The sequence below is a fragment of the Pseudomonas sp. WHRI 8519 genome, from assembly GCF_040224055.2.
Taxonomy (GTDB): Bacteria; Pseudomonadota; Gammaproteobacteria; order Pseudomonadales; family Pseudomonadaceae; genus Aquipseudomonas; species Aquipseudomonas putida_X.
Genome location: NZ_CP167996.1, coordinates 5,982,340 through 6,094,674, shown reverse-complemented (window position 1 = coordinate 6,094,674; position 112,335 = coordinate 5,982,340). Strand labels below are relative to the sequence as shown.

Annotated in this window: 111 protein-coding genes (2 of these 111 cut by a window edge); 62 read left to right on the top strand and 49 right to left on the bottom strand. The window is 59.6% G+C overall.

What is annotated here, in order from left to right; translation table 11 throughout:
• The 20 genes from mnmG to ABRP30_RS27755 form a co-directional block, all read left to right on the top strand.
• A protein-coding gene (mnmG, locus tag ABRP30_RS27850) for a tRNA uridine-5-carboxymethylaminomethyl(34) synthesis enzyme MnmG (protein WP_241806861.1) crosses the window boundary here: on the top strand, positions 1–576 show its end. 1,317 nt of this gene lie to the left of the window's left edge; the window shows 576 of its 1,893 coding nt (coding positions 1,318–1,893); its start codon lies off the left edge, out of view; its stop codon occupies positions 574–576.
• Positions 573–1,223: a 16S rRNA (guanine(527)-N(7))-methyltransferase RsmG gene (gene rsmG, locus ABRP30_RS27845; protein ID WP_267819820.1), complete on the top strand. Its 651-nt coding sequence runs from the start codon at positions 573–575 to the stop codon at positions 1,221–1,223. Before mnmG ends, rsmG begins: the two co-directional genes overlap by 4 nt.
• Before the next feature lie 18 nt (positions 1,224–1,241).
• On the top strand, positions 1,242–2,033 hold the full coding sequence (locus tag ABRP30_RS27840) for a ParA family protein (RefSeq protein ID WP_012316952.1): 792 nt from the start codon (positions 1,242–1,244) through the stop codon (positions 2,031–2,033).
• A gap of 9 nt (positions 2,034–2,042) precedes the next feature.
• Entirely contained in the window at positions 2,043–2,915 is an 873-nt protein-coding gene (locus ABRP30_RS27835; protein WP_267819818.1) for a ParB/RepB/Spo0J family partition protein, read from the top strand.
• A gap of 148 nt (positions 2,916–3,063) precedes the next feature.
• Positions 3,064–3,471, top strand: coding sequence for a F0F1 ATP synthase subunit I (locus ABRP30_RS27830; RefSeq protein WP_241806858.1), 408 nt, complete (start codon positions 3,064–3,066; stop codon positions 3,469–3,471).
• A 16-nt stretch (positions 3,472–3,487) separates the two neighbouring features.
• Positions 3,488–4,357: a F0F1 ATP synthase subunit A gene (gene atpB, locus ABRP30_RS27825; RefSeq protein ID WP_241806857.1), complete on the top strand. Its 870-nt coding sequence runs from the start codon at positions 3,488–3,490 to the stop codon at positions 4,355–4,357.
• A gap of 143 nt (positions 4,358–4,500) precedes the next feature.
• Positions 4,501–4,758 (top strand): F0F1 ATP synthase subunit C, encoded by a 258-nt coding sequence (atpE, locus tag ABRP30_RS27820; RefSeq protein WP_003097235.1) that lies wholly within the window; start codon positions 4,501–4,503, stop codon positions 4,756–4,758.
• Between the two features lie 56 nt (positions 4,759–4,814).
• Positions 4,815–5,285: a F0F1 ATP synthase subunit B gene (locus ABRP30_RS27815; protein ID WP_003260032.1), complete on the top strand. Its 471-nt coding sequence runs from the start codon at positions 4,815–4,817 to the stop codon at positions 5,283–5,285.
• 12 nt (positions 5,286–5,297) lie between these two features.
• The gene (locus tag ABRP30_RS27810) at positions 5,298–5,834 is read left to right on the top strand and encodes a F0F1 ATP synthase subunit delta (RefSeq protein ID WP_039605254.1); all 537 of its coding nucleotides are present in this window, start codon (positions 5,298–5,300) and stop codon (positions 5,832–5,834) included.
• A 21-nt stretch (positions 5,835–5,855) separates the two neighbouring features.
• Positions 5,856–7,400 (top strand): F0F1 ATP synthase subunit alpha, encoded by a 1,545-nt coding sequence (gene atpA / locus ABRP30_RS27805; RefSeq protein WP_012316948.1) that lies wholly within the window; start codon positions 5,856–5,858, stop codon positions 7,398–7,400.
• Between the two features lie 48 nt (positions 7,401–7,448).
• Positions 7,449–8,309, top strand: a complete 861-nt coding sequence (atpG, locus tag ABRP30_RS27800; RefSeq protein ID WP_012316947.1) for a F0F1 ATP synthase subunit gamma — start codon at positions 7,449–7,451, stop codon at positions 8,307–8,309.
• A 27-nt stretch (positions 8,310–8,336) separates the two neighbouring features.
• Entirely contained in the window at positions 8,337–9,713 is a 1,377-nt protein-coding gene (atpD, locus tag ABRP30_RS27795) for a F0F1 ATP synthase subunit beta (RefSeq protein ID WP_012316946.1), read from the top strand.
• A gap of 44 nt (positions 9,714–9,757) precedes the next feature.
• On the top strand, positions 9,758–10,177 hold the full coding sequence (locus tag ABRP30_RS27790) for a F0F1 ATP synthase subunit epsilon (protein WP_012316945.1): 420 nt from the start codon (positions 9,758–9,760) through the stop codon (positions 10,175–10,177).
• Between the two features lie 121 nt (positions 10,178–10,298).
• A complete protein-coding gene (gene glmU, locus ABRP30_RS27785; RefSeq protein WP_349975564.1) occupies positions 10,299–11,666 on the top strand; it encodes a bifunctional UDP-N-acetylglucosamine diphosphorylase/glucosamine-1-phosphate N-acetyltransferase GlmU in 1,368 nt (455 codons plus the stop codon).
• Between the two features lie 232 nt (positions 11,667–11,898).
• A complete protein-coding gene (locus ABRP30_RS27780; protein ID WP_349975563.1) occupies positions 11,899–12,675 on the top strand; it encodes a DeoR family transcriptional regulator in 777 nt (258 codons plus the stop codon).
• Between the two features lie 2 nt (positions 12,676–12,677).
• Positions 12,678–14,513 (top strand): glutamine--fructose-6-phosphate transaminase (isomerizing), encoded by a 1,836-nt coding sequence (gene glmS, locus ABRP30_RS27775; protein ID WP_349975562.1) that lies wholly within the window; start codon positions 12,678–12,680, stop codon positions 14,511–14,513.
• A gap of 266 nt (positions 14,514–14,779) precedes the next feature.
• Entirely contained in the window at positions 14,780–15,679 is a 900-nt protein-coding gene (locus ABRP30_RS27770; RefSeq protein WP_049695266.1) for a TnsA endonuclease N-terminal domain-containing protein, read from the top strand.
• Complete coding sequence (locus ABRP30_RS27765; protein WP_349975561.1) at positions 15,672–17,840, top strand: Mu transposase C-terminal domain-containing protein; 2,169 nt, start codon at positions 15,672–15,674, stop codon at positions 17,838–17,840. The genes ABRP30_RS27770 and ABRP30_RS27765 overlap by 8 nt, the downstream gene beginning before the upstream one ends.
• Positions 17,837–19,285, top strand: coding sequence for an ATP-binding protein (locus tag ABRP30_RS27760; RefSeq protein WP_023048574.1), 1,449 nt, complete (start codon positions 17,837–17,839; stop codon positions 19,283–19,285). Before ABRP30_RS27765 ends, ABRP30_RS27760 begins: the two co-directional genes overlap by 4 nt.
• 24 nt (positions 19,286–19,309) lie before the next feature.
• On the top strand, positions 19,310–20,788 hold the full coding sequence (locus tag ABRP30_RS27755) for a TniQ family protein (RefSeq protein ID WP_031312166.1): 1,479 nt from the start codon (positions 19,310–19,312) through the stop codon (positions 20,786–20,788).
• On the opposite strand, the gene ABRP30_RS27750 is transcribed toward ABRP30_RS27755, so the two are convergent.
• On the bottom strand, positions 20,760–21,683 hold the full coding sequence (locus tag ABRP30_RS27750; RefSeq protein ID WP_349975560.1) for a TniQ family protein: 924 nt from the start codon (positions 21,681–21,683) through the stop codon (positions 20,760–20,762). The genes ABRP30_RS27755 and ABRP30_RS27750 overlap by 29 nt on opposite strands.
• Before the next feature lie 137 nt (positions 21,684–21,820).
• Here ABRP30_RS27750 and ABRP30_RS27745 point away from each other — a divergent pair, with 137 nt between their 5' ends.
• The 3 genes from ABRP30_RS27745 to ABRP30_RS27735 all read left to right on the top strand — a co-directional run bounded on the left by ABRP30_RS27745 (position 21,821) and on the right by ABRP30_RS27735 (position 23,137).
• Positions 21,821–22,333, top strand: coding sequence for an antitoxin Xre/MbcA/ParS toxin-binding domain-containing protein (locus tag ABRP30_RS27745; protein WP_023048572.1), 513 nt, complete (start codon positions 21,821–21,823; stop codon positions 22,331–22,333).
• A 145-nt stretch (positions 22,334–22,478) separates the two neighbouring features.
• Positions 22,479–22,811: a DUF2790 domain-containing protein gene (locus tag ABRP30_RS27740; RefSeq protein ID WP_012316932.1), complete on the top strand. Its 333-nt coding sequence runs from the start codon at positions 22,479–22,481 to the stop codon at positions 22,809–22,811.
• 137 nt (positions 22,812–22,948) lie between these two features.
• On the top strand, positions 22,949–23,137 hold the full coding sequence (locus ABRP30_RS27735; RefSeq protein WP_016489899.1) for an AbrB/MazE/SpoVT family DNA-binding domain-containing protein: 189 nt from the start codon (positions 22,949–22,951) through the stop codon (positions 23,135–23,137).
• Positions 23,138–23,242: 105 nt separating this feature from the next.
• Here ABRP30_RS27735 and ABRP30_RS27730 read toward each other — a convergent pair whose 3' ends face one another.
• The 6 genes from ABRP30_RS27730 to ABRP30_RS27705 all read right to left on the bottom strand — a co-directional run bounded on the left by ABRP30_RS27730 (position 23,243) and on the right by ABRP30_RS27705 (position 28,129).
• Positions 23,243–23,698, bottom strand: coding sequence for a DUF411 domain-containing protein (locus ABRP30_RS27730; RefSeq protein ID WP_023048571.1), 456 nt, complete (start codon positions 23,696–23,698; stop codon positions 23,243–23,245).
• Complete coding sequence (locus tag ABRP30_RS27725; protein ID WP_012316930.1) at positions 23,688–24,470, bottom strand: cytochrome c; 783 nt, start codon at positions 24,468–24,470, stop codon at positions 23,688–23,690. Before ABRP30_RS27725 ends, ABRP30_RS27730 begins: the two co-directional genes overlap by 11 nt.
• A gap of 10 nt (positions 24,471–24,480) precedes the next feature.
• Positions 24,481–25,596, bottom strand: coding sequence for a copper resistance protein B (locus ABRP30_RS27720; RefSeq protein WP_012316929.1), 1,116 nt, complete (start codon positions 25,594–25,596; stop codon positions 24,481–24,483).
• Positions 25,586–25,909 carry a hypothetical protein gene (locus tag ABRP30_RS27715; RefSeq protein WP_012316928.1) on the bottom strand — a complete coding sequence of 108 codons (324 nt, stop codon included), beginning with the start codon at positions 25,907–25,909 and terminating at the stop codon, positions 25,586–25,588. The genes ABRP30_RS27720 and ABRP30_RS27715 overlap by 11 nt, the downstream gene beginning before the upstream one ends.
• A 14-nt stretch (positions 25,910–25,923) precedes the next feature.
• Positions 25,924–27,741 carry a copper resistance system multicopper oxidase gene (locus ABRP30_RS27710; protein WP_012316927.1) on the bottom strand — a complete coding sequence of 606 codons (1,818 nt, stop codon included), beginning with the start codon at positions 27,739–27,741 and terminating at the stop codon, positions 25,924–25,926.
• 181 nt (positions 27,742–27,922) lie between these two features.
• A complete protein-coding gene (locus tag ABRP30_RS27705) occupies positions 27,923–28,129 on the bottom strand; it encodes a co-regulatory protein PtrA N-terminal domain-containing protein (RefSeq protein ID WP_012316926.1) in 207 nt (68 codons plus the stop codon).
• Positions 28,130–28,294: 165 nt separating this feature from the next.
• Between ABRP30_RS27705 and ABRP30_RS27700 the strand changes: the two genes are divergently transcribed.
• The 9 genes from ABRP30_RS27700 to ABRP30_RS27660 all read left to right on the top strand — a co-directional run bounded on the left by ABRP30_RS27700 (position 28,295) and on the right by ABRP30_RS27660 (position 38,883).
• The gene (locus ABRP30_RS27700) at positions 28,295–28,972 is read left to right on the top strand and encodes a heavy metal response regulator transcription factor (RefSeq protein WP_012316925.1); all 678 of its coding nucleotides are present in this window, start codon (positions 28,295–28,297) and stop codon (positions 28,970–28,972) included.
• On the top strand, positions 28,972–30,372 hold the full coding sequence (locus tag ABRP30_RS27695) for a heavy metal sensor histidine kinase (protein WP_023048570.1): 1,401 nt from the start codon (positions 28,972–28,974) through the stop codon (positions 30,370–30,372). The genes ABRP30_RS27700 and ABRP30_RS27695 overlap by 1 nt, the downstream gene beginning before the upstream one ends.
• 36 nt (positions 30,373–30,408) lie before the next feature.
• Positions 30,409–30,756 carry a hypothetical protein gene (locus ABRP30_RS27690; protein WP_023048569.1) on the top strand — a complete coding sequence of 116 codons (348 nt, stop codon included), beginning with the start codon at positions 30,409–30,411 and terminating at the stop codon, positions 30,754–30,756.
• A gap of 86 nt (positions 30,757–30,842) precedes the next feature.
• Complete coding sequence (locus ABRP30_RS27685) at positions 30,843–32,093, top strand: TolC family protein (RefSeq protein WP_023048568.1); 1,251 nt, start codon at positions 30,843–30,845, stop codon at positions 32,091–32,093.
• Positions 32,090–33,550 carry an efflux RND transporter periplasmic adaptor subunit gene (locus tag ABRP30_RS27680; RefSeq protein WP_023048567.1) on the top strand — a complete coding sequence of 487 codons (1,461 nt, stop codon included), beginning with the start codon at positions 32,090–32,092 and terminating at the stop codon, positions 33,548–33,550. The genes ABRP30_RS27685 and ABRP30_RS27680 overlap by 4 nt, the downstream gene beginning before the upstream one ends.
• Positions 33,547–36,705, top strand: a complete 3,159-nt coding sequence (locus ABRP30_RS27675; protein WP_023048566.1) for an efflux RND transporter permease subunit — start codon at positions 33,547–33,549, stop codon at positions 36,703–36,705. The genes ABRP30_RS27680 and ABRP30_RS27675 overlap by 4 nt, the downstream gene beginning before the upstream one ends.
• The gene (locus tag ABRP30_RS27670; RefSeq protein ID WP_023048565.1) at positions 36,702–37,055 is read left to right on the top strand and encodes a copper-binding protein; all 354 of its coding nucleotides are present in this window, start codon (positions 36,702–36,704) and stop codon (positions 37,053–37,055) included. The genes ABRP30_RS27675 and ABRP30_RS27670 overlap by 4 nt, the downstream gene beginning before the upstream one ends.
• A 160-nt stretch (positions 37,056–37,215) precedes the next feature.
• Entirely contained in the window at positions 37,216–37,542 is a 327-nt protein-coding gene (locus tag ABRP30_RS27665; RefSeq protein WP_371263243.1) for a four-helix bundle copper-binding protein, read from the top strand.
• A 657-nt stretch (positions 37,543–38,199) separates the two neighbouring features.
• The gene (locus ABRP30_RS27660; protein ID WP_172439589.1) at positions 38,200–38,883 is read left to right on the top strand and encodes a hypothetical protein; all 684 of its coding nucleotides are present in this window, start codon (positions 38,200–38,202) and stop codon (positions 38,881–38,883) included.
• 166 nt (positions 38,884–39,049) lie between these two features.
• On the opposite strand, the gene ABRP30_RS27655 is transcribed toward ABRP30_RS27660, so the two are convergent.
• Genes ABRP30_RS27655 through ABRP30_RS27625 form a run of 7 tightly spaced genes read right to left on the bottom strand, consistent with a single transcriptional unit; the run spans position 39,050 to position 44,092 of the window.
• Positions 39,050–39,592, bottom strand: coding sequence for an arsinothricin resistance N-acetyltransferase ArsN1 family B (locus ABRP30_RS27655; protein WP_023048562.1), 543 nt, complete (start codon positions 39,590–39,592; stop codon positions 39,050–39,052).
• Entirely contained in the window at positions 39,585–40,667 is a 1,083-nt protein-coding gene (locus tag ABRP30_RS27650) for an ArsO family NAD(P)H-dependent flavin-containing monooxygenase (protein ID WP_023048561.1), read from the bottom strand. The genes ABRP30_RS27655 and ABRP30_RS27650 overlap by 8 nt, the downstream gene beginning before the upstream one ends.
• A 25-nt stretch (positions 40,668–40,692) precedes the next feature.
• Positions 40,693–41,196 (bottom strand): cyclin-dependent kinase inhibitor 3 family protein, encoded by a 504-nt coding sequence (locus ABRP30_RS27645; protein WP_080992800.1) that lies wholly within the window; start codon positions 41,194–41,196, stop codon positions 40,693–40,695.
• 4 nt (positions 41,197–41,200) lie between these two features.
• Positions 41,201–41,914 carry an arsenical resistance protein ArsH gene (arsH, locus tag ABRP30_RS27640; RefSeq protein ID WP_023048559.1) on the bottom strand — a complete coding sequence of 238 codons (714 nt, stop codon included), beginning with the start codon at positions 41,912–41,914 and terminating at the stop codon, positions 41,201–41,203.
• A gap of 23 nt (positions 41,915–41,937) precedes the next feature.
• Positions 41,938–42,408: an arsenate reductase ArsC gene (locus ABRP30_RS27635; RefSeq protein ID WP_023048558.1), complete on the bottom strand. Its 471-nt coding sequence runs from the start codon at positions 42,406–42,408 to the stop codon at positions 41,938–41,940.
• A gap of 14 nt (positions 42,409–42,422) precedes the next feature.
• Positions 42,423–43,706, bottom strand: coding sequence for an arsenic transporter (locus tag ABRP30_RS27630; protein WP_049695270.1), 1,284 nt, complete (start codon positions 43,704–43,706; stop codon positions 42,423–42,425).
• 29 nt (positions 43,707–43,735) lie between these two features.
• Positions 43,736–44,092, bottom strand: coding sequence for a metalloregulator ArsR/SmtB family transcription factor (locus ABRP30_RS27625; protein WP_049695271.1), 357 nt, complete (start codon positions 44,090–44,092; stop codon positions 43,736–43,738).
• A gap of 177 nt (positions 44,093–44,269) precedes the next feature.
• On the opposite strand from ABRP30_RS27625, the gene arsN2 reads away from it, so the two are divergent.
• The gene (arsN2, locus tag ABRP30_RS27620; RefSeq protein WP_023048556.1) at positions 44,270–44,719 is read left to right on the top strand and encodes an arsenic resistance N-acetyltransferase ArsN2; all 450 of its coding nucleotides are present in this window, start codon (positions 44,270–44,272) and stop codon (positions 44,717–44,719) included.
• A gap of 776 nt (positions 44,720–45,495) precedes the next feature.
• On the opposite strand, the gene lpdA is transcribed toward arsN2, so the two are convergent.
• Positions 45,496–46,896: a dihydrolipoyl dehydrogenase gene (gene lpdA, locus ABRP30_RS27615; RefSeq protein WP_349975559.1), complete on the bottom strand. Its 1,401-nt coding sequence runs from the start codon at positions 46,894–46,896 to the stop codon at positions 45,496–45,498.
• 199 nt (positions 46,897–47,095) lie between these two features.
• Between lpdA and cfaB the strand changes: the two genes are divergently transcribed.
• Entirely contained in the window at positions 47,096–48,280 is a 1,185-nt protein-coding gene (gene cfaB, locus ABRP30_RS27610; protein WP_349975558.1) for a C17 cyclopropane fatty acid synthase CfaB, read from the top strand.
• Between the two features lie 38 nt (positions 48,281–48,318).
• On the opposite strand, the gene cls is transcribed toward cfaB, so the two are convergent.
• Positions 48,319–49,758 (bottom strand): cardiolipin synthase, encoded by a 1,440-nt coding sequence (gene cls / locus ABRP30_RS27605; protein ID WP_349975557.1) that lies wholly within the window; start codon positions 49,756–49,758, stop codon positions 48,319–48,321.
• A 130-nt stretch (positions 49,759–49,888) separates the two neighbouring features.
• On the opposite strand from cls, the gene ABRP30_RS27600 reads away from it, so the two are divergent.
• Complete coding sequence (locus ABRP30_RS27600; protein WP_241806843.1) at positions 49,889–50,416, top strand: DUF3617 domain-containing protein; 528 nt, start codon at positions 49,889–49,891, stop codon at positions 50,414–50,416.
• A gap of 347 nt (positions 50,417–50,763) precedes the next feature.
• Here ABRP30_RS27600 and ABRP30_RS27595 read toward each other — a convergent pair whose 3' ends face one another.
• Complete coding sequence (locus ABRP30_RS27595) at positions 50,764–51,144, bottom strand: glutamine synthetase (RefSeq protein ID WP_349975555.1); 381 nt, start codon at positions 51,142–51,144, stop codon at positions 50,764–50,766.
• A 111-nt stretch (positions 51,145–51,255) separates the two neighbouring features.
• Between ABRP30_RS27595 and zigA the strand changes: the two genes are divergently transcribed.
• The 3 genes from zigA to ABRP30_RS27580 are packed head-to-tail and all read left to right on the top strand — an operon-like array spanning position 51,256 to position 54,098.
• Positions 51,256–52,464, top strand: coding sequence for a zinc metallochaperone GTPase ZigA (gene zigA / locus ABRP30_RS27590; protein ID WP_267819724.1), 1,209 nt, complete (start codon positions 51,256–51,258; stop codon positions 52,462–52,464).
• Positions 52,461–53,087, top strand: coding sequence for a DUF1826 domain-containing protein (locus ABRP30_RS27585; protein WP_349975554.1), 627 nt, complete (start codon positions 52,461–52,463; stop codon positions 53,085–53,087). The genes zigA and ABRP30_RS27585 overlap by 4 nt, the downstream gene beginning before the upstream one ends.
• A 39-nt stretch (positions 53,088–53,126) precedes the next feature.
• Positions 53,127–54,098, top strand: coding sequence for a GTP-binding protein (locus ABRP30_RS27580; RefSeq protein ID WP_349975553.1), 972 nt, complete (start codon positions 53,127–53,129; stop codon positions 54,096–54,098).
• On the opposite strand, the gene ABRP30_RS27575 is transcribed toward ABRP30_RS27580, so the two are convergent.
• Entirely contained in the window at positions 54,099–54,491 is a 393-nt protein-coding gene (locus ABRP30_RS27575; RefSeq protein WP_241806838.1) for a DUF3301 domain-containing protein, read from the bottom strand.
• Between the two features lie 120 nt (positions 54,492–54,611).
• Here ABRP30_RS27575 and pdxY point away from each other — a divergent pair, with 120 nt between their 5' ends.
• The gene (gene pdxY, locus ABRP30_RS27570; RefSeq protein ID WP_267819716.1) at positions 54,612–55,484 is read left to right on the top strand and encodes a pyridoxal kinase PdxY; all 873 of its coding nucleotides are present in this window, start codon (positions 54,612–54,614) and stop codon (positions 55,482–55,484) included.
• Here pdxY and ABRP30_RS27565 read toward each other — a convergent pair.
• Entirely contained in the window at positions 55,481–55,966 is a 486-nt protein-coding gene (locus tag ABRP30_RS27565) for an acyl-CoA thioesterase (protein WP_241806836.1), read from the bottom strand. The two genes, pdxY and ABRP30_RS27565, sit on opposite strands and share 4 nt — an antisense overlap.
• A 321-nt stretch (positions 55,967–56,287) precedes the next feature.
• Between ABRP30_RS27565 and ABRP30_RS27560 the strand changes: the two genes are divergently transcribed.
• Positions 56,288–58,048 carry a cation:proton antiporter gene (locus ABRP30_RS27560; RefSeq protein ID WP_349975552.1) on the top strand — a complete coding sequence of 587 codons (1,761 nt, stop codon included), beginning with the start codon at positions 56,288–56,290 and terminating at the stop codon, positions 58,046–58,048.
• Between the two features lie 87 nt (positions 58,049–58,135).
• Here ABRP30_RS27560 and ABRP30_RS27555 read toward each other — a convergent pair whose 3' ends face one another.
• The 5 genes from ABRP30_RS27555 to zwf form a co-directional block, all read right to left on the bottom strand.
• Positions 58,136–58,543 (bottom strand): SMI1/KNR4 family protein, encoded by a 408-nt coding sequence (locus tag ABRP30_RS27555; RefSeq protein WP_012316884.1) that lies wholly within the window; start codon positions 58,541–58,543, stop codon positions 58,136–58,138.
• 114 nt (positions 58,544–58,657) lie between these two features.
• Positions 58,658–59,512 (bottom strand): Tim44 domain-containing protein, encoded by an 855-nt coding sequence (locus ABRP30_RS27550; protein WP_241806833.1) that lies wholly within the window; start codon positions 59,510–59,512, stop codon positions 58,658–58,660.
• 120 nt (positions 59,513–59,632) lie between these two features.
• Positions 59,633–61,822 carry a DNA helicase II gene (gene uvrD, locus ABRP30_RS27545; protein WP_267819710.1) on the bottom strand — a complete coding sequence of 730 codons (2,190 nt, stop codon included), beginning with the start codon at positions 61,820–61,822 and terminating at the stop codon, positions 59,633–59,635.
• Positions 61,823–61,957: 135 nt separating this feature from the next.
• Complete coding sequence (locus ABRP30_RS27540) at positions 61,958–62,275, bottom strand: hypothetical protein (protein ID WP_267819708.1); 318 nt, start codon at positions 62,273–62,275, stop codon at positions 61,958–61,960.
• Positions 62,276–62,416: 141 nt separating this feature from the next.
• Positions 62,417–63,859, bottom strand: a complete 1,443-nt coding sequence (zwf, locus tag ABRP30_RS27535) for a glucose-6-phosphate dehydrogenase (RefSeq protein WP_349975551.1) — start codon at positions 63,857–63,859, stop codon at positions 62,417–62,419.
• A gap of 103 nt (positions 63,860–63,962) precedes the next feature.
• On the opposite strand from zwf, the gene hexR reads away from it, so the two are divergent.
• A complete protein-coding gene (gene hexR / locus ABRP30_RS27530; protein WP_012316879.1) occupies positions 63,963–64,829 on the top strand; it encodes a transcriptional regulator HexR in 867 nt (288 codons plus the stop codon).
• A gap of 112 nt (positions 64,830–64,941) precedes the next feature.
• Positions 64,942–65,160, top strand: coding sequence for a PA3496 family putative envelope integrity protein (locus ABRP30_RS27525; RefSeq protein ID WP_349975550.1), 219 nt, complete (start codon positions 64,942–64,944; stop codon positions 65,158–65,160).
• On the opposite strand, the gene ABRP30_RS27520 is transcribed toward ABRP30_RS27525, so the two are convergent.
• Positions 65,102–66,049 (bottom strand): LysR family transcriptional regulator, encoded by a 948-nt coding sequence (locus tag ABRP30_RS27520; RefSeq protein WP_241806870.1) that lies wholly within the window; start codon positions 66,047–66,049, stop codon positions 65,102–65,104. The two genes, ABRP30_RS27525 and ABRP30_RS27520, sit on opposite strands and share 59 nt — an antisense overlap.
• Positions 66,050–66,254: 205 nt before the next feature.
• Here ABRP30_RS27520 and ABRP30_RS27515 point away from each other — a divergent pair, with 205 nt between their 5' ends.
• Positions 66,255–67,670, top strand: a complete 1,416-nt coding sequence (locus ABRP30_RS27515; protein ID WP_012316877.1) for an acetyl-CoA carboxylase biotin carboxylase subunit — start codon at positions 66,255–66,257, stop codon at positions 67,668–67,670.
• A gap of 98 nt (positions 67,671–67,768) precedes the next feature.
• Positions 67,769–69,577 carry a sodium-extruding oxaloacetate decarboxylase subunit alpha gene (gene oadA, locus ABRP30_RS27510; RefSeq protein ID WP_241806826.1) on the top strand — a complete coding sequence of 603 codons (1,809 nt, stop codon included), beginning with the start codon at positions 67,769–67,771 and terminating at the stop codon, positions 69,575–69,577.
• 136 nt (positions 69,578–69,713) lie between these two features.
• Here oadA and ABRP30_RS27505 read toward each other — a convergent pair whose 3' ends face one another.
• Positions 69,714–70,535, bottom strand: coding sequence for an amino acid ABC transporter permease (locus ABRP30_RS27505; RefSeq protein ID WP_241806824.1), 822 nt, complete (start codon positions 70,533–70,535; stop codon positions 69,714–69,716).
• Positions 70,532–71,353: an ABC transporter substrate-binding protein gene (locus ABRP30_RS27500; RefSeq protein WP_241806823.1), complete on the bottom strand. Its 822-nt coding sequence runs from the start codon at positions 71,351–71,353 to the stop codon at positions 70,532–70,534. Before ABRP30_RS27500 ends, ABRP30_RS27505 begins: the two co-directional genes overlap by 4 nt.
• A gap of 105 nt (positions 71,354–71,458) precedes the next feature.
• On the opposite strand from ABRP30_RS27500, the gene ABRP30_RS27495 reads away from it, so the two are divergent.
• Positions 71,459–72,358 (top strand): homocysteine S-methyltransferase family protein, encoded by a 900-nt coding sequence (locus ABRP30_RS27495; RefSeq protein WP_349975549.1) that lies wholly within the window; start codon positions 71,459–71,461, stop codon positions 72,356–72,358.
• A 3-nt stretch (positions 72,359–72,361) separates the two neighbouring features.
• Here ABRP30_RS27495 and ABRP30_RS27490 read toward each other — a convergent pair whose 3' ends face one another.
• From ABRP30_RS27490 to ABRP30_RS27480, 3 genes are read right to left on the bottom strand one after another with little or no spacing between them, the layout of a single operon-like run.
• A complete protein-coding gene (locus ABRP30_RS27490) occupies positions 72,362–73,036 on the bottom strand; it encodes a GNAT family protein (protein ID WP_349975548.1) in 675 nt (224 codons plus the stop codon).
• 14 nt (positions 73,037–73,050) lie between these two features.
• Complete coding sequence (locus ABRP30_RS27485) at positions 73,051–73,497, bottom strand: GNAT family N-acetyltransferase (RefSeq protein ID WP_241806820.1); 447 nt, start codon at positions 73,495–73,497, stop codon at positions 73,051–73,053.
• A 12-nt stretch (positions 73,498–73,509) separates the two neighbouring features.
• Positions 73,510–74,139 (bottom strand): FMN-binding negative transcriptional regulator, encoded by a 630-nt coding sequence (locus ABRP30_RS27480; RefSeq protein WP_349975547.1) that lies wholly within the window; start codon positions 74,137–74,139, stop codon positions 73,510–73,512.
• 89 nt (positions 74,140–74,228) lie between these two features.
• Here ABRP30_RS27480 and ABRP30_RS27475 point away from each other — a divergent pair, with 89 nt between their 5' ends.
• The gene (locus tag ABRP30_RS27475; protein WP_349975546.1) at positions 74,229–75,755 is read left to right on the top strand and encodes a PLP-dependent aminotransferase family protein; all 1,527 of its coding nucleotides are present in this window, start codon (positions 74,229–74,231) and stop codon (positions 75,753–75,755) included.
• A gap of 94 nt (positions 75,756–75,849) precedes the next feature.
• Here ABRP30_RS27475 and ABRP30_RS27470 read toward each other — a convergent pair whose 3' ends face one another.
• The 3 genes from ABRP30_RS27470 to ABRP30_RS27460 all read right to left on the bottom strand — a co-directional run bounded on the left by ABRP30_RS27470 (position 75,850) and on the right by ABRP30_RS27460 (position 78,363).
• Complete coding sequence (locus ABRP30_RS27470) at positions 75,850–76,620, bottom strand: MetQ/NlpA family ABC transporter substrate-binding protein (protein ID WP_241806817.1); 771 nt, start codon at positions 76,618–76,620, stop codon at positions 75,850–75,852.
• 64 nt (positions 76,621–76,684) lie between these two features.
• Positions 76,685–77,356 (bottom strand): methionine ABC transporter permease, encoded by a 672-nt coding sequence (locus ABRP30_RS27465; protein ID WP_039603885.1) that lies wholly within the window; start codon positions 77,354–77,356, stop codon positions 76,685–76,687.
• Entirely contained in the window at positions 77,356–78,363 is a 1,008-nt protein-coding gene (locus ABRP30_RS27460) for a methionine ABC transporter ATP-binding protein (RefSeq protein WP_241806815.1), read from the bottom strand. Before ABRP30_RS27460 ends, ABRP30_RS27465 begins: the two co-directional genes overlap by 1 nt.
• Before the next feature lie 226 nt (positions 78,364–78,589).
• On the opposite strand from ABRP30_RS27460, the gene katE reads away from it, so the two are divergent.
• The gene (gene katE / locus ABRP30_RS27455) at positions 78,590–80,734 is read left to right on the top strand and encodes a catalase HPII (RefSeq protein WP_349975545.1); all 2,145 of its coding nucleotides are present in this window, start codon (positions 78,590–78,592) and stop codon (positions 80,732–80,734) included.
• Between the two features lie 51 nt (positions 80,735–80,785).
• Here the strand turns inward: katE and ABRP30_RS27450 are convergent, their stop codons facing one another.
• From ABRP30_RS27450 to zur, 4 genes are all read right to left on the bottom strand, one after another.
• Positions 80,786–81,493: a PA5502 family lipoprotein gene (locus ABRP30_RS27450; protein ID WP_349975544.1), complete on the bottom strand. Its 708-nt coding sequence runs from the start codon at positions 81,491–81,493 to the stop codon at positions 80,786–80,788.
• Positions 81,494–81,620: 127 nt separating this feature from the next.
• Complete coding sequence (gene znuB / locus ABRP30_RS27445; protein ID WP_241806811.1) at positions 81,621–82,403, bottom strand: zinc ABC transporter permease subunit ZnuB; 783 nt, start codon at positions 82,401–82,403, stop codon at positions 81,621–81,623.
• Positions 82,396–83,169, bottom strand: a complete 774-nt coding sequence (znuC, locus tag ABRP30_RS27440; RefSeq protein WP_241806809.1) for a zinc ABC transporter ATP-binding protein ZnuC — start codon at positions 83,167–83,169, stop codon at positions 82,396–82,398. Before znuC ends, znuB begins: the two co-directional genes overlap by 8 nt.
• Complete coding sequence (gene zur, locus ABRP30_RS27435; protein ID WP_241806808.1) at positions 83,166–83,651, bottom strand: zinc uptake transcriptional repressor Zur; 486 nt, start codon at positions 83,649–83,651, stop codon at positions 83,166–83,168. The genes znuC and zur overlap by 4 nt, the downstream gene beginning before the upstream one ends.
• Before the next feature lie 66 nt (positions 83,652–83,717).
• Between zur and ABRP30_RS27430 the strand changes: the two genes are divergently transcribed.
• Positions 83,718–84,626, top strand: coding sequence for a metal ABC transporter solute-binding protein, Zn/Mn family (locus ABRP30_RS27430; protein WP_349975543.1), 909 nt, complete (start codon positions 83,718–83,720; stop codon positions 84,624–84,626).
• 107 nt (positions 84,627–84,733) lie between these two features.
• On the opposite strand, the gene ABRP30_RS27425 is transcribed toward ABRP30_RS27430, so the two are convergent.
• Positions 84,734–85,684 carry a homoserine kinase gene (locus ABRP30_RS27425; protein ID WP_241806803.1) on the bottom strand — a complete coding sequence of 317 codons (951 nt, stop codon included), beginning with the start codon at positions 85,682–85,684 and terminating at the stop codon, positions 84,734–84,736.
• Between the two features lie 69 nt (positions 85,685–85,753).
• Positions 85,754–86,041, bottom strand: a complete 288-nt coding sequence (locus ABRP30_RS27420) for a DUF2782 domain-containing protein (protein ID WP_013970316.1) — start codon at positions 86,039–86,041, stop codon at positions 85,754–85,756.
• A 74-nt stretch (positions 86,042–86,115) separates the two neighbouring features.
• On the opposite strand from ABRP30_RS27420, the gene polA reads away from it, so the two are divergent.
• Positions 86,116–88,863: a DNA polymerase I gene (gene polA / locus ABRP30_RS27415; protein WP_349975542.1), complete on the top strand. Its 2,748-nt coding sequence runs from the start codon at positions 86,116–86,118 to the stop codon at positions 88,861–88,863.
• A gap of 368 nt (positions 88,864–89,231) precedes the next feature.
• Here polA and yihA read toward each other — a convergent pair whose 3' ends face one another.
• Entirely contained in the window at positions 89,232–89,864 is a 633-nt protein-coding gene (gene yihA / locus ABRP30_RS27410) for a ribosome biogenesis GTP-binding protein YihA/YsxC (RefSeq protein ID WP_012316856.1), read from the bottom strand.
• 193 nt (positions 89,865–90,057) lie between these two features.
• On the opposite strand from yihA, the gene ABRP30_RS27405 reads away from it, so the two are divergent.
• The 7 genes from ABRP30_RS27405 (at position 90,058) to ABRP30_RS27375 (ending at position 97,287) form a co-directional block, all read left to right on the top strand.
• The gene (locus ABRP30_RS27405) at positions 90,058–90,360 is read left to right on the top strand and encodes a c-type cytochrome (RefSeq protein ID WP_349975541.1); all 303 of its coding nucleotides are present in this window, start codon (positions 90,058–90,060) and stop codon (positions 90,358–90,360) included.
• Between the two features lie 31 nt (positions 90,361–90,391).
• Entirely contained in the window at positions 90,392–91,009 is a 618-nt protein-coding gene (locus ABRP30_RS27400) for a cytochrome c (protein ID WP_267819669.1), read from the top strand.
• 169 nt (positions 91,010–91,178) lie between these two features.
• Positions 91,179–91,814, top strand: coding sequence for a thiol:disulfide interchange protein DsbA (gene dsbA / locus ABRP30_RS27395; protein WP_267819666.1), 636 nt, complete (start codon positions 91,179–91,181; stop codon positions 91,812–91,814).
• 11 nt (positions 91,815–91,825) lie between these two features.
• A complete protein-coding gene (locus tag ABRP30_RS27390; RefSeq protein WP_241806795.1) occupies positions 91,826–92,680 on the top strand; it encodes an endonuclease/exonuclease/phosphatase family protein in 855 nt (284 codons plus the stop codon).
• Positions 92,681–92,776: 96 nt separating this feature from the next.
• Positions 92,777–94,741: a GGDEF domain-containing protein gene (locus ABRP30_RS27385; protein ID WP_349975540.1), complete on the top strand. Its 1,965-nt coding sequence runs from the start codon at positions 92,777–92,779 to the stop codon at positions 94,739–94,741.
• A 65-nt stretch (positions 94,742–94,806) separates the two neighbouring features.
• Positions 94,807–95,583 (top strand): N-acetylmuramoyl-L-alanine amidase, encoded by a 777-nt coding sequence (locus ABRP30_RS27380; protein WP_372490377.1) that lies wholly within the window; start codon positions 94,807–94,809, stop codon positions 95,581–95,583.
• An 84-nt stretch (positions 95,584–95,667) separates the two neighbouring features.
• The gene (locus ABRP30_RS27375; protein ID WP_267819660.1) at positions 95,668–97,287 is read left to right on the top strand and encodes an EAL domain-containing protein; all 1,620 of its coding nucleotides are present in this window, start codon (positions 95,668–95,670) and stop codon (positions 97,285–97,287) included.
• A 54-nt stretch (positions 97,288–97,341) separates the two neighbouring features.
• Here ABRP30_RS27375 and ABRP30_RS27370 read toward each other — a convergent pair whose 3' ends face one another.
• Together ABRP30_RS27370 and algB are read right to left on the bottom strand one after the other, a co-directional pair.
• A complete protein-coding gene (locus tag ABRP30_RS27370; protein WP_267819658.1) occupies positions 97,342–99,120 on the bottom strand; it encodes a KinB sensor domain-containing domain in 1,779 nt (592 codons plus the stop codon).
• The gene (gene algB / locus ABRP30_RS27365; RefSeq protein ID WP_241806789.1) at positions 99,117–100,463 is read right to left on the bottom strand and encodes a sigma-54-dependent response regulator transcription factor AlgB; all 1,347 of its coding nucleotides are present in this window, start codon (positions 100,461–100,463) and stop codon (positions 99,117–99,119) included. The genes ABRP30_RS27370 and algB overlap by 4 nt, the downstream gene beginning before the upstream one ends.
• 209 nt (positions 100,464–100,672) lie before the next feature.
• Between algB and ABRP30_RS27360 the strand changes: the two genes are divergently transcribed.
• The 6 genes from ABRP30_RS27360 (at position 100,673) to ABRP30_RS27335 (ending at position 106,092) form a co-directional block, all read left to right on the top strand.
• Positions 100,673–101,494 carry a BON domain-containing protein gene (locus ABRP30_RS27360; RefSeq protein WP_349975539.1) on the top strand — a complete coding sequence of 274 codons (822 nt, stop codon included), beginning with the start codon at positions 100,673–100,675 and terminating at the stop codon, positions 101,492–101,494.
• A 177-nt stretch (positions 101,495–101,671) separates the two neighbouring features.
• Positions 101,672–101,956 (top strand): hypothetical protein, encoded by a 285-nt coding sequence (locus tag ABRP30_RS27355; RefSeq protein WP_267824138.1) that lies wholly within the window; start codon positions 101,672–101,674, stop codon positions 101,954–101,956.
• Positions 101,957–102,012: 56 nt separating this feature from the next.
• The gene (locus ABRP30_RS27350) at positions 102,013–102,174 is read left to right on the top strand and encodes a DUF1328 domain-containing protein (RefSeq protein WP_008092060.1); all 162 of its coding nucleotides are present in this window, start codon (positions 102,013–102,015) and stop codon (positions 102,172–102,174) included.
• A gap of 2 nt (positions 102,175–102,176) precedes the next feature.
• Positions 102,177–102,647: an inhibitor of vertebrate lysozyme family protein gene (locus ABRP30_RS27345; RefSeq protein WP_349975538.1), complete on the top strand. Its 471-nt coding sequence runs from the start codon at positions 102,177–102,179 to the stop codon at positions 102,645–102,647.
• Between the two features lie 734 nt (positions 102,648–103,381).
• Positions 103,382–104,710, top strand: coding sequence for a glutamate/aspartate:proton symporter GltP (gene gltP, locus ABRP30_RS27340; protein WP_012316843.1), 1,329 nt, complete (start codon positions 103,382–103,384; stop codon positions 104,708–104,710).
• 152 nt (positions 104,711–104,862) lie between these two features.
• Positions 104,863–106,092, top strand: a complete 1,230-nt coding sequence (locus ABRP30_RS27335; RefSeq protein ID WP_349975537.1) for a nucleoside recognition domain-containing protein — start codon at positions 104,863–104,865, stop codon at positions 106,090–106,092.
• Here ABRP30_RS27335 and ABRP30_RS27330 read toward each other — a convergent pair.
• From ABRP30_RS27330 to ABRP30_RS27300, 7 genes are all read right to left on the bottom strand, one after another.
• On the bottom strand, positions 106,074–106,697 hold the full coding sequence (locus tag ABRP30_RS27330; protein ID WP_267819650.1) for an ABC-type transport auxiliary lipoprotein family protein: 624 nt from the start codon (positions 106,695–106,697) through the stop codon (positions 106,074–106,076). The two genes, ABRP30_RS27335 and ABRP30_RS27330, sit on opposite strands and share 19 nt — an antisense overlap.
• On the bottom strand, positions 106,694–107,632 hold the full coding sequence (locus ABRP30_RS27325) for an MlaD family protein (protein WP_349975536.1): 939 nt from the start codon (positions 107,630–107,632) through the stop codon (positions 106,694–106,696). The genes ABRP30_RS27330 and ABRP30_RS27325 overlap by 4 nt, the downstream gene beginning before the upstream one ends.
• A gap of 3 nt (positions 107,633–107,635) precedes the next feature.
• Positions 107,636–108,427: an ATP-binding cassette domain-containing protein gene (locus tag ABRP30_RS27320; protein WP_349975535.1), complete on the bottom strand. Its 792-nt coding sequence runs from the start codon at positions 108,425–108,427 to the stop codon at positions 107,636–107,638.
• The gene (locus ABRP30_RS27315) at positions 108,424–109,557 is read right to left on the bottom strand and encodes an MlaE family lipid ABC transporter permease subunit (protein ID WP_349975534.1); all 1,134 of its coding nucleotides are present in this window, start codon (positions 109,555–109,557) and stop codon (positions 108,424–108,426) included. Before ABRP30_RS27315 ends, ABRP30_RS27320 begins: the two co-directional genes overlap by 4 nt.
• A gap of 124 nt (positions 109,558–109,681) precedes the next feature.
• On the bottom strand, positions 109,682–110,707 hold the full coding sequence (locus tag ABRP30_RS27310) for a DUF5924 family protein (protein ID WP_267819642.1): 1,026 nt from the start codon (positions 110,705–110,707) through the stop codon (positions 109,682–109,684).
• 90 nt (positions 110,708–110,797) lie between these two features.
• A complete protein-coding gene (locus ABRP30_RS27305) occupies positions 110,798–112,204 on the bottom strand; it encodes a pitrilysin family protein (RefSeq protein WP_349975533.1) in 1,407 nt (468 codons plus the stop codon).
• A 30-nt stretch (positions 112,205–112,234) separates the two neighbouring features.
• Positions 112,235–112,335 carry the end of a Na/Pi cotransporter family protein gene (locus ABRP30_RS27300; RefSeq protein WP_241806778.1) on the bottom strand. It continues 1,558 nt past the right edge of the window, so 101 of the gene's 1,659 nt are visible here — the last part of the coding sequence; its start codon lies off the right edge, out of view; the stop codon is at positions 112,235–112,237.

The following is a 112,335-nucleotide window of genomic DNA, read 5'->3' as shown; positions in this document are numbered from 1 at the left end:
CGAGAAGACAACGCCGACCTGCGCCTGACCGAGAAAGGCCGTGAGCTTGGCTTGATCGACGACGAGCGCTGGGCTGCGTTCTGTGCCAAGCGTGATGGCATCGAGCGTGAGGAACAACGCTTGAAAACGACCTGGGTCCGTCCGAATACCCCACAGGGCCAGGCCGTTGTGGATAAGTTCGGTACTCCGCTGAGCCACGAATACAGCCTGCTCAACCTGCTTGCGCGACCAGAGGTGGATTACGCTGGGCTGATCGAAGCGACCGGCGGCGAACAAATCGATCCACAGGTTGCCGAACAGGTCGAAATCAAGACCAAATACGCCGGTTACATCGATCGCCAACAGGATGAGATCGCTCGCCTGCGCGCCAGCGAGGACACCCGCCTGCCTGTGGATATCGACTACACCTCGATTTCCGGCCTGTCCAAGGAAATCCAGGGCAAGCTCGGCCAGACCCGCCCGCAGACGCTCGGCCAGGCTTCGCGCATCCCTGGCGTGACACCAGCGGCCATTTCCCTGTTGTTGATTCATCTGAAAAAACGCGGCGCTGGCCGCGAATTGGAGCAAAGCGCTTGAGTTCCCTGGTCACCCCGCAACACGCTGAAGAGTTGTCCACAGGTGCACGCCAGCTTGGTGTCGAGCTGAGCGCCGAGCAGCACGAACGGCTGCTTGGCTACCTGGCCCTGTTGATCAAATGGAACAAGGCCTACAACCTGACCGCCGTGCGCGACCCGGACGAGATGGTTTCGCGGCATCTGCTGGACAGCCTCAGCGTCATGGGTTTTATCCACAGCGGTCGCGATACCTGGCTTGATGTCGGCAGCGGCGGTGGCATGCCAGGGATTCCATTGGCTATCCTGCATCCGCACAAACGCGTAACGGTGCTGGACGCCAATGGCAAGAAAACCCGCTTCCTCACCCAGGTGAAGATGGAGCTGAAACTGGACAACCTGACGGTTATCCACAGCCGGGTCGAGGCCTTCCAGCCAGCACAGCCGTTCAGCGGTATCATCTCTCGCGCCTTCAGCAGCATGGAGAACTTCACCAACTGGACCCGCCACTTGGGCGACACCGGGACGCAATGGCTTGCAATGAAGGGGCTGCATCCTGCCGATGAACTGGTAGCATTGCCCGCAGACTTCACAGTGGAAAGCGAGCAGGCCCTGACCGTTCCAGGTTGCCAGGGCCAGCGCCATCTGCTGATACTGCGCCGCAAGGCATGACTGGGAACACACGCAACAATGGCTAAGGTATTCGCAATCGCGAACCAGAAAGGTGGAGTGGGTAAAACCACCACCTGTATCAATCTCGCCGCATCGCTGGCTGCGACCAAGCGTCGTGTGCTGCTGATCGACCTCGATCCGCAGGGCAACGCCACCATGGGCAGCGGTGTGGACAAACACGAACTCGAACACTCGGTCTACGACCTGCTGATCGGGGAATGCGACCTTGCCCAGGCCATGCACTACTCCGAGCATGGTGGCTTCCAATTGCTGCCGGCCAACCGCGACCTGACTGCCGCGGAAGTGGTGCTGCTGGAAATGCAGGTCAAGGAGAGCCGCCTGCGCAATGCCTTGGCGCCGATCCGCGAGAATTACGACTTCATCCTCATCGATTGCCCCCCGTCGCTGTCGATGCTGACGCTCAATGCCTTGGTCGCCTCCGATGGCGTGATCATCCCCATGCAGTGTGAGTATTACGCACTGGAAGGCCTCAGCGATCTTGTGGATAACATCAAGCGTATCGCTGCCCGTCTGAACCCCGAGCTGAAGATCGAAGGGTTGCTGCGTACCATGTACGACCCGCGTCTGAGCCTGAACAACGATGTATCGGCGCAGCTCAAGGAGCACTTCGGCGAGCAGCTCTACGATACCGTCATTCCGCGCAACATCCGCTTGGCCGAGGCACCGAGTTTTGGCATGCCGGCGCTGGCCTACGACAAGCAATCGCGTGGCGCACTGGCCTATCTGGCCCTGGCCGGTGAACTGGTTCGCCGTCAACGCCGTCAATCACGCACTGCACAAACAACTTAAGGAATCCGCATGGCCGTTAAGAAACGAGGTCTCGGACGTGGGTTGGATGCACTGCTCAGTGGTCCTTCCGTCAGCGCGCTCGAAGAGCAGGCTGTCAAGATCGACCAGAAAGAACTGCAACACCTGCCGGTCGAGTTGATCCAGCGCGGTAAATACCAGCCGCGTCGTGACATGGATCCGCAGGCGCTGGAAGAACTGGCGCACTCGATTCGCACGCACGGCGTGATGCAGCCCATCGTGGTGCGCCCGATCGAGGGCAACCGCTACGAGATCATCGCGGGTGAGCGCCGCTGGCGTGCCACGCAGCAGGTCGGCCTGGACACCATCCCGGCGATGGTGCGCGAAGTGCCTGATGAAGCTGCCATCGCCATGGCCCTCATCGAGAACATCCAGCGAGAGGACCTCAACCCGTTGGAAGAGGCCCTGGCCCTGCAACGCCTGCAACAGGAGTTCGAGCTGACCCAGCAGCAGGTGGCCGATGCCGTCGGCAAGTCGCGGGTGACCGTGGCCAACCTGCTGCGCCTGATCTCGCTGCCTGAAGCGATCAAGACCATGCTTGCCCATGGTGATCTGGAGATGGGGCACGCACGTGCGCTGCTCGGTCTTGAGCAAGATCGCCAGGAAGAGGGGGCGCGTCATGTTGTCGCACGCGGGCTCACTGTGCGCCAAACTGAGGCACTGGTGCGCCAGTGGCTCAACGGCAAACCTGACCCGTTAGAGCCGAGCAAACCTGATCCGGATATCGAGCGCCTTGAACAGCGGCTTGCAGAGCGCCTGGGCTCCCCGGTGCAGATTCGTCACGGAAACAAGGGAAAAGGCCAGTTGGTTATTCGCTATAACTCGCTTGACGAGTTGCAGGGCGTCCTTGCTCACATCCGCTGAAACAATTCCAGTTGTAGCGCGCAGTCGGAAATCACTACCCAAGAGTTGAATAGGGGTTAATCCACCCCTATACTCTGCGCGCATTTTGTCGGCACAATTTATGCCAAGTCGTTACTGACTTGTTGGTCGACTTCGAGGAGCAGTTGTGATGGAAATACGCACGCCAAACCGCCTGCCTTTCCATCGCTGGGCGGTTTTTCCGGTACTGCTGGCTCAATGTGTAGTGCTTCTGCTGGCAACATTGGTGTTGTGGCAGTGGAAAGGGGCAGTCAGTGGATATTCAGGTCTCTGCGGAGGTTTGATTGCCTGGCTACCCAATATGTATTTCGCCTGGAAGGCTTTTCGCTTTAGCGGAGCCCGGGCGGCGCAGGCCATCGTCAAGTCGTTTTACGCAGGCGAGGCCGGCAAGATGATTTTGACGGCAGTGCTATTCGCACTGACCTTCGCAGGAGTGAAGCCACTGGCGCCGTTAGCAGTCTTCGGCGTCTTCGTGTTGACCCTTTTGGTCAGCTGGTTTGCGCCCCTGCTGATGAATAAAAGACTTTCGAGACCTTAGGGCGTTTGAGGCAACCATGGCAGCAGAAACCGCTTCGGGCTATATCCAGCACCACTTGCAGAACCTGACCTACGGTCAACTACCAGACGGCAGCTGGGGCTTCGCCCATTCGGCTGCAGAAGCCAAGGCAATGGGCTTCTGGGCGTTCCACCTGGACACCCTGGGTTGGTCCGTCGCGCTGGGTCTGATCTTCCTGTTCATCTTCCGCATGGCGGCGAAGAAGGCGACCTCCGGCCAGCCTGGCGGCCTGCAGAACTTCGTCGAAGTGATGGTCGATTTCGTCAACGGCAGCGTGAAGGACTCCTTCCACGGCCGTAGCCCGGTGATTGCGCCGCTGGCACTGACCATCTTCGTCTGGGTATTCCTGATGAACGCCGTCGACCTGGTACCGGTCGACTGGATTCCTCAGCTGGCCATCATGATCTCCGGTGATCCGCACATTCCGTTCCGCGCCGTGTCGACCACCGACCCGAACGCGACGCTGGCCATGGCCTTCTGCGTGTTCGCCCTGATCATCTTCTACAGCATCAAGGTCAAGGGCCTGGGCGGCTTCATCGGTGAGCTGACCCTGCACCCGTTCGGCAGCAAGAACATCTTCGTGCAGATCCTGCTGATTCCGGTCAACTTCCTGCTCGAATTCGTCACCCTGATCGCCAAGCCGATCTCGCTGGCGCTGCGACTGTTCGGCAACATGTACGCCGGTGAGCTGGTGTTCATCCTGATCGCCGTGATGTTCGGCTCCGGCCTGCTGTGGCTGAGCGGCCTGGGTGTGGTGCTGCAGTGGGCGTGGGCTGTGTTCCACATCCTGATCATCACCCTGCAAGCTTTCATCTTCATGATGCTCACCATCGTCTATCTGTCGATGGCTCACGAAGATAACCATTAAGACCGCCTGGCGTGTCTGATAGCCTTCCCCGCTCGTTTGGGGGGAGGGCTTTAAAAGTCCGCAAGGGCAGCTGTTCCAAACGATTTGTTTTACCGCTTCAAACTAAAAACCTAACCAATACGACGTAAAAGTCGGGAGGAAAGATGGAAACTGTAGTTGGTCTGACCGCTATCGCTGTTGCTCTGCTGATCGGCCTGGGTGCTCTGGGTACCGCCATTGGTTTCGGCCTGCTGGGCGGCAAATTCCTGGAAGGTGCTGCTCGTCAGCCTGAGATGGTTCCGATGCTGCAGGTCAAAATGTTCATCGTTGCCGGTCTGCTCGACGCCGTAACCATGATCGGTGTTGGTATCGCTCTGTTCTTCACCTTCGCGAATCCGTTCGTTGGTCAGATCGCCGGCTAATCACTCGTATTCACGAGTTGATGGCTGTATGAATTAAGACCGAGCGAGGTGTTGGCGTGAACATTAATGCAACCCTGATTGGCCAATCCGTTGCTTTCCTGATTTTTGTACTCTTCTGCATGAAGTATGTATGGCCTCCGGTCATCACTGCTCTGCAAGAGCGTCAAAAGAAGATTGCCGACGGCTTGGACGCTGCCAACCGCGCAGCTCGCGACCTGGAGCTGGCCCAAGAGAAAGCGGGTCAGCAACTGCGTGAAGCTAAAGCACAGGCAGCCGAAATCATTGAGCAAAGCAAGAAACGCGCTGCTCAGCTTGTCGAGGAAGCCCGTGACCAGGCCCGCGTCGAAGCTGACCGTGTGAAGGCTCAGGCTCTGGCCGAGATCGAGCAGGAACTGAACAGTGCCAAAGACGCCCTGCGTGCCCAAGTGGGTGCCCTGGCCGTTGGCGGTGCTGAAAAGATCCTTGGCGCCACAATCGATCAAAACGCGCATGCGGAGCTGGTTAACAAACTGGCCGCTGAAATTTAAGCGAGGGCGATCATGGCAGAACTGACCACGTTGGCCCGACCTTACGCTAAGGCTGCCTTCGAGCATGCCCAGGCCCATCAGCAACTGGCCAATTGGTCAGCCATGCTCGGCCTGGCTGCTGCGGTGTCGCAAGACGACACCATGCAGCGCCTGCTCAAGGCCCCGCGACTGACGAGCGCAGAAAAGGCCGCCACGTTCATTGACGTGTGCGGTGACAAGTTCAATGCACAGGCACAGAATTTCATTCGTGTTGCCGCGGAAAACGACCGTCTCCTGCTTCTGCCGGAGATTGCAGCTCTGTTCGACCTGTACAAGGCCGAGCAAGAGAAATCCGTGGACGTGGAAGTCACCAGTGCTTTTGCGTTGAACCAAGAACAGCAAGACAAACTCGCCAAGGTTCTCAGTGCACGGTTAGGCCAGGAAGTGCGCCTGCACGCGTCGGAGGATGCCAGCCTGATTGGTGGCGTCGTCATCCGCGCTGGTGACCTGGTAATCGATGGCTCTGTTCGCGGCAAAATCGCGAAACTGGCCGAAGCCTTGAAATCTTGAGTTTGAAGGGGCAGCAGAGCAATGCAGCAACTCAATCCTTCCGAAATTAGTGAAATCATCAAGGGCCGCATCGACAACCTCGATGTGAGCTCCCAAGCCCGTAACGAAGGTACCGTCGTTTCGGTTTCCGACGGTATCGTGCGGATCCACGGTCTGGCCGACGTCATGTACGGCGAAATGATCGAGTTCCCTGGCGGCGTCTACGGTATGGCCCTGAACCTGGAGCAAGACTCCGTAGGTGCAGTGGTCCTGGGTGCCTATGACACCCTCGCCGAAGGCATGAGCGCCAAGTGCACCGGCCGCATCCTGGAAGTTCCGGTTGGTAAGGAACTGCTGGGTCGCGTCGTCGACGCACTGGGCAACCCGATCGACGGCAAAGGTCCTCTGGGCAACACCGAGACCGACGCGGTCGAGAAAGTGGCTCCAGGCGTGATCTGGCGTAAGTCGGTAGACCAGCCTGTACAGACTGGCTACAAGTCCGTCGACGCCATGATCCCGGTCGGCCGTGGCCAGCGTGAGCTGATCATCGGTGACCGTCAGATCGGTAAGACCGCCATGGCCATCGATGCCATCATCAACCAGAAAGACTCCGGTATTTTCTGCGTTTATGTTGCTGTCGGCCAGAAGCGTTCCACCGTTGCCAACATCGTTCGCAAGCTGGAAGAAAACGGCGCCCTGGCCAACACCATCGTGGTGGTTGCCAGTGCTTCGGAATCCGCCGCACTGCAATTCCTGGCGCCATACGCCGGTTGCACCATGGGCGAGTTCTTCCGTGACCGCGGCGAAGACGCACTGATCGTTTACGATGACCTGTCCAAGCAGGCTGTTGCCTACCGTCAGATCTCCCTGCTGCTGCGCCGTCCACCAGGACGTGAAGCGTACCCAGGCGACGTGTTCTATCTCCACTCCCGTCTGCTGGAGCGTGCATCGCGCGTTTCGGAAGAGTACGTCGAGAAGTTCACCAACGGTGCTGTAACTGGCAAAACCGGTTCCCTGACCGCGCTGCCGATCATCGAAACCCAGGCTGGCGACGTTTCCGCGTTCGTTCCGACCAACGTGATTTCCATCACCGACGGTCAGATCTTCCTGGAATCGGCCATGTTCAACTCGGGCATCCGCCCTGCAGTGAACGCCGGTGTTTCGGTATCCCGCGTAGGTGGTGCCGCTCAGACCAAGATCATCAAGAAGCTCTCCGGTGGTATCCGTACCGCTCTGGCTCAGTACCGTGAACTGGCGGCATTCGCCCAGTTCGCTTCTGACCTGGACGAAGCCACCCGTAAGCAGCTCGAGCACGGTCAACGTGTTACCGAGCTGATGAAGCAGAAGCAATACGCTCCGATGTCCATCGCGGACATGGCGCTGTCGCTGTATGCCGCTGAGCGTGGGTTCCTGACCGACGTTGAAATCGCCAAGATCGGTAGCTTCGAACAAGCGCTGATTGCCTACTTCAACCGTGATCACGCCGAACTGATGGCCAAGATCAATGTGAAGGGTGACTTCAACGACGAAATCGACGCTGGTATCAAAGCCGGTATCGAGAAGTTCAAGGCCACCCAAACCTGGTAAGCCGCGGCGGGGGCTTTGGCCCCCGCTTGCTAACCTGATAGGTGATACATGGCAGGCGCAAAAGAGATTCGCAGTAAGATTGCGAGCATCAAAAGCACGCAAAAGATTACCAGCGCCATGGAAAAAGTGGCGGTCAGCAAAATGCGCAAGGCTCAAATGCGCATGGCTGCTAGCCGTCCTTATGCGGAGCGTATCCGCCAGGTGATCGGTCATCTGGCCAACGCCAACCCGGAGTACCGCCACCCCTTCATGATCGAGCGCCCTGTAAAGCGTGCCGGTTATATCGTGGTGAGCAGTGACCGTGGTCTGTGCGGTGGCTTGAACACCAACCTGTTCAAGGCCTTGGTCAAGGACATGAACGTCAACCGCGAACAGGGCGTGGAAATCGACCTGTGCGTGATCGGTAGCAAAGGTGCGACTTTCTTCCGCATCTTTGGCGGCAACGTCGTAGCAGCGATCAGCCACCTGGGCGAAGAGCCATCGATCAATGATCTGATCGGCTCCGTCAAAGTGATGCTGGACGCCTACCTGGACGGCCGTATCGATCGCCTCTCCGTGGTGTCGAACAAGTTCGTCAATACCATGACCCAAACTCCGACGGTCGAGCAGTTGGTACCGTTGGTGGCAACCCCGGATCAGGAACTCAAGCACCACTGGGATTACCTGTACGAACCCGACGCCAAAGAGCTGCTGGACGGCTTGATGGTGCGTTACGTGGAGTCGCAGGTGTACCAGGCGGTGGTCGAGAACAACGCTGCTGAACAAGCAGCCCGGATGATCGCCATGAAGAACGCCACAGACAACGCCGGTGACCTGATCAGCGAACTCCAGCTGATCTACAACAAGGCGCGTCAGGCTGCGATCACCCAGGAGATCTCGGAAATCGTCGGCGGCGCTGCCGCGGTTTAACGGTTCAAATATTCAGAGGATCCAGCTATGAGTAGCGGACGTATCGTGCAAATCATCGGCGCCGTCATCGACGTGGAATTCCCACGTGACGGCGTACCGAGTGTTTACAACGCGCTGAAAGTGGAAGGCGCGGAAACCACTCTGGAAGTTCAGCAGCAGCTGGGCGACGGCGTGGTTCGTACTATTGCGATGGGCTCGACCGAAGGCTTGAAGCGCGGTCTGAACGTCATCGACAGCGGCGCGGCCATTTCCGTCCCGGTCGGTAAAGCGACCCTGGGCCGTATCATGGACGTGCTCGGCAACCCGATCGACGAAGCTGGCCCGATCGGCGAAGAAGAGCGTTGGGGCATTCACCGCGACGCACCTTCCTTCGCTGACCAGGCAGGCGGCAACGACCTGCTGGAAACCGGCATCAAGGTTATCGACCTGGTTTGCCCGTTCGCCAAGGGTGGTAAGGTTGGTCTGTTCGGTGGTGCCGGCGTCGGCAAGACCGTAAACATGATGGAACTGATCCGTAACATCGCCATCGAGCACAGCGGTTATTCCGTGTTCGCTGGTGTGGGTGAGCGTACTCGTGAGGGTAACGACTTCTACCACGAGATGAAGGACTCCAACGTTCTCGACAAAGTAGCCTTGGTCTACGGTCAGATGAACGAGCCACCAGGAAACCGTCTGCGCGTAGCGCTGACCGGCCTGACCATGGCTGAGAAGTTCCGTGACGAAGGTAACGACGTTCTGCTGTTCGTCGACAACATCTATCGTTACACCCTGGCCGGTACCGAAGTATCCGCACTGCTGGGCCGTATGCCTTCGGCAGTAGGTTACCAGCCGACCCTGGCTGAAGAGATGGGCGTTCTGCAAGAGCGCATCACCTCCACCAAGGAAGGTTCGATCACCTCGATCCAGGCCGTATACGTACCTGCGGACGACTTGACCGACCCGTCGCCAGCGACCACCTTCGCCCACTTGGACGCCACCGTCGTTCTGTCCCGTGACATCGCCTCCCTGGGTATCTACCCAGCGGTCGACCCACTGGACTCGACTTCGCGCCAGCTGGACCCGAACGTCATCGGCAACGAGCACTACGAAACCGCTCGCGGTGTTCAGTACGTGCTGCAGCGTTACAAAGAGCTGAAGGACATCATTGCGATCCTGGGTATGGACGAACTGTCCGAATCCGACAAGCAGCTGGTATCCCGCGCTCGTAAGATTCAGCGCTTCCTGTCCCAGCCGTTCTTCGTGGCAGAAGTCTTCACTGGTTCCCCAGGTAAATACGTTTCCCTGAAAGACACCATTGCTGGCTTCAGCGGCATCCTCAAAGGTGACTACGACCACCTGCCAGAACAAGCGTTCTACATGGTCGGCAGCATCGAAGAAGCCGTCGAGAAAGCCAAGAAACTGTAATCCCGGCGCCCCGAGAGGGGCGCTAATCAGGTTGAGGCAAGCAGATGGCTATGACAGTCCATTGCGATATCGTCAGCGCGGAAGGAGAGATTTTCTCCGGTCTGGTCGAGATGGTGGTTGCGCACGGTAACCTGGGTGATCTTGGTATCGCTCCAGGCCACGCGCCGCTGATCACCAATCTGAAGCCAGGTCCGATCACGCTGACCAAGCAGGGTGGCGCCCAAGAGGTGTATTACATCTCTGGTGGTTTCCTCGAGGTTCAGCCGAACATGGTCAAGGTGCTTGCCGATACCGTGCAACGTGCTACAGACCTGGATGAAGCTCAGGCACAGGAAGCCCTCAAGGCTGCCGAGAATGCCCTGAGTCTGAAAGGCGCGGACTTCGATTACGGCGCCGCCGCCGCACGTCTGGCCGAGGCCGCAGCTCAGCTGCGTACCGTCCAGCAAATGCGCAAAGGCAAGTAATCGGCCCCGGCTGATCACTGCTGTTGCGATTGAGTAAAAGGGTAGCCTCGGCTACCCTTTTTCTTTTTCCGAATTCCCCTCTCGGTCATTTTTCTGACCGCCCAGGATTGGTAGCCAGTCAATGTCACTCGATATCGTTATTCTCGCCGCCGGCCAAGGTACCCGCATGCGCTCGGCGCTGCCCAAGGTGCTGCATCCGGTGGCCGGCAACTCCATGCTCGGTCATGTTATCCACAGCGCACGGCAGCTTGAGCCTCAAGGCATTCACGTAGTGATTGGCCATGGTGCGGAGCAGGTGCGTGAGCGCCTGGCAGCCGACGATCTGAATTTCGTGATGCAGGACAAGCAACTGGGTACCGGGCATGCCGTTGCCCAAGCCCTGCCGGCGATCACAGCCGACACGGTACTGGTGCTGTATGGGGACGTACCGCTGATTGAAGTGGAAACCCTGCAACGCCTGCTGGCCAAGGCCACAGACCAGCAGCTGGGCTTGCTCACCGTTAACCTGCAAGACCCGACCGGTTACGGGCGCATTGTGCGTGATGCCCAAGGCAAGGTGACTGCGATCGTCGAGCACAAGGACGCCAGCGATGCGCAGAAGGCGATCAAAGAAGGCAATACCGGTATTCTGGCCCTGCCAGCCGCTCGTCTTGCCGACTGGATGGGACGGTTGTCGAACAACAACGCCCAAGGCGAATACTACCTGACCGACGTCATCGCCATGGCGGTCGCTGATGGTCTCGTGGTGGCTACCGAGCAACCGCACGACCCCATGGAAGTGCAAGGTGCCAACGACCGGCGCCAGCTGTCCGAACTCGAGCGTCACTATCAATTGCGCGAAGGCCGTCGACTGATGGCCCAGGGTGTGACCCTGCGTGACCCGGCTCGCTTCGACGTGCGTGGTGAAGTGACCGTTGGCCGCGATGTGCTGATCGACATCAACGTCATCCTCGAAGGCAAGGTCGTGATCGAGGACGATGTTCAGATTGGCCCTAACTGCGTGATCAAGGACAGCACCCTGCGCAAAGGCGTGGTGGTCAAGGCCAACAGCCATATCGAAGGCGCTGTGATGGGCGAGGGTAGCGATGCTGGCCCGTTCGCGCGTCTGCGCCCAGGCAGCGTGCTGGATGCCAAGGCCCATGTGGGTAACTTTGTCGAGCTGAAGAATGCCCACCTGGGTGAAGGCGCCAAGGCGGGTCATTTGAGCTATCTGGGTGATGCCGAGATCGGTGCACGTACCAACATCGGAGCCGGCACCATCACCTGCAACTACGATGGCGCCAACAAGTTCAAGACCGTGATGGGCGAGGATGTATTCATCGGCTCGAACAACTCGTTGGTTGCGCCTGTGGATATCAAGGCGGGGGCCACGACCGCGGCGGGTTCGACGATTACCCAGACTGTCGAGGCTGACCAACTTGCCGTGGGACGTGCGCGTCAACGCAACATCGATGGCTGGAAGCGGCCGGAGAAGATCAAGAAGAGCTGATTATCCACAGCTGTTTCGATCGAAAGCCGACTTATGTGGATAAGTCGGCTTTTTTTTGCCTGCATAAATGATATCAGAGGGGCATGCTGGGGCGCGGTGGTCGGCGCTCGAAAACCAAGGCCACAATCATTTATCCACAAGCCAGTATTTTTTCGGATTGGCAGCCTTGACGAATGCTCTTCGATAGGTTTTGATTGCAATCATTATCTTTCGAATCGAAACTTAAGCGCCCATGTCGAAACGAAACACCCCCCAGCGCCGTCACAACATCCTGGCCATGCTCAGTGAGCAAGGCGAGGTTAGTGTGGACGCATTGGCCAAGCGCTTTGAAACCTCGGAAGTCACTATTCGCAAGGACCTCGCTGCCCTTGAGGCCAATGGCTTGTTGCTGCGTCGCTACGGCGGCGCGGTACCGGTTCCCCAGGAAATGCTTGGTGAAACTGCGCAGCCGGTGTCGGCTTATAAGAAAGCCATCGCCCGCGCTGCTGTCGGTCGTATTCGTGAACACGCTCGGATCATCATCGACAGTGGCAGTACCACCGCCGCGATGATCCCGGAGCTCGGTCGCCAGCCAGGCCTGGTGGTGATGACCAACTCGTTGAACGTGGCCCGCGCCATCAGCGAGCTTGAGCATGAACCGGTGCTGCTGATGACCGGCGGCACCTGGGACCCGCACTCCGAGTCTTTCCAGGGCCAGGTCGCCGAGCAGGTCCTGCGCTCATACGATTTCGACCAGTTGTTCATCGGCGCCGATGGCATCGACCTCAACCGCGGTACCACGACGTTCAATGAGCTGCTGGGCCTGAGCCGAGTCATGGCCGAGGTGGCCCGCGAGGTGATCGTGATGGTCGAATCGGACAAGGTCGGGCGCAAGATCCCTAATCTTGAACTGCCCTGGGGCAATGTCAGCACCCTCATTACAGACGAACGCCTGCCAGCTGTGGCACGCGAACAGATTCAAGCCCGCGGCGTCAACCTGATCTGCGCCGCGATCAGCCAGGAGAAATAATCATGTGTGGAATCGTTGGCGCCGTCGCCGAACGCAACATCACCGCCATTCTCATCGAAGGCCTGAAGCGGCTTGAGTACCGCGGGTACGATAGCGCTGGCCTTGCCGTTTATACCCAGCAGGGTGAACTGCAGCGCCGACGCCGCATCGGCAAAGTGGCTGAACTGGAAGCTGCCAACACTGCCGACCCGTTGATCGGCCAGTTGGGCATTGCACACACCCGTTGGGCCACCCACGGGGCACCGACCGAAGGCAATGCCCACCCGCATTTCTCGGGTGAAGAAGTGGCGGTGGTACACAACGGTATCATCGAGAACCATGAAGAGCTGCGCGAGGAGCTCAAAGGCCTGGGTTATGTGTTCAATTCGCAAACCGATACCGAGGTCATCGTCCACCTGATCCACCACACCCTCAAGGCCATCCCGGACCTGGCGGACGCACTGAAGTCTGCGGTCAAGCGCCTGCATGGGGCCTATGGCCTGGCACTGATCAGCGTGAAACAACCTGATCGCCTGGTTGCTGCGCGCAGTGGCAGCCCCTTGGTAATTGGCCTCGGCCATGGTGAGAATTTCCTGGCTTCCGACCAATTGGCGCTGCGCCAGGTCACTGACCGCTTCATGTACCTGGAAGAGGGCGACATCGCCGAGATCCGCCGTGACCAGGTGAAGGTCTGGGACCAGGCCGGCAACGCGGTACAACGCGAAACCGTGCAGTATCACGAAGGCGCCGAAGCCGCCGACAAGGGCGCATACCGCCACTTCATGCTCAAGGAGATTCATGAGCAGCCAAGCGTGGTCCAGCGCACGCTGGAAGGCCGCCTGGGCAAGGACCATGTGCTGGTCCAGGCCTTTGGCCCACAGGCCGCGGAGCTGTTCGCCAAGGTGCGCAACGTGCAGATCGTAGCCTGTGGTACCAGCTACCACGCCGGTATGGTTGCCCGTTATTGGCTGGAAAGCCTGGCCGGTATCCCTTGCCAGGTCGAAGTCGCCAGTGAGTTCCGCTACCGCAAGGTGGTGGTCCAGCCGGACACCCTGTTCGTTTCGATTTCCCAATCTGGCGAAACTGCCGACACCCTCGCGGCCCTGCGCAATGCCAAGGAACTGGGCTTCCTCGGCAGCCTGGCCATCTGCAACGTGGGTATCAGCTCGCTGGTACGCGAATCGGACCTTACCCTGCTGACACTGGCCGGCCCGGAAATCGGCGTGGCATCGACCAAGGCGTTCACGACCCAGCTGGTATCGCTGATGCTGCTGACCCTGGCCCTGGGCCAGGTGCGCGGCACCCTCGAGGCTGGTGTGGAAGCGGAGCTGGTCGAAGAGCTGCGTCGCCTGCCGGCACGCCTGGGCGAAGCCCTGGCCATGGACCACACCGTCGAAAAGATCGCCGAGCTGTTCGCCGACAAGCACCACACGCTGTTCCTGGGCCGAGGTGCGCAGTACCCGGTTGCGATGGAGGGTGCGCTCAAGCTCAAAGAGATTTCCTACATCCACGCCGAAGCGTACCCGGCAGGTGAGCTCAAGCATGGCCCGCTGGCGCTTGTGGATAACGACATGCCGGTGGTGACTGTGGCGCCGAACAACGAGCTGCTGGAAAAGCTCAAGTCGAACCTGCAGGAAGTCCGCGCCCGGGGTGGTGAGCTGGTGGTGTTCGCCGATGAGCACGCTGGTATGAGCAACGGCGAAGGTACTCATGTGATCAAGGTGCCGCACATCGCTGACGCACTGGCACCGATCCTGTACACCATCCCGCTGCAGTTGCTGTCGTATTACGTGGCGGTGCTCAAGGGCACGGATGTCGACCAACCACGTAACCTGGCTAAGTCGGTGACGGTGGAATGAGGGCGACGGCGGTCGACAATTTTGTTTTTGATTAATAAAGGTTGTCACAAAACAATAAAGGTTGTCACAACGTAATAAAGGTTGTCACAAGGCTGGCCCCGACCGCACATCAGGCCGGAGCCAGGCCTTGGAGATTTGGGTGACAATCCTCTACGCACCGCTGTGACTGTTGTCCTGGCTGAGCCCGCTCGCTGGCATGTCCTCTTTACACGACACACCAGCCTCGTTCCGTTCGAGTGGGTCGCCCAATCATGAGCGACTTGAACATGGCATCTGCGCCCGTAGCTCCGGTCAAGGCTGCCCACCGCCAGCTGATGACCCAATCAAAAATAGATAAAAAAATTAAATCAGGCCGTGGAAGTGGAGTGAGAGATTCCTATAAACCATGGATCAAGGTGTGGGAAATCAAATCAAAGGGTGTCTCCCATATGATTGCGGGAGTTAAGATTTTCCGCACTCATCACCTGCTGTCCAATGCGGAGCGAGATTACCTCACTGTACTTGAGCACGACGCCTCGATCATTGATATCCGAGAGCAGTACCCCCTGCTTACACAGGCTGAGACTCAAGCAATTGCCTCAAGCATAAATTGTCGTCACCCTGTATATCCTGGGACGCAGATACCTGTCGTTATGACGACGGACTTTCTCATCACCTTCTTGGATCCCTCTGGTGAAACGAGGTTAGCTGCTCGCTCAGTAAAATATAGAAAGGAATTTGAGCAGGCTGATCTTCATGTGCGGAATCGAATAGCTGAAAAGCTCGCTATTGAGGAAAAATACTGGTCAATGAGGGGCGTGGACTGGAAGCTGGTCCTGCACGAAAACCTCTCGAAGATTAGATTAGCGAACCTCAGAGTTCTCAGGACTTATGCCAATATCCATCCCTCGTTGCCGACTGAGAAAAATATAGGGAACTTACTTGAATACATCGCGGGGTCAAAGACGGATCAAATACCCTTAAAAGCTCTTTTGGAAAAGGCGTCACGTGATATCTATATTGACTATATGAGCGTGAAGCGGCTCTTCCATCACCTGCTATGGATCGGCCGTTTAGAGTCTGATATTACCTCGAAAATAATAAGCTTGTCGCAGCCGTTGCACGTATGGCCGAGCCATCGGTCAGCGGCTTTGTCTCCGCCAACCGAGGTTTCTCATCATGCTTGATTTTCAAATTAACAGCATTGTTTCTCCCGGCGAAGAACCGAGCTTACTAAAAAAGGCAGTTAGGGTCTTAGGCATAAATAATGATACTGTTATCGTGATTGAGCTGAAAATGAATCCAGGCAAGCCGTGGCAGATTGATAAGTCAGTTTTAATTGACGAAATTGATTCAGGGCGCGCGGTCTTAAGTCCAGAAATGGTTCCTTTACATCTGCTCAGAAGCGACGATGAAATTAGTGAAAATGAAAAGGCGAGCCGAAATCGAAATTGGAGTCTTATAAGAAGTTTAGTAGAAGATCGCTCTGCCTTGGATATTCTTGGTCCTGGTTTTGGGAAGCTTGTTGCGACGCATGCCATAGAGACAGGGGTAGAGCGTAAGCAGATATACCGGCTTCTATACCGCTATTGGAGTATGGGTCAGACACCTAACGCGTTTCTTTGGAACACAAGCGCTTGCGGCGGACGTGGGAAGAAAAAGGATCGGTCCTCAGGTATTATCCCCGGTCGGCCGCGTAAGTATCTTGGTGTCGTTGTCAATGATGGTGGTGCCATCCCGCTCGAACAGCGCCATCTCTCTCATATCCGTTTGGCTTACGGGCGAGTCGCTAGCGGCAAGTGTGGCACCCTGAAAGATGCACATAAGTGGATGTTAAACAAATTTTATAGAGCGACTCTCCCTGACGGATCGAAAGGAAATATTGTACGCGGCAGTTACCCGACTACTGCACAGCTTAGATATCACGGTAAATTATTTTTCGATGACCTGTATAAGCTCAAGGTGCGTGGCGGTTCTATCAGGTACAACAAAGACCATCGGGCTATCGTTGGCTCAGCATCCCAAGGCCTGATAGGCGCGACGCAGCGATATGAGATAGATTCCACCATCGCTGATGTCTATTTAGTGCATCGCGTTAATAGGCTGTGGCTCATTGGGCGTCCGATACTTTATGTAGTCGTCGATACCTACACCAGAATGATTGTAGGAATTCACGTGGGCCTTGAGGGGCCCAGCTGGAATGGGGCTAGACACGCGATATACAACGCTTGCACCTCAAAGGTTGAGTTTTGCAAACGATACAACGTAGACATTGAGGAAGCTGACTGGCCATGCTCGCATTTGCCAGTCGAAATTGTGGCTGACCGGGCTGAACTTCTAAGCGAGGCGGGGGCAACGCTCTCCCAAAGCTTGGGGCTTGGGGTGCAAATTTTGCCTCCTTTCAGGCCTGATTGGAAAGGGATCATCGAAAGCCGTTTCCGTCTGATCAATGAACACCTCGACTTGAAGTTCGTTCCAGGCGGAGTGGATGCTCGTAAAATGGAGCGCGGCGATAGGGACTACCAACTCGATGCCATTTTGGATATCGACGAGTTCACCGAAATGGTTATTGTAGGAGTCTTGGCTCACAATAAGAGCCTGCGGATACCACACCTTTTAAATCGCGAGATGATTGCCGGCGGAGTGGAAGCAACGCCTATAGCGATTTGGAATTGGTCGAAGGATAATAGCCCTATAAATTCAAAAGTAGTATCGCCGGCTGAGTTGAAAATCGCTCTATTGCCCTCTCAGCAGTGTCGTATAAGTCGAGGCGGTATTGTTTTCCAAGGCGTACAGTATACATGTCAAACAGCGTTACGCGAGGAGTGGTTGGAGCGCTCGCACAACCTGCGGACGAAATATGTTCGAGTATTCTATGATCCTAACTCTATTGAAAATTGTTGGATCAAGTCAGAAGCAGGTTTTGAGGCTTTAACTATTGTACCGCAGCAACGGCAGAAATATGGTGGACTCCGTATGGAGGAGGTTCTTGATATGATCCATGTCCTGAACCAAGTTTCGCCGGATGCCCGTTATGACAGTGATAATACTGCGGCGCTGGTAAGGGGGCGGCAAGAGGAAATCTTTGACCGGGCCAAATCCAAACGTGTCGCTCAGGGTGACCCGAAATCGAATGCAGATTTCAAGCGGGACAAACGTGCCAAGCGTGCTACCGAAGCTCAGACCGAGCGCGATTCCCATACCGCTGATCTGAATCAGCTACGCGTTGTGGATAACATACCTCCTGTGGCAGAAAATTCTAAGCTAGTCACCGGCAGGCCCAGTTCCGCGAGAAGCGCGGCGTTTCTGAAACTAGTCGTCAGCGAGGGAAGCGAGGCTGAGACATGAACGATTTGACGTTCTCCCCCGCAGAATACATTCCTACAGGCATGCCTCAGTACGATGGCAACCCGCTGATCGAATGCTTGCCTAGAATTCTGTCGGATGTAGATGTGGTCAGGCGCGTTGGGAACCTTCCGCCGAAGCCCGACGAGGCCGAACGAGCGTTGCCACCGAAGCTTCGCGGTCATGGGATCAACCGGCTGAAAGATGTTGTTGTTCCATTCGAAATTCACCTGCGCCTTGAAGACCTTTTCAGCCAGCTGATTCGCTACGGATATATGGGACGCAATCCGCTGTTGGCCTCATCTGTTAGGCATCGGCTGCCTTCCTCAGCGGAGGCCAAGGGCCACGGATTCATGTCCACCGCTGAGACGATGACGCTCATCGGCTTGAGTGGTATGGGTAAGACCACAGCGCTCAATTCCATCGCAAGGCTTTATCCGCAGGTGATCAGCCACAGCAGATATAAAGACGCCATTCTCATCGAAACCCAGGTCGTGTGGCTAAAGATTGAGTGCCCTCATGACGGCTCGTTGCGCGGTTTCTGTGCAGCATTCTTCTCAGCGTTGGATGCTGCGTTAGGAGTCGACAAATACTCGCGCAGGGGCGGTTCTGGCAACAGCATCAGCGTAATGCTCCAGCACATCAGTCAGCTGTGCAAAACCTTTTTCATTGGTGCTTTGATCATTGATGAAATGCAGCATCTTTGCTCCTCGCGGGGGGGACAGGATCGGGAAAAGTTGCTGAATTTCTTCGTAACTTTATCCAACGATGCAGGCGTTCCGCTGGTGTATGTAGGGACCAACGCAATGCTCCCGCTGTTTTCTGGTGTGCTGCGCAACGCCCGAAGAGCGGCGGGGATGGGACCCATCGCTTTTGACCGATTCAGCGAAGACGATCCGTTTTGGGAGCACTTGGTGTCCCAACTCTGGGCCTATGACTGGACGGCATCATGCGCCCCCCTGACGAAGGAGCTCTTGTCCAAGATCTATGATCTCGCCCAAGGCAATACTGATTTCCTAGCGAAACTGCTTATGCTTGCGCAGCGTCATGTAATTTGGGAGGGCCTCGACGCTATTACGCCAGCGGTGCTTCAGCAGGTGTATGACAATCAAATGAGGCTTCTACACAAGCCCATCGAGGCTCTACGAAGCGGTGATCCTCTTCAGATTGCTGACTTCGAGGACATGATGCCTACAAAAGACCAGATCGCCCAGATGATGAACTACGACTTGGCTCGCCGGGCCGACAGAGCTCATCTTTCGCTACTTACCCAGGCCGCGATCACTCCTCCACCTCAAGCCAAGGATAAATCGGCATCGAAGGCTACGGGTCGTACCGTGGTCCCGGTTGCTGACGGAGCATTAGCTAACGTGCATTTTTCGAAGGACGAAGACCTTCAGGCTCAGCTCGAACAGCGCGGCTGGGTGGATAGGGATTCCTCCTGGTGACATGAGGATCGGGAGCTCAAGGCAGTGGCTAACCTTCTGTTCTTCCCCCAGCCGTTCCCGGATGAGTCGCTCTACAGCCTGGCCGTGCGCTATCACAAGCTAGCGGCCAATCCAGGATACCGCGTGTCAAGCCACGAGCTCTTCGGTAGCTACTCGCGTACCTGTGGTTCCATTTTGCCATGCTGCTTAGGGGCTCTGTCTGAGCGTCTGGGAGGCGCCATTCCCGTAGGAGAGTTGATCAATCGCTTCACACTTTTACCGCTTTATTTGCCGTTTTTGAATGAACAGAAGGGCCGCGATGCCGTTGTTCTAATGGGAGGTAATCGGGGTACAGGACTCAAGATGGCCTTGGGCATAACAGCGTCGCGTTTCCTCCAACACGCCTCGTTTAGATATTGCGAGAGCTGCGTCGGACAGGACATGCTGGAGTGCGGCTTAGCCTACTGGCATCGTATTCATCAAGCTTCGGGCATTTGCGTCTGTCCGCGCCACAGCGAAGTGCTACAGGCGATGAGATTTCCCAAAGGGGCAGATTGGCGTTGCATGTTGCTACCGGGCGAATCAGGTGGAACGCCGGTTATGGACTGTGGAGAACACAGCGCGGCCATTGCGATTGCCCGTATGCAGCTATGGGGGCTCGACCACCCCGATGAGATCAAAGCGATCCAGGCTGGAAATTTTTTCAGGACCCGTTTGGACGAGATGAGTTTTATTAGGTCTGGTCGAATTAGAGAGGGAATGCTGAGAGAGTTCTTAACCAGGCGACTTCGGTGCAGTCCTAGCGCTGCCGAGTTTGAAGAAATGGTTCGGTCCTGTGACTGGGTTTTGCAGATCATACGGCGACGAGAGCGAATCGTGCAGCCCTTCAAGTTCTATTTCCTCTGCTGGCTCCTCGATCTGGAGCTGGAACACCTCAAGACCTACTGTCCAGAGGCCGATATATCCGCTGGTGTTATGGTCTGTCGTGATAGGCCGAATAACCTTACTGATGACAATGACCTCCAAGCCCGCCGGTTAGCCTTTGCAAACAGTGCTAACCCCAAATGTCATGACAAGCCGGGCTATCAGTGGTTGTACCGCCACGACAGGGAATGGTTGGTCAACTATGTTGCTGCAAACCCCTACCTCAGAGATCGAAAGATTCGAATCGACTGGCAATCCAGGGACTTCACCCTTGCGTCAGAGCTCGCTAAAGCTAGGGCGATCTTACTTTCTGTACACGGAAAGCCTCAGCAGGTCACCCGCGCTGCTCTATGCAGGCTTGTGGTAAACGCCCACGCTTTCCTTAAAATGCCGGAACATTTTCCGAGGAGCATAAGGTTGATGGCGGATTTGCTTGAGTCTACTCATGACCACCAGCTGCGTAAAATCCGGTGGGCAATCCGAGAATACTCTCTGACTGAACACTGTGCCATGAGTGTTCTCTACCGTTATGCCGGAATACGGATATCTCGCGTATCCGAAGATGAAATCCTCATGCAGATACGTGACGATATGGACTAGTTCTATTGGCTTCGTGCAAGAGTTTATTGAATATGGATTTTTTCTTCTCTCGCAGGAGGTCTTGCTCATCTTGGTTCGCTAGCAAATTTAAATAATTCTCAGCGGTGTGACATCCTAAAAATACATACATAGGAAATTTGTCACTGGTGGAGATACTGCTCGTGGTAAGTCTCGACGTAATCCCCATTTCTTTGTAAATCAGTTTGGAAATATCCAGCTCGGTGCGTTCGAATTCTCTAGTGCGATTAATCATGAGGCTTGCATATGCGATAAAGTCTGCCGTTCCATCATGTATCATCGGGCCGCGGTAGCCCAGAAGATCTGCGACAAATTTGGCGTACATATGACGGGTTGATCCGAATTCTCGCTTTTGACGTCTTGACCATTTGCCCTGCTTGCTGCACTTGGCTAGGTGACCAATCTCGTGCTTTTTCAGTGGCATTGAGCAGGCCGGACATGTTTCGATTAGAGTGCAAGCATGAGTACTGCAAACCTGTACGGAACCCAACACGTGCCTGCAATGAATATAGGGGCTTCCGCAGTTATTCAAGTCTTCGAGAACGCAATCTGGACAAACTTTCTGCCAAGTCTTTGGTGTGACGATTGCGGTCGCTCGATGACGACCAAGCGCAGCTATCATAGGATACAAAGTGTGGTCGTTTAGGACTAGTTCGGAAATTTTGTGGTCGTCTAGCAGTTTTGGGTAATAAAATTCTTGATGCGGCCGCCACTCTGCTTGCGCGGTGCTTAAGGTTTTACTAATCCCAAAGCCAACACGAGGTATCGGTTTTATATAGAAATCTTCAGTTTTTAGAGATTTAATACCTAGAAGCTCATTGCCTCGCTTAAGCGCTGATGCGACATATTCTCCAGGTAATGGTGCGAAAATTCTCATTAATTGAAGTGCTTGTACACGTTGCTAGACGGGCGGTATGCCATTTTAGTTAGAAGTCACCGGTATCGCATCCACATTGGTGACCGTATTGGGCTATTGTGAAGGTGGAAGGGCGCCGGACGTGCTTGGGAATCAAAATGGCTAGTCTGGCAGCCAACGCACAAGAGGAGGTCGATGCAGTGAATCCTACAAGCACTCGCCCACCTGTTGAATCGCAGGCCTTTCCACCAACGTTCCACCTGGTTCATACCCACCCCGACGGGTTGAGCCAGCTGGAGCTCCTGAGTCTAGTCCAAACAGGATTCTTTTTCAGCGACGTGAAGTGCATGGTCGAGTCATCGAGCCTGTTCAAGGCTCGTAACCTTGTCGGGCGAATCACAGGAAGATCGACCAGAAGCATTCACCGTCTGAGCCATCCCGCTCAGGCCCATCGTCTGGATGCCCAGCAGAGCGCGGTGGCGTTCCAGTATGCGAAAGGACTGGAGCTTGCATCGAAGGTATTTGGCTCTCAGATGCTCGCGGAGCAGTGGCTTTGTCGGCCGTGCGGCCGTTTGTTGGGGTTTGTACCCTTCGAGATGCTCGACACGTCGCTCGGGTTCAGCGTCGTAGCGGACTATCTTGAGCGTATACGCTTGGGTGTCTACCAGTAGCTTGCCTGAGGGCGAGGTTGGTATGCGGCGAGGAGGCAACGCTACCTCTTTTTACATGCGGGACTTACAACCTTGTAATTCCCGTATCACTCAATTGACAGCGATCAACCCCTAATCTTCAGTCACGTTTATTGGAGTGATTGAAATGAAAGTCATCAAAAGTATCACCGCTATCCTGGCCCTAGTGGCTTCGTCAGCCGTACTCGCCGAAGGAGGATCCGACCGTCTGCATGGAAAGATGATTCAGGCCAATGAGCAAGCTATGCGAGCTTATGCCGCTGCCAAGGGAAAGAACCCACCGGAGGTGATCCACTATCGCTACGGGATGCGGCTCGACGTGGCGAAGGTGATCAGCATGACGTCGACCAAGGCGAGCTGTGACGTGATGCCGGCACAGATGAATTACGAGGATTCCAACGGAGACGTGAAAATCCTTGAATACCGGACCGCTGGAGTCGGTTGCCGGGGCCAGAACTGAGCACTGAGCGAGTGGACAGGACTTACTCTGATAAAACGCCGGGTTGAAGCGTCAATTCCGGCAATAGATCGCCTGGTTACCGGCTTTCATGACTGGTGGAGTACGATGAGGACTGGTAGCTCAGGCAGGAGAGTCCAATGACTCAATCAGCGCGCACCACGGTAAAGTGCCTAGATCCCGGCGACGGCTCCGGCGATGTGATTGTGGAATTACCCGATGACATTTTGCGCGAGCTCGGGGTCACGACGGGCGACAGACTCTCCATCGAGCTCATCAACGGCGATATCGTACTCAAGCCAGTCCGCGAGCGCCGTGAATCTGACTAGCTACCCTTTGTAGCCCCTCTCTGTCGTCCTGTTGAGCTGATGAAGCTTTCTAGCGGGGGAATAAGGGACGGCAGTCAGCCTACCGCCGTCCTCCTGGTAGGTGCGTTATTTGGCTGGATAGTTGGCGACTACTTGGTCCTCGCCGCTTTTGATTAAACCAATGACTTGGTAGGCATGGCTTACGCCATCAACCTCCATGCCTGGGGACCCAGCTGGCATTCCTGGTACGGCGATCCCGACTAGATCGTTCCGCCCCCTGAGTTCTCGAATCTGCTCAGCTGGCACGTGACCTTCAACAAACTTTCCGTCGATCACAGCTGTGTGGCAGGACGCTAACCGTGGCGCTACGCCCAGCTTCTGTTTCACTGCGCTCATGTCCGTCTCAACATGGTCGGTCACTTTGAAACCATTGGCTTCCAGGTGCGCGATCCACTTCTTGCAGCAACCGCAGTTCGCGTCTCGGTGAACGTCGATGGACAATGGCTCGGCAGCATAGGCCGCCGAGGTCACCAGAAGCCCAGCGATAGCGGCTAGCCGAACGAATATCCGGTTAGTTGGCATGAGTGTGCTCCTTACCGTCTTTGTGAACATGCGTCTTTGGCGACGATGTCGGGTGGGCATCCGAATGGGCCTCGGCCGCATTGTGGTCACCGTGATGATCTGCCGCTTGAGCGGAGCCTGCGGGTGCAGCTCCATGGTCGTGAGCTGCCTGGGCATGATCGTCGTCTGCCGCTTCATCGTGATCACCATGCTCGGCACGACCGCTCCCGCCGTGCTGGCCCTCATGGTTGTGCATATCGCTTTCACCGCCGCCGTGCTGGTGGCCGCCGCTCGTGGCCACCAAGGCCTTGTACTGCTCGGCATTCATCTGGGGCAGTTGATCCAGGAACGCGACGATTCCCCAGATGTACTCATCGCCCATGCTCTTGCCCCAGGCGGGCATGCCCGTGGCTTTGATACCGTGCTTGATTGTCCAGAATGCGGCGGCTGGATCGCCTCCGACACCCACCTTGGTGAGGTCGGGTGGCGACGGGTATAGCGCTTGGCTTAGCTCAGTCTTCCCAACGCCAGGGGCAAGGTGACAGCCTATACACATGGCGTTGTAGTTGCCCGCCCCCGCTTTGATCAACGCGGCTTCCTTCAGATCAGGGACTTCGATGTCTCGCGCTCGAACCTCAATAGACCGATCACGAGCCATGGCGAGAAAGGAATGGACTGCCGGGAAGTGAGGATCATCAGCGCCGACATTCACCAGACCGAAATAGGCTGTGCCCAATACCGCAGCACTTCCGACAGCACCGGCCCCAAGCAGCGTTGTAATTGTTTTTTTCATGTTGGAATTCTCAGAACCACATCCGGATACCGGCAACGAAGCGTGCCTCATCAACATCTCCACCCTCGTCTCGGATGAAGTCAGCGGTGTTGCCGTAGGAGCGGCTCCAGGTAACGCCTATGTATGGAGCAAACTGGCGGACAATTTCATACCGTAGGCGCAGCCCGACTTCGGTATTGGCAAGGCCCGAGCCAACGCCGCGCTCAGGATCGTTCTTGCCATAGAAATTGACCTCGGCCGTGGGCTGCAAAATCAAGCGATTGGTCAGCAGGATGTCGTATTCGCCCTCAAGACGCGCAGCAGTCTGACCGTTCTCGCCTATAAACGCCGTGGCTTCGGCCTCGAAGTCATACAGAGCCATGCCCTGAATACCAAAGGCTGCCCAGGTCTGTGGGGATTCCGGTTTGAAATCCTGGCGGACCCCGGCGACCACATCCCACCAAGGGCTGACCGAGCGCCCGTACAGGAGTTGCAGCTCAGCATCTTCGGTTACCCCATTGGTGCGCTCGCCTTCCGAACGAACCCAGAGGCGATTAATGTCGCCGCCTATCCAGCCTGATGCGTCCCAGGCCAGGGTGCTGCCCTCATCGGCGTCCTGGTATTCGAGCTGGTCCAACAGGAAGAAGCTGTTGATTCCGCTGTCGTGCACTTGGTGGCCACCCAGGGGCGGAAAGGCCGACTCGCGATCCGCATCAGTGAGCACTGGAATCGGCGTGCGGCTCGTCGTGGTCGGAGAAGTCGCTGAGCTATGGTTCATCTGGGAATGGTCCATGCCCTTCATAGAGCCGTGATCCATGCCCTGCATGTTTCCATGGTTCATTTTGCTGTGGTCCATCTTGTTGTGGTCCACCGGGCTGGATTTACTCTTGCTTTGAGCATGCCCCATCTGGCTGTGATCAACAGGGGCAGGCTTTTTCTGCTGTTTGCCCATCCCCATCTTGCTGTGATCCATCGCCGGCATCGATTCGGATGGAGCAGCATCCATTTGCATGGAGCCGTGCCCCATTTTCGAATGATCCATGCCCGAGTGATCCATTTCTTCAGCAGCGAAGCTGGGCGTTACGCCCAGCATGCTGATCGAAACGGTCAGAGCCAGCAGCGAAGGCCGCCCGAGGCTATTGGCCATCTTTCCCTGCCTTAGCTTTGTCGCTGCCATGCGATTTCATCATTTTGTCGTGGTCCATGCCTTCCATCGAGCCATGGTCCATTCCCTTCATCGAGCCGTGGTCCATACCTTCCATGGAACCATGGTCCATGCCTTCATGGTTCATCCCCTGGCCCTGCTTGTCCTGCGAGCCTTTGGCTTTGCCGGCCTCTGTGGTTTTCTGGGAATGCTGATCATGATTGTCGCTGGACCACGACGACGGGGCATAAACAGCCAGAATGCCTACCATCGCAGCAGAAAGGAAAAAGGCGCTTCGTTTCATTGGTTTGCTCATCTCAAATCTCCAGTTCATTCGTCCACACGTACTTCTCGGAACATGCCCATTTCCATGTGGAACAGTAGGTGACAGTGATAGGCCCAACGTCCCAAGGCATCTGCGGTGACGCGATAGCTTCGTTTTGAGCCAGGTGGCATGTCGATGGTGTGCTTGCGAACCATGAAGTTGCCGTTCTCGTCCTCCAGATCACTCCACATACCGTGGAGGTGGATGGGGTGAGTCATCATGGTGTCGTTGACCAAGGTGATGCGAAGACGCTCGCCATATTTCAACCGCAGCGGTTCAGCGTCGGAGAATTTGATACCGTCGAACGACCACGCGAACTTCTCCATGTGGCCGGTAAGGTGCAGTTCGATTGTCCGTCCAGGCTCTCGACCATCGGGATCGATGAAGGTGCTCCGCAGATCGGCGTACGTCAGCACTCGACGCCCGTTGTTGCGTAGGCCAATTCCCGGATCGTTCAGCTTTGGCGTTGGCGACATAGTCTGCATATCGACCAGTGGGTTGTTGGTCTCGGAAGCCGGATGGCTTTGCATTGCGCCGCTCATGCCGGCCATGCCTTCATTGCCCATCCCAGTCATCTTGCTGTGGTCCATACCGGCCATGCTGCCGTGGTCCATTCCAGCCATCTTGCTGTGATCCATGCCGGCCATGCTGCCCTGGTCCATGCCAGCCATGCTGCCATGATCCATTCCGCCCATGCTGCCGTGGTCCATGCCCATATCGCTCATGGCGATGATCGGGCGTGGATCTACCGCCGGTACGGGCGCTTGCAAGCCTTCGCGAACTGCCAGGGTGCCTCGGGAATACCCGGTACGGTCCATGGATTGCGCGAAAATCGTATAGGCCTGTTCGTTTTCAGGCTCGACGATGACATCGTAGGTTTCAGCAACGGCGATCCGGAACTCATCGACCGATACGGGTTTGACGTACTGGCCGTCGGCAGCCACAACCGTCATCTTGAGCCCAGGAATCCGGACATCGAAATAGGTCATGGCCGAGCCGTTGATGAATCGCAGGCGGATCTTCTCGCCGGGCTTGAAGATACCCGTCCAGTTGCCGTTCGGAGCTTGGCCGTTCATGAGGTAGGTGTAGGTATACCCGCTCACATCTGCGAGGTCGGTGGGGCTCATCTTCATTTCAGCCCACATCTTCCGATCCGCTACAGCGGCCGACCAGCCTTTCTCGCTCACGTCGTCAACGAAGTCGCTGACCGTGCGCTTGTGGAAGTTGTAATAGTCGGACTGCTTCTTGAGTTTGGAGAGCACCCGCGCCGGGTCCTCATCCGTCCAATCGCTGAGCATGACGACGTAATCGCGGTCATATACAAACGGCTCGGGATCCTTAGCATCGATCACCAGTGCGCCATAGACCCCAGACTGCTCTTGGAGGCCTGAGTGGCTGTGATACCAGTAAGTGCCGTTCTGGTGGACCTTGAACTTGTATTCGTACATGCCATCGGGAGCGATGCCGTGAAAGCTCAAGCCCGGCACACCGTCCATATTGGCGGGCAGGATTATGCCGTGCCAGTGAATGGAGGTGTCCTGTTTCAACCGGTTGCGTACACGCAGCGTCACGGTGTCGCCTTCGCGCCATCGCAGGATCGGCCCAGGCACGGAGCCGTTGATGGCCATGGCCGTACGAGCTGCCCCCGTAATGTTGACGGGCAGTTCACCGATATACAGGTCGAATTCATTGCCGCTGAGCACGTTCGGTTGGCCAGGGCTGGTCACAGCCCAGACCGGCGCGCGCCACATGCCGAGCCCACCCAGAAGTCCGGTAGCGGCCAGGCCTTTGACGAATGATCGTCTCGTGGTTTTGCTTTGCATGCCGTTGCGTCCAGTCAGGTAGATCGCTGATATCCAGGCTGCTCGATGGCGCAGCCCTTGGGTTCGTTGGAGCTCTCACCAGTCTCGTAGACTTTCGCTACTGCGCGAGGCTGATGAGAGGCCGTAGTCTGAAACTGCCATAGTTCAGATTCCGGAGTGATTACATTTCTGTAAGCTCGGATCAGCAGCTCTCGTGGCCGACATGCTTGCTGGACTGTGCGGCGACCGGCGGCTGCTCTTTCTCCTGCTGCGCAACCTGATAGGCCTGCATGGAGTTTTGGCGAGCCGCTTCCATCCGCGCAAAGGTCCGGTCCGCGCCGCCCTCTGCCAGGGCGATGCCTGCCATGCCGAAGGTAACGACCACCACAATTGCTTTGACCATGTTCATCTGGAGATCCTCAGTGGGTTCTGCGCCTCATGGCGTCAGGTACAGGGTCAAATTAGCCTCGCGGTGCTGTCAGAAAACTGATCGCGACATTACTTTTCCGTCAGCTTCTGGTTGGGCGTCTTTTTTCCTGCAAACTGGAGATGCACTCCGCGTGGATGAGAGCAGATGAAATTACTCGTAGCCGAAGATGAGCCGAAAACCGGTGTCTACCTCCAGCAAGGCCTAACAGAGGCTGGCTTCACTGTAGACCGGGTGATGACAGGCACTGACGCCCTGCAACAGGCGCAGAGCGAAGCGTATGACTTGCTGATCTTGGACGTAATGATGCCGGGGCTCGATGGCTGGGAGGTCCTGCGCAAGATCCGGGCAGCGGGGAAAGACGTGCCGGTCCTCTTTCTCACGGCCCGTGATGGCGTAGATGATCGCGTTAAAGGCTTGGAGCTGGGTGCTGATGACTACCTTGTGAAGCCCTTTGCGTTCTCTGAGCTGTTGGCTCGGGTCCGCACACTGCTGCGCAGAGGCAACGGTGGTTCTGCTCAAACCACCATGAAGATGGCGGACCTTGAGGTTGACCTGCTCAAGCGCCGGGCTACGCGAAACGGCAAGCGGATCGACCTTACTGCCAAGGAGTTTGCCCTTTTGGAGCTGCTCATGCGCCGACGCGGGGAGGTGCTCCCCAAGTCGCTGATCGCTTCTCAGGTCTGGGACATGAACTTCGACAGTGACACCAACGTGATCGAGGTCGCGATTCGCCGACTGCGGGCCAAGATTGATGACGACTTCGCGCCAAAGCTCATCCATACCGCCCGAGGCATGGGCTACATGATGGATGTGGCAGAGTGATGCGCCCGCAATCATCGCTCGTCAAGCGACTGACCCTGATGTTCATGTTCGCGGTGACTGCTGTCTTGGTCGTTGCCGGCGTGGCTTTCTACGGGCTCAGCCAGCACCATTTCCGGATGCTGGATGAGCAGGCGCTCTCCGAAAAGCTGGAGTCAACGCGTCATATTCTGTCCATTTCAGCAGCGCGAGGCGAGCTCGGCGATCAGGAGCAGCAGCTGCGGGCATTGCTCGGCGCACATCAGGATCTTTCGGCGAAAATCACCAAGGCTGACGGAACGACCCTTTTTTCAGACTCCAAAGCCTCCCAAATTCCTCAGCGGTTCGAGCAGGCGCGCCAGGGTGCGGTCTGGGAGTGGCAGGATGAATCGCAGAACTTCCGCGGTATCACCGCCCAGATGACCATCGCGGGCGAAACGGAACCGGTGACGGCCGTGCTGATGCTCGATGTCACCACTCACGCGCATTTCTTTGTCACCCTGCAATGGTGGTTCGGCATCGGCTTGGTGATCAGCGCGATTGTGAGCGCAGGCTTGGGCTGGGTCGTTGCCAAGAGTGGGCTTCGGCCTGTCGGGCAAATCACCAAAGTGGCCACCGGGATGTCGGCAAGATCGCTCCGCGAGCGCATTCCGCTGGAGCCCGTACCGCTAGAGCTTCAGGAGCTCATCCTGTCTTTCAACGGGATGCTGGGACGGTTGGAGGATGCATTCGTTCGGTTGTCCAACTTCTCTGCCGATATCGCTCATGAGTTGAGAACGCCGGTCAGCAACCTACTTACCCATACCGAAGTGGTGCTCACCAAGAAGCGTGACCTGGATGCCTATGAGGAAAACCTCTATTCGAACCTTGAAGACCTCAAGCGCATGTCGCGCATGATCGACGACATGCTTTTCCTCGCGAAGGCGGATAACGGTCTGATCGTGCCTGAGCAGATTGATGTGGAGCTCTCCGAACTCGTATCCAAGCTGTTCGAGTACTACCAGTTTCTGGCTGAGGATCAAGGCATCCAGCTGACCCTCCAAGGTCGTGGCAAGGTTCGTGGCGATCTCTTGATGATTGACCGAGCGCTTTCCAACCTTTTATCGAACGCGTTGCGCTACACCCCGGAAGGCAACGAGATATCAGTGCAGATCGAGCAAACACGTGAAAACGTGACGTTGTCCATACGTAACAGCGGAGTAACCATCGATCCTCAGCACATTGGCAAGATCTTCGACCGGTTCTATCGGGCTGATCCAGCCAGACGCGAAGGCGGACCAAGCAATGCAGGCCTGGGCCTGTCGATAACACGCTCCATCATCGAGGCTCACAGCGGACGAATTTGGTGTACTTCAGCGGAGGGATTCACAACTTTTTACATCAGCCTTCCAGCCTCCAAGCGGTTGTTTGGTGAAGCCTCTTAATGCTGAATTCATCCCGGTAACCTATATTCGCCCATCATGAAACGCTTCATTCGACTGCTCACCATCCTGATGCTTATCGTGGCGCTTCCGCTTAACGGGATGGCGGGCATCGATTCGGCGACTGAACCTTGCCCAATGCAGACCATGGGCATGGAAATGATGGCGGGCATGGACCATGACTGCTGCCAGGACCAAGAGCCGGGCAAGACTGGTGACCATGCCAAATCCTGCAAGGTAGGCCAGGAGTGCAGAACTGCCAGCACAGTGCAGCTCAGCTTCCTGACGCCTGGACTGACCTATGCCAAGCCACGACCTGCCGATACCTACGCTGTAGGCATAGCAACAGGTTCTCCCCCCGATCCATGGCGTCCTCCCCGCGTCTGACTCCCTCTTAATTTCACACCATCGTTCTGCCTAGCAGCGGGCCGATGGCACGCGCCTGGGCGCTGATCTTTCGAGGAATCATTCTCATGACTCCCCAACGTTTTCAGGGACGAACTCCCACTGCCGTCCTTTTCATACTGCTGCCGGCTGTCTCAGCACAGGCGACAACGCTGCCGCTGGATGAAGCGCTGCAACTGGCTGAACGCAACGCTCCCTCTCTACAAGCCCGCCAAGAGCAGGCATCAGCTGCGCGCAACTTGGTCATTCCAGCGGGCGAACTACCCGATCCGCGCCTGAATCTTGGAGTACAAAACCTGCCGATTGAAGGCGCTGATCGCTGGAGCTTGAACAGAGACTTCATGACCATGCAGGTGGTTGGCCTGTCCCAGGACGTACCGAACCGGGACAAACGTAAAGCTCGCGTAGAGACAGCTCAGGCCACGGTCGAGCGAGCCGATGCTGAGGCGGTCTTCGAGCGCCTGAAGATTCGAGCGGCAACCGCGCAGGCTTGGGTTAATGCGTACACCGTGCAGCGAAAACTTGAACAGTTCGACGCTTTCTACAAAGAAAACCAGCTGCTGGCTTCTACGGTGCGGGCGCGCCTGGCCGGTGGCGCAGGCTCGACGACCGATACGCTGGCTCCGAAACAGGAATTGGCGCAGCTGGACGAGCAGAAGGATGTTTTATTGAGTCAGGCAGCTCAAGCGCGATCCGCGCTGAAGCGCTGGATTGGGCAGGACGCCGAAGTAGGGGCGCCGACGTTCCCACTCTGGCCTGTAGACGCAGCTGAATACCTGCACTCCGTACATGCCCACCCGGAGCTCAATACCTACAACGCCATGACACGCGAGGCGCAAGCCCAGGTACACCAGGCCCAGGCAGAAAAGAAGTCGGATTGGTCTTGGGGGGTGGATTATCAGCGTCGTGGCCCGGACTTCAGCAACATGGTCAGCTTGCAAGTCAGCTTCCAGCTGCCGTTGTTCACCGGCTCCCGGCAAGACCCGATGATTGCGGCACGACGCGCGCAAGTTCGTCAGTTGGAGGATGAGCAGGATGCAGCCCTGCGCGAGCATCAAGCCCAGCTTGAAACAGACCTTGCCGAGTACCAACGTTTGCAGCGGGCGGTGCGGCGCAGTCGCGAGACGCTTCTACCTCTGGCCGAGGACCGGGTACGCCTCGCTCTGGCGGACTACCGCGCCGGTAAGTCGCCGTTGAGTGAAGTGCTGTCGGCACGTCGGCAACGCGTGGAAGCGCTGTTACAGGATGTGGATCTGCAAGGACAGTTGGCTGCAACAGCAGCGCGTCTGCATTTCGTATATGGAGAGGTGCGGGCATGAGGAATAGGTCGATTGGGTTGGTTGTGGCTGCTGCCCTTGCTATTGGAGCAGGCGCGGGCTTCTGGCTAGGTGGACGGGGCACGGTTACCCCATCGCAGCCAGTAGGTGAGCAAAAAGCGCTGTATTGGTACGACCCGATGTATCCCCAGCAGCATTTCCCGGCACCCGGAAAGTCGCCGTTCATGGACATGCCGCTCGTGCCCAAGTATTCAGGCGAGACGGATGACAAGGGGCAGCCTGCGGTTCAGGTCTCGGCTGGGCTCCAGCAAAATCTCGGGATGCGATTGGCAACGGTGATGGCTGGCAGGCTTGAACGATCCCTGAGCGTGAGCGGCGTTCTGGCGTTCGACGAACGCGACTTCAGCGTGTTGCAGGCCCGTACTGGCGGTTACGTCGAACGCGTATATGGCCGGGCGGCGGGGGATATAGTTGCTAAAGGGGCTCCCCTAGCCGATGTGCTGACCCCGGAGTGGGCTGGTTTGCAGGAGGAATATCTGGCGTTGCGGCATTCCGGCGACGCTCAACTGACAGCGGCGGCACGACAGCGGCTCCTGCTCTCCGGCATGCCGGTCTACCTGATCAACCGGGTCGCGAGCACTGGAAAGGTACAGCTCTCGGTCACACTTTCCGCGCCCACTGCCGGTGTCATCCAGGTTCTCGATCTGCGACCCGGCATGACGCTGACGCCGGGGACTACCTTGGCAAGGATCAACGGAGTGGCCAACGTCTGGCTGGAAGCCGCTGTGCCAGAAGCCCAGGCTCAAGGCCTGCGCGAAGGCCAGCCTGTGCAAGCGCAATTGCCAGCTTTCCCAGGCGATCCGGTACCGGGCAAGTTGACCGCGCTGTTGGCTGATGCCGATTTGCAAAGCCGCACGTTGCGCCTGCGTATCGAGTTGCCCAACCCGGATGGACGGCTTCGTCCTGGGATGACCGCTCAAGTGGCTCTCAATCCCGGCGTGTCTGCCGAGCAGAGCCTCTTGGTGCCTGCCGAGGCGGTCATACGTACCGGCAAGCGGGATCTGGTGATGCTGGCTGAAGAAGGTGGTCGCTTCCGACCGGTGGAAGTCGTGTTGGGTCAGGAGAGCAAGGGGCAAGTTGCGGTGTTGCAGGGCCTTCAGGCAGGTCAGCGCATCGTAGCGTCGGGGCAATTCCTACTGGACTCCGAAGCTAATTTGAAAGGCATCGAAGCGGCGACGGCGCAAGACGCTCAGCCAAAAGCGGGGCCCGCCTTACATGAAGCGAACGGCCGTATCGTGCAGATAGACGGAGCCCAGCTCACCGTTGACCATGGTCCCTTCCTCACCCTGGGTATGCCTGGGATGACCATGACCTTCCCGGTGGCTGATCAGTCGCTCCTTGATGGCCTCAAGGTCGGTGCACAGATTCGCTTTGGGATACGCGAACGCGACGAGGGCATGGTGGTTGAGCAGATCAAAGTGTTGGAGGGCCAACCATGATTGCCAAACTGATCCGCTGGTCGGTAGGCAACCGGGTACTGGTGCTGCTCGCTACGCTGTTTCTGGTGGCATGGGGCTTCGTCTCGGTGCGCAGTCTGCCAATCGACGCCTTGCCCGACCTGTCGGATGTACAGGTGATCATCCGCACGTCCTACCCAGGTCAGGCTCCTCAGATCGTTGAGAATCAGGTGACCTATCCGCTGACCACGACAATGCTCTCGGTTCCGGAGGCCAAAACGGTACGCGGCTTCTCCGCCTTCGGTGACAGCTTCGTCTACGTGCTGTTCGAGGACGGCACCGATCTGTATTGGGCGCGCTCTCGGGTTCTTGAGTACCTGAGCCAGGCACAATCGCGATTACCTGCGGCAGCCAAGCCGGTACTCGGACCGGACGCCACCGGAGTCGGGTGGATTTTTCAGTATGCGCTGGTCGATCGCAACGGTGGCCATGACCTGTCGCAACTGCGCAGCCTGCAGGACTGGTTCCTGCGCTATGAGCTCAAGACCCTGCCGGATGTCGCTGAGGTGGCCACCATCGGCGGTATGGTCAAGCAATACCAAGTCCTCCTCGATCCGCTTCGCATGGCCAGCCTCGGTATCACCCAAGCTGAGGTGATAGAGGCTATAGGTAAGGCCAACCAGGAGACCGGCGGTGGTGTGCTGGAGCAAGGCGAAGCAGAATTCATGGTTCGTGCGGCCGGCTACCTAGGATCGCTGGACGATTTCAGAGCGATCCCTCTGCGACTGGCTACCAAGGGCGTGCCGGTGAACTTAGGCGATGTCGCTACGGTGCAGATAGGTCCGGAAGCCCGCAGAGGCATAGGTGAACTGGACGGCCTCGGTGAAGCCGTAGGTGGAGTGGTTATCCTGCGCAGCGGCAAGAATGCTCGTGAGGCCATCGCGCACGTCAAGGCCAAGCTCGAAACCCTGAAGAAAGGCCTGCCTGCCGGGGTGGAGCTTGTCACCGTCTACGACCGCAGCCAGCTGATCGACCGTGCTGTGGAGAACCTCAGTCACAAACTGGTCGAGGAGTTTGTGGTAGTGGCGTTGGTATGCGCAGCGTTTCTCTGGCACCTGCGCTCGTCGCTGGTGGCCATCGTGTCGCTGCCCGTGGGAATCCTGATTGCGCTGATCGTCATGCGTCATCAGGGCATCAACGCCAACATCATGTCCCTTGGCGGAATCGCTATTGCCATCGGTGCAATGGTGGACGCTGCCGTGGTCATGATCGAGAACGCCCACAAACGTGTAGAGGCCTGGCATGCCCAGCATCCTGGTCAACCTTTGCGGGGCGAAGCGCATTGGAACGTAATGACGGAGGCGGCCGTCGAGGTTGGACCAGCGCTGTTCTTCAGCCTCATGATCATCACGCTCTCGTTCATCCCGGTGTTCACGCTGCAAGCCCAGGAGGGCCGCCTCTTTGCCCCCCTGGCCTTTACCAAGACCTACGCGATGGCAGCGGCGGCTGCGCTATCGGTGACCCTGATACCGGTGCTGATGGGGTACTGGATCAGAGGGCCACTGCCTGCGGAACAGCGCAACCCGCTCAACCGGGGCCTCATCCGGCTGTACCGTCCGGCATTGGAGGTCGTCCTGCGCCGGCCCTTGCTTACCCTCGCTGGAGCATTGCTCATCCTGCTCAGCAGTCTGTGGCCCTTGAACCATCTGGGTGGCGAGTTTCTTCCCCCACTTGATGAAGGTGATCTGCTCTACATGCCTTCAGCCTTGCCTGGACTCTCCGCGCAGAAAGCTTCAGAGCTGTTGCAGCGAACGGATCGCTTGATTCGTACAGTCCCCGAGGTAGCCAGCGTCTTTGGTAAGGCCGGCCGCGCCGAATCGGCCACTGACCCTGCACCGCTGGAGATGTTCGAGACCACCGTGCGGCTCAAGCCCAAGAGTGAATGGCGTCCAGGTATGACCACTGAGAAGCTAATCGAAGAGCTTGACCGTATCGTGCGTGTGCCTGGGCTCACCAATATCTGGATTCCGCCTATCCGCAATCGGATTGACATGCTGGCCACCGGCATCAAGAGTCCGATCGGCGTCAAGGTTGCCGGCAGCGATCTGAACCAGATAGACCGGGCTACCCTTGCTGTAGAGCGGGCAGCGATAAAGGTGCCTGGAGTGACTTCGGCCCTGGCAGAGCGTTTGACTGGCGGTCGCTACATTGATTTGGACATCGACCGCCATGCCGCTGCGCGTTATGGCCTGAACATTACCGACGTACAGGCTATTGTAGCCGGTGCCATAGGTGGCGAAACCATTGGGGAAACGGTTGAAGGGTTAGCTCGCTTTCCCATTAGCGTGCGCTATCCACGTGAATGGCGTGATTCCGTGGAGGCGTTGCGTCAGCTGCCGATCTACACGTCGCAGGGGGGCCAGCTGACGCTTGGCACCGTGGCCCGCATACGTATTGCCGATGGCCCGCCCATGCTCAAGAGCGAAAATGCTCGCCCCTCGGGCTGGGTGTACGTCGATGTGCGCGGCAGAGACCTATCGTCTGTTGTGGCAGACCTGCGGCAGGTGATCGACACCGAGGTAAAGCTAGATCCGGGCATGAGCTTGAGTTACTCCGGGCAGTTCGAATACTTGGAGCGCGCTAACGCACGCCTGGCCTGGGTGGTGCCGGCGACGCTGGCCATCATCTTCGTGCTGCTCTACCTGACTTTTGGGCGCCTCGGTGAGGCGCTACTCATCATGGGCACGCTACCGTTCGCGCTAACCGGAGGCGTTTGGCTGCTGTACTTGCTGGGCTACAACCTGTCGGTGGCCACAGGCGTTGGTTTCATTGCCTTGGCCGGCGTAGCGGCGGAGTTTGGCGTGATTATGCTCATTTACCTGAATAACGCTTGGGCTGAGCGTCAGGCCAGTGGCGAAACCACACGAGCAGCGCTGCTCGGCGCAATCCGTGAGGGTGCGGTGCAGCGCATCAGACCCAAGGCAATGACCGTGGCGGTCATCGTTGCAGGCCTGCTGCCCATCCTCTGGAGCAGCGGTACCGGCAGCGAGGTCATGAGTCGCATCGCGGTGCCCATGGTCGGCGGCATGCTAACCGCTCCGTTGCTCTCCCTGTTTGTAATACCTGCGGCGTACTGGCTGATCCGTCGCCGCGAACTTACTGTCACTACCCCCAACCCCTCAGGAGAAAACCAATGAAAAAGCTAATCGTCATCGCAGCCCTGGTCACAGCTTTCGCCGCCAGTGTGCATGCCCAGGACATGGATGGTATGGACATGAAGAACATGCCAGCTTCCGCCGAAGGAGGCCAAGGCACCCAGGCGGCACCCACCGCGCATGCTGAAGGGGCAATAAAGGCGCTGGATCCTCAAAGCGGAAAAATCACATTGGCCCACGGCCCGGTAGCAGAGCTCAAATGGCCGGCGATGACCATGGGTTTCCATGCTGAGCCTGCACAGCTGAAGGGCTTGAACGTAGGAGACAAGGTGAAATTTGGGTTCCGTATGGAAGGAAGCGTCGCGAAGATCGTGAGCATTCATAAGCAGTGATGTTCCAGCCTTAAATGATCGGGCACGCCTTCACACCGAGAGGATTCGGACAAGCTTACAGAAATGTAATCAATCTTCAGGACCCCGTCAGGTCGAACGCTACATACCGTCATGAGACGGTGCACTGGCATCAAATCGACCCGATACCGGAGATATGACCATGAACAGTCGCTTTGAAGAATGCATCTCGGAATGCCTGCGCTGTGCGCTGGCCTGTGAAGGCTGTGCGTCAGCCTGCCTACAAGAACAAGATGTAAAAATGATGGCTGACTGCATCAAGCTGGACAGAGATTGCGCAGATATGTGCAACCTTGCGGCTACCTTGATGGCACGAGAAAGCATGCTGGCCAAAGAGCTTTGTGCCCTATGCGCCAAAATTTGCCGGGCCTGCGGGGAGGAGTGCGGTAAGCATAAGGCAGACCACTGTCAGCAATGCGCCCAGGCCTGCATGACCTGCGCAGAATCCTGCGAAGCAATGGCTGCGTAAGCGAATTTCGCCAAACCTCCGCCTGCTTTCCATGCGCCTGATTAAGGATTTGGGTACGTCGATAATCGTCGTGCTTAGGGAGGCGGGTAGACCGCTGATGGGCATGCGCCCTGGCAGAGCCTAGCTTGGGAAGCTAGCAAACCAAAGGCGCTGCGACCCGATAGCAAAGAAGCCCGCCTCAGCGGCGGGCTATCAGATGTCTCCAAGGGGAGGCTGTAGGCCAACAAGTCTCGGAGCAAGCACTTGTAGGATACGCCTGTTGGCTCACGCCCACCAGCCCGCTTCGGCGGAAGCGAATGGTCCTACGTTCTGACGGCCGGCATTGGGAGCGGCTTGGTGAAGGCCACGTCGATTTGTAGGGCAATCCACCAAGACAAAGCCGGCTGATTATCCCCAAGCGGTATACCCTCAGGAAGAGTCAAAGGCAAAGCTAGGGGTGAATCTAGCGGGTACCCACATTTGAGGGCAAAATCACCAGCTTCGCCTACAGTGCATTGGGTTGAGGGGAAAGGTGTGGGAGCAGAGCTAGATCGGGTAAAGGATCGCAAAAGGAGCAGAGCGTTAATCGAAGACCTCTACCTGGACGCGAACCGAGTTTACGTAATTCACTACTCCTGCGAATCGTTTTATGAAAATGATACGGGGGAGTCGAAACGTGTGACATCCATCGCCACACGGAACCTAAAAACCGGCCAAACCAAATCGTGGTCCATCCATAAAGAAGCAGAGCTCAGCAAACAGCTCTCCAGCATGCAAGCAGAGCTCAATAAATTCGAAAAGTCGATGCTGAAAGGTTTTTTCCAATGGCTTGATAAGCACAAGGATTGTCGGTTCCTGCATTGGAACATGCGAGACGAAAATTTCGGGTTCTTTGCGCTTGAGCATCGCTTTCGGGTGCTCGGGGGCAAACCCGTAGAGCTGCCGGATGACAAGAAGGTTGACCTTGCGCGTGAGCTGGTTGCGTTATATGGAAGAAACTATGCCCCGCATGCCGATAGTAGGGGAAGGAAAGGCAGGATCATGGCATTGGCTGAACTCAATAATGCCAGCGACCAAGACGCACTGCCCGGCGCTGATGAGGCTGCCGCCTTTGTGAACGCTGAGTACATAAAAATGCATCAATCGACCCTAAGGAAGCTCGATATGTTTGCGAACTTCTTCGAGCGTACACATGAAAAGTCCTTGAAGACAAAATCCAAATGGTACGAGCGGAACGGGGTGCATCCTGTTGTGTTAATTGAAATCGTCAAAGACCACCCGATCTACACGACAGTTATCGTACTGAGCGGCCTTGCCATTGCCGCTGTCAATTTCAGCCGTTTCTTGGCCCTTTTCAACTAGCCCCCTGTAGTGCAAGCACCATTTCACCAATCTTTGGGCATCATTATTAGGTTTGGAGGTGTCTACAAAACTGGGACGATTCAGGTTTACTCACATGTGTTGGAGGATTAGTGCTGTCGCAGCCAGCAACGGCGCGGGCTGGGACGCTCTAGCGTGGCATTCGGGTTTAGGATACGAAGCTCATTGGAGCCTCGGGTCGAAGGCCGTCGTCACCGAACTCAAACCGCCAATACCCCACATCATGCCAAGCATCGAGCTTGAATCCGACCTGCGGAAACGTACCGATGTGCTGAAAACCGAGTCGTTCGTGCAGCCCGACACTGCCTTCATTCGGCAAGGCGATACCGGCATACGCCGAGCGATATCCCAGACGCTTCAGAACCGGCAGCAGCACGTCATAGAGCTGCCGAGCAATTCCGCTGCGGCGCTGCCCCTCGGCGACATACACCGTCACATCCACCGCCCACCGGTACGCCGCACGCGCCCGGTGCTGACTGGCGTAGGCATAGCCGACTACCCGTCCTTCTCGCACAGCCACCAGATACGGATAGGTTTGCAGCGTCGTGGAGATACGCTCACACATTTGCTCCACGCTCGGCACTGCCTCTTCGAATGAGATGGCCGTGTTGAGTACGATGGGCGCGTAGATGATCTGGATCTCTTCTGCATCCTCTGGTCTGGCGACACGAATTTCGATTCCGCTATGCATCCGACTGCTCCAAGCTGTTCAGGTGTTCGACTACTTCGTTAACTGTGCTGCGCGCGGTACGGGTGACGCCAATCAACGTCGCCGAGGCCAAGCCGGTCCAGTCGCCATATCCGACCAGCCAGAGGCGCGGCTCGCGAATAGAACGCCCCCCATCAACCTCGACCCTTCCGTAGTCATCCAGCACGTCCAGTGCCTTAAGGTGATCCAGTGCCGGCCGGAATCCAGTACACCAGACCACCACATCGACCTGGGTTTTCTCACCGTTGGGCCAGACGACCCCATCCGACGTAAATGAGGTGAAAGGCCTTACAGCACGAAGGGCCCCGCGCTCGCGAGCCCGGACTACTGAGGGCACCATGACGATATCACCAAGCCCACCGACCTGTGCGTCGATAACACGGCCCTCCTGTTGAGCCTTGAGGCGCTCGGTAGCCCGTTCGAACAGCACCCGGCCATCCACGTCATCAGGCAGAAACGCCGGTTCCTTCGTGGTTACCCACGTTGCGTCGGCGATCTCGGACAGCTCCGCGTAGATTTGCGCCCCCGAGTTGCCACCACCAACGACCAGCACGCGTTTTCCTTGGAAAGCCTCTGGTAACTGGTACTGGGCGGAGTGAATCTGCTGCCCCTGGAACAGCTCTATCCCCGGATAGGCCGGAACATTGGGCTTGCTCCAGGTCCCCGTTGCGCTGATGACGGCACGGGCTTCCCAGTTGCGGTCCTTCGAGCGCACACGAAGACCACGTGCGGTCCGCTCCACCGCCGTGATGCTGACGGGGCGAACGATAGGAAACCCGTAGCGCGCCTCGTACTGCTCCAGGTAGCTGACCACGTGATCCCTATCAGGATTACCTTCGGTGACTGGCGGCATCGGCCAGCCCGCGATGGAGCTCCAAGCGGAGGGCGAGAACAGCGTCAGCGAGTGCCAGCCATGGCGCCACGCCCCGCCCGCAGCCTCTTCAGCGTCAAGCAGCAGGAACGAGAGCTTGGCCCGCTTGAGAAAATAGGCCACCGTCAGCGCGGACTGCCCGCCGCCAATCACGATGACATCGAGTAGCTCGCCTTCGGTGGCCATGGTTTCTCCTGTCTGGCTGGAGCGCTCAGCCTTCGCCGAACTGGTTGATGTAGTTGATGTGCGCAGGCTTCTGAATCGCCCGTGGGCGAAGATCCTGCACCCATGCAATCGCCTCGCGGCGCGGCATTCCGGACTCGATCAGCAGACGGGCAGCGAACAGCCCGGTGCGGCCGGAGCCGCCCTTGCAGTGGATGGCCAGGGCCTTGTTGGATGCGAGCAAAGCGTTCAACTGGTGGCGGATCTCTCCCAGCCCGACCTCGAAGTTTTTATCCGGAGCATGATCATCCTTGATCGGCAGTTGGTACCACTCCAACCCATGCTGCTTGGCCGCGACGCCAAGCTGGGCAACTCCGTTTTCCTGAAGCTCTGCGTCCGACATCAGCGTAACCAGCGCCACGGCACCGGCCTTCTTGAGCGTATCCAGGCTTTCAGCGAGACCGCTGGTCTGGGTGCCCGGACAAGGCGTAAAAATCAGCACACCCGGAGCATGGGGCAACGATTTCAATGAGTAAGGATGCGACATGCTCATGACCTCAGATAGACCGAATATTGACTCGCTTGGATAGTTCTTCCGCCGACTCTTTGCGCTCGGAGTAGCGGTCTACCAAATAATCCTGGCGATCACGCAGCAGGAGCGTGAACTTGGTCAGTTCCTCCATCACGTCGACCAGTCGATCGTAGAAAGAAGACGGCTTCATGCGCCCGGCTTCATCGAACTCCAGGAAGGCTTTCGGCACCGACGACTGGTTCGGGATGGTAAACATACGCATCCAGCGGCCAAGCACGCGCAGTTGGTTCACCACGTTAAAGGACTGCGAGCCTCCACATACCTGCATCACCGCGAGGGTCTTGCCCTGGGTTGGGCGAACCGCGCCCATGGCCAGCGGTACCCAATCGATCTGCGCCTTGAAGACAGCACTCATTGAGCCGTGACGCTCGGGCGAGCACCACACCTGGCCCTCGGACCATTGCATCAGCTCGCGGAGTTCCAGCACCTTCTCGTGAGAGTCCGGAGCGTCATCCGGCAGCGGTAGGCCGGAAGGATCAAAGATTCGGGTTTCGGCGCCGAACTCTTCCAGCAGGCGCGCAGCCTCCTGGACCATCAAGCGGCTGAATGAGCGTTCGCGGGTCGATCCGTACAGCAGCAGGATGCGCGGTTTGTGTGTGGAAGGATCCTTCGGCGCCAGCCGCTCCAGCGACGGCAGATCAATAAGTTCTGGTTGGACATTGGGCAGGTGGTCGTTCATTTCGGTCTCCATTGATCCAGGGCCTACAGCGCGCCGATGCGGGCAAGTTCGGCTTTCAGTTCGTCCTGGCTCAGTTGCGAGAAAGGCAGCGCAATGAAGGCGCGCACGCGCTCATCAATCTTCGCAAGTGTTGTCTGGAAGGCTTCTTCGATTTCTGCCTCACTCCCGGTGACCGCCGAAGGGTCGGCCAGGCCCCAGTGGGCTTTGAGCGATGGACCGAAGAAGATCGGGCAGGCTTCGCCGGCAGCGCGGTCGCACACGGTGACAACGATGTCGGGAGGAGAGCTCTCGAAGGCATCCGAGGCCTTGCTTGAAAGACCTGCGGTGGGGATACCGGCGGCTTCCAGGGTATTCAGTGCCCGCTCATTGACCTTGCCGCTTGGGAAGCTGCCCGAGCTCACAGCTTCCATACCCTCTGGGGCCAGGTGATTGAACAGCGCCTCGGACAGGATGCTGCGGCAGCTGTTGTGGGTGCACATGAACAAGACTTTCATCAGGTATCTCCGGTTCAAAAGCTCAGGCGGATGGCCAATGCGGCCAAGGTGGCAAGCAGGATCGGCAGCGTCAGGACGATGCCGGTGCGGAAGTAGTAACCCCAGGTGATGACGATGTTCTTGCGGGCCAGCACGTGTAGCCACAGCAAGGTGGCCAGGCTGCCGATGGGGGTGATTTTCGGACCGAGGTCACAGCCGATGACGTTGGCGTAGATCATGGCCTCGCGCACGATGCCGGTGGCCTCGGCGGAATGGATCGACAAGGCCCCTACCAACACAGTGGGCATGTTGTTCATGACCGACGACAGGCCAGCGGCGAGCAGCCCCGTCCCGAGGGATGCGCCCCAGATTCCGTAGCCAGCGAAGACATTGAGGATCTGCGTCAGGTAGTCGGTGAGGCCGGCGTTACGCAGGCCATACACCACAAGGTACATGCCAAGCGAGAACACCACGACCTGCCAAGGCGCGTCCTTGAGCACCTTGCGGGTTGAAATCACGTGCCCACGCGCGGCGATCAGGTAGAGGATCAGCGCACAGGCAGCAGCGATGGCGCTGATCGGAACGCCCAGCGGCTCGATGGCGAAGAAGCCAACCAGCAACAGCGCAAGCACCCACCAGCCGGCAACGAACGTCGCCTTGTCGCGGATAGCGGCTTCGGGAGCCTTCAGTTGGTCGAGTTCATAGGTACGCGGCAGGTCCTTGCGGAAGAACCACAGCAGCATTCCCAGGGTGGCGGCGATGCTGACCAGGTTCACCGGCACCATGACCGAGGCGTATTCGCTGAAGCCAATGCCAAAGTAGTCGGCGGAAACGATGTTCACCAGGTTGGACACCACCAGCGGCAAGCTCGCGGTATCGGCGATGAAGCCCGCCGCCATGACGAATGCCAGCGTCGCCGCCGGGGAGAAGCGCAGGGCCAGCAGCATGGCGATGACGATCGGGGTCAGGATCAGTGCCGCACCGTCGTTAGCGAACAGCGCCGAGACGGCGGCGCCCAGCAGGATGATGAAGGCGAACAGCTTGCGGCTGCTGCCATTGCCCCAGCGGGCCACGTGCAATGCCGCCCACTCGAAGAACCCCGCCTCATCCAGCAGCAGGCTGATGATGATGACGGCGATGAAAGTGGCGGTAGCGTTCCAGACGATCTGCCAGACCACGGGAATATCGGACAGGCTCACGACGCCCGCCAGCAGCGCCACGACGGCCCCCAGTGCGGCGCTCCAGCCCACGCCCAGGCCTTTGGGCTGCCAGATGACGAGAACGATCGTCACCAGGAAAATCAAAAATGCGATCAGCATGACTACAACTCAATCAGCGAAGGGAATTCTCAAGCACAAGCAACAGGGCTCTGCGGCCGCTCGCCCATTTCGGCAAGGCGCAATGCATCGGGGCTCAACCATTCCTGGTTGGCATCGACCACTCCCTTCAGCATCGCGTCCACCCACTGCGGCAGTTCGGGGTGCAGTCGGTAGTACACCCATTGACCCTTGCGGCGATCCATCAGGATTCCAGCCTCGCGCAACTGGGCAAGATGCCGGGAGATCTTCGGCTGGCTCAGCTCCAGCGCGTGGGTAAGTTCGCAGACACAGAGTTCGCCTTCACGGGCGATCAGCAGGGTCATCCGGGCCCGGGTGTCATCAGCCAGGCATTTGAAAACGATGGGGGGAGTCAGTGTTTCCCGCATGTGACCTCCTGGGGAATGCGTGTACGGCCAATATCTGGAAATCCGAATATATGCCAATTCGAATATACGGTAAAGCAGATATTTACACTCGCCTCGCCTTACGGGACGTCATAAAACTGGAAAAAGCCCTCGCTTTGGGCCCTATACTGGCCGTCGATACCATCCCCAGAGTCCCCAATGAACCAGTCTGATATCTCTGTCCGATTGCTTGGTACCGATCAAATCCAAGGCCTGGCTGCGCATCTGACTGCAGCGGGCTTGCCGACCCAAGACCTTTTGCAGCCCGACCGAATGTTCTATTCCTTTCATCGGGGAGAAACGGAGCTGGGATACGGGGGCATTGAAGGAACTGGCCGGACTCGTCTGATTCGCTCACTGGTTGTCGTACCGGCCCAGCGAAAGTCAGGGATCGGTACCCTGCTGCTCAGAGCACTTGAGCGAATAGCGGAAGCTGACGGAGCCCAGAGCCTTCATCTGCTGACCACAACAGCACCCGACTTCTTCGAGGCTCGGGGATATGAGCACAGAGACCGATCTCAAGCCCCAAAGGCAATTTCCAGTTCGGAGGAGTTCAAGAGCCTTTGTCCGACCTCTGCGGTCTATATGGTGAAGGATCTGGCGACATGAACTCGGTGTCACCTCAGGGAACTCGCCTCCACGAATTTCACTGAGTCCTGCGGCGCCCTGAAGATGGCGAGCCCTGGGCCCGGCATGATTGAGCGACTTCATGAGTGAGGATACAGGCGTATCCTTGGACGGTTTTAAACCTGCCTGGTAGCGGAAAACAGTCAGTCTGGTTGGCGCGTCTGCGCTCGGAAAAGCAGCAACCCCTCCAAGATGTATCTCAGAGAAATCCATGCCCAACCCAACGATTTGTAGGGGGCTCCCAGCCAGGAGCGCTCGCACCGGTTACCACGCCCCAAAAAGATACCATCATAATTTTTTTGGGGTTTTAGCACGGGGTCCTTCCTGTGATTTTTTCTGGCTGAACCTTTGCTGTGACAACCTTTATTAAACGAAAAAGCCCGAGAAATTTTGAAAAATTATGCTTTGTGACAACCTTTATTTTTGCTTCCCTAGAAGCAGCCTCCTCGCTAGGCCGCGAAATGCAAGAGACTTTGTGACAAAGTTTATTAATCGGCAACAAATTTTTTGCTGCCGTTGAGTTAAAACTGTCTTCGAAGATTCAAACTGTCGCCGGTAGATGGAAACGCCCACTTCCCTCTACCGGCGGCTCACCCGCCCTCAGCGTCACGCTCCTGATTCAGCCTGATGAGTATTCTCAGTCATGCTGTATTAGGCAGCCCCCTGATGATTTACACCAATTCCCCAAACGCTCTTCAGTTCACTGAATTCACAATGACAACCCCAGTGGGGAGGCGGTTGTTGCGGAGTGTCGAACCTCAGATCTGCATCGCCATCCCATCCACGTTCATCGCCGCCTGGCGCAAGGCCTCGGAGCGGGTGGGGTGCGGGTGGCAGGTGAGGGCGATGTCTTCAGCGGAGGCGGAGAACTCCATTGCCACGCAGAATTCGCCGATCATCTCGCTGACGCTTGGGCCGACCAGATGCACGCCCAGTACTTCATCGGTGTTGGCATCGGCGATGACTTTGGCGAAGCCTTCGGTTTCATGGTTGATCTTCGCGCGGCTGTTGGCGGTGAAGGGGAACTTGCCCACTTTGTAGGCGCGGCCTTCTGCCTTGAGCTGCTCTTCGGTCTTGCCGACGCTGGCCAACTCGGGGCGGGTATAGATCACCCCGGGGATCAGGTTGTAATTGACCTCGTGGGGTTTGCCGGCGATGCGCTCGATGCAGGCGACGGCTTCATCTTCGGCCTTGTGCGCCAGCATCGGGCCGGAGGTGACGTCGCCAATCACCCACACCCCCGGCACCGAGGTGCGATGGTGCTCGTTGGTGAGCATGCCGCGTTTATCGGTTTGCAGCCCGACGCTTTCCAGATTCAGGCCTTGGGTATAAGGGCGACGGCCGATGGCAACCAGCACGTAGTCGGCTTGCAGCGTTTCTGCAGTACCGCCTGCGGCCGGCTCCAGCGTCAGGCTCACGCCGTCGGGTGAGGCCGTCGCTTGGGTCACCTTGCTGCCGAGCTTGAAGGCCATGCCTTGCTTGGCGAGTGCCTTTTGCAGGGTCTTTGCCGTTTCCTCATCAGTACCGGGGCAGATGCGGTCCAGGTATTCGATGACGGTGACCTGGCTGCCCAGGCGGCGCCACACCGAACCCAGCTCCAGGCCGATCACGCCAGCGCCGATCACGATCAGGTGCTTGGGCACCTCGGGGAGGGCCAAGGCGCCCGTGGAGTCGATGATGCGTTGGTTATCGATAGTCACGCCGGGCAGGGGAGTGGGCTCGGAGCCGGTAGCGATGACGATGTCCTTGGCCTGCAACGCGGTTGCGCTGCCGTCCTGGGCTTTGACGATAACCTTGCCGACGCCATCCAGGCGGCCCCAGCCTTTGATCCACTCGACCTTGTTCTTGCGAAACAGGTACTCGATGCCCTTGGTCAGGCCAGTCACGCTCTCGTCCTTCTGTTTCATCATCTGGGCGAGGTTCAGGGTTGGCTTCACCTCGATGCCCAGGTGGGCAAACTCGTCACCGCTGGCGGCCTCATACAATTCGGAGGCATGCAGCAATGCCTTGGACGGCATGCAGCCCACATTGAGGCAGGTGCCGCCAAGGGTCGAGCGGCCTTCCACACAGGCCACACTCAAGCCCAGTTGCCCAGCACGAATCGCCGCGTTGTAGCCGCCGGGGCCACCGCCGATGATCACCACGTCATAGGATTTCATGGGTTTCTACTCCAGATGAGGAAGCGCGAGAGGGACACAAGGTTAAGCTGAGAACAGCAAGTTGTATACAATCCGAGGTGTTCATAGATCAGTTAGTTGTAGACCTTGGTCTCGTTCAGCGGAAATTTCGCACGGTTGAACTACCCTGTTTCGGTGGTGTTCGAAATTTCATGTATCGGGCCCAGAAGGAGGGTCGTTCATGCTTGCGCAACTTCCGCCGGCGCTGCAGAGCCTGCACTTGCCACTTCGTCTGAAGCTGTGGGACGGCAACCAGTTCGATCTGGGGCCCAGTCCGCAGGTCACTATCCTGGTCAAGGAGCCTCAGCTGATCGCCCAGCTGACCCATCCAAGCATGCACCAGCTGGGTGCTGCGTTCGTGGAAGGCAAGCTGGAGTTGGAGGGCGACATCGGGGAAGCCATTCGGGTGTGCGATGAGCTGAGCGAAGCCTTGCTGACGGAGGACGATGAGGCACCGCCACCACGTGTAGCTCACGACAAGCGCACAGACGCCGAGTCCATCTCCTACCACTACGACGTGTCCAACGCGTTTTATCAGCTCTGGCTCGATCAGGACATGGCGTATTCGTGTGCCTACTTCCGCGAGCCGGACAATACCCTCGATCAGGCACAGCAGGACAAGTTTGACCATCTGTGCCGCAAGCTGCGGCTGCAGGCCGATGACTACCTGCTGGATGTCGGCTGCGGTTGGGGTGGGCTGTCACGCTTCGCCGCACGCGAGTACGGTGCGAAGGTGTTCGGCATCACCTTGAGCAAGGAACAGCTCAAGCTGGCGCGGCAGCGCGTCAAGGCAGAGGGCCTGGCTGACAAGGTCGAGCTGCAGATCCTCGACTACCGCGACCTCCCTCAGGATGGCCGCTTCGACAAGGTCGTCAGCGTCGGCATGTTCGAGCATGTCGGGCACGCCAACCTGGCGCTGTACAGCCAGAAGCTGTTCGGCGCTGTGCGAGAGGGTGGCCTGGTGATGAACCATGGCATCACCGCCAAGCACGTCGATGGTCGTCCGGTGGGGCGAGGGGCGGGTGAATTCATCGACCATTATGTGTTCCCCAACGGTGAGCTGCCGCACCTGTCGATGATCAGTGCAAGCCTGTGTGCTGCGGGGCTGGAGGTCGTCGATGTCGAGAGCTTGCGCATGCATTACGCCAAGACCTTGCACCATTGGAGCGATAACCTGGAGAACCAGCTGCACAAGGCTGCTGCACTGGTACCGGAAAAAACCCTGCGCATTTGGCGCCTGTATCTCGCTGGCTGCGCCTATGCATTCCAGAAGGGCTGGATAAACCTGCACCAGATCCTTGCCGTCAAGCCTTACGCCGATGGGCATCATGACCTGCCCTGGACACGTGAAGACTTGTATCGCTGATTCACCCGGGGCGCGCTTCAGGCGGCCCCGGTCACCCATCAGAGGATCGGTGAAATCAACCGCGCTACACGCATCCCCAGCTGTTGAAGACGGTGGGTTTTGCTGCTGTCCTCAGGCGTAATTTCCCTGGCCTGCTCGAAGTCGGTGGTCAACATCTTCTCTACCTGATCGGCGAAATCCCGATCCACCGTCAGCAGGGTGATTTCGAAGTTCAGCCGGAATGAGCGGTTGTCCAGGTTGGCACTACCGATAGCACTGACCTCATCGTCCACCAACACCACCTTCTGATGAAGGAACCCTGGCTGATAGCGGTACATGCGTACCCCCGCGCGCACCGCCTCGAAGGCGAACAGGCTGGAGGCGGCGTAAACGACCCGATGGTCGGGGCGAGCTGGGATCAGGATGCGCACATCCACACCGCGCAGCACGGCCAGGCGCAGCGCGGCAAACACGGCCTCGTCGGGAATGAAGTAGGGGCTTGTGATCCACACGCGGCGAGTCGCGGAATGGATGGCTTCGATGAAAAACAGCGCGCAGGTCTCTTGCGGATCTGCCGGCCCGCTGGCCAGCGCCTGGCAAAGCACACCGTTGTCCGGATAGGTGTCGGGCAGGATCAGTGGCGGTAGCTGGCGCGTTGCCCAGTACCAGTCTTCGGCGAAGGACTCCTGTAGGCAAGCCAGCACCGGGCCGCCGATCTGTACATGGGTATCACGCCAGGGCGAGAGGTGAGGGTTGCCGCCCAGGTATTCATCACCGACGTTGTGCCCGCCGATGAAGCCGGTAACCCCATCGACCACGACAATCTTGCGGTGGTTACGGAAGTTCACCTGGAAGCGATTGAACCAGCCGCGGCGGGTGGCGAAGGCGTGGGTCTGCACCCCACCGTCTCTGAGGCTCTGGCTATAGCTGGCGGGCAAGGCATGGCTGCCAACCCTGTCATACAGCACGAACACCTTCACGCCCTCGGCCGCTTTGCGCAGCAACAGTTGCTGCAGTGCTTTGCCGATGGTGTCGTTGTGGATGATGAAGAACTGTACCAACACCACTTCTCGTGCTTGTTCGATAGCAGCGAAGATGGCGTCGAAGGTGGCCTGGCCATCGATCAGCAGCTTTACTTGGTTATTGGCCAGGCACGGCATTCGCCCAAGTTTTGGCATGGCACGCAAGGCGGTGTAGCTCTGCGACTCCCGAGCTGTGAGCGCTTCCTCTACCCAAGGCCGCCAGTTGAGGTTGGCCATCGCCACGTGCATTTCCTGGTTGGCCTGGCGCCGAGCCTTGATGTAGGCGTTGAAGGAGCGGGCACCGAACACCAGGTAGGGAATGAGTGTGAAGTAGGGAATGAAGAACAGCGACATGGCCCAGGCAATTGCCCCTTGGGCCGTACGCACGGTAAACACCGCATGCAGCGCGGCGATTATGCCAAGCAAGTGAACGAGCCCGAGCACATAGCCGAAGAAGTAGGGGCTGTGGTAATCCATACGCATCCTGCTTGGCAAATACACAGCAGATAACAGAACACTTCCACGGCCGCCTTGCAACCTGAAAGCGGATTTGCCGTCTAAGCCTGTGCCCGGCCATTGAGTCGGTTATTTTGAGGAGCGTTCGTCCATGAAGATTCGTCTGCCACTGCTGGCCCTGGCTTTTGGCCTGGCCAGCCCACTTGTGCATGCGCAGATGTTGCAGCCTGGTCTGTGGGAGCTCACCACCAGCAACATGCAGGTCGACGGTAAGCCATTGCCGGACATGCAGTTCATGCTCGGCCAACTGAAGAACCTGCCGCCCGAGCAGAGGGCCATGATGGAAGGGGCACTGGCCAAGCAGGGCATCGCGGTAGCAGGCAATGGCGTGCGTTCATGCCTGACGCCGGAGCAGGTGAAAACCAACGATATTCCCTTGCAGGACCCTCAGTCAGGCTGCACGCAAAAGATTACCGAGCGGACCGGCAATGTCTGGAAGTTTCAGTTCAGCTGCCCCAAAGCCCAAGGTGCCGGCCAGGCAACCTTCCTTAGTGACAAGGAGTTCACTACCCAAGTCAACGGGACATTCAATGCGTCGGGTGTGCAACAGCGCGGCAGTATGAATACCCGGGCGGTATGGTTGGGCAATGACTGTGGAACAGTAAAGCCGCGCACCTGACGCGCTCCCTCGTGTCGATCGTTGGCGGCTACTGCGTCGTGGGCATGCAGGCTTTCTGCATGTACCACGGGCAGCTCGATATCGGCTGGGTTCAGTGAATTGCCCGCCGCACTAGCAGGTCGCCCTATAAGCCAAGCGAACTGATAGTTCCACGTGGAACATTCCACTCCAATCCTGGCAGCCACGCTTATCGCTTACCCCTCCATGCCGCGAATGGTGGGCTGAGGAGCGCCTGCCTTCTCTATAAGTGATCGATGATGCCCACACAGGCCAGTGGCGTGCCGTGTCTCTGCGCGGAAATCGGTAGCGTCGGGCTAGATCAGCGTCAATGTCAGGCAAACGAACGATCACTGGCAGCCACCGACCAGGCTGCAACGCAGACTGAATCGTTCGCCGTTGGAGCTGGATACGCGGGTCAGGGAGGTCCAACCAACTCGGCGGCTATAGCCAACCCAGGCTTCACCATCGCTGGCCAGGCCGGTGAAGAATGTCAGCGCTCCATAGCGGCTGTTGGTTTGCGCCCATACGCGGTGCGTCGCACTATCGAAGCCGCGTAGGTAGATGTGGCTGCCCTCGGTACGCACGCTGTAGTAACTGCCAGTGGCGTCTTTACAGGCCACCAGCGTCGCGCTCCTCGTGCATGACGCCTGCGCGTTCTGCTGAGGTATCGCAAGCAACGGTGTTGGCGCAGCGAGCAGCAATAACAGTACTGCGGGTGACAGGTTCATTTTCCTTCCCGGGTAACCGTCCGACGAGAACGGCTTGGCGAAATTGTATTGTTACTTTATAACGTTGTGCAATGCATCGTTTCGAATGCGTCCGCCTGTAGAGGATCCGCCATGACCAATCGACTTCCTGTCACTGTACTTTCCGGCTTTTTGGGTGCCGGTAAAAGCACCTTGCTCAACCATGTGCTGCGTAATCGCGACAACCTGCGTGTCGCCGTCATCGTCAATGACATGAGCGAAATCAACATTGATGCCAGTGAGGTCCAGCGTAATGTCAGCCTAAACCGGGCGGAAGAAAAGCTGGTTGAGATGAGCAACGGCTGCATCTGCTGCACCCTGCGCGAGGACCTGTTGGAGGAAGTCGCACGGTTGGCGGATGAAGGCCGGTTCGATTATCTGCTGATCGAGTCGACGGGCATCTCCGAGCCGCTGCCCGTCGCAGAGACGTTCACCTTCCGCGATGAGCAGGGCCGTAGCCTTAGCGACATGGCACGGCTGGACACCATGGTGACGGTTGTCGACGGCTTGAACTTCCTGCGCGATTACCAGGCCGCCGACAGCCTGGCCAGCCGTGGTGAAACCTTGGGCGATGACGATGAGCGTTCCATCAGCGACCTGTTGATCGAACAGGTGGAGTTCGCGGATGTGCTGCTGCTGAGCAAGATCGACCTGATCAGCCAGCATGAGCGCGAGGAGCTCATCGCGATTTTGCGCAGCCTCAATGCCCGGGCGAAGATTTTGCCGATGGTCATGGGCCAAGTGCCGCTGGCACAGATCCTGGATACGGGCCTTTTCGATTTCGAACAGGCTGCGCAGGCACCTGGATGGCTTCAGGAACTGCGCGGTGAGCATGTGCCAGAAACCGAGGAATACGGCATTGCCGCTACCACCTGGCAAGCTCGCAGGCCGCTGCACCCGCAACGCTTTTTTGATTTCATCCACAAGCAATGGACTAATGGCCGGCTACTGCGCTCCAAAGGCTTTTTCTGGCTGGCCAGCAGGTTTCAGGAGGCCGGCAGCTGGTCGCAGGCTGGCGGCATGATGCGCTATGGGTTGGCCGGCCGGTGGTGGCGATTCGTGCCAAAGGAACATTGGCCGCAGGACGAACAGAGCTCTGCAGAAATTCTCAAACACTGGGTGCCTGAGAGTGGCGACTGCCGCCAGGAACTGGTGTTCATTGGGCAGAACATTGACTTCGTCCAGTTATCCACAGACCTGGATGCCTGTTTGTTGACCGATGATGAAATGGAAATGGGCCAGGCGGCCTGGCGGGACTTGCCGGATCCCTTCGGGCCCTGGCACGCCGAGGAGGCAGCATGACGCCCGCGGCTCAGCGTGTGGATATCCGCCAGGTCCATGGTGAATCGCCTCGGGTGCTCACCGACATTCTGCAAGACGGTGTCAACCTGGCAGTCTGGCAGCGACGCTTGCCTGCCCAGGTTGAAGACTTCGCGGCATTGGTGGTCAGCCTCGGCCAACCGTTCGCGGACCAGCGGGTCGTCGATGTGAATGAGCATGAGCCGCCAGTGCTACCAGATCTGTTGCGGGAAGCGGCCGATCTGCAGGGTTATGAGAGTTTCGTTGCGGATGTGTGCTGGCTGGTTTCGGCATATACATGTCTGGTGGGTGCCCGGCGCGTCGGTCTGCGCCTGCGGGTACTGCACAATGCGATGTGCCCGCGCTTCCATGTGGATAACGTGCCTGTGCGCCTGCTCACGACCTATGTGGGCTGCGGCAGCGAATGGCTGCCCGAAGGTGGCATCGAACGAGCGGGGCTGCAGCTCGCACCGGCACCTGTGGATAACATCCAACGGTTGCAAGCGGGTGATGTCGCGCTGCTGAAGGGCGAAAAATGGTCAGGCAACGAAGGAGCAGGCCTGATCCATCGCTCGCCCGCTGGCCCTGGCCCGCGCTTGTTGCTCAGCCTTGACTGGTTGGCGTGACGGGGCATAGTGGGGTGAATTCCGACCTGAAGTAAGCGCATGCTGCAGAATATTCCTACTCACGTTATCGCTGGCCCCTTGGGTGCAGGCAAGACCAGCCTCATCCGCCAGCTGATGGCTCAGCGCCCTGCCGACGAGCGTTGGGCGGTGCTGGTCAACGAGTTTGGCCAAGTCGGCCTGGATGCAGCGCTGCTCAGCTGTGATGAGGATGGTGTTGCCATTGCCGAAGTGGCGGGTGGGTGCCTGTGCTGCGTCAATGGCACACCGTTCCAGGTCGGGCTGGGGCGTCTGTTGCGCAAGGCCCAACCGGACCGGTTGTTCATTGAACCCTCTGGTCTTGGTCACCCCCTGCAGTTGATGACCCAACTTAATCAGGCACCTTGGGTTGGGGTTCTGGCGCTGCAGCCGATGGTGATGGTCGTGGATGCTCAAGCGCTGGCGCAAGATGAGCCGTTACCCGATGCTCAATTGCAGGCTCTGCAAGCGGCCGGACTGGTGGTTTTCAACAAGAGCGCGGCTGTGGATGAAAATCGCAGGCTGTTGATAAGTAAGGAAATTTCAGCGGAACAGGGCGTTTGGACAGAGCAGGGGCTGCTGGCTGTATCCAGCCTTCCTCGTTCTCCCATAGATGCAGTGGGCGAGCGTTCTGTGGATAAGGCCGTTGTGGATAATCGCCAGCCGGCCCTCGGCACCCTGTGGATAGACCCTCGTCAACCCATCTGTCATGCACAGCAAGGCGAAGGTGGCTGGAGTGTCGGCTGGCGTTGGCACCCCAGCCAGCAATTCGATCCACAAGCCTTGCGTGGCATGCTCGACGCTTATTCATGGCGCCGGGCCAAGGGTGTTATCCACAGCCCGGAGGGTTGGCAGTCTTTCAACGGCCTTGACGGCAACCTGCCGGCTTGGCAGCCGAGTGAGTGGCGCAAGGATACGCGCATCGAACTGATTTTCGACCAGCCCCAAGACCTGCCAGCGCTGCAGGCCGCGCTGGAGGGCTGTCGGGTGAGGTGATCAGTTGTGCCAGCGATTATGTTCCTGGCGCCATTGCTTCATTTCGATCACGTTGTCGGCCCGTGGCGGCGTATTGATCTCGAATGGGTAGGGCGCCAGTTCGATCTGCACGCTATGAGCGCCAAACTGAGTCACCGTGCCTGGGTGGCGCTGTTCGCCGGTGACTGTGAACTCGAAGGCATACACACGGGCCAGGCGCTTTCTGCCCTTGGCATCGCGCAAAAATGCGATGCGCTTGAGCGCGACGGCATCGTCTAGCAGCTCCAGATCCAGCTTTGCACAATGCTGTTTGACCCGTTCCAAGGCTTTCTCGCGCAGCCCGTGGTTGTGCCATAACCAAGCGCCTGCCGTGGCCACCAGCATCAGGACGAAGAGATTCTCCAGGGTCAACATTTGCGTATGCTCCAAACAGGTCGATCCAGCTTAACTGCGTCCCTGGTCTGTCGTACAGGTGGCAATCGAGTTCATACTGCGCGACGCACAATCCCTGAAACAGCTTTGGAAAACGCCCGCATGAAACGTACCCCGCACCTGCTCGCCATTCAGTCCCACGTGGTGTTCGGCCACGCCGGCAACAGCGCCGCGGTGTTTCCAATGCAGCGTATCGGGGTCAATGTCTGGCCGCTCAATACCGTGCAGTTCTCCAACCACACTCAGTATGGCCAGTGGGCGGGCGAAGTGCTTGCTCCAGCGCAAATTCCTGCGTTGGTGGAAGGCATTTCCAACATCGGTGAACTGGGGCATTGCGATGCCATTCTCTCGGGCTATCTGGGTAGCGCCGAGCAGGGGCGGGCGATACTGGCGGGTGTCGAGCGGATCAAGGCCGTCAACCCAAAGGCGCTGTATCTGTGCGACCCGGTCATGGGGCATTCGGAGAAAGGGTGCATCGTGCCACAGGAGGTGAGCGAGTTCCTGCTGGACGATGCGGTTGCCCAGGCTGACATCCTGTGCCCCAACCAGCTGGAACTGGACAGTTTTTGTGGGCGGCGCGCGCAAAGCCTGGAAGATTGCGTGCATATGGCACGCGGCCTTCTTGAGCGCGGCCCGCAGGCTGTGCTGGTCAAGCACCTGGCCTACCCGGGGCGTTGCCCAGACACGTTCGAAATGTTGTTGGTCACCCGTGATCACAGCTGGCACTTGCGCCGCCCGCTGCTGGCTTTCCCTCGCCAGCCGGTCGGGGTGGGGGACTTGACCTCAGGGCTGTTCCTGGCCCGAGTGCTGTTGGGCGACAGTTGGGTACAAGCCTTTGAGTACACAGCGGCAGCTGTGCATGAGGTGCTGCTGGAAACCCAGGCCTGCGCCAGTTACGAACTGCAGCTGGTGCGGGCCCAGGACCGCATCGCTCACCCGCGTGTGCGCTTCGAGGCGCAACGCCTGGCGCTTTAAAGGGCGTCGGTCTTCAAATCCTGGTAACGCTTTTCCAGTTCCTGACGGATCTGCCGGCGTTGCTGGCCCTGGAGGAAGCGGCGCTTTTCTTCACTGGACTGCGGCTGACGCGCAGGGACCGGGACCGGGCGGCGGTTGTCGTCGACCGCGACCATGGTGAAAAAACAGCTGTTGGAATGACGCACCGAGCGTTCGCGAATGTTCTCGGTGACGACCTTGATGCCCACCTCCATGGAGGTAGTGCCGGTGTAGTTCACCGATGCCAGGAACGTGACGAGTTCGCCCACGTGCACCGGCTCGCGGAAAATCACCTGATCGACCGACAGGGTGACCACATAGCTGCCGGCATAGCGGCTAGCGCAGGCGTAGGCCACTTCATCGAGATACTTGAGCAAGGTGCCGCCATGTACGTTGCCCGAAAAGTTGGCCATGTCCGGGGTCATCAGTACGGTCATGCTCAGCTGGGCGTTTCCAGGTTCCATAGTGTGCTCACGGTGAGGTTGCGCTGAATCGGGGCGGGTATCTGCTGACACTTTCTGTTTCCCCTCTTGAAGTTTGCCTTCCTGATACGGGACGTTGACTGACGCTCCGTCGTCACGCCGATCATGCCATCAGCGGCCGTTGACCGGCCGATCTGTTTCTACATATTGCATCAGCAATATGCGGCGGGGTGCGATGTTAACCTGAGTACGCCCATGCAACATGGGCATTGCTGCATTCAATACAGCGTGTACTTGCCGCTCGCTCGGGTATGCCTTGGCAGAGGGGCGGTTTGCCCGGGCATCGAAAAGGAGTATCGCGCCATGCATGCCATCAGCTTCATCCAGGATCTGGCAGTGATCATGCTGGTCGCCGGGGTAGTGACGATTCTCTTTCATCGTTTCAAACAGCCAGTGGTGCTGGGCTACATCGTCGCCGGTTTCATCATCGGCCCACACACCCCGCCGTTCGGCCTGATTCACGATGAAGACACCATCAAGACCCTCGCCGAACTGGGCGTTATCTTCCTGATGTTCTGCCTGGGCCTTGAGTTCAGCCTGCGCAAGCTGTTCAAGGTGGGGGCCACGGCGTTCATTGCAGCGTTCCTGGAAATCGTCCTGATGATCTGGATCGGTTTCGAGATCGGCCGCTGGTTTGGCTGGAGCACCATGGATTCGCTGTTCCTCGGCGCGATCCTGGCGATTTCTTCGACCACCATCATCGTCAAGGCGCTCAATGACCTGAAGATGAAAAACGAGCGTTTCGCCCAACTCATCTTTGGCGTGCTGATCGTCGAGGATATCCTCGGCATCGGCATCATCGCCCTGCTGTCTGGCATTGCGGTCAGCGGTACGGTCAGTTCCGGGGAAGTCTTTTCCACCGTCGGCAAGCTTTCGCTGTTCATGATCGTGGCGCTGGTTATCGGCATTTTGCTGGTGCCGCGATTACTGGCCTACGTTGCGAAATTCGAGAGCAACGAGATGTTGCTGATCACCGTGCTGGGCCTGTGTTTCGGCTTCTGCCTGCTGGTGGTCAAACTCGAGTACAGCATGGTGCTGGGGGCGTTCCTGATCGGTGCGATCATGGCCGAATCCCGCCAGTTGCTGAAGATCGAACGGCTGATCGAGCCGGTGCGTGATTTGTTCAGCGCCATTTTCTTCGTCGCCATCGGCCTGATGATCGACCCGAACGTGCTGCTCGACTATGCCTGGCCGATCATGGTCATCACCGTTGCCGTGGTGCTGGGCAAGATGCTTTCTTGCGGTATGGGTGCGTTCATTGCCGGCAACGATGGCCGTACCTCGCTGCGGGTGGGCATGGGGCTATCCCAGATCGGCGAGTTCTCTTTCATCATTGCGGCCTTGGGTATGACGCTGCAAGTTACCAGCGACTTCCTTTATCCGGTTGCGGTGGCGGTTTCGGCCATCACCACGCTGCTTACGCCGTATCTGATCCGCGCGGCCGACCCGTTGTCGCTGAAGCTTGGCAACGTCATGCCCAGCCGGCTGTCACGCGTGCTTTCACTGTATGGCGAGTGGCTGCGCAGTATCCAGCCGCAAGGTGAGAGCGCGATGCTGGCTGCGATGATCCGGCGCATCCTGCTGCAGGTTGGTGTCAACCTGGCACTGGTGATCGCGATTTTCTTCAGCGGGGGGTATTTCGCCGTACGCATCGGTGCCTGGCTCAATGAGTGGGTCAGTGATGTCAGCCAGCAAAAGGCGCTAATCTGGGGGGCCGCGCTGTTGTTGTCGCTGCCCTTCCTTATCGCTGCCTATCGCAAGCTCAAGGCGTTGTCGATGTTGTTGGCGGAGATGGGCGTCAAGCCGGAAATGGCAGGGCGCCACACCCAGCGCGTTCGCCGTGTAGTGGCCGAAGTGATCCCGCTGCTGTCACTGCTGGTCATCTTCCTGCTGCTGTCGGCGTTGTCGGCAAGCATCCTGCCGACCAGTGAATTACTGCTGATCATCGCCGTGGTGGCCGCGATGGTAGTGGCGGTGCTGTGGCGATGGTTCATCCGTGTGCATTCGCGGATGCAGATCGCCTTGCTGGAGACGCTGGAAAACAGCCGGGAAAATACGCACTGAGGGCTCTGTGCACGGGATTGCGGCAACGTGCGCAAGGGAGCGGTAGCGATGTCGCCAGGCCACGAAGCCTGGCGACTGTGTGACTGATCAGCTTTCCAGCCAGACGTCCCGTGCCCAGTGCCAGACCGATTCCCAGCTGTCTTCGCCAACCCCTTCCTCGTCGCCATCCCACAGCACTACCGTGCCGTCTTCCTCGACGCAGTAGAAGTTGTCACCGTCCTGGCACAGCGGGATCAGGTCCCGCGGTACGCCGGCGTCCCAGGCATTGGCCGCCACATCGGGCAGGTAGGTATGGGACTGGGGATCGGTGACGGTCACCGGCTCCAGAGAGCCATACACCACGTCACTGACGGTCAAGAGGAACTCTTTGAACACGAACGGAATGTTGATGAACAGTTGTTCCTCGATCTCGACCAGTTGGTCCTCGTCGGGAAGCTCCAAGGGTACCGGCACCGGTTCATTGGCTTCACGGAGTTGTTCGATCACTTCTTCCACGGTTCATTTCCTCCAACCTTGATGTCATCGCTGCGCGTTATACCCTAGTAGGGCGGTCTGGCAAAAGCAAAAACCCCGGGGCTAGCCCGGGGTTTTTTGTGCAACGTGCGACGGTTAACCGTTTTGGCGGATACCGGCGACCAGCCAAGGCTGGTTCTCGCCCTGGGCACGAACCATGTGCCAGCTTTCGCTGAACGGTTCGCCCTGGTCGAAGCGCGAGGTCTTCGACACGCCACGGAAGGTCAGGGTGGCGTCGGTACGGTCGGCGCGATCGTCGACACCGTCCAGTTGCACATCGAGGTTATCGATGTAGGTCGCCTGGAAACCATCACCCAGGTCAGCACGCTCACGCTTGAGGAACTCCAGCATCTGCGGCGTGACGAACTCGGCGATCTTGTCCATCTCGTTGGCATCCCAGTGCTGCTGCAGCGCCTGGAAGTGGCTACGGGCTGCAGCCAGGAAGCTCTGCTCGTTGAACCAGGCCGGGGCATTGATGGCCGGTGCGGCTGGCGCTGCAGGTGCAGCCGAGCCACCGAAGATCGACGGCTGGGCAGGCTGGCCATGGGCTTCACGCTGGAACGGCGCATGGCCCGGAGCGGCCATTTGCGGCTGCTGCTGGCGGCGCCGTGCGGCGATGAAGCGGAACACCAGGAACGCGATCAGGGCGACGATCAGGAAGTCCATGATCTGCAGGCCCTCGAAGCCGTCACCCATGAACATGGAGGCCAGCAGGCCACCGGCGGCAAGGCCGGCCAATGGGCCCAGCCAGCGCGAAGCACCGCTGGCGGCGGCCGGGGCACGGCCAGGAGCGGTCGGTGCGGCGGCAGGCGTGGTTGGCGTAGCCTGGCGGGTCTGGTGGATTGGCGCGGAGCCCGAGCTCTTGCCGCCGCCGAAGCGCTTGGCGTTGGCGTCCAGGCTCAGCGTCAGGCCGACGCAAAGCGCCAGTGCGATGCTAAGAAAACGTTGCATAAATGGGATTTCCCCTGTTGTGGATTGCACGCGCGTCATGTTGCACAGGTTCCTGTGCACATGACCAGCGACATAATGTTTCCAGCTTTTGCCTAAATAGTTCAGCGCGCCCTGAAGGCCTCAGATAGCTTCGAGCTTGGCATAGCCGAGCATCAGCCACTTGCTGCCTTCGGCAAAGTTCACCTGCACACGGGCCTGTGCGCCGGAACCCTCGAAGTTGAGGATAACGCCTTCACCGAATACCGAATGCTGTACCCGCTGGCCTAGATTGAAAGCGGTCTGTGGAATGTTGGCATTGGCGAACATGCTGCTGGCGCTGGTGCTCTTGGCACCGCCGAACGGGCGGCTGACGCTGTTCGAAAGACGCACTTCCTGAACCAGGCCTGGTGGAATCTCCCGGACGAATCGTGACACCTTGTTGTAGGTCTCACTGCCATACAGCCGACGCGTTTCGGCATAGGTCATGAAGAGCTGGCGCATGGCACGGGTAATGCCCACGTACGCCAGGCGGCGTTCTTCTTCCAGGCGGCCTGGCTCTTCCAGGCTCATCTTGTGCGGGAACAGGCCTTCTTCCATGCCCACCAGGAACACGTAGGGGAACTCCAGGCCTTTGGCGCTGTGCAATGTCATCAGCTGAATGCTGTCTTCGTGCTCGTCAGCCTGGGCCTCGCCGGCTTCAAGCGAAGCATGACCGAGGAAGGCCGACAGAGGCGAAAGGTCGGCGTCATCGTCAGTGGCTTCGAAGTTGCGAGCGGCGCTTACCAGCTCCTCAAGGTTTTCTACCCGTGCCTGGCCCTTTTCACCCTTTTCTTCCTGGTGATAGATGATCAGACCGGACTGCTCGACGACTGTCTGCGTCATGGTATGCAGGGGCATGTCCGCGACTTTGCCAGCCAGGCTTTCAATCAGCTCGATGAACGCGCCCAGCGCACTGGCCGCCCGGCCTTTGAGCGCCTTGGCGGCGAGCAGTTGGCACATGGCTCCCCACATCGACAGTTGACTGTGGCGAGCATGTTCACGAATGGCCTCGACAGTTTTCTCGCCGATGCCACGCGGTGGCACATTGATGACCCTTTCGAGGGCGGCGTCGTTGCCACGGCCTTCTATCAAGCGCAGGTAGGCCATGGCGTTCTTGATCTCGGCGCGCTCGAAGAAGCGCTGGCCACCGTAGATGCGGTAGGGGATGCGCTCGCGCAACAGGGCTTCTTCCAGCACCCGCGACTGGGCGTTGGAGCGATACAGGATGGCGATCTCGCTACGCGAATGGCCTTGCTTGATCAGGCTCTCGATGGTCTCGACCACGTAGCGCGCTTCGTCATGCTCGTTGTAAGCCGCATAGAGGGTCAGAGGCTCTCCCTCGCCCAGGTCGGTCCACAACTCTTTGCCCAAGCGGCCGCTGTTGTTCGCGATCAGCGCGTTGGCAGCTTTGAGAATGCCCCCTGTGGAGCGGTAGTTCTGCTCCAGGCGGATCATCTCGGCGTCAGGGAAGTCAGCCGTGTACTGATGGATGTTTTCAATCTTGGCGCCGCGCCAGCCGTAAATCGACTGGTCGTCGTCGCCCACCGCCATCAAGCTGCCGCCGTCCTTGCCAGCCAGCAGTCGTAGCCAGGCGTACTGCACGGCGTTGGTGTCCTGGAACTCGTCCACCAGCAGGTGGCGGAAGCGCCGCTGGTAGTGTTCGAGCAGGCTCGGGTGGTCGCGCCACAAGTCCAAGGCACGCAGCAGCAGTTCGGAGAAGTCGATCACCCCGGCGCGTTCGCAGGCCTGTTCGTAGGCTTCATAGATGCTACGCATGGTCCCCAGGAACAGATCGCCGCCGGCCTGGATATGCTGCGGCCGCAGGCCTTCGTCCTTCTGCCCGTTGATGAACCACTGTGCCTGGCGCGCGGGCCAGCGCTGCTCGTCCAGACCCAGCTCGCGGATCACCCGCTTGACCAGGCGCTGCTGGTCGTCACTGTCGAGGATCTGGAAGTTCTGTACCAGGCGCGCTTCCTGCCAATGGGCGCGCAACAAGCGGTGCGCCAGGCCGTGGAAGGTCCCCACCCACATGCCGGCCGGGTTGATGCCCAGCAATTGCTCGATGCGCTGGCGCATTTCAGCGGCGGCCTTGTTGGTGAAGGTCACCGACAGGATCGAGTGCGGTGAGGCCTGCTCGACCTGGATCAGCCAGGCGATGCGATGCACCAGCACGCGGGTTTTACCGGAACCGGCGCCAGCAAGCACCAGCTGACGCCCGAGCGAGGCCGCGACGGCCTGGCGTTGGGCATCGTTGAGGGAGTTCAGCAGGAGGGAGAGGTCATCTGTGTGCATCCGGCCATTCTAGGGGCAGGCCGGTTACGGGGCAAACGCCTACTGTATAAATATTCACCTTCGAGGGCTGTCGCTCATCGGGTTCTGGTTACAGCACAATGCCAAACCGCTCGCAGCGCTCTGGCATTGTCAGGCTCAGTCGTTGACTACACGGTGCCCGATCTCGAACATTTGCGGACCGTCGTCCTTGATGATTTCCAGCCTTGTCCACGAGCTCGCACGTTCGCGCCGGAAAAATACTGGTTTCTCGGTAAGGACCTGCAGGTTGATCTCCCCGTTGTCCACCAGATGCAGCTCAAGCACTTCCCAGCCACCTCGGTGACGTACCCTGGGTTCTATCAGCACAGGCACAATACCCGGGTGGCCAACGGTCACCGTTCCCCGCACTTCAAAGCAGGCTGGTTGGCCTGGCGCTTCAATGTTGTACGCTTGCAGGTTTTCGATTTTGCTCATGATGAATCCTTGTCAGTTGAGTTTGCGCCCAATGGCGCAATGCAACTTTCTCCACTGCAAGGGAGCATTTGAACGGGGACGGCGTTCTTCTGTGCCAACGTTTGCCGCCACCTTCATGCTTGGGTGAAATCGGCAATGGCTTCAGCTGTGCCAGGTTCTGCCCTGGTGTGCCAGCAGGCTGTTGGCTTGATCCGGGCCTGTGCTACCTGCGGCATAGTGGCGGGGTGCTTGAAAATGATCCTCCCAACCTTGGATGATCGGGTCTATCCAGGCCCATGCCGCTTCAACTTCGTCGCGCCGCATGAACAGGGTAGAGTCCCCCTCGAGTACATCCAGCAGCAAGCGCTCATAGGCCTCCCAGCGACGGGTCTGGCCGAAGACTTGCGCCAGGTTCAGGTCGAGGTCGACCGGCTCCAGGCGCATGCCTTTGCCCGGGCTCTTGGTCATCATGCGCAGGCTGATACGCTCGTCTGGCTGCAACTGGATCAGTAGCTGGTTGACCTGGCCACCGATGAACAGCTCGTGCGGCACGGGCTTGAACTGGATGACGATCTGCGACGAGCGTCGTGCCATGCGTTTACCGGTGCGCAGATAGAAAGGCACGCCAGCCCAGCGCCAATTGTCGATGTGGGCGTGGACGGCGACGAATGTTTCAGTGTCGCTGTCATTGTCCACGTCCTTCTCGAAGTAGTAGGCGGGCACCTCCTGGCCGCCGATGTGCCCGGCACCGTACTGACCGCGCACGGTCTTGTCCTGAACGTCCTGGCCGGTGATCGGCTTGAGAGCGCGCAGAATCTTGACCTTCTCGTCGCGGACCGCCTCGGCCTCGAACTGCGCGGGCGGCTCCATGGCTACCAGGCACAGCAGCTGCAACAGGTGGTTCTGCAGCATGTCGCGGGTGGCACCGGCCCGGTCGTAGTAGCCGCCTCTGTTTTCTACACCGAGGGTTTCACACACACTGATCTGCACATGATCGACCTGACCGTTGCGCCATACCGGCTCCAGCAACGCGTTGGCGAACCGCAGGGCCATGAGGTTCTGCACGGTCTCCTTGCCCAGGTAGTGATCGATGCGAAACACCTGCGATTCCTCGAACACCGCACCGATCGCTTCGTTGATGGCGGTGGCTGACTCAAGCGAATGGCCGATCGGCTTCTCCAGCACGATGCGTGCCTCGTGGTCGGCCAGCCCCGCCACCCGCAGGTGGTTGGCAATCGGCACGAACAGATTGGGCGCGGTGGCCAGGTAATAGATGCGGGTCAGCCCGCCGGGCTCGCCGAGGTAGCGCGCCAGGCGCCCGAAGTCGGCACTTTGCGCGGCGTCCATGGGAAAGTAGTCAAGGCGTGCGCAAAAGCGTTGCCACACCTCTTCGTCGAACTCACTCCGGGCGATCTGCGCCCGGCAATGGCGTTCGGCGAGCTTCAAATAGTCGTTGCGCGACAGGTTGCGACGGGCCAGGGCAATGATGCGCACGGCAATGTTCAGACGTGCCTCGCGATACAGGTGATAGAGCGCCGGTAGCAGTTTGTGCAGGGCCAGATCGCCAGTGCCACCGAATACCAGAATGTCGCAAGGAATAGTCAAACCACCACTCTCCACGTTCGTTTAACTGGGCGGGTTGGCGTCCATGTAGTATAACTACAAGAAAGCTACATCCCGGCCAGCCGATCATAACCGAGTCCAGCCCGTGAATCTGTTGCAACATATCGCCCAATCGCGCCACCTGCTGCGCAAATCGGAACTGAAAGTGGCCGACCACGTGCTGCTGGACCCGGCCGCCGTCATGCACAGTTCGATGGCGGACCTTGCACACAGCGTGGGTATCAGCGAGCCGACCATCGTGCGGTTTTGCCGGGCGATCGGCTGTTCAGGTTTTCAGGACCTCAAGCTCAAGCTGGCGCAGAGCCTGGCTGCCGGCGCCAGCTTCGGGCAGTTCGCCATCCATGAGGACGACTCGGTTGCCGATTACAGCCTGAAGATTTTCGACACGACCTTGCACACCCTGATGGAAGTGCGAGAGCACCTCGACCCGCACGCGTTGCAGCAGGCAGTGAGTGCCATGGCGCAGGCGCAACGTGTGGAGTTCTATGGTTTTGGTGCATCCGGCGCGGTTGCTGCCGACGCGCAGCACAAGTTTTTCCGCCTGTTGCTCAGTGCCGCCGCCTACTCCGACCCGCACATGCAGGCCATGTCGGCGGTGACCCTCAAGCCGGGTGACGTGGCGGTGTGCATTTCCCAGTCCGGGCGTTCCAAAGACCTTTTGATCACCGCCAACCTCGTGCGTGAGAGCGGCGCCAACCTGATCACCTTGTGCCCCAGCCAGACCCCGCTGGCCGAGCTTTCGACCGTCAACCTGGCGATCGATGTGCACGAAGACACGGAAATCTACACCCCGCTGACCTCGCGTATCGCCCACCTGGTAGTCATCGACGTGCTCGCCATGGGCGTAGCCATGGCCCGTGGGCCAAGCCTGGTCAATCACCTCAAGAGTGTGAAGCGCAGCTTGCGCAGCCTGCGTTTGTCCCCCAAGTCGATCAAGGCGATGGATGACTGATCGACCCTTGCGCAAGGGGCTGCAAATTTCATCGATTTGTCACCAATCCTCAGCAGAACGGTAAAGCATTCAAGCGAGTCTGAACTCCCCGCACTCGATCAGGGAGACAGACATGGCTCGTGATTTCGATGGCTCTTACCTACCTAGCGCCAAGGCTCGCAAACAGCAGGAAAAAGATCAGCGCCGCATGGAGTACCGCCGTGCGATCGAAAGCTACTGCGACCAACGACAACTGCTGCGCGACCTCGCGGATTACCCGGAGTTGCAGGCCCTCACGGTGTGGCAGACTTCAGCGGCAAATTCCCCGAAAAGCGCTCAACAAGCGCGCTGATCAGCGCACGTTCGCTGCGGATGAATGCCAAAAAGGCCAAGGCTACCGGTGACTGCCGCTTGGCCTTTGCCTGCACCACACACCAGCTGCGGTACAGCGGCAGTTCCTCCACCGGCAACTCTTTCAGCACGCCCATGGCCAGTTCCATGTTCACGGCATGGCGGGTCAGCAAGGCAATGCCTAGGCCGGCGATGACGCATTCGCGCTGGGCATCGGCCGAGGCTACCTCCAGCGTCTGGGTGAAATGCACACGCTTGTCCTTGAAGTACTCTTCACAGGCTTTGCGGGTGCCTGAGCCCTGTTCACGGACCAGCAGGGTATGAGGCTCCAGGTCCTGCAGGCGCAAGTGCTCGAGTTTGCATAACGCATGGTCCGGCGGCGCCACGGCGATGATAGGGTTGTTGAGAAACGGCAGAAACTCCAGGCCCATGTCCTGCGGCACCATAGACATGATGATCAGGTCGTCACGGTTATCGGAAAGGCGCCGGATCGCTTGGGCGCGGTTGACGACGGTAAGGGTCAGGTTGACCTCAGGGTGACGTTGCTTGAAGGCGGCGAACAGGTGAGGAACGAAGTATTTGGCGCTGGACTCGATCGCCAGTTTCAGTTGCCCTTGCAGTGAGCCCTGCATGTCCGAAAGCTGCATGTCGAGGCTTTCCAGGCGCCCGAAAATATCCCGACTGGCGCGCTGCAGCGCCTCGGCGGCTTCGGTCAGGTAAAGCTTCTTGCCGACGTATTCGAACAGCGGCTGCCCCACCAGCTCTTCCAGCTGACGAATTTGCAGACTAACGGCGGGTTGCGTCAGCGCCATTTCTTCGGCAGCGCGGCTGTACGAGCGCAAATCGCACACCTCATTGAAGACCTGTAGCTGACGCAATGTCATACGCATCAAGGACTTACGCATTTTTATTATGGGCTCCGGTAAAACCTTGTTACCTAACTATAAGCTTTTGCTAATACAGCCCCTAACAAATATTGATTTTTGTTTATCGACCTACAGCGCTAGGGTGAATATGCGACTGGCCAACGACACTTGGTCACGCGCCGACCGGTAGAACCGGCTCGATTGTTCCTACGGCTTTGGGAAGACTCCAGTGATAAAAAAAATCCTGATCGCCAACCGGGGTGAAATCGCAGTTCGCATCGTGCGTGCCTGCGCTGAGATGGGCATTCGCTCTGTCGCGATCTATTCCGACGCCGACCGTCACGCTTTGCACGTCAAGCGCGCTGACGAGGCCTACAGCATTGGTGCCGAGCCGCTGGCGGGCTACCTGAACCCGCGCAAGCTGGTGAACCTCGCTGTGGAAACCGGCTGTGATGCCCTGCACCCGGGCTACGGTTTCCTGTCGGAAAACGCGGAGCTGGCAGAGATCTGCGCCGAGCGCGGTATCAAGTTCATCGGCCCTGCCGCTGAAGTCATTCGCCGGATGGGCGACAAGACAGAAGCGCGCCGCACCATGATTCAGGCCGGCGTGCCCGTGACCCCAGGCACCGAAGGCAACGTTGCCGACATTCACGAAGCGCTGAGCGAAGGCGAGCGTATCGGTTACCCGGTGATGCTCAAGGCCACCTCCGGCGGTGGCGGCCGGGGCATTCGCCGTTGCAATAGCCGTGAAGAGCTGGAGCAGAACTTCCCACGCGTCATCTCCGAAGCTACCAAGGCCTTTGGTTCAGCGGAAGTGTTCCTGGAAAAGTGCATCGTCAACCCCAAGCACATCGAGGCGCAGATCCTGGGCGACAGCTTCGGCAATGTGGTGCACCTGTTCGAGCGTGATTGCTCGATCCAGCGCCGCAACCAGAAGCTCATCGAAATTGCCCCAAGCCCTCAACTCACGCCCGAACAACGTGCCTACATCGGTGACCTGGCGGTCCGTGCAGCCAAGGCTGTGAACTACGAGAACGCCGGTACTGTGGAGTTCCTGCTCGCCGATGGCGAGGTGTATTTCATGGAAATGAACACCCGCGTGCAGGTCGAGCACACCATTACCGAAGAAATTACCGGTATCGATGTGGTTCGCGAGCAGATCCGTATCGCCTCGGGCCTGCCGCTGTCGGTCAAGCAGGAAGACATTCAGCACCGCGGCTACGCGTTGCAGTTCCGCATCAACGCTGAAGACCCGAAGAACAACTTTCTGCCCAGCTTCGGCAAGATCACCCGCTACTACGCCCCAGGCGGCCCGGGTGTGCGCACCGATACAGCGATCTACACCGGTTACACCATCCCACCGTTCTATGACTCCATGTGCCTGAAACTGGTGGTGTGGGCGTTGACCTGGGAAGAGGCCATGGATCGCGGTCTGCGGGCCCTTGACGACATGCGCGTGCAAGGGGTGAAGACCACCGCCGCGTACTACCAGGAAATCCTGCGCAATCCGGAATTCCGTAGCGGCCAGTTCAACACCAGCTTCGTCGAAAGCCACCCTGAACTGACCAACTACTCGATCAAGCGCAAACCCGAAGAGCTGGCCCTGGCCATCGCCGCCGCCATCGCCGCCCACGCAGGCCTATGAATGCAGCTGCAAGCTGTGAGCGACCCGCTGCAAGCTGAAGCGAATCGGCTTTATCTTGCGGCCTGTAGCTTGAAGCTTGTCGCCATGAGGAGATAAGAATGTCCAAGAAGATCTTTGTTACCGACACAATCCTGCGTGACGCCCACCAGTCCCTGCTGGCTACCCGCATGCGTACCGAAGACATGCTGCCGATCTGCGACAAGCTCGACAAGGTCGGCTACTGGTCGCTGGAAGTCTGGGGCGGCGCTACGTTCGATGCCTGCGTGCGCTTCCTCAAGGAAGACCCGTGGGAGCGCCTGCGCAAACTGCGCAATGCGCTGCCCAACACCCGCTTGCAGATGCTGCTGCGCGGGCAGAACCTGCTGGGCTACCGCCACTACAGCGATGACGTGGTCAAGGCGTTCGTCGCCAAAGCGGCGGTCAACGGTATCGATGTGTTCCGCATCTTCGATGCCATGAACGACGTGCGCAACCTGCGCGTGGCCATCGAGGCGGTCAAGGCTGCTGGTAAGCACGCCCAAGGTACCATCGCTTACACCACCAGCCCCGTGCACACCATCGAAGCCTTCGTGAACCAGGCCAAGCAGATGGAAGCCATGGGTTGCGACTCGGTGGCGATCAAGGACATGGCTGGCCTTCTGACCCCGTATGCCACCGGCGAGCTGGTCAAGGCGCTGAAGGCCGAGCAGTCGCTGCCGGTGTTCATCCATTCCCACGATACTGCAGGCCTGGCCGCCATGTGCCAGCTCAAGGCTGTGGAAAACGGTGCAGACCATATCGACACTGCCATTTCGAGCTTCGCCTGGGGCACCAGCCACCCGGGTACCGAATCGATGGTCGCCGCGCTCAAGGGCAGCGAGTTCGATACCGGTCTGGACCTGGAACTGCTGCAGGAAATCGGCCTGTACTTCTATGCCGTGCGCAAGAAGTACCACCAGTTCGAAAGCGAGTTCACTGCGGTGGACACCCGCGTGCAGGTCAACCAGGTGCCAGGGGGGATGATTTCCAACCTTGCCAACCAGCTCAAGGAGCAGGGCGCACTCAACCGCATGAACGAAGTGCTGGCCGAAATCCCACGGGTGCGAGAAGACCTGGGCTTCCCACCGCTGGTGACCCCGACCTCGCAGATCGTCGGTACCCAGGCGTTCTTCAACGTACTGGCCGGCGAACGCTACAAGACCATCACCAACGAAGTGAAGCTGTACCTGCAGGGCGGTTATGGCAAAGCGCCGGGTGTGGTCAACGAGCAACTGCGCCGCCAGGCGATCGGCAGCGAAGACGTGATCGATGTGCGCCCGGCCGATCTTCTCAAGCCGGAAATGACCAAACTGCGTGCCGATATCGGCGCCTTGGCGCGCAGCGAGGAAGATGTGCTTACCTTCGCCATGTTCCCGGATATCGGCCGTAAGTTCCTCGAGGAGCGTGAAGCCGGCACCCTGACGCCCGAAGCGCTGCTGCCGATCCCGGAAGCCGGTGCAGTCGCCGCCCCGGGTGGGGAAGGCGTGCCGACCGAGTTCGTCATCGACGTGCACGGTGAAACCTACCGCGTCGACATCACTGGCGTTGGCGTCAAGGCAGAAGGCAAACGCCACTTCTACCTGTCGATCGACGGCATGCCGGAAGAAGTGGTGTTCGAGCCCCTCAACGAATTTGTCGGCGGCGGCAGCAGCAAGCGCAAGCAGGCCAGCGCGCCAGGCCACGTCAGCACGACCATGCCGGGCAACATCGTCGATGTGCTGGTCAAGGAAGGCGACACCGTCAAGGCCGGCCAGGCGGTGCTGATCACCGAAGCGATGAAGATGGAAACCGAAGTGCAGGCGGCCATCGCCGGCAAGGTCGTAGCCATCCACGTGGCCAAGGGCGATCGCGTAACGCCGGGTGAGATCCTGATCGAGATCGAGGGCTGACATAAGCCCTCATCTACAAGCGGTTAACCTCTGGGGAGCGGATGCTCCCCTTTTTTTGCGTGGCTGTCAGGCCCTTGGCGAAGCGCGCGGCGCTCGATCTGAAGGCCAGCTCACGCATCACTCGGCGCAGCTGGGCCTAGCGCTGATAGCCCTTGCCAAAATGCCGCTCCAGCCTGGCCTGGGCCAGTTCGAGCAGGATCGACAACACCCAGTAGATCACCGCAGCTGTCGTCAGCATCTCCAGGTAGCGATAGCTTGAGCGCCCGTACGACTGGGCCAGGAACATCACTTCCCAGACACCCATCACCGAAATCAGCGACGAGTCCTTGAGCATCGAGATGAACTGGTTGGCGGTTGGCGGGATGATGGTGCGCATGGCCTGCGGCAGGGTGATGTGCCAGAAGATCGCCACCGGGCGCATGCCCAGGGCGAGCGCTGCCTGGCGTTGGCCCACGGCAACGCCAATGATGCCGGCCCGGAAGATTTCGCTCAGGTAAGCACCATAGTTGAGCGACAGGGCGATGATGCCCGCTGCGATTGCACCTGGCACCAGGCCCACTTGGGGCAAGCCGAGGTAGATCAACAGGATCTGGATCAGCAGTGGCGTGCCGCGGAAGAACGAGGTGTAGAAGCTCGCCACGCCGAACAGTAGCGCGCTGTTTGACAACCGCGCCAGGGCGGCGGCAAAGCCCAGCAGCACCGATATCACCATGGAGCACAAGCACAGGAACAGGGTCAGCGCAGCGCCCTGGAGGAACCCGTTGGGCCCTAGCTTGAAGCCTGCCAGGTTGGGGAATTTCTCGACGATGATCGAGAATTTCAGATCAAAACTGAGAAAGAAGCCCACGAACAGCAGCAGCAACACCAGCCACGTCAGGTACAGACGGGTACGAAAGCCGAAAAGGCTTGAACCCGTCGAGGCGGCGACGGGTTTGGGGGCAGGTTGATGGGCGCTCATTTACTGATGTCGGCGCCGATCCACTTCTGCGACAGCTTGGCCAGCGTGCCATCGGCCTTCAGCTCGGCGAACACCTGGCGCAGCTTGGCGTCCCACTCCGGGTCGCCTTTCTCGATGGCGACCGCGTTGGGCTCTTCGTACAGCGGCTCGCCTGCCAGTTTGAAGCGCTTGTCCTGGTCCAGGCGTGGTTGCGCGGTCACCAGGTTGGTCAGGATCGCATCCAGGCGCACGCCTGCTCCCAGGCCGAGGTCCTGGAAGGCGACGTTGTCGGTGTCATAGGGGGCAATCTGGACAAAATCGAAGGGGTACTCGATTTTCTTGTCTTCCGCGCCTTCGATCACCAGGTTCTTGTTCAGGTAGCTCTCGTAGCTGGAGGCACTGGTCAGGCCGACCTTGAGGCCGTTGAGGTCCTTGGCCGAGTGAATCCGCTCATCCTTGGCATTGACCACGATCACCGCAGGCGAAGCGTAGTACTCGACCGGGAAGTCGAACACCTGGGCGCGCGCCTTGCTTGGCGTCATCGAACAGATGCACAGGTCGTAGCGACCACTCCAGCGGCCCGCAGCAATGACATCCCAGGAGGGTGTTTCCAGCCGCAGCTTTACGCCGAGCTTGGCCGCGACCGCCTTGGCGACGTCGACGTCAAAACCATCGAGCTGGTTCTGGTCATTGAGGAAGGAGAACGGTGGGTAGCTCTCCATCAATACGTTGACGACTTCCTTGCGCGACTCGACGCGGTCCAGTGTGGCACCGGCAAAGGCTGCAGAGGTGGCGCTGAGGGCCAGAAGGCCTGCGCAAAGCAAGGAGGGCAAACGCATGAAGACACCTGAAAAAGTTGTTAAAAAAACAGATTTCGATATTTAATAGTTATAAGCTTAAAGCCACCAGTGAATATTATTCATATCAATATAAGCGGAAGTTATATGGGCGACCGGACGTTGGAAATTCTTGATGGCGGTATGGGTCGGGAGCTGCAGCGCCGAGGCGCGCCGTTCCGCCAGCCGGAGTGGTCGGCACTTGCACTGAGCGAAGCGCCGGACGCCGTAGTGGCGGTGCATGCCGCTTATATCGAAGCGGGTGCCGGGGTGATCACCAGCAACAGTTATGCAGTGGTGCCATTCCACATTGGTGAAGACCGCTTCGCCGATGAAGGCTTCGCCCTGGCCGCCACCGCTGGTCAGCTGGCGCGTACGGCGGCGGATGCCAGCCCACGGCCAGTGCGAGTTGCCGGTTCATTGCCACCGCTGTTCGGCTCCTACCGCCCTGACCTGTTCGAGCCGCAGCGTGTGGCCGAGGTCCTGCTCCCATTGGTGGTGGGCTTGGCACCGTATGTGGATCTGTGGCTGGCCGAGACCCAGAGTGCGATCGCAGAAGTGCAGGCAATTGCCGCCCAGCTGCCTGCAGACGGCAAGCCGCTGTGGGTGTCGTTCACCTTGCAGGATGAAGAGGTCGGCGACGTACCGATGCTGCGCTCTGGTGAAAGTGTGAGCGCAGCTGCCGAAGCGGTGGTAACGCTGGGCGTCAAAGCCATGCTGTTCAACTGCAGCCAGCCGGAAGTGATCGGTGCTGCCATCGACGCCGCGCGCGAAGTGTTCGAGCGCCAAGGTGTGGATATCGCCATCGGCGCCTATGCCAACGCGTTCCCGCCGCAACCCAAGGACGCCACCGCCAACGATGGCCTGGATGAGTTGCGCGAAGACCTCGACCCGCCGGGTTACCTGAGCTGGGCCCAGGACTGGCGCCAGCGTGGTGCCAGCCTGCTTGGCGGATGCTGTGGCATCGGCCCAGAGCACATCGCTGAGCTCAAGCGTAACCTGAGCTGAACTTCAGCCCTGCTCGCGACAGGCTTCCAGCGTTTTCGACTGACCTTCGGGGCGCTGGTTGTCGGCACTCAGCCAGCGCTCGAAAGCCGCCGCCACGGCAGGCCACTCCTCATCGATAATCGAGTACCAGGCCGTGTCGCGGTTCTGGCCCTTGATCACCATGTGATTGCGGAACACACCCTCGTAGGTGAAGCCAAAGCGCTCTGCTGCGCGCTTGGAGCGGGCATTGGCGTTGTTGCACTTCCATTCCAGCCGGCGATTACCCAGTTCAAACCCTAGCTTGCCCAGCAGGTATACCGCCTCGGTGCCTTTGGGGGAGCGCTGCATGGCTGCACCGAAGGCGATATGCCCGATCTCGATGCGGCCATGGGCAGGCACGATCGACATCAGGCTGAGCATGCCTTGTACCTGGCCGCTGCTGCGGTCGATGACGCTGTAAAAGAGCGGATCGCGGCTGGCAGCATTGTCTGCAAGCCATTGATCGAACGGACCACGCTCGGCGAACGGGCCATAGGGCAGGTAGTCCCACAGTGCGGGATCGCAGTGCGGACCTTGCAGCACCTCCCAGAGATCGTCGGCATGCCGCGCCGGGTCGAGCTTCTCCAGACGGATGAAACGCCCTTCAAGCGGCTCGGCCTGGGGCAGGGCTGCAGGTTGCCAGTGACTTGGTTGACTCATGCGTTGCTCCCGTCTCACAGCGTTTGGCGAAATTGGATGAAGCCGGGTCGCTCTGCGACCTGCTCGTACAAGCCGATGGCGGTCGTGTTGGTTTCATGCGTCAGCCAGTGCACCTTGCAGCAGCCGGCCGCTTTGGCACTGGCGTTGACCCGTTCGATCAGTTGACGGCCAACGCCCAGGCCGCGCTGCTCGCTGTCAACGTACAGGTCCTGCAGGTAGCAGGCGTTACCAATGCTCCAGTTGGTTCGATGATAGATCCAGTTGACCATGCCTACCGCCTTGCCATCGAGCCAGGCCAGGGCCGAGTGGGTCGGCTCCTGTGGGTCGAGGATGCGTTGCCATGTCACGGCGCTGACTTCATCGGCCAGTTCGGTTTGATAAAAGCGCAGGTAGGCCTGCCACAGGTGTAGCCATGCAGCATGGTCGTTGGCGCTGACGGGGCGCAGGATGATGTTCGGCATGGGGATGTTCCTTCAGGGCGTGCGCATCTGCGCTGCCAGTTGATTGTTGAGCGGGTCGGTACTGCTGGCCAAGCCTTGGCGCACACCTTCCATGTCCGGCGCCGAGCGGTTCTGGCTGAGTTTGCGCGCCCCCTGCAGCCGTGCGATGGGCAGACGGAAGCCGACGATGGCGCGCAGCATGCCTTCGATGTAATCGCTGGGTGCATCGGTGACTTTCCATGGGGCGCTGCGCCCTTGTTCGTGCAGGTCGGTCAGGCGGCTGACGATATCCAGCAGGCCCGGACCGCCTTGCACCACCTCAGCGGCGCCGTAGGCATGCACCGCCAGGTAGTTCCAGGTGGGTACCACCTTGGGGTTGTCGAGCTTGCTCGGGTAGTAGCTGGGGCTGACATAAGCGTCTGGGCCGGTGAATACCAACAAGGCTTCTACACCTTGCTCCAAGGCCTGCCACTGAGGGTTGGCACGGGCCAGATGGCCGTAAACGGTGCCCAACTCACCTTCGCTGGCATCGATCAACACGGGTATGTGACTGGCCAGCAGGCCGTGTTCGCCGTGGGTGACGAGCAGGGCCAGGCGGGTTTCGCGCATCTGTTGATGCAGGCGCTCAAGGTTGTGTTCCTGGTGCGGTTTGCTGTTGTACATGAGCCGATCCTTGTCGATTGACTCCATCGTAGGCAGGCTATTGGTTCAGGTTAAGAGCCATTGACGATGATTTTGATAGGTCCAATGCGATGAGCGAGCACCCTTTGGTATTGCCATTCGACCCTGCCGGGATCGTCCTTGATCAGCGCCGAGGGTTGAGTCAGCAGCTGTATAAAGCGCTGCGTGCTCGGGTGCTGGATGGACGCTTGAGCAGCGGCACGCGCCTGCCGGCGACACGAGACCTGGCAGGCATGCTCTCGCTCTCGCGCAACAGCGTGGTGCGTGCCTATGACCAGCTTTACGCCGAGGGCTACATAGAAAGCCGGGTAGGAGACGGCACCTACGTTTGTCATCTGCCAAAACTATCCACACAACTGTCCACACGGTTATCCCATGGCTTATCAACAGGGTTATCCACAAAACGCCCGGAAAGCACTGAGGATTTATCCAGCTGTGAACGCTCCAGTGAGCGCTTGGAGCGTCTGAAAAATAACCATCTGCCATCCCCAAAAGCCGGCCCGTCACGGGCATTTCGAGTAGGTGTTCCAGCGTTCGACCTGTTCCCTTTCAACGTCTGGGCCAAGCTGCAAGCGGGCTTCTGGCGAAACCCAGATCCAGCGCAGCTTGGTTATGGCGATCCGGCGGGCGAGCCATTGTTGCGTGAGTTGATCGCTGCGTATCTACGTCGGTCACGGGGCATGTCGTGCACGGCTGGACAAATTGTGATCACCAATGGTGCGCAGGAGGCCATAAGCCTTTGTGCACAGCTGTTGATGCAACCGCGGGATGAGGTGGCTGTGGAAAACCCCGGGTATCGTGCCGCCGGGCATGCCTTTGCCGTGGCGGGCGGGCGGGTGAGAGGCGTGCCGGTAGATGAAGAGGGCCTGGACTGCGCCAGGCTTGCCCACGCTGGCGACTGTCGCTTGGTTTACGTCACCCCAGCGTACCAGTATCCGACAGGGGTAACCATGAGCCTTGCCCGCCGCTTGGCGTTGCTGGCCTGGGCCGAGCGCCAGGATGGCTGGATCATCGAAGATGACTACGACGGTGAATACCGTTACAACGGAGCGCCGCTGGCTCCGTTGGCGGCTTTGGACCGACAAGGCCGAGTGCTGTATGTCGGTACCTTCGGCAAGATCGCTTTCCCAGCGCTGCGCCTTGGCTACTTGGTATTGCCGGAGCGGTTGGTGCAGGCTTTCAGCCAGGGCAGGGCGCTGGCAGTGCGGCATTCAGAAGTGGGAACCCAGTGTGTGATGGCTGAGTTCATGGCTCAGGGGCATTTTCAGCGGCACGTACGCCGCATGCGCCGTGCGGCGCTGAGCCGGCGCAACGTGCTGAAGGCCGGGTGGCCTGGTGATGTGTCGGGGCTGGCGGCGATGCCGGACGTTGCAGCGGGGCTGCATGTGAAGGTCGATGTGGATAACTTTGCGCGCGAGCAAGAGCTGGTGGCCAAGGCCGAGGCGGTGGGTGTGGAGGTGAATCCACTTAGCAGTTACTGGCTCGAGGACAGTGAGGTGCCTGTGGATAAACGTGCGGGGCTGGTGCTTGGGTTTGCGGCAGTACCAGAAGGGGAGATTGCCGAGGCGTTGATGCGCTTGCGCAAGGCTTGGAGATAAACCCCGCCTTGAATCGCGAACGGCCCGCAAAGCGGGCCTCGCAGTGTGGCATGCTGCTCACGGCGTCGGGCCGCAAAGCGGCCCGGGGGGCTGATCAGAACGCCGGAACCACAGCGCCTTTGTATTTCTCGGTGATGAACTGCTTCACCTCAGGCGAGTGCAGTGCAGCCGCCAGTTTCTTCATGTCTTGCGAATCCTTGTTGTCCGGGCGGGCAACGAGGATGTTCACGTACGGTGAGTCGCTGCCTTCGATGGCCAGAGCGTCTTTTTCCGGGTTCAGTTTGGCTTCCAGCGCGTAGTTGGTATTGATCAGGGCAGCATCGACCTGGGTCAGTACACGCGGGATGGTGGCCGCTTCGAGCTCACGGAACTTCACGTTCTTCGGGTTACCGACAACGTCTTTCACGGTCGACAGGATATTGCTGTTGTCCTTGAGCTTGATGACCCCGGCCTTGTCCAGCAGCAGCAAGGCACGGCCGCCGTTGGTGGCGTCGTTGGGGATGACCACGGTGGCGCCGGTAGGCAGTTCGTCGAGCTTCTTGATCTTGGTCGAGTAGACGCCCAGCGGCTCGATGTGCACGCCGGCAACGCTGACCAGGTCGGTACCCTTGGCCTTGTTGAACTCATCCAGGTACGGCTGGTGCTGGAAGAAGTTGGCATCCAGGCGCTTTTCGGCGACTTGTACGTTTGGCTGGATGTAGTCGGTGAATTCTTTCACCTTCAGGTTTACACCCTCTTTCTCCAGCTGCGGTTTGACGAAGTTGAGAATTTCGGCGTGCGGCACCGGGGTAGCGGCGACCGTCAGGTCACCGGCGTGGGCCGAAAACGCCGCGACAGCGGCAGCGACAGCAAGCAGCTTCTTCATGAATCACTCCTTGTGAGGGCCGCGACGGCCCCCGAACGGGTCGGCCAGGCCGACCCCATTGGGGTTACTTACGGGAAAAATGCACGACCAGTTTGTCGCCCACGCTCTGCAGTACTTGAACCAGAACCAGCAGCAGTACCACGGTGACTACCATTACATCGGTCTGGAAACGCTGGTAGCCGAAGCGGATGGCCAGGTCGCCAAGGCCGCCAGCGCCGACCACGCCGGCCATGGCGGTGTACGACACCAAGGTGATGGCAGTGACGGTAATGGCCGCGAAGATGCCCGGGCGGGCCTCTGGCAACAACGCACTGGTGATGATCTGGCGGGTGGTGGCGCCCATCGACTGGGTGGCCTCGATGATGCCGCGGTCCACTTCACGCAGGGCGGTTTCCACCAGGCGGGCGAAGAACGGCGTGGCACCCACCACCAGCGGGGGGATGGCACCGGCAACGCCCAGCGAGGTGCCGGTGATCAGCACGGTGATCGGGATCATCACGATCAGCAGGATGATGAACGGCAGCGAGCGCAGAATGTTGACCACCAGCGACAGCAGCGCATACACACCCCGCTGTTCGAACATCTGCTTCGGCCCGCAGAGGAACAGCAGCACGCCCAGTGGCAGGCCCAGCAGCACGGTGAAGAACAGCGAACCGAACAGCATGATCATGGTGTCGATGGTGGCCAGCCAGATTTCGGCCCAGTCGACGTTGGCGAAGAAATTCAGGGCGTCCATCAACGCAGTACCTCCATATGTACGTCAGCTGCCGAGAAGCGGTCGAACGCGGCTTGCATGTCGCCGCCGGTGACGGCCAGGGTCAGCTGCCCATAGGGCACATCCTTGATGCGGTCGATACGCCCGGCGAGGATGCTGTAGTCCACGCCGGTTTCGCGGGCCACGGTACCCAGCAGCGGCGCGTAGGTAGCGTCGCCCTGGAAGGTCAGGCGCACGATACGGCCCGGGACGTGGGCAAAATCGTCACGCTGTTCACCTTCATCGACCTGCTCGTCTTCCTGGACAAAGCGTTTGGTGGTGGGGTGCTGCGGGTGCAGGAACACGTCGGCCACCGAGCCTTGCTCGACTATGTGGCCGGCATCCATCACCGCGACGCGGTCGCAGACCCGGCGGATCACGTCCATCTCGTGGGTGATCAGCACGATGGTCAGCTTCAGCTCACGGTTGATCTCGGCCAGCAACTGCAGCACCGATGCGGTGGTCTGCGGGTCGAGGGCGCTGGTGGCTTCGTCGCACAGCAGAATCTTCGGGTTGGTCGACAGGGCGCGGGCGATGCCGACGCGCTGCTTCTGCCCGCCGGAGAGCTGTGCCGGGTACTTTTTGGCGTGATCCGACAGGCCCACCCGGGCCAGCAGCTGCGTGACACGCTTGTCGATTTCGGCCCGCGACAGCTCGCCCGCCAGCGTCAGCGGCAGGGCGACATTGTCGGCGACGGTCTTGGAGGCCAGCAGGTTGAAGTGCTGGAAGATCATCCCGACCTGCTGGCGGAAGCCGCGCAGCTGGGTGGCGTTGAAGGCGGTGACGTCTTCACCGTCGACGATGATCTTCCCGCCCGAGGGCTCTTCCAGCCGGTTGATCAGGCGCAGCATGGTGCTTTTGCCTGCCCCGGAGTGGCCGATCAGGCCGAACACCTGGCCGTCTTCGATGGTCAGGGTGGTTGGGTTCAGAGCGGGGATTTCCCTACCGGCGACGCGGTAGGTCTTGTGTACATGTTGGAACTCGATCACGTAGCGAACCTTGTGGGGCGCATGGAATTTGGGTCAGCGGTTGGCTGGGGTGGCGCATTTTAGCCTTTTCCAATAGGTGTTCTTAGCATTTATTTCGTAATGGACCAATCCATCAGGCATAACGCGACAACTGGTAATCCCGATTGAACGCTCGTCAAAGCCCTCTAGTCACTACTTGAACCAGCCCGAACAGGGCAAGCCTGAAGACTGATGAGGAAAGCCGACCATGACCAGCAAGAAAACGGACGCGCCCAAGCACAGTGAGGCCGCCGGCACGCAGACCCCCGACCGCGCCAATACCAACGCCAAGCTGCAGAGCCTGGAGGCGTTTCGCAGCGATGCCACTGGCCAGGCCTTGCGTACCAACCAGGGTGTGAAGGTAGCCGACAACCAGAACAGCCTGAAAGCTGGTGCTCGCGGGCCCTCGCTGCTCGAAGACTTCATCATGCGCGAGAAGATCACCCACTTCGACCACGAGCGCATTCCCGAGCGTATCGTCCACGCCCGGGGTACCGGTGCCCACGGTTACTTCCAGAGCTACGGCAACCATAGCGAACTGACCAAGGCCGGTTTCCTCCAGGACCCGGAAAAGATCACCCCGGTCTTCGTGCGGTTTTCTACCGTGCAGGGGCCACGTGGCTCGGGTGACACCGTACGCGACGTGCGTGGTTTCGCCGTCAAGTTTTACACCGATGAGGGCAATTTCGACCTCGTTGGCAACAACATGCCGGTATTTTTCATTCAGGATGCCATCAAGTTTCCCGACTTCGTACACGCGGTCAAACCTGAACCGCACAACGAAATTCCCACCGGCGGCTCGGCCCACGACACGTTCTGGGATTTTGTCTCGCTGGTACCAGAGTCGGCGCACATGGTCATCTGGGCCATGTCCGACCGCGCCATCCCGCGCAGCCTGCGGATGATGGAGGGCTTTGGCGTGCATACCTTCCGCCTGATCAATGCCCAAGGCGTGGCCAGCTTCGTCAAGTTCCACTGGAAGCCACGCCAGGGCGTGCATTCGGTACTGTGGGACGAAGCCCAGAAGCTGGCAGGCAAGGACACTGACTACCATCGCCGCGACCTGTGGGAAGCGATCGAGACGGGCGATTACCCCGAGTGGGAACTGGGTGTGCAGATCGTTCCGGAAGCTGATGAGCACAAGTTCGATTTCGACCTGCTGGATCCGACCAAGCTGATCCCCGAGGAGCTTGTGCCGGTGACGCCGCTTGGCAAGATGGTGCTCAACCGCAACCCGGACAACTTCTTCGCCGAGACCGAGCAGGTGGCGTTCTGCCCTGGCCATATCGTGCCGGGCATCGACTTCAGCAACGACCCGCTGCTGCAGGGCCGCCTGTTCTCCTATACCGACACCCAGATCAGCCGCCTTGGCGGGCCTAACTTCCACGAGATCCCGATCAACCGGCCGGTAGCGCCGAACCACAGTGGCCAGCGTGATGCCATGCATCGCATGACCATCGACAAGGGCCGTGCTTCCTACGAGCCCAACTCGATCGATGGCGGCTGGCCGCGGGAAACGCCGCCGGCGGCGCAAGATGGTGGCTTCGAGAGCTATCAGGAGCGCATCGAGGCACACAAGATCCGCCAGCGCAGCGAGTCGTTCGGCGATCACTTTTCGCAGGCGCGGCTGTTCTTCCAGAGCATGAGCCCGACCGAGCAGCAGCACATCATCAAGGCTTACAGCTTCGAATTGGGCAAGGTGGAGCGCGAAGCAATCCGCGCGCGTGAGGTCAATGAGATTCTGGCCAATATCGATTTGAAGCTGGCAGCGGCAGTGGCGGCCAACCTCGGTTTGCCGGCGCCCAAGCAGGGTACGGTTCAGGTCAAAGCAAGCAAGCTTGCGCAGTCCAAGGCCTTGAGCCAGATGAACCACCCTGGTGATGTGGGCATCAAGGGACGCAAGATTGCCCTTGTGGTCGCTGATGGCGTGGACTCCGCGAGCGTCGACAAACTGGTCAAGGCGCTCGAAGCACAAAGCGCGCGGCCCATGCTCTTGGGGCCATCTTCGGCGCCGGTGAAGAGCGCCGATGGCAAGCCACTGCCGGTGGACGCTTCGATCGAGGGTATGCCGTCGGTCATGTTCGACGCGATAGTGGTACCGGGAGGTAAGGCTTCAATCGATGCCTTGAGCGGCAGTGGCGTCGCCAAGCACTTCCTGCTTGAGGGTTACAAGCATTTGAAGGCGATGGTGTTGGCCAAAGAGGCCAAAGCGTTGGTCGGCAGCTTGGGCCTGAAAGAGGACAAGGGCCTGCTGCTAGGGGATGATCAGAAGACAGTGGATGCCTTCGTCAAAGCCGTGGAAGGGCATCGGGTCTGGGAGCGGGAGGCTGCTGCAGAAGCGATTCCTGCGTAGGGCGTCGCTGCGATACCCATCGCCGGTTGCCGGCGATGGGGCCCTGAAGTATCAACGCTGATGGGGTACCAACACCACCTGAGCGGGCAGCGTGCGCTGAATCTCGTGCTTTTGCTGGAGTTCGAACCCGCTGTCGATCTTGCGAACCCGCTTTTCCAGCAAGGTCTTCAACCAAGGTGCATCTTCGGTGCGAGGTACCTGGAACACCACTTCGCACTGATAATTCACCACATCAGTGGCAATCTCATCGAGCTGTCGGCGCATGGCACGGATGTCCGTGGTATTCAGCGCAATGACCGTGCTGGGCGCAGCCGGGTCAATCACCCGCGCCTTGGGCTTGGCCTCGGCAGCTTTCAAGGCAGCCTCGGCTTTTTCCAGCTCAGCCTTGCGTGCCTGCGAGACCGCGTCCCCGCCAGTCACGGCAGGGGCCTGTGGCATCAGGGCGCGGGCGCGTGCCAGAGCGGTTGCGGCAGCGTTTACGTCGCCCTTCTGAAGGACGATCTGGCTGCGTTTGAGGTAAGCCTCAGCCAGTTGCCGCTGGTAGTGTTCCAGGCGGGCATCGTCTGGCGATTGAGCCTGCAGCGAGGCCAGCTGATCTTCGGCTGTGGCCAATTCATTGCTGTTGATGCTTTGCTGCAGCTGCTGCCAGGCATCGGCTTGGGCAGGTGCACCTGTCTGCTCGACCGGCGCGCTCGAACAAGCGGCCAGGAACAGGGAAAACGCGGCAACAAGCAGATAACGGGATGCGAACGGCTTCATTCCTGCGACTCTCTATTTGCGCAAAAAGCGAGCAAGTCTACACCCAGGTGCGCACGCTCGAAAACAAGTCTTACAGACCCTTTACCCGCGAAAAGGTTGCAGGGTGTGCCATGGCGCACCCTGGAGTTCAACGTTTGGGCAGGGCCAGGCTCAGCAAGAATAGCACTGCCGCGCAGACCACGATCGACGGGCCGGCCGGGGTGTCCTTGAACCAGGACATGGCCAGGCCACCGCAGACGGCCGTGACGCCCAGCAGGCTGGCCCCCAATGCCATCTGCTCTGGCGAGCGCGCATGGCGCTGCGCCGCAGCGGCAGGGATGATCAGCAAAGAGGTGATCAACAGCACGCCGACGATCTTCATGGCGACGGCGATGACGACGGCAATCAGCAGCATCAGCGCCAGGCGCAGGCCTGCGACCGGCAGGCCTTCGACCATCGCCAGCTCTTCGTGAACGGTAACCGCCAGCAACGGTCGCCAAAGGACTGCCAGCAGCACCAGCACCAGCGCGCTGCCGGCCAGGATCCAGGCCAGGTCAGTGGTACTGATGGCCAGCAAGTCGCCGAACAGGTAGGCCATCAGGTCGATGCGTACATCGTGCATGAAGCTCAGCACCACCAGGCCCAGCGACAACGTACTGGGGGCGAGAATGCCGAGCAGCGTGTCGGAGGCCAATGGTTGGCGTTGCTGCAAGGTCACCAGAAGGATCGCCAGCAACAGGCACCCCACGGTTACCGCCAGCGCCGGGCTGACGTCCAGCACGAAGCCCATGGCCACGCCCAGCAGCGCTGCGTGGGACAAGGTATCGCCGAAGTAGGCCATGCGCCGCCACACCACGAAAGAGCCCAGCGGGCCCGCCACCAGCGCCAGGGAAAGACCCGCGAGCAGGGCGTAAAGAAGAAAATCAGCCATGCTTGCAGTGGTCTCCATGTACATGTGGGCCAGGGGCGACCACCGAGCCATGCAGGTCGTGGCTGTGATCATGGTGGTGGTGATAGACGGCCAGGCTCGGTGCGTTCTGGCCGAACAGTTCGACGAAGGCTGGGTCGTTGCTGACCTGCTCTGGGTGGCCGGAGCAGCAGACATGGCGGTTGAGGCAGACCACCTGGTCGGTGGCGCTCATGACCAGGTGCAAGTCGTGCGAGACCATCAATACACCGCAACCATGGCGGTCGCGCAGGCGGGTGATGAGGTTGTACAACTCGGTCTGGCCGACCACGTCCACGCCTTGTACCGGCTCATCCAGTACCAGCAGCTGGGGCTCGCGCAACAGCGCCCTGGCCAGCAGCACACGCTGCATCTCGCCGCCGGAGATGGTCTGGATCGGGCTGTCGATGACCTGTTCGGCGCCCACTTCCTGCAGTGCCGACAACGCGGCCTGCCGGCCAACACCGGGTACCAGGCGCAGAAAGCGCAGCACTGACAACGGCAGGGTCGCGTCCACCTGGATTTTTTGCGGCATGTAGCCGATACGCAGCTTCGGCTTGCGCCAGACGGTGCCGCGATGCGGCTTGAGCAGCCCGAGCACAGCGCGTACCAGGGTGGTCTTGCCTGCGCCATTGGGCCCGATCAGTGTAACGATCTGGCCGGGCGCCACCGACAGGTCGATGCTGTCGAGCACGGCCTCGCCACCGAACGTGACGCCAACCTGCTCCAGGCGGATCAGTGCATCACTCATGCCGCGCCCCGGCAATTGCCGCACAGGCCGACAATTTCCACCGTCTGCGTTTCTACGCTGAAGCCCACGCCCTTGGCGCTGGCGAGGATCGCATCGCTGATGCTGTCCTGCTCCAGTTCGATGGCGATGTGGCATTCGCGGCAGATCAGGAACTGGCCTTGGTGCACGTGCTCTGGGTGGCTGCAACCGATGAAGGCATTGAGTGAGGCGATGCGGTGTACCAGGCCGTTTTCCAGCAGGAAATCCAGCGCCCGATAAACGGTAGGTGGCGCAGCACGACGGCCATCCTGTTCGCTGAGCACGGCGAGGATGTCGTAGGCGCCCAGCGGCTTGTGGCTCTGCCACACCAGCTCCAGCACACGCCGGCGCAAGGCGGTCAAGCGCAGGCCCTGGCGCGTGCACAGCACCTCAGCCTCGGTCAGGGCGCTGTGCACGCAGTGAGAGTGATCGTGGGGGCGGTGGGCCAGCGGCGTGATGGACATGGGCAGCGACGGTTCTGGACAGAGACGTTATTATGTTACCCGTTTCTATCGATTCGAGTATTCACCGTGCCCCGATTGCTTGTGCTTTTTGTCGCTTTTATCGCCTGTTCGGCGCAAGCCGACGTCCGTGTGCTGACCAGTATCAAACCGTTGCAGCAGATTGCCGCCGCTGTGCAGGACGGGGTAGGCACCCCCGAAGTGCTGCTGCCTCCGGGTGCTTCGCCACACCACTACGCCCTGCGCCCATCCGACGTGCGCCGCGTCGGCGATGCCGATCTGCTGTACTGGATCGGCCCCGACATGGAAGGCTTCCTGCCGCGGGTGCTGGGCAGCCGCAGCAAGCCTGTCGTGGCTGTGCAGTCGTTACCGGGTATGCACCTGCGTCACTTTGGCGAGGACAGCCATTCACACGATGAAGAAGCGCATGACGATCATGATCATGATCATCGTCCGGGCAGCCTGGACGCGCATCTGTGGTTGTCGTCAGTCAACGCCAGGGTGATTGCGGCGAAGATGGCAGCGGACCTGGCGTCTGCGGACCCTGCCAACGCTGCGCGCTACCAGAGCAACCTGAAAGCCTTCACCGGGCGCCTCGATAGCCTGGATGCACGCATCAAGGCGCGGGTGGCGGGTATTGCCGACAAACCTTACTTCGTGTTCCACGAAGCCTTTGACTACTTTGAGTCTGCTTATGGGCTCAAGCACACGGGTGTGTTCAGTGTGGCCGCCGAGGTGCAGCCTGGCGCGCAGCATGTCGCGGCCATGCGCAAGCGCCTGCAGGAAGTGGGCAAAACCTGCGTGTTCAGTGAGCCGCCGCTGCGGCCGCGCTTGGCTGAAACGCTGACGGCCGGGCTGCCGGTGCGCTTGGCGGAGCTGGATGCATTGGGCGGGAATGACCCAGTGGATGCCCAGGGCTACGAGCATTTGCTGGAAAAGCTGGGCGGTGACCTGGCAGGCTGCCTGGAGCAGCTCTAGCGCCTGTACTGGCCTGTCGTCAGCAAGCCAGCCCCACTTCGACCGCATGGCATTCAAGCGCTGTGCGGCACCTGTGGGGCTGGCTTGCCAGCGTCAGGGCACGGAGATCAGAGTGCGAACGGCAGGTGCAAGGCCACTTGCTGGCGCTGCGCCAGACGCACTTCGAATTCGGCAGGGTCATGGATCATTACATCCATCCCGGCAAACGACTCGGCCGCGATCAAACGCGACAGCCAGAAACGCACGCACCCTACCCGCAACATCTGCGGCCAGAGCTCGGCCTCGGCTGCCGTGAACGGCCGTAGCGCGGCATAGGCTGCCAGCAGGGCCTGGGCACGAGGCATATCGATCGCACCGGTTTCATCCAGGCACCAGTCATTCACGGTGATGGCTATGTCGTACAGCATCGGCCCTGAGCAGGCATTGTAGAAGTCGATGACGCCGGTCAGGTGGGTGCCTTCGAACATCACGTTGTCGCGGAACAGGTCGGCATGCAGGTTGGCCCGGGGCAATGCCAGGATCTGCGCTTTGTGCGCGATGATTTCGTCCAGCGCGGGCTGCAGCAAGGCAACCTGGTCTGCCGAGAGCCGTGGCATCAGCTCGGCACCGTTGGCGAGCATCCAGTCCAGGCCGCGATCGGTCTTGCGCTCGATGACGTGCTCGCGGGTGGCCAGGTGGATGTGCGCCAGCAGCTCACCTACCTGGGCGCAGTGCTGGTTGTTCGGCGCCTTGATGTGCTTGCCCGACAGCCTCGGCTGCAGCAGTGCCGGCTTGCCGCACAGCTCGCGCAGGCCATTGCCGTCACGGTCACGTAGGGCGTAAGGCACCGGCATATCGGCGGCGTGCAGCGTGTCGAGCAGCTCGATGAAGAACGGCATGTCCTCGCTGGGGCCGCGCTCGATCAGCGTCAGGACGAACTCCCCCTGTTCGAGGCTGACGAAGAAATTGCTGTTTTCGGTGCCGGCGGCAATGCCCTGGAAGTCGAGCAGACGGCCCAGCTGATACGGCGCCAGAAAGGTTTCCAGCTCAGGCCGGGTCACGGGGGTGAAGACTGACATGATGAAAGAATGCCCATACGGGCACTTCCGCCGGGAAGTGCCAGGTTGATGTGAACGATACGCGTCAGATTACCACTCGAAGATCTTCCAGGACGGGATCAGCATGTCCGGTTGGTCGGAACGAATGAAATTGCCATCAGAGCCATCGGCGCGTACCAGAAAATAAGGCTTGCCGTTTTTCGGCGTGATCTTGATCGCATACAGGAAGCCGTTTTGCCGGTATTCCTGGATGGTTTTATCGCCTTCGGTGCGAATGGTTACCTCGGGATCTGCCGAGGGAGCGTCATCCGCTGCCAGGGTGACGACAGGCATGGTTGCCAACAGGCCGAGCAGTAACAGGCGATTGAGTGTACGCATGATAACCTTGTCCCTTTGTCGTCATTGATCCGGCTATTCTAGCTCCGGACCCGCCGAAAAGGTTGATTCTGCTCATGAGCCAAGCGCCCCTCGTCCTGGTGGACGGTTCCTCCTACCTTTACCGCGCCTTCCACGCGCTGCCGCCGTTGACCACTTCCAAGGGTATGCCCACCGGCGCGGTCAAGGGTGTGCTGAACATGCTCAAGAGCCTGCGCAAGCAATACCCCGACAGCCTGTTCGCCGTGGTGTTCGATGCCAAGGGCGGTACTTTCCGCGATGCCATGTTCGCCGAGTACAAGGCCAACCGCCCCAGCATGCCAGACGACCTGCGGGTACAGGTGGAGCCGCTGCATGCCAGCGTCAAGGCTTTGGGTTACCCGCTGCTGTGCGTCGAGGGGGTCGAGGCCGACGACGTGATCGGCACGCTGGCGCGCAGCAGTGCGGCAAAGGGGCGGCCAGTGATCATCTCGACCGGTGACAAGGACATGGCGCAGCTGGTAGACGGCCACGTTACCCTGGTCAACACCATGACCGGCAGTGTGCTGGATGTAGCTGGCGTGCATGAGAAGTTTGGCGTCGGCCCGGAGCACATCATCGACTTCCTCGCCCTGATGGGCGACAAGGTCGACAACATCCCGGGTGTACCTGGGGTCGGTGAAAAAACCGCAGTAGGGCTGCTGACCGGCATCGGTGGCGGCCTGAGAGACCTGTACGCCAACCTGGACAAGGTACCGGCGCTGGCGATCCGTGGCGCCAAGAGCCTGCCGGCCAAGCTCGAAGAGCACCGTGATGCGGCGTTCCTGTCCTACGAACTGGCGACCATCAAAGTCGACGTGCCGCTGGACATCGAGGTAGATGCGCTAGTGTGCGGCGAGCCGGACCGTGAAGCACTGCTGGCGCTTTATACCGAGATGGAATTCAAGAGCTGGATCGCCGACGTGCAGCGGGACGCGGCCAGGGCCGGCGATGAAGTTGCACCCGTGCAGGCGCCTGCGGCCAAGGTCGAGCCCAACTACGAAACCATCCTCGATCAGGCTCGCTTCGACGCCTGGCTGGAGAAGCTGCGTCAGGCACCGCTGTTCGCCTTCGACACCGAGACCACCAGCCTCGATGCGCAAAAGGCACAGCTGGTCGGCCTGTCCTTCGCTGTCGAACCCCATGAAGCGGCTTACGTACCGTTGGCTCACGACTACGAAGGCGCGCCGCTGCAGCTGGATCGCGAAGCCGTGTTGCTGGCGTTGCAGCCGCTTCTGCAAGACCCGGCCAAGGCAAAGGTAGGGCAGAACGCCAAGTACGATATCAACATCCTTGCCAATGGCTCGCCGGCGATCCACATGCAGGGCGTGGCCTATGACACCATGCTTGAATCGTATGTGCTCAACTCCACTGCGACCCGTCATGATATGGACAGCCTGGCGCAGAAGTACCTCGACCACGCCACCATCGCTTTCGAAGACATCGCCGGCAAAGGCGCCAAACAGCTGACCTTCAACCAGATCCACCTGGACAAGGCCGGCCCTTACGCTGCCGAAGACGCTGACATTACCCTCCGCTTGCATCAGGCGCTGCAGGCCCGCCTTGCGCAGACCCCTAGCGTGCAGCCGGTGCTGATGGATATCGAGATGCCGCTTGTGCCGGTGCTGGCCAAGATCGAGCGCCAGGGCGCGCTGGTCGATGCTGCGCTGTTACAGATTCAGAGCGGGGAGTTGGGCGTCAAAATGGCCGACCTCGAGCGTCGGGCCTATGAGTTGGCGGGTGAGGCATTCAACCTCGGTTCGCCCAAACAGCTCGGCTCGATCCTCTATGACAAGCTCGGCATGCCGGTGCTGAGCAAGACCGCCAAAGGCCAGCCATCCACGGCCGAAGCGGTACTGGACGAGTTGGCCGAGCAAGGCTACCCGTTGCCGGAGGTACTGATGCAGTACCGCAGCCTGAGCAAGCTCAAGAGCACTTACACCGACAAGTTGCCGGGCCAGATCAACCCGCGAACCGGGCGTATCCATACGTCTTACCAGCAGGCCGTGGCCGCCACCGGGCGCCTGTCGTCCAGCGACCCTAACCTGCAGAATATCCCTATCCGTACCGCCGAAGGCCGGCGTATCCGCCAGGCGTTCATCGCCAGCCCGGGCTACAAGTTGCTGGCGGCGGACTATTCGCAGATCGAACTACGCATCATGGCCCATCTGGCCAAGGACGAAGGCCTGCTGCATGCCTTCCGCAACAATCTGGATGTGCACCGTGCCACGGCGGCGGAAGTTTTTGGCGTGGCCCTGGAAGCGGTCACCACCGATCAGCGTCGTAGTGCGAAAGCCATCAACTTTGGCCTGATCTACGGTATGAGCGCCTTCGGCCTGGCCAAGCAGATCGGCGTAGACCGCAAGCAGTCGCAGGATTACATCGACCGCTATTTTGCCCGCTACCCGGGCGTCCTGGCCTACATGGAACGCACCCGGGCCCAGGCTGCCGAGCAAGGCTTCGTCGAGACCTTGTTCGGCCGCAGGCTTTACCTGCCGGACATCAACGCCAAGAACCCGGCCCTGCGCAAGGGCGCCGAGCGCACGGCGATCAACGCCCCGATGCAGGGTACCGCCGCCGACATCATCAAACGGGCGATGGTCAACGTGGACAACTGGCTCAGCGAAAGCGGCCTCGATGCGCGGGTGATCCTGCAGGTCCACGACGAACTGGTGCTTGAAGTGCGCGAGGACCTGGTCGAGCAGGTGAAAGATGAAATTCGCGGGCACATGAGCAAGGCCGCGCAACTGGATGTACCGCTGCTGGTCGAGGTTGGCGTTGGTTCGAATTGGGACGAAGCTCACTGATTGAGCAGAGAAACCTGTGTAGGATCCGGGTTGCAGTGACGCGGATCCTGGCATGGCTCGATGCCACTAGTACCACGGTTTCATGAAACTATCGCAAATAGTTTTGAGGGCTCTGGAACTAAACCGGTGAAGCGGGACTCAGAGTAACTGAATGGCTGGTGAAGCCCTTCGATGCTCCTATGTTGTGTTAAGTGTTGGCAGATACCTGGACCCCGCCCTAGCGGTCCAGACTTGAACCCCGAACTTCCCCCTCCCCATACGAAGTCCGGGGTTTTTTTTGCCCGGAATTTGCCCTGGCGATACCGGCCCTCGCCAGGAAGCCGGCGCCCACAGGGTGGGCAAGCCGGCCTGCCGGCGATGAAGTCGCCTCAGGCTACCGGCTTGTCTTCCAGCTCCATCCAGCCCGCCAGCACTTTGTAGGCCTCTTCCAGCCCCAGGCGCTTGGGTGCCGAGAACAGTTGGATGGTCACGCCATCCCCCCAACCTTTGCGGATCTCCGACTGCACCTTGAGCAGCGTGTTCTTGCCTGCGCCGTGGGTCAGCTTGTCGGCCTTGGTCAGCAGGATGTGCATCGGCATGCCGCTTGCCCGGGCCCAGTCGAGCATCATCTTGTCGAAGTCGGTCATCGGGTGGCGCACATCCATCATCAGGATGACGCCGCGCAGGCATTCGCGGCTGCCCAGGTAGGCCTCCAGGTGACGCTGCCAATGCTGCTTGAGTGGGATCGGGACTTTTGCATATCCGTAACCGGGCAGGTCGACCAAACGCCGTTCATCGTCCAGACTGAAGAAATTCAACAGCTGGGTGCGCCCTGGGGTTTTCGAGGTTCGCGCCAGGCTGGCATGAGTCAGGGTATTGAGGGCGCTGGATTTGCCGGCGTTGGAGCGGCCGGCGAAAGCCACCTCGTAACCCTGGTCGTCCGGGCATTGTTCGACCTTGGCAGCGCTGAGGGCGAAGGTGGCTTTCTGGCAGAGGCCGAGGATGGGGTTCTTGACTTGCATGGGATATCCGATGTGGGTGTTGCCAAAGCCTAGGCCGGCAAGCGGTGTCGTTTCCGTTTGGATGGCGGAAGTATATAATGCCCCAGTATTTGTGTGCTCATTCTCCCAGCGAAGGAGAACGGGCATGGGGTGTCGAACAATAGCTCGCGCATCAGAACGCAGCGCGTCCCCCAACCCTGTCAGGTCGTTTCGCATGGCGAAATGGCTGCTAGCTGTCGGTATGTTCCTGCCGTTTTTCAGCGCACAGGCTACACAGGATCCCGAGGCGTTGTACAACCGCACGTGTGCGGCCTGTCACGCCGGGCAGTTGCCACAGGCGCCCAGGAAGGGTGACCGGGCAGCTTGGGAGCCAAGGCTGGCGCAAGGCATGGAGGTGCTCACGGCTCATGTGACTCAGGGTTTCAAGGCTATGCCGCCGCGTGGATTGTGCATGGACTGCAGTGCCGAGGACTACCGTTTGGTCATCCTTTGGATGAGCGGCAGTCCCGCTACATAACATTTCACCCTTAGCCGTGTTGGATTAGCTGATGAACAAACTAGTCGTGAGTCTGCTGTTGACCATGGGCGTCGCAGGTGCGGCCACTGCTGCAGAAACTATCAAAGGCGATGCCGCCGCCGGCCAGGCCAAAACCGCCATCTGTGGTGCCTGCCACAACCCCGACGGCAATAGCCTGGCGCCCAACTTCCCCAAACTGGCCGGCCAGGGCCAGCGCTATCTCGAAAAACAGTTGCATGACATAAAGTCCGGCAAGCGTACCGTGCTGGAGATGACCGGCATGCTGGCCAACTTCAACGATCAGGACCTGGCCGACATCGCCGCGTACTTCGCCAGCCAGAAAGGCAGCGTCGGCGCCGCCGACCCCAAGTTGGTCGAGCGTGGCCGGGCGCTGTTCAATGGTGGCGATCTGGAAAAAGGCATGCCTGCCTGCACCGGTTGCCACTCCCCCAATGGCGCAGGCATCGCGCTGGCCGGCTTCCCGCACCTGAGTGGCCAGCATTCGCAATACGTGACCAAGCAGCTCACCGACTTCCGCGAGGGCAACCGCACCAACGATGGTGATGCCATGACCATGCGGACCATAGCCGGCAAGCTGAGCAACCATGATATCGAAGCGTTGGCCAGTTATATCCAGGGCCTTCACTGAGATAGCTGCGCATTAACATTCGGTTAATGCTGCAACGCTAAAGATGAAAGGGCGGCGCGGACCGCCCTTTTTTCGGTCCGCAGCCGGTACACTACAGAACTCGGGCCCGTCCCGACCTGTCTGAATACAGGTCGTGTAGAGGCGACCAAAGACTGCTCAGGAGTAAAGCATGCGTAAACTGATTCTCAGCGCTGCGCTGGTCGCCGCCAGCGTATTCGGTATGTCCGCCGTTCAGGCTGCGGAGCCTGCCACAGCCGGCAAGGAATACCTCGAGCTGAGCAACCCTGTTCCGGTGTCCGTCCCCGGCAAGATCGAAGTGGTCGAGCTGTTCTGGTACGGCTGCCCTCATTGCTACCACTTCGAGCCGGTGATCAACCCTTGGGTTGAAAAACTGCCGAAGGACGTTAACTTCAAACGCGTGCCGGCGATGTTCGGCGGGCCATGGGATGCCCACGGCCAGATGTTCCTGACCCTCGAAGCCATGGGCGTGGAGCACAAGGTTCACGCTGCGGTGTTCGATGCCATCCAGAACCAGCACAAGCGCCTGACCGATCCCGACGACATGGCTGACTTCCTCGCCACCCAGGGCGTCGACAAGGATAAATTCCTCGCCACCTTCAACTCGTTCGCCATCAAGGGCCAGGTCAATCAGGCCAAGGAGCTGGCGAAAAAGTACGAAATCACTGGCGTACCTAGCATGGTGGTGAACGGCAAATACCGTTTTGACCTCGGCACCGCTAAAGGCCCGGAAGGCGTGCTGAATGTCGCCGACCAGCTGATCGACAAGGAGCGCGCCGCTAAGTAAGCGGCGAACCCATGCCTCGGTTCAGAACCGCGCGTGGTGTTGGCCTGCACCAGCCGCAGGTCAACGAGCATCATCTGCAGGCCAATGGCCTGCCGGAAGATGGTCGCCTGCGGCTGCTCAGCTTCAATATCCAGGTCGGCATCAGTACCGAGCGCTATCGGCATTACCTGACCCGCAGTTGGCAGCACCTGCTGCCGCACACCGGGCGCGCCGGCAATCTGCAGAAAATCGGCGACCTGCTCAACGATTTCGACCTGGTGGCTTTGCAGGAGGTCGATGGCGGCAGCCTTCGTTCCGGTTACGTCAACCAGGTGGAGCACCTGGCCCAGTTGGGGGGCTTCCCTTACTGGTACCAGCAGCTCAACCGTAACCTTGGGCATTTCGCCCAGCACAGCAACGGCGTACTCAGCCGCCTCAAGCCGCACCTGTTGGAAGATCATCCTCTGCCCGGCCCCTCCGGTCGCGGTGCGATCCTGGTGCGCTTCGGTGAAGGCGAGGACGCCCTGATCGTGGTCATGATGCATCTTGCGCTGGGTGCCAAGACCCGCGCTCGCCAACTCGCCTACATCCGTGAACTGATCGGTGGATACCGCCACCAGGTTCTGATGGGCGACATGAACACCCATGCCAATGACTTGCTCGACCATTCCCCCCTGCGTGATCTGGGCCTGATCGCCCCGCAGGTCGAAGCGACCTTTCCCAGCTGGCGCCCGCAGCGTTGCCTGGACCACATCCTGCTCAGCCCGAGCCTGACCCTGGAGCGGGTCGAGGTACTGGCCCAGCCTATTTCCGACCATCTCCCGGTCGCCGTAGAGATCCGATTGCCTGATGCATTGACTGTGGATACGCTTCCGGTCCTGAGCTAGATCAGCAAAAGGCCATGGAGCATTCAAGAGTTCCCGCCGTGCGCCGACAGCGTGTAACCACAGCCCACCGATGCATCACCCGTTGCGGATCCAGGCATGACCGAAGAAGCCGAGCGCTGGAAAGAAAAATACCTTAAAAGCATCGAACAGCAGGAGAAGCTGGAGCGGCGATGGGCCGCGCGGCTTGACCTGCTGCGTCGAGGCCTGGTGCGCAGTACCTTGGCCGCTGAAGGCAGCGACAAGGCAGTGGACCAGTGCATGAAGGAAATGCGTGAGGTCATTCGCCGCGACGACATGGATGCCGGCCTTGCCGGGTTGATCCCGCGTCTTGAAAAGGCCGTGCTCGACTCCGAGCAGCGCCGCGAAACCCGCATGAACCAGGTCAGCGATGCCCTGACTGCGCTCGTGACGCAGCTGCAAGGCCTGCCGTTGTCCGGTGACGTGACGCGGTCGCTCAAGAAACTGGCGAAGAAACTCGACGGCGGCGTCAGCCAGTCGCGCGAGCTGCCGCCGCTGCTCGCAGAGCTGAGCGGTTTGCAGGGGAGGGCGCTGTCCTCTTTGGACAGGCCGGATGAGGAGGCCAGGCCGGGCTTTTTGCAACGTTTGTTCGGCAACCGCGATAGCGAACCAGGTGGGAGCGCTGTGGAGCCATCGGCCCCTTCTGCGATCGCTGAGCCTGAACTGCAGCCATTGCCGGACGGGCCGGTCCTGGTTGATCTGCCACCCCGGGATATCGACGAGCTGCAGCCGCTGGCAGCGCCTGAGGTTGATCACCCCGAACCTGTGGTGCCTGCAACGCCTGTTGTCGCACCGCCCGCCCCAAGCGAACCTGAGCCGCCGGCATCGGCCCCAGCAATGGACGATGTCGCACCCGACTGCGCTGAGGAGCCGCAGCGCCCCGAAGGCGTTCGGGCCGAGCTGCTACTGCAGGCCGATGAGCCACAAGCGCTGAAACCCCTGGAAGAAACCTTCGGCGAAGACGGGCCCTATTCGCTCCCTGACGCAGTCGAGCCGCCCTACAGCCAGGTTGCCGCGCATATCGAGCAAACCCTGATCGGCCTGCTCGATGACCTCAGCCTGCCGGAACGCCACAAAGCCCAGGCACTGCAGATGCGCGAGCGCGTGGCGCGGGGGCTGAACTGGTACGAGCTGATCCCGGTGCTCGATGACCTGGCCGTGCTTATGCTGGCGATCACCGACAGCGGGCAGCACGAATTCGAGACTTACCTGCAGCAGCTCAATGAGCGCCTGGAAAGCTTCCAGGGCCACCTTCATGAAGCCAGTGCCGGTCATGCCGACAACAGTTCTGCTGCTCGCGAACTGGACAGCCAGCTGCGTGAGCAGGTCGATGGCCTGCAAAGCAGCGTGCAAGGGGCAGTCGATGTGGACAGTCTCAAGCACATTCTCGAGAACCGCCTGGAAGGGCTGCTGGGCACGATGGATGAGCATCAGCATGAGCGTGACCGTCGCGAACAGGAGCTCGCCGGGCGACTACAGGGCTTGGCCGAGCGCGTCGCCAACATGGAGCAAGAGGCCCTCGGCTACCGCGAACACCTTGAGGAACAGCGGCAGAAGGCATTGATCGACCCGCTGACCGGGCTGCCCAATCGTGCGGCCTGGAGCGAGCAGGTAGAGCGCGAAATGCAGGCCTGGCAGGAGAACGGCGGCCATTTGGCGATGGCGATCCTGGACTTGGACCACTTCAAGCGCATCAATGACAGCTATGGCCATCTGGCGGGTGACAAGGTGCTGAAGATCGTCGCTGACCAGTTGCGCAAGCGCCTGCGTCCGCGCGATTTCATCGCCCGGTTCGGCGGCGAGGAGTTCGTACTGTTACTGGCGCAGACCTCACCCACCGTCGCTGCCCAAGTGGCCGAGGTGCTGCGTGCCGCGATCGAAGCGTGTCCGTTCCATTTCAAGGGCGAACGGGTGGTGATCACTGCCTCCATCGGTTTGAGCGCATTCCGCTCGGGTGAGCGCGGTGATCAGGTGCTCAAGCGTGCTGATGCGGCGCTGTACCGGGCCAAGGACCTGGGCCGTAATCGGGTGGAACAAAGCTGAGCGGGTGAGTCGGGGGCGCATACGTTATGCTAGAGCGTCACTGGCTAACCACCCTGGCTTCTTCCATGAAAGCGTTGTTCACTGCATTTTTGCTAATCGTTCTGGCCGGTTGTTCGACCGGCCTGCGTATCGACCGCAGCCACCCCTCGGCCAACCAGGACAACCGCATCCAGTTCGTCGTGCTGCATTACACCAATGCCTCGCTGGAGCGCTCGCTGGCGCTGCTGACCCACGGCGAGGTCAGCAGCCACTACCTGATCGGAGATGGCCCTGCCACGGTGTATCAACTGGTCGATGAAAGCCGCCGTGCCTGGCATGCCGGGGACAGCCAATGGCAGGGGCGAACCTGGCTGAATTCGAGCTCGATCGGTATCGAGATCGTCAACCCAGGCTTCGACACCACGCCCAACGGGCGAGTCTGGTACCCCTACAGCGAAGCGCAAATTCAGTCTCTGATCGCGCTGCTCAAGGACATCGTCAAACGTAACAACATCGACCCTAGCCATATCGTTGGCCACAGTGATATCGCACCCTTGCGCAAACTGGACCCGGGGCCGCTGTTCCCTTGGAAGCGTCTGGCCGATGCGGGGCTTGGGGTATGGCCAGAGCCCGACGCCGTGGCGCGCCAGCAGGCGTATTTCAACGTCAACCCGCCGAGCATAGGCTGGTACCAGCAAGAACTGGCACGCTTCGGCTACGCCATCGAACAGACCGGGCAGCTCGATGTCGCTACCCGCCATGTCATTGCGGCGTTCCAGATGCGTTTCCGGCCACAGCGCTTCGACGGGCTGCCCGATGCGCAGACAGCCGCCATGCTGCAAGTGCTCAACCGCAAGCGCTGAACCTTCGCGCCCTGGGCTCCGCCAAACGGCCAAGCCAATACGCCATTCAGTTGCTATACCCTGTATATCAACTGGATGCTGCCCATGTCGGCTCTGATAACTGCGTTGCGCCAATTTTTTTACCGTCCCTGGATGCTGGCCTCTTTGGCAGCGTTGGCCAGCGCCGCCGTGTTGCTGACTGCCAGTATCGGTATTGCGCTGCAGCAGATGAAGCAGAGCGAGAGTGCGCAGATGAATGCTCAGGGCGAGCGTTTTCTTGACCGCCTCGAGCAGGTTTTCGGCCAATTGCGTGAGGGGGTCGATGACCTGCAGGCGCAGCCATTGCGCGGATGCAGCCCGGCGATGCTGGCGTTGTTGCAGCAGGTTGGGCTGGGCTCGCGTTTCATTTATGAGGCGGCGTATGTAGACGTCAACGTCGCCTGCTCCAACCGCGGCGGGGCACGCGCTTTCGTGCCCACGCGGGCGCCGGACATCCAGGGCCCGACCTACAGCTATTGGCTCAATACCACCACCGAACCCAACGAGAACCTTGCCGCGTTGATGCTTGCACGCGGCAATTTCCTGGTCTCTACCTCGCGCGGGCACTTGACCGACGTGGTTGACCTGCCGCCGGGCGGTAGCCTGTTGGTGGTGCTGGACAATGGCACCAGAGCGATACCCGTGCTGGGCCCGCCACAAGTCTGGCCGCCCGCTGAGCATTGGCCGCCACCCAGCGGCAACTCGTTGTTCGAACTGCACGACCGCCTTGTCTATCGAATGCCGACCAAGTCGCCCGATTACCAGCTGGTGCTGATCGCTCCGCGTGCCAGCCTGCCACTGAGGATGAACGGCATGCTCTGGTTGCTGTTCCCCGGTAGTGTTCTGGCTGCCTGTTGTATCGGCTGGCTGGTGCTGCAACTGATCCTGCAGCGGCGCTCCATGAGTTCCGAGCTGCAGAACGCGCTGCGCCGTGGTGAACTGCAGGTGCTTTATCAGCCGATCATCGAACTCGACAGCCGGCGCTGCGTTGGCGCTGAGGCGCTGGTGCGCTGGCGGCGTCCGGACGGGACCCTGACCAGCCCGGACCTGTTCATTCCGCTGGCCGAAAATACCGGGCAGATTCGCCAGATCACCGATTTCGTGCTGCAACGGGTACTGGAGCAACTTGGCCAGTTGCTGCGTTCGCACCGCAACCTTTATATCTCGGTGAACCTGGCCGCCTGTGACGTGATGGTCCCGCGCATTGGCCGGGTGGCGGCGCGGTTGCTGGCACTGCACCGGGTGGCTGCCAGCCAGATCGCCTTCGAGGTTACCGAACGGGGGCTGATCGATGTGGTGGTGGCCCGTGACAACCTGCAAGCGCTTCGCTCGGTGGGGCATCAGGTGTTGATCGATGACTTCGGCACTGGCTACTGCAGCCTGGCTTATCTGCAGACCTTACCGGTGGACTGCCTGAAGATCGACAAGGCTTTCATCGACGCGCTTGGGCATGATGCTGCCAGCAGTGGTGTGGCGCCTCATATCATTCGCATGGCCCATGACCTGCATCTGCGGGTGATAGCCGAAGGCATAGAGTGCGAGGCCCAGGCGGTGCTGCTCAACAGTGAAGGTGTCAACTATGGTCAGGGCTGGCTGTTCGCCCATCCGCTCAATGCCCGGCAGTTCGTCGAGCTGGTGACGCGGGGGCGGCAGGTCCGAAGGCCGCGGCTAGACGACGAACCTTGAGCGAACGTGCAGGGGCCGGCCAGGCGTTGCCCCCAACGACCTTCAGCTCAAGCGTCAGACCGGAAGGGCCATGTAGAACTGCGTCCCCTGTCCAGGCCGGGAGAAGACCCCCATGCGGCCGCCGTGCAATTGCACGATTTCCTTGCACAATGCCAGCCCCAGCCCGGCCCCGCCCTTTTTGCGCCCGACCTGCACAAAGGGTTCGAAAATGCGCCCCTGCTGTCCGTAGGCAATGCCTTCGCCATTGTCCTCCACGCTGATGATGACGCGTTCCGCGTGGCGTCGCGCATGGAGACGGATTCGCCCGCCGCTGGCGGTATGCCGAATGGCGTTGTGCAGCAGGTTGTCGAGCACCCGATCCAGTTGGGCGATGTCGGCCTGGATCCGAGGCAGCGGTGGCTCCAGCGCCTTGATCAGCTCGATCTGCTTGACCGATGCCTGCTCGCTGAACCGTACCTGGGCACGTTCGAGCAGTTCGTCGATGGCGCAGGGGGCGAGTTCGAGTTTTTGCAGGCCGCTCTGGTAGCGAGAGAAATTCAACAGGTCGTTGATCAGCTGGGTCAGGCGTTGCATTTCCTCGCTGATGGTCTCCATCAGGTCATTTTCACGCGCCTGCGGTGGAAACTTCACGCGTTCTCGCAGCAAGCCGAAGGCCATGTGCATGCCGGTGACCGGCGTACGCAGTTCGTGTGAGGCGCGCAGCACGAATTCGCTACGCACACGTTCGAACGCGCGCTGCTCGGTCACATCGTGCAGCACCATCACGGCGCCGAGGATCGGCCCTTGCGGGTGGCTGACCGGGGTCAGGCTGTAGGACAGCAAGCGTGACTCGTCATCGACCTCTATGCTCAGGTCCTCAGGTGGACGGTCCAGGCTGCCGCCGCGCAGCACCTGACGCAGCTGTTGCTCCAGTTCTGGGCGCTGCAGCGCTTCTGCCAAAGGGCTGCCCAGGCGGTTGTTGCTCCAACCGAGCTGGCGCTGGGCGACTGGGTTGAGATGCTCCAGGTGGCCTTGGCGGTCTATGATCAGCAAGCCATCGTCGATGCTGTCGAGCACAGCCTGCAGGCGTTGTTGGCCAGCCAGCAGCTCATCGACATTGGTCTCCTGGTGCTTGCGCAACGCCTCTGCCATGACCCCGAAGCGGCGGGTCAGCTGGTTGACTTCTATGGCTTGGCTGACGGGTAAGGTGACATCGAAGTTACCTTGGCCGAGTTGATCTGCGGCCTTGGCCAAGGCTTCGATGGGTTGCCCGAAGCGGCGGGCGATGTTGTGTGCGGTAAAGAAGCCGAGCATCAGCACAACCAAGCCCGTCAGGCCGAGTACACCACTGACCAGCAAAGCGCGGTCGCGTGACATCTGTTCGCTGCGGGTGATGTAATCGATGGCAAGCTTGTGCGAATCGATCAGGTCGGTGCGCACCTGGTTGAACGCGGCGCCCAGTGGCTGGTCGGCACCCATGCTGTTTGCCGGGGCAGGGCTTTGGCGATAGGCACTCAGGAAGGCCTGGTAGTTGCTGCTGGCCTTGCTGAAGCCGGTACGTTCACCGCCTTGTGCGAGCCCTTGGTCAAGCAGGTCTTGGAAATTGTCTTGCAGCGCTCGCAGGCTCTGGGGCGAAGTTTGCGCATCGAGGATCAGCATCAGCTGCTCGCCCAGGTTCTGCCGTAGCTTCAAGCCTATTTCCAGAACATGGGTGGTATTGTGCACCGACGCTTGCTGGGCGGCGGTCATTTGCAAGACGCTGACCAAACCCAGCATCAGGCCCAGCAGAGCGACTGTTATCAGCGCTGAAATGCTGAGGAAGAGCCGCGTACGCAGCTTCATCGGCCATCTCATAGGTTGTACTGCTTACGCTTGCGGTACAGGGTCGAGGCATCGATACCCAAGGTCTTGGCGGCCTGGTCCAGTGTGTCACTGGCTGCCAGCACCGCGCCTATGTGGGCCCGCTCCAGTTCATCCAGGCTCAGCGCCGCACCTACACGGGGCGCGTTGCTTGCCGGTTGCTCGCCCATACCCAAGTGGACGATTTCCACGCGCTCCTGGGGGCAGATGATGCTGGCGCGTTCGACCACGTTGCGCAGTTCGCGAATGTTGCCCGGCCAGCGGTAATTGAGCAGTGCGGCGCGGGCTTCGTCGCTGAAGCCGCGCGCAGGTCGCGCGTAATCCTTGACGAACCGGGCGAGGAAGCGATCGGCCAGGGTAAGGATGTCCTCACTGCGCTCGCGCAGGGGCGGCAGGTGCAAGGTGATGACGTTCAGGCGGTAGAGCAAGTCCTCACGGAAGCGGCCTTCGCGGACCATCTCTTCCAGGTTCAGGTTGGTCGCCGCGAGGATGCGCACATCGGCGCGCCGGGTGACAGGGTCGCCCACCCGCTCATACTCTTTATCCTGGATGAAACGCAGCAATTTGGGCTGCAATGTCAGAGGGAAATCGCCGATCTCGTCGAGGAACAGCGTGCCACCATCGGCCTGGTTGACGCGGCCCAGCGTGCTTTCACTGGCGCCCGTGAACGCGCCGCGGGTGTGGCCGAACAGTTCGCTCTCCATCAGCTCGGCGTTCAGCGACGGGCAGTTGATGGTCACGCAGGCCTTGCGTGTCCGCTTGCTCCAGCTATGAATGGCGCGAGCCAGTTCGCCCTTGCCGGTGCCCGATTCGCCAAGGATGAGGATGTTGGCATCGGTGGTCGCCACCTGGCGTGCGGTCTCCAGCACGGCCATCATTGCCGGGCTGTGCGAGTCCAGGCCGTCCTTGGGCTTTCGTATTTCACCTTCGAGCGCCTCCAGGCGTGCCGACAACTGGCGGACTTCCAGCTGCTTGGCAGTGGCCAGGCGCAACTGGTCGGGGCTGCAGGGTTTTACCAGGTAGTCGGCGGCACCGGCCTGGATCGCGTCGACCGCAGTGTCGATGGCCGAATGCGCCGTGACGATCACCACCCGCATCCACGGTGCCTGAATGCGCATCTGTGCCAGGACATCCAGGCCGTTGTCTTCACCCAGGCGCAGGTCGAGGAAGCACAGGTCGAACACCTGGCGCTGGAGCAAGGCTTCGGCCTGCGCGGCACTGTTGGCCGTGGCCACGCTGTAGCCCTCATCTTCGAGGCAGTAGCGGAAGGTACGCAGGATCGCGGACTCGTCATCCACGAGCAGAATACGGCCTTGGTTGTCCTGGGCTGATTCCATTTCCAGCGCTCCTTTGGGAAAGATCTTCATTTAGTGTGGGAAAAATCGGGCAAGTTGCATGGTCAATTCTGAAGGATTCTGTCCTATGCATGCTAGCCAATGGCCGAAGAATGCCGTGAACCCGCGTATCTCAATGATTGCCTTAGAGCATTGCGGTGGCACATTGGTTGCGATGATTCGTGGATTTAGCCTACAGAAGGAGTGCAGTCATGTCCTTTACCACTCGAACGGCTGTGTTGGCAGCCAGCCTGTTATCCATTTGCGGCCCAGCGTTCGCTGACCCGCTTCAGGACGCGCGCCTGGAGGGCTCGTTGCAGACGGCGCTGGCGCTCAATCGCATGCTCAACCCGTTTCGCATCGAAGTCGAGGTGGATGGAAAGCGGGCACGCCTGACAGGGGAGGTCGAGAATGAGGTCGAGCGTCAGCTGGCCGAACACGTCGCGCAGGCCACTCTGGGCATCGAACAGATAGACAACCAGTTGCAGGTCAACCCCGGCCTGGTAGAGCGCCCGCTCGAATTGAGGGCTTACGCTCAGCGTCTTGAGGATGCCACATTGGCTGCCGTCATCCGTGCGCGGCTGTTGTGGAGCCGTACGACAGAGAAGGCGCCTATCGAGGTGCAGAGCAGTGAGGGTGTGATTACCCTGCGCGGCAAGGTCGACAGCGCTGAAGCCAAGGACCTGGCTGGTGTGATAGCGCGTACCACGGACGGTGTGTACCTGGTCAATAACCTGGTCAGTCTGGATTCGGCTGCCATGGCCCAGGCTCGCGAAACGCCTGTGGGGGTGTCCACCGCGGCGCAGCCAACCGACAGTTGGGTGATCGACAAGATCCAGACCAGCTTGCGCTTCAGCCGCAACCTTGATGGGCTGAACATTCGGGTAGCCAGTGATCAAGGCATGGTGCGGCTGTCCGGTGAGGTGGTCAGCAGCGAGCAGAAAACCATCGCTGTCGAGATCGCGCGCCAGATCATTGGAGTGCGGGGGGTGGACGCCGATCTGCTGAAGGTGGCCACCAAGGTTGAAGGATGAATCGTGCAATACGCACGACCCCACGGCGGGCATCGTGCAGGATACGTCCTTCAGCTTAACGCTATTGATGTGTAAGTAACTGATTTATAAGGATTTATCTGAAATTGAAAGGCTGGCATGCAGGCTGCAATTACCTGTTCAGGTTTGAATAGAAAAATTACAGCAGGAGAAGCCGGCATGAACCGCCAATCCGTCAACCGTTCGCAGATCGCCGCACTGCCACTGCGCCAGTTCCTGTTACTTGGGATGGCGTTGCTGCTGACTTTGGCCACAGGCCTTTTTTACTACAGCTGGCAGACCGCGCGACTGACTGAGCAGGTTGCGGCGCAGACTGCGCTGATAGCGCAGATCCAGGCGACACGTGCCACTACTTTGGTGAGGACAGCCCAAACGCTGCCTTCTGCCAATACCTCGCCAGCCACCGTTGAAAAAGTAGTGCCCCAGCAACGCTGGGTATTTTAAGGCGCTGCAGTTTTGACAGCGGCCGGATCGATTTCAAAAAAGAAAGGAGAAGCATCATGCTGAGTTGGGCTATCACTTTCCTCATCATCGCCATCATCGCCGCTGTACTGGGCTTCGGTGGTATCGCCGGCGCTGCCACGGGTATCGCGAAGATCCTGTTCATTGTCTTCCTGGTCCTGTTCGTAGCCTCCTTCTTCTTTGGACGTGGTCGAGGTTGACGATGAGCAGGAAGCTCTGCAACGCCATGGCTGCGGCCCTGCTGTTGGGTAGCAGCGCACTGGCGATGGCGGCCAATGATGGCCAGGTCAGGGTCGACCAGCTGCTTGGCTCTGACCCTGAATACCGGGAAACCTGGCAGGACGCCATCGAAGGCGAGGAACGCCTGCCCGACTGGGTGATCAACCTGACGGGCAGTGCGCAGGAGCAGATGTCTGCAGTGACCGAGGATGGTGATAAATACCTCGTCGGCCCGCTGTGTGAATCCAAGGACAACTGCACCTACAAACGCCTGATCGTAGCGTTCAGCTGGGACAAGGATGACGCCTACGGAATGCTGGTAGAGGTACCCGAAGGCCTGCCGAGCGACAAGTCTCCCACCCGCCATGCGCAGTATCGTTGGCTGGGTGAGCCGGACGAAGGCATGCAGGCGATGCTGAAGGAACAGCTCAAGCGTGACCCGAACTGGTACTGAGTGTCAGGGAAGATAGGTCGCGCACTGTCACGTAATAGAAGCGGAACCTTTCTATAGTTCTCGCTTCTATGATGCGCCGCCCCGAGGAGGGGTTGCACATGACCAAGGGGCCGGGCTGTTCTGATTGTTGCAGGATCGGAGTGGCCTAGGGGTACAGGGAGTACCTCCAATAATGGGCCGGGTCAGGCAAGGCAAAATCGGAGGTTCAGGTCAGGACAGAGTTTTCCCACTCAAACCTGGCCTGGCTTCCGAGATGCCATCCTCGTTTCAAAGCCCACCTTTCAGCTTTTTCTCGTTGAGACACATTTTGTCTCGACCGCACATCATTTTTTTTGCCTCCAGGCCGGTCATGGCCAAGTGTCATTTCGGCCATTCGGATTGTCGAACAGGCCATCAATGCCCGCTTCTGCACACTGCCAAATCGGCCTAGATCTGGCGGTTTGGTCTTGTTCGGGTTTCCGAACGTTATAAATCAATGACTTGCGAATGCCTCATTTTGTCGCATTTCACTATGCCGAAACGGTATGGGGTATGCGCTTCCGGCATTAGATTTCGTCCGTGCCCATCGCAATAGTTGCCGCCTTTTCGCTGGCCCGAGCGCCTTGTCGCTCGCTTGCGGTGTCCTTACATGAGGCCTCCGGACGGAAGCTGTACGATGCCCGTGACGTTGCCAACGGCTCTGTTACGTGCTTTTCCGGTCGGTGCCCGTGACCACTAGAACAAAGGGTAAAGACATGAAGAAGGCAAAACTGAGCCTCGCCTGGCAGATCGTCATCGGTCTGGTCCTGGGCGTTGCAATCGGCGCGCTACTGAACCATTTCAGTGCGGAAAAGGCATGGTGGATCAGCAACGTTCTCCAGCCCGCCGGTGACATCTTCATTCGCCTGATCAAGATGATCGTCGTCCCGATCGTGATTTCTTCGCTGATCGTGGGCATCGCCGGGGTTGGCGATGCGAAGAAACTGGGCAGCATCGGCCTGAAGACCATCATCTACTTCGAGGTGGTCACGACGATCGCCATCGTTGTCGGCCTGGTCCTGGCAAACCTGTTCCACCCGGGCGCCGGCATCGACATGAGCACCTTGGGCACCGTGGACATCTCCAAGTACCAGGCGACCGCCGCCGAGGTGCAGCATGAGCATGCGTTCATCGAAACCCTGCTGAACCTGATTCCGTCGAACATCTTCGCGGCGCTGATGCGTGGCGAGATGCTGCCGATCATCTTCTTCTCGGTGCTGTTCGGCCTGGGCCTTTCCAGCCTCCAGGCAGACCTGCGCGAGCCACTGGTGCGTACCTTCCAGGGCGTGTCGGAGACCATGTTCAAGGTCACCCACATGATCATGAACTACGCCCCGATCGGCGTATTCGCCCTGATCGCCGTGACGGTCGCCAACTTCGGTTTCAGCTCGCTGCTGCCGCTGGCCAAGCTGGTGCTGCTGGTGTACTTCGCCATCGCCTTCTTCGCCTTCATGGTGCTGGGCCTTGTAGCCCGCCTGTTCGGCTTCTCGGTAATCAAGATCATGCGCATCATGAAAGATGAGCTGATCCTGGCCTACTCCACGTCCAGCTCCGAGACCGTGCTGCCACGCGTCATCGAGAAGATGGAAAAGTACGGTGCACCGAAGTCGATCTGCTCGTTCGTGGTACCGACCGGTTACTCGTTCAACCTCGACGGCTCTACCCTGTACCAGAGCATCGCGGCGATCTTCATCGCCCAGCTGTACGGCATCGACCTGTCCTGGAGCCAGCAATTGCTGCTGGTGCTGACCCTGATGGTGACCTCCAAGGGTATTGCCGGTGTGCCGGGCGTATCGTTCGTGGTCTTGTTGGCGACCCTGGGCAGCGTGGGCATCCCGCTGGAAGGCCTGGCCTTCATCGCAGGTGTCGACCGCATCATGGACATGGCGCGTACCGCGCTGAACGTGGTCGGCAATGCCCTGGCTGCACTGGTGATCGCGCGTTGGGAAGGCATGTACGACGCCGCCAAGGGCGAGCAGTACTACGCCTCGCTGATCGCCGACAAGAAGGAAGCGGCGCTGGTTGGCGAGACCGCCAAGCGCTGAACCTGACGCGTCGCACAATGAGCCCCGATTTATTCGGGGCTTTTTGCTGTCTGTCTGGTCCATATCGTCAGCGAACCGGTGATATCGCCAGCGCAGGCTAAAGCAGCCGTCGGTGCGTTATCATTCAGGCACTTTTCAGGGGGAACACACGGATGCTGAACGGCCTTTGGCTTGGCTTTTTCCTGGTGGCGGCCGTATCGGCCCTGGCCCAATGGCTGCTGGCCGGCAATGCCGGCATTTTCGCGGCGATGGTCGAAAGCATCTTCGCCATGGCCAAGCTGTCGGTCGAAGTCATGGTCCTGCTGTTTGGCACCCTTACCCTCTGGCTGGGTTTCCTCAAGATCGCAGAACAGGCCGGTATCGTGGAATGGCTGGCCAAAATGCTTGGCCCGCTATTCGCCCGGCTGATGCCAGAAGTACCGCCCGGGCACCCAGCACTGGGCCTGATCACCATGAACTTTGCTGCCAACGGCCTGGGCCTGGACAACGCTGCTACGCCGATCGGCCTGAAAGCCATGCGCGCCCTGCAGGAGCTCAACCCCAGCAGCACCACCGCGAGCAATGCACAGATCCTGTTTCTGGTGCTCAATGCCTCATCGCTGACCCTGCTGCCGGTGACCATTTTCATGTACCGCGCCCAGCAGGGCGCTACTGACCCGACCCTGGTGTTCCTGCCGATCCTGCTGGCGACCAGCGTCTCGACCCTGGTCGGGCTGCTGTCGGTGGCGGTGATGCAGCGCTTGCGCCTGTGGGACCCGGTGGTGCTCGCCTACATGATCCCGGGTGCGCTGTTGCTGGGCGGCTTCATGGCCTTCCTCGGTACCCTGTCGGCTGCGGCGCTGGCCAGCCTCTCATCCGTACTCGGCAACCTCACGCTGTTTGGGGTGATCATGCTGTTCCTGGTGATCGGCGCGCTGAAGCGGGTGAAGGTGTATGAAGCTTTCGTCGAAGGCGCCAAGGAAGGGTTCGACGTGGCCAAGAGCCTGTTGCCCTACCTGGTGGCCATGCTGGTCGCCGTTGGTGTGCTGCGCGCCTCCGGTGCCCTGGAGCTGGCATTGGATGGCATTCGCCATGTGGTGAACTGGATGGGCATGGACACCCGCTTCGTCGAAGGCTTGCCAACCGCATTGGTCAAGCCGTTCTCCGGCAGTGCGGCGCGGGCGATGCTGATCGAGACCATGCAGACCCATGGCGTGGACAGCTTCCCGGCACTGGTAGCGGCCACCGTTCAGGGCAGCACTGAAACCACGTTCTACGTGCTGGCGGTGTATTTCGGCGCTGTCGGCATCCAGCGCGTACGCCATGCAGTCGGTTGCGCCTTGTTGGCCGAACTGTCCGGTGTCATTGCTGCCATCCTGGTCTGCTACTGGTTCTTTGCCTGAGCCTGATCGCTTTGCGCAACGGTCCAGTTCACCACCTGCGCGACAAGTCGATCGTTGGCCGCGCCGAAGCCGGCCACCACGGCCGAAACCTGTGGATCTGCCAGCGGCTGACGCACCTCGAAGCGCTTGCTGGCCAGGATTCGCTGGCTGCGCCCCTGAACCAGACGCGCGTCATAGCGGATCACGACCTCCACCGTACCGTTGGGTTGGTACTCGCTCTGAAACGCCTGCAGCTCACCGGCCAGTTCGTAATCGGCCTGCAGGTTGCTGTCGTCGGCGCTCAGGCGCTGCACACGCCCGTCACGCTGGAAGCCATCGAGCAGGCGGTTGCGGACGAGCAACGGCACCGGGTCGCTCCAGCGGGCGCCTTTGTAGCTGCTGACCACGTTGCCCTCGGGGATCACCGCGATGCGTGGCCCGGCCAGCACTTCGCTTGCCAGCGGCTTGTTCAAGCGTAACGACCAAGGCACCGGTGTCGCACTGTGGCTGGGCTGGTTGACCGCAAGCCGGTAGATATCCACAGGCTCCTGCTGCGGCAGTATCGAGCAGGCGGCAGACAGGCTCAGCGCGGCCGTCAGGGCCAGCAGGCGCAACGACAGCTTCATGGCTGGAACTCCTTGTTGTTGTCGCGGCCAAGCAGGTAGCCGCTGGGGTCAGCTTCCAGGCGCCGGGAAATGCCCTTGAGTGAGTTGAGGGTTTCACGCAGTTCGCGAATGGCCGGTGTCAGCTGGTTGAGGCCTTGCGCGCCGTCGTCGATGGACTCACGGTTGTCATTGAGCAGGCTGTTGATGGTCGCAGTGCTGGCGGCCAGCGATTGCATGGCCTGCTCGGCGCTGCCGATGGCCTGCTTGCCCTGGGTGCCGAGCAAGGTGTTGGCATTGCGCATCAGCGCTTGGGTTTCGGCCAGCGTGGCGTTGGCCTGTTTGCCGACATGCGCCAGCTGATCCATGACCTGGGAAATGCCACCTTTTTGGTTGGTGAACGCACGGGTGGTCTGTTCCAGGTTGGCCAGGGTGTTGCTCAGGCGGTCGATATTGGTTTCCGAAAACATCTGGTTGGCGTTGTGCAGCAGCAGGTTGATGTTAGTGACCAGGTCGCTGCTGTCATTGAGCAATTGCGAGATGGGCGAGGGCGAGGCGATGATCACCGGCAACTTGCCGTTCTCTCCCTTGAGCTCGGGGCTTTTCGGTGTGCCGCCGCTGAGCTGGATGAATGAGTTGCCGGTGACGCCGGCGAGGGTAAGTTTCGCCTGAGTGTCTTCCTTGACCGGCGTATCGCCGCTCAGGCGAACCCGGGCCAGCACCCGGCGCGGGTCCTTGGGGTCCAGGCGCAGGCTGGTCACGTCACCGACCTTGATGCCGTTGTATTGCACGGGGCTGCCGCGGGACAACCCTGAAACGGCTTCGTTGAAGATCACTTCGTAGTCCTTGAAGGCGTCGTCGACGCTGGACTTGGTCAGCCACAGGCCAAACAGCATGGCACCGGCCACTACCAGCACGGTGACCAGGCCGATGAGGACGTGATGAGCTCGGGTTTCCATCGTTCAGCGCTCCTGCCCGGCACGGCGGGCGGCCTGTTCAGCCGCCCGCCCGCGTGGGCCGTGAAAGTAATCGTGAATCCACGGGTCGTCGGTCTTTGCGACTTGGGCCAGCGGGCCTGCAACCAGCACCTTCTTCTGCGACAGCACCGCAATACGGTCAGTGATGGTGTAGAGCGTGTCCAGATCGTGGGTAATGAGGAACACGCTCAGGCCCAGGGCATCGCGCAGCGTGAGGATCAGCTGGTCGAAGGCGGCAGCGCCGATTGGGTCGAGGCCGGCAGTGGGTTCGTCAAGGAACAGGATGTCCGGGTCCAGGGCCAGTGCACGGGCCAGTGCGGCGCGCTTGATCATGCCGCCAGACAGTGAAGAGGGGTATTTGTCTGCGGCCGAAATCGGCAGGCCGGCCAAGGCCAGCTTCACCCCGGCCAGATGTTCTGCATCGGCGCGCGACAGGCCTGCATGCTCAATCAGTGGTAACGCGACGTTCTCGGTGACGGTCAGCGAAGAAAACAGCGCTCCCTTCTGGAACAGCACACCAAAGCGTCGTTCGACCAATGAGCGTTGCTCTTCATGCAGGCCGGCCAGGTCTTGGTCAAACACCTTGATCTGGCCTTCATTCGGCAGCCTTAACCCAATGATGCTGCGTAGCAGCACCGACTTGCCGCTGCCCGAACCGCCAACCACGGCCAGGATTTCACCGCGGTAAAGGTCCAGGTCGAGGTTCTCGTGCACGCTCTGGCTGCCGAAGCGGTTGCAGATGCCCCGCGCCTGGATCACTGCCTTCTGCTCACTCACCAGCCCATCTCCATGCAGAACAATGCGGCCACGGCATCCAGTACGATGACCACGAAGATCGACTGAACCACGCTGGAGGTGGTGTGGGCGCCTACCGACTCAGCGCTGCCACTGACCTTGAAGCCTTCCAGGCAGCCAATGGCCGCGATCAGGAACGCAAAGAAGGGTGCCTTGGCCAGGCCGACGAGAAAGTGCTGCACACCGATGTCACTTTGCAGCAGCGAGAGGAACATGGCCGGCGAGATATCCAGTGAAAGCGCGCAGACGACAGCCCCCCCGACGATGCCGCAGATCATCGCGACGAAGGTCAGCAGCGGCAGCGAGACCAGCAGCGCCAACACCCGGGGTACGACCAGCAGCTCGATCGGGTTCAGGCCCAGGGTTCGGATGGCATCGATTTCCTCGTTGGCCTTCATCGAGCCGATCTGCGCAGTGAAGGCACTGGCTGTGCGGCCGGCCATCAGGATGGCCGTGAGCAACACGGCGAATTCGCGCAGGAACGAGAACGCCACCAGGTCGACAGTGAATACGGTTGCGCCGAAATCGGCCAGCACGGTCGCCCCGAGGAAGGCGACCACCGCGCCTACCAGAAACGTCAGCAACGCGACGATAGGCGCGGCGTCCAGGCCGGTCTGCTCGATGTGCGAGACAACCGGGGTGAGCCGCCAGCGATGCGGTTGCAGGGCCCGGCGCAGCAGGGTTTCGAGGATCAGGCCGATGAAGCCGAGCAGCTGCAGGGTGTCTTGCCACAAGGTACTGACCGCGCGGCCGATGCGCTCCAGTAGCAGAAGCAGTACATGGCGCTCAGGTTCCTTAACCGGGATGCAGTAGTCCTGAACCGAGCAGTAGACGTTCTTGAGCAGGGCGCGGCTGGCATCGGGCAGCCCTTGAGTGCAGTGCGACAGGCGCTCAGAGCCCAGCAGCTCAGCCAGCAGCGAGGCACCGGCGGTATCGAGCTGGCCCAGTTGGCTGAGGTCGGCTACGGCATCGGCACCGTACTGGGTGCGCAGGCGTTCGCTGTCACGCTTGAGGCTGGCGTAGTGGGCCAGGGTCCAGTCACCGACAATGCGCAGGCAGGCCGGTTGGCTACTGGTATCCAGGGTGGCGCTGGGGGTGGTCATAAGCTCCATGCATCTGACAGGCGTAGAGACTGATCATAGCGCAGCAGGCATGGCGGGGTTTGTTGAGAATGTGCTGAGTGTTGTGGGGCCGCGTTGCGGCCCATCGCCGGCAAGCCGGCTCGCCCACGAGCGCTTATTGCTTCGCCGGCGCGTCGTCTACCACCTTGAAGCGCAGCACACCGATCACTTGGCCATCCTCGGTCAGCACGCGAACTTGCCATTTACCCGCAGGGTTAGGCGGGAAGTTCTGCTTGTGGGTCCACGCGCGGTAGCCCTCCTTGCGCCCGCCATGGATATCCAGGGCGATACGGTCCACTTCTTTGCCATCCTTCTGCCACACATGGTAAATGCGCTCATTGAGCCCACGCGGTGCGTTGATGGCGGTGTAGGCATAAAGGCCGCTGCTGCGAATGCGGCTGGCGGCTACTTCATCCAGCGATTCACCGGGCTGGCGGTTCGATACCTCGGTGCTGACCGCCACTTCGGTCATCCACAGGGTGGCCGGTGGTACCCACGAGCGCAGTAACCAACCGCCGCCGCCCACCGCCAGGGTCATCATCACCAGCGCCACGCCACGGCGCCAGGTGTTGATCGGGAAACTGCTGGCCAGGCTTGGGAACGACAGCACCATGGCGGCGACCAGTGCCAGCTTGAAGCTTTGTGCAGTGGTCAGGTGCAGGATGATCGGCAGTGCCGTCAGCAGTGCGGCGAACAGGGTGAGGGTGTGCAACGCCATGAACAGCCAGCGCCGCGGTGCCAGCCACTTGTAGTACAGCGGGTCGACGATCGAAACCAGCCCGGCTGCACCGAGCAGGCCAGTGAACACCAGTTGGCCACTGTTCCAGGTGGTGGTGATGAAAAAGAACGGCAGTACGAAGAACAGGCTTTCCTGGTGGATCATCTGCGTCGCGTAGCGCAGCAGCGGCTGAGGAATTTCCCGGTTGAAGGTGCGGGCGAACAGGCCTGTCAGGGTGTTTTCCAGCATCAGCCAGATCCAGCTGACCAGCATGAGAATGGCGATCCAGCTGGCCAGGCTGGCCTGGCGGTCGACCAGAATGAAGCTGCCGATACCGGAGAGAAAACCGCCGAGCGCGATGATGCCGGGGTAGCGTTTGAGCAGTTCGATGACGCGCTGAACGATATGGGGAATAGGGGGCATGGGTATACAACAGAGTGATAGGGTGACTGTGCCGCCCCGTCGCGGGTAAACCCGCGAAGCGGCCGGTACTGTCGAAAGGATACCGCCGAATCACCGCTGCCGTGTAGCACCGCTCGGTGGTTGCGGTGAAGTACGCCGGCGACGCAGTAGCCCGGCGGCCAGGATCACGCCAAGCCCCAACGCAATCAGCCCGTACAGCTCGTCATACCCAAGCAACGGCTTCTCGATGCGCAGGTAACCCTCGTCCTTGAGCAATGCCTTCAACGCGTCATTGGCCTGGTCCAGGCTGACCTGTCGCAGCTGCCGGGCGGGGTCGGCAAAGCGCCCGTTGCTGTAGGCGTTGAGTGCCCCCCAGTAGTAATCGGCCAGCGCGCTGTTGCCCTGGGTACTCCAGCTTTCCTTGGCGACGGCGGCCTCCTTGATGCGGGCGAATATATCCGGGTCGAGGCCGTCCTCCCGCAAGTGGTCGAACAGTTTCTGCATCACCTTGACGGCCTCGTCGACGTCGTCGCGCTCAAGGTCAGCGTTCAAGCTGAGCAGGCCGCTGTCACCAAAGCTTTCCCGCTGTACCGAAGGCCCGTAGGAAAGGCCGTGACGCAGGCGCATTTGATCGTACAGGGCCCAGTCCAGATAGCGTGAGAGCAGGTCGAGTGTCGACTGGTGGTCGTTGTCCAGTACCGGCTCGATGAATAGCCAGTGCAGTTTGACGCTGTCGCCCAGAAAGCCCCGGGTCAGGTCGCGCCGCTGTTCGGCCTGCTGGCTGATGCTATCCAGGTTGCGCCGCTCTTGCGGCTCGGTGGCCGGCAGTTCGCCGTAGGTGCGCTCCAGGTAGGCCGGCAGCAGCCGATCGAGGCCGCCCACCATGATCAGGGTCATGTTGTTGGCGGCGTACCAGCGATCACGCAGTGCTTGTACCTGCTCCAGTGTCATGTCATCGAGGTTGGAGCGTTCCGGGCATTTGAGGCCCAGCTCGGTCGCCAACTGATCGCTGGCTGGATGGCCGATGTCCTGGCGGTCGAGCCAGCGTTGCAGGTGGCCATAGTGGCCGCCGTCTTCACGTTCGATGATGCGCTTGGCCGTGGCCAGGGCCTTGGCGTCGATGCGGGTGTCACGCACTACCGCCAGGAGCAGGTCCAGCACCTTGCGCTGGTTGCGCGCCGGGGCCTCGATGACGAAGGTGGTGTCGGCGCTGCTGGTGAAGGCGTTCCATTCGCCACCCAACGCCTGCAGGCGCTCTTCCAGGCCGCCCTCTCCGGTCTCGTCGATGCCGCTGAACAGCAAGTGCTCGAGCAGGTGCGGCAACTCTTTCTGCTCGCAGTCGAAGTCGTCCAGGCCCACACCTACCACCAGGCGGATCGCCACATGATCCCGTTCGTAGCCGGATTTAAGGATAACCTGCAGGCCGTTGGGCAGCAGGTAGCCCTCGACACGCGAGCGATCGAGGGCGAATGAATGCAGGCTACAGATCAACAGGCAAACGAAGGTCAGGCAACGCATGGGCGAGCTTGGGTCTCCAGGTAGGCGAGATCAGGGTAGGCGGGCTTCGTCCGGCACGCTGTCGAGCAATAGCCCGCCAGTGTCCGAGCCACCCAGTACCACATAGGCACTGCTGCAGAACAAAGAGTTCA

Coding starts and splice junctions, on each gene's coding strand:
- ABRP30_RS27840 (WP_012316952.1), top strand. CDS start 1,242: ATGGCTAAGGTATTCGCAATCGCGAACCAGAAAGGTGGAGTGGGTAAA.
- ABRP30_RS27835 (WP_267819818.1), top strand. CDS start 2,043: ATGGCCGTTAAGAAACGAGGTCTCGGACGTGGGTTGGATGCACTGCTC.
- ABRP30_RS27830 (WP_241806858.1), top strand. CDS start 3,064: ATGGAAATACGCACGCCAAACCGCCTGCCTTTCCATCGCTGGGCGGTT.
- atpB (WP_241806857.1), top strand. CDS start 3,488: ATGGCAGCAGAAACCGCTTCGGGCTATATCCAGCACCACTTGCAGAAC.
- atpE (WP_003097235.1), top strand. CDS start 4,501: ATGGAAACTGTAGTTGGTCTGACCGCTATCGCTGTTGCTCTGCTGATC.
- ABRP30_RS27810 (WP_039605254.1), top strand. CDS start 5,298: ATGGCAGAACTGACCACGTTGGCCCGACCTTACGCTAAGGCTGCCTTC.
- atpA (WP_012316948.1), top strand. CDS start 5,856: ATGCAGCAACTCAATCCTTCCGAAATTAGTGAAATCATCAAGGGCCGC.
- atpG (WP_012316947.1), top strand. CDS start 7,449: ATGGCAGGCGCAAAAGAGATTCGCAGTAAGATTGCGAGCATCAAAAGC.
- atpD (WP_012316946.1), top strand. CDS start 8,337: ATGAGTAGCGGACGTATCGTGCAAATCATCGGCGCCGTCATCGACGTG.
- ABRP30_RS27790 (WP_012316945.1), top strand. CDS start 9,758: ATGGCTATGACAGTCCATTGCGATATCGTCAGCGCGGAAGGAGAGATT.
- glmU (WP_349975564.1), top strand. CDS start 10,299: ATGTCACTCGATATCGTTATTCTCGCCGCCGGCCAAGGTACCCGCATG.
- ABRP30_RS27780 (WP_349975563.1), top strand. CDS start 11,899: ATGTCGAAACGAAACACCCCCCAGCGCCGTCACAACATCCTGGCCATG.
- glmS (WP_349975562.1), top strand. CDS start 12,678: ATGTGTGGAATCGTTGGCGCCGTCGCCGAACGCAACATCACCGCCATT.
- ABRP30_RS27770 (WP_049695266.1), top strand. CDS start 14,780: ATGGCATCTGCGCCCGTAGCTCCGGTCAAGGCTGCCCACCGCCAGCTG.
- ABRP30_RS27765 (WP_349975561.1), top strand. CDS start 15,672: ATGCTTGATTTTCAAATTAACAGCATTGTTTCTCCCGGCGAAGAACCG.
- ABRP30_RS27760 (WP_023048574.1), top strand. CDS start 17,837: ATGAACGATTTGACGTTCTCCCCCGCAGAATACATTCCTACAGGCATG.
- ABRP30_RS27750 (WP_349975560.1), bottom strand. CDS start 21,683: ATGAGAATTTTCGCACCATTACCTGGAGAATATGTCGCATCAGCGCTT.
- ABRP30_RS27745 (WP_023048572.1), top strand. CDS start 21,821: ATGGCTAGTCTGGCAGCCAACGCACAAGAGGAGGTCGATGCAGTGAAT.
- ABRP30_RS27740 (WP_012316932.1), top strand. CDS start 22,479: ATGAAAGTCATCAAAAGTATCACCGCTATCCTGGCCCTAGTGGCTTCG.
- ABRP30_RS27735 (WP_016489899.1), top strand. CDS start 22,949: ATGACTCAATCAGCGCGCACCACGGTAAAGTGCCTAGATCCCGGCGAC.
- ABRP30_RS27730 (WP_023048571.1), bottom strand. CDS start 23,698: ATGCCAACTAACCGGATATTCGTTCGGCTAGCCGCTATCGCTGGGCTT.
- ABRP30_RS27725 (WP_012316930.1), bottom strand. CDS start 24,470: ATGAAAAAAACAATTACAACGCTGCTTGGGGCCGGTGCTGTCGGAAGT.
- ABRP30_RS27720 (WP_012316929.1), bottom strand. CDS start 25,596: ATGGCCAATAGCCTCGGGCGGCCTTCGCTGCTGGCTCTGACCGTTTCG.
- ABRP30_RS27715 (WP_012316928.1), bottom strand. CDS start 25,909: ATGAGCAAACCAATGAAACGAAGCGCCTTTTTCCTTTCTGCTGCGATG.
- ABRP30_RS27710 (WP_012316927.1), bottom strand. CDS start 27,741: ATGCAAAGCAAAACCACGAGACGATCATTCGTCAAAGGCCTGGCCGCT.
- ABRP30_RS27705 (WP_012316926.1), bottom strand. CDS start 28,129: ATGAACATGGTCAAAGCAATTGTGGTGGTCGTTACCTTCGGCATGGCA.
- ABRP30_RS27700 (WP_012316925.1), top strand. CDS start 28,295: ATGAAATTACTCGTAGCCGAAGATGAGCCGAAAACCGGTGTCTACCTC.
- ABRP30_RS27695 (WP_023048570.1), top strand. CDS start 28,972: ATGCGCCCGCAATCATCGCTCGTCAAGCGACTGACCCTGATGTTCATG.
- ABRP30_RS27690 (WP_023048569.1), top strand. CDS start 30,409: ATGAAACGCTTCATTCGACTGCTCACCATCCTGATGCTTATCGTGGCG.
- ABRP30_RS27685 (WP_023048568.1), top strand. CDS start 30,843: ATGACTCCCCAACGTTTTCAGGGACGAACTCCCACTGCCGTCCTTTTC.
- ABRP30_RS27680 (WP_023048567.1), top strand. CDS start 32,090: ATGAGGAATAGGTCGATTGGGTTGGTTGTGGCTGCTGCCCTTGCTATT.
- ABRP30_RS27675 (WP_023048566.1), top strand. CDS start 33,547: ATGATTGCCAAACTGATCCGCTGGTCGGTAGGCAACCGGGTACTGGTG.
- ABRP30_RS27670 (WP_023048565.1), top strand. CDS start 36,702: ATGAAAAAGCTAATCGTCATCGCAGCCCTGGTCACAGCTTTCGCCGCC.
- ABRP30_RS27665 (WP_371263243.1), top strand. CDS start 37,216: ATGAACAGTCGCTTTGAAGAATGCATCTCGGAATGCCTGCGCTGTGCG.
- ABRP30_RS27655 (WP_023048562.1), bottom strand. CDS start 39,592: ATGCATAGCGGAATCGAAATTCGTGTCGCCAGACCAGAGGATGCAGAA.
- ABRP30_RS27650 (WP_023048561.1), bottom strand. CDS start 40,667: ATGGCCACCGAAGGCGAGCTACTCGATGTCATCGTGATTGGCGGCGGG.
- ABRP30_RS27645 (WP_080992800.1), bottom strand. CDS start 41,196: ATGAGCATGTCGCATCCTTACTCATTGAAATCGTTGCCCCATGCTCCG.
- arsH (WP_023048559.1), bottom strand. CDS start 41,914: ATGAACGACCACCTGCCCAATGTCCAACCAGAACTTATTGATCTGCCG.
- ABRP30_RS27635 (WP_023048558.1), bottom strand. CDS start 42,408: ATGAAAGTCTTGTTCATGTGCACCCACAACAGCTGCCGCAGCATCCTG.
- ABRP30_RS27630 (WP_049695270.1), bottom strand. CDS start 43,706: ATGCTGATCGCATTTTTGATTTTCCTGGTGACGATCGTTCTCGTCATC.
- ABRP30_RS27625 (WP_049695271.1), bottom strand. CDS start 44,092: ATGCGGGAAACACTGACTCCCCCCATCGTTTTCAAATGCCTGGCTGAT.
- arsN2 (WP_023048556.1), top strand. CDS start 44,270: ATGAACCAGTCTGATATCTCTGTCCGATTGCTTGGTACCGATCAAATC.
- lpdA (WP_349975559.1), bottom strand. CDS start 46,896: ATGAAATCCTATGACGTGGTGATCATCGGCGGTGGCCCCGGCGGCTAC.
- cfaB (WP_349975558.1), top strand. CDS start 47,096: ATGCTTGCGCAACTTCCGCCGGCGCTGCAGAGCCTGCACTTGCCACTT.
- cls (WP_349975557.1), bottom strand. CDS start 49,758: ATGGATTACCACAGCCCCTACTTCTTCGGCTATGTGCTCGGGCTCGTT.
- ABRP30_RS27600 (WP_241806843.1), top strand. CDS start 49,889: ATGAAGATTCGTCTGCCACTGCTGGCCCTGGCTTTTGGCCTGGCCAGC.
- ABRP30_RS27595 (WP_349975555.1), bottom strand. CDS start 51,144: ATGAACCTGTCACCCGCAGTACTGTTATTGCTGCTCGCTGCGCCAACA.
- zigA (WP_267819724.1), top strand. CDS start 51,256: ATGACCAATCGACTTCCTGTCACTGTACTTTCCGGCTTTTTGGGTGCC.
- ABRP30_RS27585 (WP_349975554.1), top strand. CDS start 52,461: ATGACGCCCGCGGCTCAGCGTGTGGATATCCGCCAGGTCCATGGTGAA.
- ABRP30_RS27580 (WP_349975553.1), top strand. CDS start 53,127: ATGCTGCAGAATATTCCTACTCACGTTATCGCTGGCCCCTTGGGTGCA.
- ABRP30_RS27575 (WP_241806838.1), bottom strand. CDS start 54,491: ATGTTGACCCTGGAGAATCTCTTCGTCCTGATGCTGGTGGCCACGGCA.
- pdxY (WP_267819716.1), top strand. CDS start 54,612: ATGAAACGTACCCCGCACCTGCTCGCCATTCAGTCCCACGTGGTGTTC.
- ABRP30_RS27565 (WP_241806836.1), bottom strand. CDS start 55,966: ATGGAACCTGGAAACGCCCAGCTGAGCATGACCGTACTGATGACCCCG.
- ABRP30_RS27560 (WP_349975552.1), top strand. CDS start 56,288: ATGCATGCCATCAGCTTCATCCAGGATCTGGCAGTGATCATGCTGGTC.
- ABRP30_RS27550 (WP_241806833.1), bottom strand. CDS start 59,512: ATGCAACGTTTTCTTAGCATCGCACTGGCGCTTTGCGTCGGCCTGACG.
- uvrD (WP_267819710.1), bottom strand. CDS start 61,822: ATGCACACAGATGACCTCTCCCTCCTGCTGAACTCCCTCAACGATGCC.
- ABRP30_RS27540 (WP_267819708.1), bottom strand. CDS start 62,275: ATGAGCAAAATCGAAAACCTGCAAGCGTACAACATTGAAGCGCCAGGC.
- ABRP30_RS27525 (WP_349975550.1), top strand. CDS start 64,942: ATGGCTCGTGATTTCGATGGCTCTTACCTACCTAGCGCCAAGGCTCGC.
- ABRP30_RS27520 (WP_241806870.1), bottom strand. CDS start 66,049: ATGCGTATGACATTGCGTCAGCTACAGGTCTTCAATGAGGTGTGCGAT.
- oadA (WP_241806826.1), top strand. CDS start 67,769: ATGTCCAAGAAGATCTTTGTTACCGACACAATCCTGCGTGACGCCCAC.
- ABRP30_RS27505 (WP_241806824.1), bottom strand. CDS start 70,535: ATGAGCGCCCATCAACCTGCCCCCAAACCCGTCGCCGCCTCGACGGGT.
- ABRP30_RS27500 (WP_241806823.1), bottom strand. CDS start 71,353: ATGCGTTTGCCCTCCTTGCTTTGCGCAGGCCTTCTGGCCCTCAGCGCC.
- ABRP30_RS27495 (WP_349975549.1), top strand. CDS start 71,459: ATGGGCGACCGGACGTTGGAAATTCTTGATGGCGGTATGGGTCGGGAG.
- ABRP30_RS27490 (WP_349975548.1), bottom strand. CDS start 73,036: ATGAGTCAACCAAGTCACTGGCAACCTGCAGCCCTGCCCCAGGCCGAG.
- ABRP30_RS27485 (WP_241806820.1), bottom strand. CDS start 73,497: ATGCCGAACATCATCCTGCGCCCCGTCAGCGCCAACGACCATGCTGCA.
- ABRP30_RS27480 (WP_349975547.1), bottom strand. CDS start 74,139: ATGTACAACAGCAAACCGCACCAGGAACACAACCTTGAGCGCCTGCAT.
- ABRP30_RS27475 (WP_349975546.1), top strand. CDS start 74,229: ATGAGCGAGCACCCTTTGGTATTGCCATTCGACCCTGCCGGGATCGTC.
- ABRP30_RS27470 (WP_241806817.1), bottom strand. CDS start 76,620: ATGAAGAAGCTGCTTGCTGTCGCTGCCGCTGTCGCGGCGTTTTCGGCC.
- ABRP30_RS27465 (WP_039603885.1), bottom strand. CDS start 77,356: ATGGACGCCCTGAATTTCTTCGCCAACGTCGACTGGGCCGAAATCTGG.
- katE (WP_349975545.1), top strand. CDS start 78,590: ATGACCAGCAAGAAAACGGACGCGCCCAAGCACAGTGAGGCCGCCGGC.
- ABRP30_RS27450 (WP_349975544.1), bottom strand. CDS start 81,493: ATGAAGCCGTTCGCATCCCGTTATCTGCTTGTTGCCGCGTTTTCCCTG.
- znuB (WP_241806811.1), bottom strand. CDS start 82,403: ATGGCTGATTTTCTTCTTTACGCCCTGCTCGCGGGTCTTTCCCTGGCG.
- znuC (WP_241806809.1), bottom strand. CDS start 83,169: ATGAGTGATGCACTGATCCGCCTGGAGCAGGTTGGCGTCACGTTCGGT.
- zur (WP_241806808.1), bottom strand. CDS start 83,651: ATGTCCATCACGCCGCTGGCCCACCGCCCCCACGATCACTCTCACTGC.
- ABRP30_RS27425 (WP_241806803.1), bottom strand. CDS start 85,684: ATGTCAGTCTTCACCCCCGTGACCCGGCCTGAGCTGGAAACCTTTCTG.
- ABRP30_RS27420 (WP_013970316.1), bottom strand. CDS start 86,041: ATGCGTACACTCAATCGCCTGTTACTGCTCGGCCTGTTGGCAACCATG.
- polA (WP_349975542.1), top strand. CDS start 86,116: ATGAGCCAAGCGCCCCTCGTCCTGGTGGACGGTTCCTCCTACCTTTAC.
- yihA (WP_012316856.1), bottom strand. CDS start 89,864: ATGCAAGTCAAGAACCCCATCCTCGGCCTCTGCCAGAAAGCCACCTTC.
- ABRP30_RS27405 (WP_349975541.1), top strand. CDS start 90,058: ATGGCGAAATGGCTGCTAGCTGTCGGTATGTTCCTGCCGTTTTTCAGC.
- ABRP30_RS27400 (WP_267819669.1), top strand. CDS start 90,392: ATGAACAAACTAGTCGTGAGTCTGCTGTTGACCATGGGCGTCGCAGGT.
- dsbA (WP_267819666.1), top strand. CDS start 91,179: ATGCGTAAACTGATTCTCAGCGCTGCGCTGGTCGCCGCCAGCGTATTC.
- ABRP30_RS27390 (WP_241806795.1), top strand. CDS start 91,826: ATGCCTCGGTTCAGAACCGCGCGTGGTGTTGGCCTGCACCAGCCGCAG.
- ABRP30_RS27385 (WP_349975540.1), top strand. CDS start 92,777: ATGACCGAAGAAGCCGAGCGCTGGAAAGAAAAATACCTTAAAAGCATC.
- ABRP30_RS27380 (WP_372490377.1), top strand. CDS start 94,807: ATGAAAGCGTTGTTCACTGCATTTTTGCTAATCGTTCTGGCCGGTTGT.
- ABRP30_RS27375 (WP_267819660.1), top strand. CDS start 95,668: ATGTCGGCTCTGATAACTGCGTTGCGCCAATTTTTTTACCGTCCCTGG.
- ABRP30_RS27370 (WP_267819658.1), bottom strand. CDS start 99,120: ATGAGATGGCCGATGAAGCTGCGTACGCGGCTCTTCCTCAGCATTTCA.
- algB (WP_241806789.1), bottom strand. CDS start 100,463: ATGGAATCAGCCCAGGACAACCAAGGCCGTATTCTGCTCGTGGATGAC.
- ABRP30_RS27360 (WP_349975539.1), top strand. CDS start 100,673: ATGTCCTTTACCACTCGAACGGCTGTGTTGGCAGCCAGCCTGTTATCC.
- ABRP30_RS27355 (WP_267824138.1), top strand. CDS start 101,672: ATGAACCGCCAATCCGTCAACCGTTCGCAGATCGCCGCACTGCCACTG.
- ABRP30_RS27350 (WP_008092060.1), top strand. CDS start 102,013: ATGCTGAGTTGGGCTATCACTTTCCTCATCATCGCCATCATCGCCGCT.
- ABRP30_RS27345 (WP_349975538.1), top strand. CDS start 102,177: ATGAGCAGGAAGCTCTGCAACGCCATGGCTGCGGCCCTGCTGTTGGGT.
- gltP (WP_012316843.1), top strand. CDS start 103,382: ATGAAGAAGGCAAAACTGAGCCTCGCCTGGCAGATCGTCATCGGTCTG.
- ABRP30_RS27335 (WP_349975537.1), top strand. CDS start 104,863: ATGCTGAACGGCCTTTGGCTTGGCTTTTTCCTGGTGGCGGCCGTATCG.
- ABRP30_RS27330 (WP_267819650.1), bottom strand. CDS start 106,697: ATGAAGCTGTCGTTGCGCCTGCTGGCCCTGACGGCCGCGCTGAGCCTG.
- ABRP30_RS27325 (WP_349975536.1), bottom strand. CDS start 107,632: ATGGAAACCCGAGCTCATCACGTCCTCATCGGCCTGGTCACCGTGCTG.
- ABRP30_RS27315 (WP_349975534.1), bottom strand. CDS start 109,557: ATGGAGCTTATGACCACCCCCAGCGCCACCCTGGATACCAGTAGCCAA.
- ABRP30_RS27310 (WP_267819642.1), bottom strand. CDS start 110,707: ATGCCCCCTATTCCCCATATCGTTCAGCGCGTCATCGAACTGCTCAAA.
- ABRP30_RS27305 (WP_349975533.1), bottom strand. CDS start 112,204: ATGCGTTGCCTGACCTTCGTTTGCCTGTTGATCTGTAGCCTGCATTCA.